The sequence below is a fragment of the Streptomyces sp. NPDC048523 genome, assembly GCF_043199815.1.
In the GTDB taxonomy this organism is placed as follows: domain Bacteria; phylum Actinomycetota; class Actinomycetes; order Streptomycetales; family Streptomycetaceae; genus Streptomyces.
Window position 1 is genome coordinate 1360376 of the sequence record NZ_JBICWQ010000002.1, and the last position, 111694, is coordinate 1472069.

Sequence of the window (111694 nt, forward strand, 5' to 3'; positions counted from 1 at the left end):
ACGACGGGCAGGGCACAGACGGCGACGGCCTGGGGGCGCGTGAGGCGAGAGAGCACGGGGTCAATCTAACGCGGCGGTCACTTCCGGCCACGAGCCGGTCAGCCCCGGTACAGATCCCGTCTCGCGCGCGTGAAGCGCCGTAGGACGTCGGGCAGCGGTGCACGCCGATGCCGGGCCTCCGCGGCACCGGCAGGTGGCCGTCCTCCAGGACGAACGGCTCGGTGATGTCCTCGGCGAAGTAGCGGGCGGAGGCCGAGGTGTCGCCGGGGAGGGTGAAGCCGGGCAGGGCGGCCAGGGCGAGGTTCGGGGCGCGGCCGATTCCTGTCTCCAGCATGCCGCCGCACCACACCGGCACGCCGTGCGCGCGGGTCACGCTGCCCGCACTGGGGGACGGCGTCCTGTCGCACCCACCCAGGGGCGCGGGGCTGTGTCGATGTGCGGCTACCGCCGCGCGGGCGCGACCAGCCCCCACCGGACCCGCGGTCGAAGATCTTCCCGGCGATACACGAACCCGCACCGCTCAGCTCAGCGCAGCGCCTCCGCGACCTCCCGCGCCGCGTCCACCACCCGCGGCCCCACCCGTTCCGGCACCGCGTCCGCCAGCATCACGACCCCGACGCTGCCCTCCACCCCGGTGACCCCGAGCAAAGGCGCGGCCGCCCCACTCGCGCCGGCTTCCAGTTCCCCGTGCGTCAGCAGGTAACCCGGCTCCCCGAACCCCTGCTGCCGCGCGGCGAGAATCGCCCGCCCAGCGGCACCCCGGTCCAGCGGATGCCGGAACCCGGCCCGGTAGGCCACGTGATAGTCCGTCCACGAGGGCTCCACAACGGCCACGGCCAGCGCCTCGGCGCCGTCCACCAACGTGAGGTGGGCCGTCGCCCCGATGTCCTCCGCAAGCGAGCGCAGCGCGGGCAGTGCGGCCTCCCGTACCAGCGGATGCACCTGCCGTCCGAGGCGCAGCACACCGAGCCCCACCCGGGCACGCCCGCCGAGATCACGCCGTACGAGGGCGTGCTGCTCCAGCGTGGCCAGCAACCGGTACACCACGGTCCGGTTCACGCCCAGTTTGGTGGAAAGCTCGGTGACGGTGAGCCCGTGGTCCGTGTCGGCCAGGAGCTTGAGGACACGTAGTCCCCGGTCAAGCGTCTGAGAGGTCTCCGCGGTCACGACGCCCACTCCTCCAAGTGGTGAGGTCGGCAGCCTCGCGGCAGGTGCGTCACGGAGTCCCGTCAGTGACGCGCTTCAGAGGCCGCCGATCGGCCGGCGGCCCGGTCTCTTACCGGGCCGCGTCGCTTCACGGCTGCGCTCCGCGGCGGCGCTGCCACGGGGCGTGTGCGTAGCGGGACAGTAGCGAAGCGGGTTCGCTCAGCGGAAGCCTCCGTCCAGAATCCGGGCAGTAGCCGGTACGGACCACTCCGTTTGTCCTGATACGTACGGTCCCGATACGTACGGTCCGCGCCACGAGGTGACAGGCGCCCCACGTCACCGCATCCGGGTGGCCCACTCCTGCACCTTGGCGATCCGCTGCCGCAGCTGCCCGGCCGTGGCCTCGGCGCTCGGCGGTCCGCCGCACACCCGGCGCAGCTCGGTGTGGATCACGCCGTGGGGCTTGCCGCTCTGGTGGACGTACGCGCTGACCATGGTGTTGAGCTGCTTGCGCAGCTCCATCATCTCCTTGTGCGAGACGACGGGCCGCCGCTCGGCGGGCAGCTCCAGCAGGTCCGCCTCGGCGTCGGGCTTCTTGCGGCTGTGCGCGATCTGCCGGGCCTGCCGCTTCTGGAGCAGCAGCTGCACCTGATCGGGTTCCAGCAGTCCCGGGATCCCGAGGTAGTCCTGCTCCTCCTCGCTGCCCGGGTGGGCCTGCATGCCGAACTCGGCGCCGTCGTAGAGGACGCGGTCGAAGACGGCCTCGGACTCCAGCGCCTCGAAGGCGAACTGCTCCTGCTCGCCGGTGTCCTCGTCCTCCTCCTTGTTCGCCTCCTCCATCTCCTTCTCGGACTCGGCGTACGGGTCCTCCTCGCCCTCCTTCTTCGGCTTGTCGAGGGCGTGGTCCCGCTCCACCTCCATCTCGTTGGCGAAGGTGAGGAGATCGGGGACGGTCGGGAGGAAGACGGAGGCGGTCTCGCCGCGTCGCCGGGAGCGTACGAAACGGCCGACGGCCTGGGCGAAGAAGAGTGGCGTCGAGATGGTGGTGGCGTAGACGCCGACCGCCAGCCTCGGGACGTCGACGCCCTCGGACACCATGCGGACAGCGACCATCCACCGGTCGTTGCTCTGGCTGAAGTCGTCGATCCGCTTGGACGCTCCGGCGTCGTCGGAGAGCACGAGGGTCGCCTTGGACCCGGTGATCTCCCGGATGAGCTTCGCGTACGCCCGGGCCGAGTCCTGGTCGGAGGCGATGACGAGGGCACCGGCGTCCGGGATGGCCTTCCTGACCTCGGTCAGCCGCTGGTCGGCGGCGCGCAGCACGCTCGGCATCCACTCACCGCGCGGGTCGAGCGCCGTACGCCAGGCCTGGCTGATCGCGTCCTTGGTCATCGGCTCGCCGAGCCGCGCGGCGATCTCGTCGCCGGCCTTGGTCCGCCACCGCATCTGGCCGCTGTAGGAGAGGAAGATGACGGGCCGCACGACGTGATCGGCGAGCGCGTTGCCGTAGCCGTAGGTGTAGTCGGCGGCCGACCGCCGGATGCCGTCGTTGCCCTCCTCGTACGTGACGAAGGGGATGGGATTGGTGTCGGACCGGAAGGGCGTACCGGTGAGCGCGAGCCGGCGGGTGGCGGGCTCGAAGGCCTCCAGGCACGCCTCGCCCCAGGACTTGGAGTCACCGGCGTGGTGGATCTCGTCGAGGATGACGAGGGTCTTGCGCTGCTCGACCCGGTTGCGGTGGAGCATGGGCCGTACGCCCACACCCGCGTAGGTGACGGCGACGCCGTGGTAGTCCTTGCCGAGCGGCCCGGCGCTGTACTCGGGATCCAGCTTGATCCCTATCCGCGCGGCCGCTTCCGCCCACTGCTTCTTCAGATGCTCGGTCGGCGCGACGACCGTCACCTGCTGCACGACATGGTGGTGCAGCAGCCAGGAGGCGAGGGTGAGGGCGAAGGTCGTCTTGCCCGCGCCCGGGGTGGCGACGGCCAGGAAGTCACGCGGCTGCTCCTGGACGTACTTGTCCAACGCCCCTTGCTGCCAGGCACGCAGCTTGCTGGCGGTACCCCAGGGGGCCCGGCCGGGGAAGGCGGGGGAAAGGTGGTGGGAGGAGGCGGCGGTGGTAGTCACGGTCTCCGTCGGGGTCGAGCGGCTCGGCGATGTCTTCGGCGGCGTCTTGGGCTGTGTATGACGACCGGGTCACCTTACCGGCGGGCCGACGACGTCAACGTCCGGACGGGGCCGGGTCGGCGATGGGTGGGACCGAGGTCACAGTCATTCCGTCCAGCACGGTCGCGTTGTGGCGTGCAGCCGGGTCGTCACCCACGCCCCCACCAACGCCACCCCCGCCATCGGCAGGAACACCACGGCGAACGCGGCCGGATGGGAGCCGGACGCCTCCGTCGCCGTATGGCTCACCGTGCCGCCGCCCAGCGCCGCGAAGGCCGCACCCCCTGCCGCCAGCAGGACGGCGTTGGCGAGGCCGTCGGAGATCTGGAGGGAGGCGGAGTTGGTGCCGGCCTCCTCGGGGGCGGAGAGATGCAGCAGAAGCACACTGGTCGAGGAGATCACCAGCCCCATCCCAAAACAGCCGAAGCCCCAGGCGACGGCGACGATCCACACGGGCACGGAGTGGATCAGCACACTCGGCGCGGCGGCGATCGCGGCCGCGACCAGCACCATCCCCCCGGTCATCAGCCGTTCCCGGTACGGCTCCACCCGCGCCCGGGACTGCACCCACGACCCCAGCGCCCACGTACCGCCGCCCGCCGCGAGCGAGAACCCGGCCAGCGTCGGCGACAGCCCCCGCTGGGTGACCAGCATCAACGGCACGAAGGACTCGGCGGCGACGAAGGACCCCGCGGCGACCCCGCGCAACAGCACGACGGAGGGCAGCCCGCGCGCCGCCCGGTACGTCCCGCGCGGGAGCAGCCCGAGCACGGCCGGCACGAGCAGGGCGACGCCCGCGAGGCCGGGAAGCAGGGAGAGGGGGCGCAGATCCTGGGCGGCGTACTGGAGGAGCCCGGCGCCCAGCGAGATCCCGAGGGCGAGCCGGATGCGGCGCCGGTCGATGGCGCCGGGGGCCCCGCCGTCCACCGGTCCGGCCGCCCGCCGCCGTATCTGCGGAAGGGCGAGCACCAGCGGAAAGACCACCAGCACCGGAATCCCGACGAACACCCACCGCCACCCGAGGTGCTCGGTCACCGCCCCGGCAGCGAGCGGGCCCACGATCGACGGCACCACCCAGCCCGCCGCGAACGCCGCCATGATCGCGGGGCGCAGCCGCTCCGGATAGGCCCGCCCGACGACGACATACAACGCCACGATGACCAGCCCGCCCCCGAACCCCTGCACGGCCCGCCCGAGAATGAACAGCCACATCGCGCCGGCGGTCCCGGACAACAACAACCCGGCTCCGAACCCGGCGATCCCGGCGGTCAACGCCCCGAGCGGCCCCCGCCGGTCCGCCCACTGCCCGGCCAGCACCATCCCGAACAGGCTGGTGGTGAAGTACCCGGAGAACGCGAACGCGTAGAGCGCGACCCCGTCCAACTCCCGCGCGGCAACGGGCATGGCGGTACCGACAGCCGTGGCCTCGAAGGCGATGAGCAGCACGACGGACACGATGCCGATACTGAGCGCCCGGTACGAACGCCCCAGCACCCCCTCCGCCACCTCATCGACGGACAGGACCTCAGGGTCATCGGTGACACCGGCGTCACGCGGTTCCAGCACAGCCATGCCCGCCAGAGTAAGGGCCACAGCCCCCGTTGGCCCCTGTCGAAAGCCCGCCCCACCCTGAGACCTTGGTCGTACGACCACCGCCCCTTCCGTTCATGAACGGCGTATGGCAGTCGCGTTGCGGCCCCCACGGCTCCCTTGAACCACTCCCCACAGCCCCGTACGGTCAAGTCACCGAGTTACCCCGGCCGTGTGCCCGAGTGGTTCAGGGACTCGCCTGCGCTGCATCCATCAGCGAGCTCCGCTCGCGGGGAGTTACGCAGGTTCGATTCCCGTCACGGCAGGGGGACACGACCGAACTCGGTGATGGCCGTGTGCCCGAGTGGTTCAGGGACTCGCCTGCAAAGCGAGTTACGCGGGTTCGATTCCCGCCACGGCCTCCGTAGGAGTAGGGGCGGCATCCTCAAGGTGCCGCCCCTACCGCTGTTCCGCGTCCTACGCTTGCGGTCGGTAGTGGCCGTCAGTGAGGAGTGCGGGCGTGGTCGAGAGTGTTGCGGAGCCTCCCTTTTCCGATGCGCTGGGGGCGGATCAGGCGCCTGCTCCTCATCCGCTGCTCGAGCCCGTGCTCGGGTTTCTGGGGGTGTGGCGCGGTCGGGGGCGAGGCGGGTATCCGACGCTCGACGGTGACTTCGTGTACGCGCAGGAAGTCCGCTTCAGTCATGACGGCCGGCCCTTTCTCCGGTACGAGGCCCGGGCCTGGCTGCTCGACGGGGACGGGGCGCCGCTGAGGCCCGCGGCGCGGGAGAGCGGGTGGTGGCGGGTCCAGCCGGAGGGCCGGGTGGAGGCGCTGGTAACCCAGCCCACCGGCATCACCGAGATCCTGGTCGGGCAGGTGGGAGGGGGCGCGGTCGATCTCTCCACGCACACGGTGGCGCTGACCCCGACCGCCAAGGAAGTGACCGCCACCCGCCGCCGCTACACCCTCGCCGACGCCGGCACTCTTGACTTCGTCCACGACCTCGCCGCGGTCGGGCAGCCCCTGCAGCACCACCTCTCGGCGACCCTGCACCGCGCGGACGGTCAGAGCACCCCGCCCGCCTCGTCCTGAAACAGCTCCGTCCAGTAGTGCCAGTCCGCGTCCGTCGTCGTGCCCGTGGGGTCGATGGTGGACAGGGCCCGGATCATCGTCTTGGCGACCTGGACGTACAGCGTGTTCGTCAGCTCGTGGGCGAGTGACTCGTCTATCCGGCGCTCCCGGTGCAGGAGCCAGAGGGTGAAGGCGAGGGTGGAGATGTCGGTGTTCAGGGGGTGGAGCGTTCCCTCGCGCTCGCTCCAGTTCAGGACTCCGCCCGTCTCGCCGTCGACGACCAGGGTGTTGTCCTCGATCAGGTGACCGAGGACGATCAGGTGGTCGGCGCGGGGCGGGAGGGGGACCAACTCGTCGGGCCGGTGCTCCGCGAGGGTCGGGAGCGGGGCGTCGGGGTCGGTGTGGAAGAGGACGCCGTCCTCGGGCAGGCCCGTCTCCGCCAGGAAACGGCGGGTCGGGGCGTGCGTGAGCGTGGACGGGAAGTCGACGTCCTCGAAGCGGACGACATGGCTGCGGCCGAACTCCTGGTCCAGGAGACGCGGCGGAAGGTCCACGGCCAGACCGGAGGCCGTGCCGGGGCCCGCCACCAGGGCCAGGGGACGGATCAGGGCCGCGATCTTCCAGAACGTCGGCACATCGCCGCCCGTGCCCTCCTCGAACACCGTCAGCAGCTGGCGCGTCGCGTCCTCCACGGCCGTAGGGCCGAAGCGGCCGGCGTAGGCGGCGAACTGGCCGCGCACCTCCGTCAGTTCGTCCGTGGCCGTCGCGAAGCGGACCAGGGTGGGGAGAGAGGGGGCCAGAGGGGTGCGGCCCATCAGGTCGGGGCGGGCGTGGAAGAACGCCGTCGTCGAGACCTCGCCCGTGACCCCGTCGAGCAGGACCGACTCCGTCTCCCTGCCGTGCAGGTCCGTGAGTCCTCCTATCACCAGCTGGCCGCGCAGTTCCTCGCTGAGCCGTCCTCCCGCGTCGGCCGTCGCGTCCGCCACCGTCCGCAGGCCCTCCCTGCGCAGTTCCTCGAAGGTGAACAGGTCGCTGTCGCCCGGGAGTCCGGGGCCGCTGAGCCAGCGGCGGGTCGACACATGTGAGATGTACGGCTGCAGTTCGTCCTCGGTCAGTCTGATCGCCGCTACGGCGGCATCGGTCGTGCTCATGGCTTCCCCCGTGTGCTTCGTACGCAGTCCACCGGCCGGGCACGGCACGGCGAACCCGTCGGGGCTGCGCTCGTCCCCCACTGCTCGAAACACTACGCGTCACCACTGACAACGCCCCCGTACCAGGGAGACGTCAGAGCACCCGCGCGCGTTCCCGCCCCGCGAGAATCGCGTCCACCGTCTGTGCCGGGGTCAGTCGGGAGGTGTCCAGCCAGAGGCCGACCGGCGGTGTCGACGCCCGCAGCGCCTCGTCCAGGGCGGGGATCGTCCAGGTCGCGTCGTCGTAGCCCGTCTTTGTCCGGCCCGCCTCCCGCGCGGCCACCGTCCCCGCGTCCGGGGCCAGGACGACGACGTACAGCGGCCGGGTCCGGACCAGACCGGCGTACGCCGTCAGGTCCTCGCCCAGTACCACGTCCTGGACGACGGCCGTGAACCCGGCCTCGGCGTACGCGTCCGCCGTCGCGGCCGACAGCCGGTACCGCAGATGGAGTTGAGCGGAGGCCTCGCCGGTGGCGCCGGGCACGTACTCCTCGCGTCCGGACACGATCATCCGCCGGAACACGTCCCCGCGCACGTGCGCCGCTCTCGGCAACCGCTCCGCGAGCGCCTGAGCGACCGTCGACTTCCCGGCCGCCATCACACCGGTCACCAACACGACTCCGCGCATCACGCGAAGTACACGCCGCCCACCACGACCACGACCGCCGCCACCACGAACAACAGGATCCACAGCGCCAACTTGCCCAGTCCGGGCGGCGGTTCGTACTCGCGCGGTTCCTGGCCGGGAGCGCTCATCGGTCCGTCACCACCGCGGCCTGCGGGCGGATCGGCAGCCGGTTGACGGGACGGCCCGTCGCGGCCCGTACGGCCGAGGCGACCGCCGCCGGTGACGTGACCACCGGCACCGCGCTGGCCGCCTTGGCACCGAACGGGGCGACCACGTCCCGCTCCTCGACGAGCTTGACGATCCGGATCTCCGGCGCGTCCAGGGCCGTCGGCAGGGCGTACCCGGTGAGGTCGGGGTGGCGGATCAGCCCGCGCGCGCTGCGCAGGTTCTCCGTGAGCGCTATCCCGACGCCCTGGGTGACGCCCGCTTCGATACGGGCCTCCAGCTGGGCCGGGTTGAGGATCCGGCCCACGTCCTGGGCGAGCGCCAGCTCGACCACGCGGACCGAGCCGAGCTCGATGTCGACGTCGACCACCGCGCGGATCGCACAGAACGCCATCCCGACGAAGGCGTCGCCCTGGCCGATCTCGTTGAGGGGCTCCGTCGGGTGCGGCCGGCACTGGGCCGTCGCCCACAGTTCCTTGCCGTCCATGGCCTCGGTGACGGTCGTCGACAGGACGCCGTCGTACGAGGTGATCTTGCCGTCGGTGATCTGGAGCAGCTCGGTGGACATGCCGAACTTGTGCGCCAGGGGCTGGAGGAGCTGGGTGCGGACCATCTTGGCCGCGCGCTCCACCGCCCCGCCCGAGACCCAGGTGTGGCGGCCGCGGCAGCCCGGGCCCGCCGGGGGCTGGTCGGTGTCGACGGGGGCCACATGGACCTCGTCGATGCCGAGCGTCTCCTGGACGATCTGGCGGGCCAGCGTGGTGAAGCCCTGGCCGGTCTCGACGGCCGCGCAGAGCACGGTGGCGACGCCGTCCTGGACCCGTACGGTCGCGGTGGAGACCTCGTCCGCGCCCTCCGCGCCCAGCATGTGCACCATGCCGAGGCCGTAGCCGACGCCCCTGCGGATCGCGCCCGGTTCGCCCGCGCCCTCGGGGCCGCCGGGCAGCAGCCACTCGTCCTCGGGGGTGTCCTTGGGCAGCTCGGGCAGCGGGAAGTCCCGTACCGCCTGGAGCAGTTCGGCGACCGGGGCCGGGCAGGTCACCGTCTGACCGGTCGGGAGTACGTCACCGGTGGCGAGGGCGTTGCGCAGGCGCAGTTCCGCCGGGTCGACGCCCAGCCTTTTGGCCAGCTTGTCCATCTGCGCCTCGTAGGCGGCGCACACCTGCATCGCGCCCTCGCCGCGGACATGGCCGGAGGGCGGGTTGTTGGTGCGCACGGCCCAGCCCTCGATGAAGGCGTTCGGGACGACGTACGGCCCGCAGGCGAAGCCCACGGCGGCGGCCAGGGCCTCCGAGGAGGTGTCGGCGTAGGCGCCCGCGTCGAGCAGGATCTGCGCCTCGACCTTGACCAGCTTGCCGTCGGCGTCGGCGTGGTGGCGGTAGCGGAGCAGGGTGGGATGCCGGTGCACGTGGCCCAGGAAGGACTCCTCGCGCGTGGCGGTCAGCTTCACCGGGCACTGCGTCTTGAGCGCGAGCAGGCCGAGCGGGAGCTGGAAGCCCTGATCCTCGCGGTCGGCGGTGGCGCCGGGGACGCCGGTGACGACGACCTTGACGCGCTCGGGTTCGAGGCCGTAGCAGGCGGCGGCCGTGTCGCGGTCGGCGTGCGGGTCGGTGGAGGCGAGGTAGAGCTCGACACCGCCGTCGGGGCGGGGCACGGCGAGGCCGGCCTCGGCGCCGACGGGGGCGGGGTCCTGGCGGCCGATGCGGTACTGGCCCTCGACGACGATCTCGCCGGTCGCGGAGGGGTCGCCGTGCTGGAGCGGGATGTGCCGGAACAGGTTGCCGTCGGGGTGCAGCGGTGCGGCCTCGAAGGACTGCTCCGGGTCGGTGACCGGGTCGAGGATCTCGTACTCGACGATGACGGCGGCCGCGGCCATGCGCGCGGTGTCGGGATGGTCGGCGGCGACGGCCGCGATGGGCTCGCCGTGGTGTCGTACCACCTCGGAGGCGAAGACCGGTCGGTCGGCCCTGCCGCGGCCGTGCACCGGGCTGCCGGGCACGTCCTCGTGGGTGACGACCGCGCGGACTCCGGGCATCTCACGCGCGTGGGAGGTGTCGATGGACACGATGCGCGCATGCGCGTGCGGGGAGCGCAGTACGGCCGCCCACAGCAGACCCTCGGCCCACAGGTCGGCCGCGTAGGGGAAGGTGCCCTCGGTCTTGGCGCGCGCGTCGGCGGGCGGCAGGGAGACGCCGATGCCGTGCGGAATCGGCTCGGGGGCGGGTGCTGCCTCCGCGGCGGTGGTCGCGGTGGCGGCTTCGTTGCTCACGCCTGGCCTCCGTCCTGTCCGTGTCCGTATGCCTGCTCATGCGGTCCGGAGGCGTTCGGGAAGCCCGGGGAGTCGAACGCCGACGGGTGGACGCCTCCGGCCCCGGGGCCCGCCTGGTGGGGAATACGTGCCCCGTCGCCGTCCGTCTCACCGTCGCCCGTCGCGTGGGCATCGCGCTCGGCGACGACCTCCTTGACGGCATCGACGACGCCCCGGTAGCCGGAGCAGCGGCAGAGGTTGCCGCACAGCGCCTGGCGGGTCTCCAGCTCGGTGGGCGCGGGGTTGCCCTCCAGCAGGTCGTGCACGGTCATCGCCATGCCGGGCACGCAGAACCCGCACTGCACGGCGCCGCAACGGGCGAGCGCCCGCTGCACGTCGGAGGGCCGGCCGTCCTCGGCGAGGCCCTCGACTGTACGGACCTCGCTGCCGGCGGCGGTCACGGCGGGCACCAGGCAGGAGGCGACGAGCCGTCCGTCGACCTGGACGTTGCAGGCCCCGCACTCGCCCTGCGAGCAGCCGTCCTTGGCACCGGCGAGTCCGAGCCGTTCGCGCAGCACGTAGAGCAGCGACTCGCCGATCCAGGCGTCGGTGACGGGGCGGTCGACGCCGTTGACGCGCAGGACGTAGGAGGCGAGGGGGTGTTCCTCGCCGGAGGGCGCGGGCGCCGGGTCGTCGGGGTTCTCGTCGGAGTCGCTCGCGTGCTCCTCCGCGGCCTCCGGACCCTGTTCGTCGCCGCCGTCGGCCGGAGCGTGCTCCGCACCGGACTCGGCGGGGCCGTCAGCGGCTTCTACGGCCTCCTCGGCGGTCTCGGCGAGGCCTGCGGGCGCAAATGCCTCACCGGGGCCGGGAGAGAGCCGTGAGGCGGTTGCGGAGGGGCCGTCGGCGTAGGACTCGGCGGGGTCGTGGGACTGGGCCGTGCCGTGCGGCTCGGCGAGACCGATGCCGTGGCCGTTGGTGTCGGCATGCGGCTGCGCGGAGTCCTGGGCCGCCTCCTGGGACACCTCGTGGGACGCCTCGTCGGGCTCGGACCGCCGCAGGGCGTCATCGGCCGGGTCGCCGTGACCGCCATCGAAGCCGCCGTGTCCGTCACCGTGCGGCACGTGCGCGTGCTGTTCCCCGGCCGGCCCGCCGTGCTCGGGTCCCGCTCCGAGGCCGTCCTGGGGCTGGTCCGCCCACGGCTGCGCCGGCTGTGTCGCCCAGGGCGCGGACGCGCCGCCCGGCAGGGTCGCCGGAGGGGTGCCGCCCCACTGCTCGACCAGGGACGACGTGGTGAACTCGCCCGATTCGTCCGGGAGGTCGCCGCCGGCCACGGGGATCGACCACTGGCCGGTGACGTCGTGCCCGGGGGCCGGGGCCGCCGGGGTGTCCTCGACCTGCCACTGCTGGGTGGTCGCGGGGTTGTACGTGAACTGCCCGGTGTGGCCCTGCGGCAGGATGCTCGGGTCGGGCCACTGCGCGCTCTCGGCCGGCATCGCCCAGCCGCCCGCGCCCGCCGGATCGGTCCCCTCGCCCTGCGAGGCCGTTATCTGCGGCGGCACATAGCCGTGACCGGGCGCGGCGAGCGGGCTGTCGGCGGAGGCCAGGAGGGCGTCGATGCCCCCTTCGGGGAGCTTCACGAAGGCGGTCGCGCCGTCGTCGTAGTCACCCTGGGGCAGCGGGTCCCAGCGGCCTGCGGCCCGGGGCGTGCCCTCTCCGTGCTGGTCGTCGGTCATGACAGTGCCCTCCCCAGTGCTCGTCGGGCCAGCGCGGCGACGGTGCGCCGCAGGTGCAGTACTGCGGGCGGATGCTGCGGCACGGAGCCGTCCGGGGCCGGTGCCGGGTCGGGGATGCAGGCCGCGGACACGTACTCGCCGAAGGCCTCCAGGGCCTCCGGGACGATCGCGCGGTTGTTGTCCCAGTCGATGAGCCGGGCCACCCACTGCTCGGCGTCCAGGGGCCGCAGCGGCATCGGCGCTATGGCGCCGACGGCGCACCTGACCCCGCGCCGGGCCGGGTCCAGGACCAGCGCCACGGAGGCCATCGCGCGGCCCGGGCCGGTACGGCCGGTGACCTTGAGGAAGACCTGCGGGGCGTGCAGCAGCGGCACGCGCACGTAGCCGATGAGTTCGCCGGCGCGCAGCATCTCCATGCCGGCCAGCAGGTGCGAGACCGGCATCTCCCGGCGGGCCCCGTCCGGGCCCGCGATGATCAGCGTGGCTTCGAGGGCGGCGAGGACGGGCAGCGCGTCGCCCGTGGGTGCCGCCGAGGCGATGTTGCCGCCCAGGGTGCCCGCGTTGCGGATGTGCGGCGGACCGGCGGCGCGGGCGGCGGCCGCGAGGGCGGGGATGAGGGCGGCGAAGTCGGGGCGGCCCATCCGCGCGTGCGTGAGCCCCGCGCCGAGCAGGGCGTGTCCGTCCTGGTACTGCCAGCCGCGGATCTCGCTGATGCGGCCGAGGCCGACGAGAGCGGCGGGTCTGAGCTGCCCGGAGTTGACGGCGGCCATCAGGTCGGTGCCACCGGCGACCGGCACGGCGGCGGGCATGGCGGTGAGGGCCGCCACGGCCTCGTCCAGCGTCGTGGGCAGCGTGACGGCCTGCGCCGCCTGCGGTGTGTGCGTGGTCAAACCGGCTACCCCTTCCCGCTGCCCCACCTGGTCCTGCCGGCCCTGCCTGTGTTCGCCGTACGGTACGTGCTGACAGGGCGGACGTGGCAACTCTGGCACATCTTCGCAACACCCGAAGACAGGGGTCCGCTAGGAGGCGTTCGGCGGCATTCGCCCACCCCGTCAGGGAGATGGTCCGTTTTCGTACAGGATCGCCCGCACATGGCGATTGACACTCTTCGGTGACCCTTGGGGGCTTTTTCCGCTACCTGTTCGGGGGCGTTCCCTCGAGGGGCCGGCCGAGCACACCGGGCCGTTTCTGCCACGGCAGCGGTCCCGTGGGCGGCCGGTAGCCGACGCCCAGGGCGTCGAGCACTCCGTAGTGCGCGGCCATCCGCCGCTCGAAGCCGGCGAAATCCCGTTCCCCGGGGGCGGGAAGAGCGCTCCAGGCCACCTCGGCGAGGGCCACGAGCCGCGGGAACGCCTGGTAGTCCACGCGCGCGTGATCCTCCATCACCTCGGTCCACAGGTTGGCCTGCGTGCCCAGGACGTGCGCGGTCTCCTCGGGCGTCAACTCCGGTGGAACGGGCTCGAACCGATAGACGTCCTCCAGGGTGCGGACGTAGGCGATGGGCACCGGCTCGTCCGCGCCCGCGTCCTGCCGGTAGTCCAGATACACGTACTGCTCGGGGCACATGACGACGTCGTGGCCGGAGCGTGCGGCGGCGATCCCGCCCTCGTAGCCGCGCCACGAGGAGACGGCCGCCCCCTCGGCGAGCCCGCCCTCCAGGATCTCGTCCCAGCCGATGAGCCTGCGCCCGCGCGCGGAGAGCCACTTGTCGAAGTGTCCGATGAACCAGGACTGCAACTCGTCCTCGTCCGCTAGCCCGAGTTCCTCGATCCGGGCCTGGACGAGGGGCGACTCCCGCCACTGCTCCTTGGCGCATTCGTCGCCGCCGATGTGAAGGAACTCGCCGGGGAACAGCTCCAGCACTTCCTCGAAGACTCCCTCGTAGAAGCGCAGGGTGTTGTCAGTGGGGGCGAGTACGTTCAAGGAGATGCCCCAGCTGTCCCAGACCGTGAGGGAGGACGTGTCGACGACATCGGTGTTGCCGAGTTCCGGGTACGCGGCGATGGCGGCCTGCGAGTGTCCGGGTACGTCGATCTCGGGGACGACGGTGATGTGCCGTTCGGCCGCGTAGGCGACGATCTCCCGGATGTCGTCCTGGGTGTAGAAGCCACCGTGCGGCTTCTCCTCCCACAACGGCGAGGCCCCGTGGCCGAATTTGGTACGCGCCCGCCATGAGCCCACCTCGGTGAGCCGGGGGTACCTCTTGATCTCGATCCGCCAGCCCTGGTCGTCCGTCAAGTGGAAGTGGAGGACGTTGAGTTTGTGCGCGGCCATCAGATCCAGGTAGCGCAGGACTCCGTCCTTGGGCATGAAGTGCCGGGCCACGTCGAGCATGAGGCCGCGCCAGCGGAACCGGGGGGAGTCGCTGATGACGACCGGCTGCACGTCCCAGACGCGCCCGGAGGTGACGGGGGCGCGACGGAAGGCGGCGGGGCCGAGCAGCTGACGGAAGGTCTGGGCGCCGTAGAACAGGCCCTGCGGGCTCGCCCCGTCGATGACGACCGCGTGTTCGTCCACGGTGAGGCGGTACGCCTCGGGGCTTCCGAGTTCGTCGGCGAGGAGCGGCGTGATCCGCAGCAGGACGCGGCGCCCGCCGGAGACGTACGGCTCCAGCGGCAGGCCCGTCGCCGCGCCGACCGTCGTGCGCAGCCAGTGGGCCACGCGTCCGGCACCGGGACCGGCCTCGATCCCGGTGTGCTCGTCGAGGACGAACACCGGCCCGCCGGGGCTGACGACGCTCGACGGCGCCGGAATCACTGAGCTCACATCAGTCCTTGACCGCTCCGCCCGGCCCCGGGGCCGGGCGTCGCTGTACGAGTACCAGCGTCGGCTGCGAAGTGTCGCCGACGACGAACGACACGCGAAGGCCCCCGGGCCGCACAGAGCGCGCCCCGGGGGCCTCGCGAAGCTCAGCCGAGCGGCGGCCCTGCGGACGTCCTACTTGTCGCCGCCCTTGTCGTCGTCCCCGGAACCCATGGACTCGTAGATCTCCTTGCACATGGGGCACACGGGGTACTTCTTGGGATCGCGGCCGGGTACCCACACCTTGCCGCACAGCGCCACGACGGGAGTCCCGTCGAGGGCGCTCGCCATGATCTTGTCCTTCTGGACGTAATGGGCGAAGCGCTCGTGGTCGCCGTCGCCGTGGGAAGTCTGCGGCGTGGGCTCGACGAGGGTCCCCGTACCAGTCCCGCGCTCGGGCTCGAGAGTGCTCATACGCCCAAGAGTACTGAAGCTCACATGGATCAGTTGAGCGAAGGGTCGTCCGGATATGTGGCCACCATCGCGAGTTCGTTGCGCTGGCGGCGCAGGACCTCGCGCCAGAGTCTCTCAGGGGCCGGGCAGGAGACATCGCCGGGTTCCGACTCGACGACGTACCAGGCGCCCTCGACCAGCTCGTCCTCCAGCTGGCCGGGGCCCCAGCCGGCGTAACCGGCGAAGATGCGCAGGCTGCCGAGGGCCGAGGCGAGCAGCTCGGGCGGGGCCTCCAGGTCGACCAGTCCGATGGCGCCGTGGACTCTTCGCCAGCCCAGCGGTGCCCCGTTAACGGCGCCGCCGCCGGGGATGACGGCGACCCCCAGGGCCGAGTCCAGGGAGACCGGGCCGCCCTGGAAGACGACGCCGGGTTCGCCCGCGAGGTCGGCCCAGCCCTCCAGGATGTCGCCGACGTCCACCGGGGTGGGCCTGTTGAGGACGACACCGAGGGAGCCCTCCTCGTCGTGGTCGAGAAGGAGCACCACCGCACGGTCGAAGTTCGGGTCCGCCAGGGCGGGCGTTGCCACGAGCAACCGCCCTGTGAGCGAGGACACCTCGGTCATGCCAGACATGATCCCGCATCTTCCCGTGAAGTGGGGCGGCAATGCCGTTACCGCAGGGGACGCAGCTCAGAGCACAACCATGCGCCGTAAGCGCACGCCAGGCGCCCGTGACGGCATGTGCCCGCGGGCTAGCGGTTCGTGTTGTGACAGAGCTATGACGTGACTGGGCGGCACTTGGGCTTACAGAAGGGGGGTGGGCGGCGATTACCCTTTCCCTTCTGGCCCCTGCCCGACTCATCGGAACGCGAGATACATGACCGTCAACGGCTCTGACGATGTACTGCTTGTCCACGGCGGAACCCCGCTGGAGGGCGAGATCCGGGTCCGCGGTGCGAAGAACCTCGTACCGAAGGCCATGGTCGCCGCCCTGCTGGGCAGCGAGCCGAGTCGACTGCGCAACGTTCCGGACATCCGTGACGTGCGGGTCGTACGCGGCCTCCTGCAATTGCACGGGGTGACGGTCCGTCCGGGTGAGGAACCGGGCGAGCTGGTGATGGATCCGACGCATGTCGAGAGCGCCAACGTCGCTGACATCGATGCCCACGCGGGTTCCTCGCGGATCCCGATCCTCCTGTGCGGTCCCCTGCTGCACCGCCTGGGACACGCCTTCATCCCCGGTCTCGGCGGCTGCGACATCGGCGGCCGGCCGATCGACTTCCACTTCGAGGTGCTGCGGCAGTTCGGCGCGACGATCGAGAAGCGTGCGGACGGGCAGTACCTGGAGGCGCCGCGGCGGCTCCGGGGTACGAAGATCACGCTTCCGTACCCGTCCGTGGGCGCGACCGAGCAGGTGCTGCTGACGGCGGTCCTCGCCGAGGGTGTCACCGAGCTCTCGAACGCCGCGGTGGAGCCGGAGATCGAGGACCTCATCTGCGTCCTGCAGAAGATGGGCGCCATCATCGCGATGGACACCGACCGGACCATCCGCGTCACGGGTGTGGACCGGCTCGGCGGCTACAACCACCGTGCCCTGCCGGACCGCCTGGAGGCCGCCTCCTGGGCGTCCGCGGCGCTGGCGACCGAGGGCAACATCTACGTCAAGGGCGCCCAGCAGCGCTCGATGATGACGTTCCTGAACACCTACCGGAAGGTGGGCGGTGCCTTCGAGATCGACGACGAGGGCATCCGGTTCTGGCACCCCGGCGGCCAGCTGAAGTCCATCGCGCTGGAGACGGACGTCCACCCGGGCTTCCAGACGGACTGGCAGCAGCCGCTGGTGGTCGCCCTCACGCAGGCCACCGGCCTGTCGATCATCCACGAGACGGTCTACGAGTCCCGCCTCGGTTTCACCTCCGCGCTCAACCAGATGGGTGCACACATCCAGCTCTACCGCGAGTGCCTGGGCGGCTCGAACTGCCGCTTCGGCCAGCGCAACTTCCTGCACTCGGCGGTCGTCTCCGGCCCCACCCGGCTGCAGGGCGCCGACCTGGTCATCCCCGACCTCCGCGGCGGCTTCTCGTACCTGATCGCGGCGCTGGCGGCCCAGGGCACGTCCCGGGTGCACGGCATCGACCTCATCAACCGCGGCTACGAGAACTTCATGGAGAAGCTCGTGGAGCTGGGCGCGAAGGTCGAACTCCCGGGCAAAGCCCTCGGCTGACCGCTGCCCGCCCCTCCGAGCCCGGGCCGCGTCCGGACTCGGAGGGGGGCCCGGGGTCGTCCCCCGGGTGAACACAGCATAGAGAAGCTGGTCGAGCTCGGCGCCAAGGTGGAACCGCCGGGCAAAGCCCTCGGCTGACCCCGCCGCCTGATTCCGGCCCGGGAGCGGCCGCTTCCGGCCTGGGCCCGGGGCTGCCCCCCCCGGGCAGACACAGCATGCAGAAGCTCGTCGAACCGGGCGCCAAGGCGGAGCCGCCCGGCAGAGCCCTCGGCGCCCGGTTCGGCCCGGGAGCGGCCCGGCCCGGGCCGGGACCCGGTGGCTGCCCCCGGGCAGACACAGCGCGGCAGCAGTCGTACGTACGCCGATGGGGCGGTCACCCGGACTCGGGTGACCGCCCCATCGGCGTTGTGCTGAGCGTCCTCAAAGGGCGCGGGGAACTGCGCGGCCGGCCACGGACGTCCCGACAGCCGAAGAACGGCCCGCAGTCACCCGGCGCTCGAAGCGGAGCGCTTACTTGCCCTTGGCGGCTTCCTTGAGCTTGGAGCCCGCCGAAACCTTGACGCTGTAGCCGGCCGGGATCTGGATCGGGTCACCGGTCTGCGGGTTGCGCGCGGTGCGAGCGGCACGGTGGGTGCGCTCGAAGGTCAGGAAGCCGGGGATGGTGACCTTCTCGTCGCCCTTGGCGACGATCTCGCCGACGGTCTCGGCGAACGCGGCCAGAACGGCGTCGGCGTCCTTGCGGGTCACCTCGGCGCGGTCGGCCAGCGCGGCCACCAGCTCACTGCGGTTCATGTTGTTACTCCCGTGTTCTTCTTGCCGTTGGGGTGTGCCACGCGGCGGGGCCGCACACGAGGCACAGCGAAGCCGATGCGCTCGCGCCCAGGGACGCATCCTGCCCCTACCTGCTGCGGGAAAGCCAATCCGGCACCCGTAGGACTCGTATGAACACCCTAGGGGGTCACACGAACAGAGGCCTGGGCGTGGCGCCACCCTAGAGGGTGCCCCGAAGTGCCCGGTTCCGCGACGCGCCGGGCCGGAGGACCGCCGTGGCAATCCTCACAGCCGAACAAACATACGACGTCCACTGACGTCCACTGTAGACGCGGGGCCGTGAGACCGGACGCGGGCCCTACACCGTCGCCCCGGCGGCCTTCGCCGCGTCCCGCACCGCACCGGCGACCGCGCCCGCGACCTTGTCGTTGAAGACGCTCGGGATGATGTAGTTCGGGTTCAGCTCGTCCGGGGTGACGACATCCGCGAGAGCCTTCGCGGCAGCAAGCATCATCTCCGTGTTGACCGTGCGGGACTGGGCGTCCAGCAGGCCACGGAAGACACCCGGGAAGACCAGCACGTTGTTGATCTGGTTCGGGAAGTCGGAGCGGCCGGTGGCCACGACGGCCGCCGTCTGACGGGCGATCGCCGGCTCGACCTCGGGGTCGGGGTTCGCGAGCGCGAACACGATCGCACCCTCGGCCATGGCGGCCACGTCGGTGCCGTCCAGGACGTTGGGGGCCGAGACACCGATGAAGACGTCGGCGCCGCGGACGGCCTCCTTCAGGGTCCCGGTCAGGTTCTCGACGTTGGTGTTGTCGGCGATCCAGCGCAGCGCCGAGCCCGGAGCGGCGTCCACGAGGTCCTCGCGGTCGGCGTGCACGACGCCGTGGATGTCGGCGACGACGGCGTTCTTGACGCCCGCGGCGATGAGCAGCTTGAGGATGGCCGTACCGGCCGCGCCGGCGCCGGACATGACGACCCGGATGTCCTCGATCGCCTTGCCGGTGACGCGCAGTGCGTTCGTCAGGGCGGCGAGCACGACGATCGCGGTGCCGTGCTGGTCGTCGTGGAAGACGGGGATGTCGAGGGCCTCGCGCAGCCGGGCCTCGATCTCGAAGCAGCGGGGCGCGGAGATGTCCTCGAGGTTGATGCCCGCGAAGCCGGGGGCGATCGCCTTGACGATCGCGACGATCTCGTCGGTGTCCTGGGTGTCCAGGCACAGCGGCCAGGCGTCGATGCCGGCGAACCGCTTGAACAGGGCCGCCTTGCCCTCCATGACCGGGAGGGCGGCCTTGGGGCCGATGTTGCCCAGGCCCAGCACGGCCGAGCCGTCCGTCACGACCGCAACGGAGTTGCGCTTGATGGTGAGGCGCCGGGCGTCCTCGGGGTTCTCGGCGATCGCCATGCACACGCGGGCGACACCCGGGGTGTAGATCATCGAGAGGTCGTCGCGGTTGCGGATGGGGTGCTTGGACTGCATCTCGATCTTGCCGCCGAGGTGCATCAGGAACGTACGGTCGGAGACCTTGCCGAGCGTGACGCCCTCGATGCCGCGCAGCTGCTGGACGATCTCGTCGGCGTGCGCGGTGGAGGAGGCGGCGATGGTGACGTCGATGCGGAGCTTCTCGTGGCCGGACGCGGTCACGTCGAGGCCGGTCACCGAGCCTCCGTGGGACTCCACGGCCGTGGTGATCTGGGACACCGCGGTTCCGCTCGCGGGCACCTCCAGCCGGACCGTAATCGAGTAGGAGACGCTGGGCGCCGTTGCCATGGCCGACTTCCTCTGCTTTCACCTGTGACGCTGCTGCCGTCCGATGGTCGCACCTACTGATGAGTAGGCGTTAGCCGCGCCGGATTGCGGACTTTGTGTTCACGGAGCCGTCCAGAAGTCGTCCAGGAATCGCCCACGGGCCGTTCACGCGAAAGAGGCCCACGTCACATGGACGTGGGCCTCTCACCAGGTCAGTGACACCGACCCGCCATGCTCGCCTCGCGGCAAGTGGTCGCTCGTGGCGACGAAGGTTGGGCCCGGGGGCTTGGATCGGGCCGGTGTCTCGTCCAGGCTAACAAACGGATCCCGAAAGACCATTCCCCTCCGGAGAGTTCAATCTCTCAGCAGATCCGGCACGCCTTCCGCGTTTGGCTGGTCGCGCTCCGCGGACACGATCGTCAGCTGCTGGGTCGCCCTGGTCAGGGCGACGTAGAGCACCCGCAGTCCGGCGGGAGACTCGTCGGCGATCTCGGCCGGGGAGACGACCACCGTCGCGTCGTACTCCAGGCCCTTGGCCTCCAGGCTGCCGAGCGCCACGACCCGGTCACCGAGGCCGGTGAGCCAGCGGGCCGCCTCTTCCCGGCGGTTCATGGCGACCACGACGCCGACGGTGCCGTCGACGAGGCCGAGGAGCCGGGCGGCCTCCTCGCGGACGGTCTCGCCCAGCGACTTGTGTACGACGCTGAAGCGGGGCTGGACGCCGGTGGACCGTACCGCCGACGGGGAGGTGGCGCCGGGCATGGCGAGGGCCAGCACCCGGGCCGCGAGGTCGGCGATCTCGGAGGGGTTGCGGTAGTTCACGGTGAGCTGGAAGCGGCGGCGGGGACGGGTGCCGAGGGCCTCGTCGCGGGCCTCGGCGGCCTCGTCCGGGTCGGACCAGGAGGACTGGGCGGGGTCCCCCACGACCGTCCAGGTGGCGTGCCGGCCGCGGCGGCCGACCATGCGCCACTGCATGGGCGTGAGGTCCTGGGCCTCGTCGACGATGACGTGGGCGTACTCGACCCGCTCCTGGGCGAGCCGCTCGGCCCGCTCGCGCTGGGTCTCCTCGCGGACCGGCATCAGCTCCTCCAGTCCGGTGAGCTGGTCCAGCGGGTCCAGCTCGCGCCGCTTCCTGGGGCGGGCGGGGGCGCCGAGGAGCGCCTGGAGCTCGTCGAGCATGGCGATGTCGTGCACGGAGAGGCCGTCGCGTCTCAGCGAGCGGGCGACCCTGCGGACCTCGCCGGGGTTGAGGATGCGGCGGGCCCAGCGGCCCAGGCGCCGCTCGTCGGCCATGGCGGCGAGGACGGTCTTCGGGGTGAGCTCGGGCCACCAGGCGTCGAGGAACTCGATGAAGCTGTCCTCGGAGGTGATGTCCTCGTCGAAGGACGACCGCAGCTCGGCGGCCAGCTGCGGGTCGGTGTGCCGGGACCCGGAGCCGGACCGCGCCCACAGCGCGTCCAGCAGCAGTTTGCGCGCCCTGGGCCGCAGCAGGTTGACGGGCGCGGTGCCGCTGAGGGCGTTGTGGCGGATACGTTCCAGCTCGTCCGCCTCCAGCTCCAGCCGCCGCCCGAAGGCGACCACGCGCAGGCGGGCGGGAGGTCCGGCGGCGGGCTGCGGGGTTACGGCGGTGGCGGCGCCGTTCCCGTCCCCGGCGCCGTCGTCGGGGCCGGCGAGGTCCCCGAAGGAGAGTTGCCCGGAGTCGGAGCGGCCGGAGCGGGCCGCCCTGCCGCGCCCGGGGCCCTCCCCGGCGGCCGTACCGCCGACGCCGAGTTCCAGCACCCCGCGTGCCGCCTTCCGCAGCACCTTCAGCATCCGGTACGAGCCCTTGGCGCGGGCCACCGCCGGGGAGTCGTACAGGGTGGCCTCGACGCCGTCGACCAGGGAGCCGATCGCGCGGATGGCGACCTGGCCCTCCTCGCCGAGGGAGGGCAGGACGCCCTCGGTGTACGCGACCAGCAGGGGTGTGGGCGAGACGATGAGGATGCCGCCCGCGTAGCGGCGGCGGTCCTGGTAGAGGAGGTACGCGGCGCGGTGCAGGGCCACGGCGGTCTTGCCGGTGCCGGGCCCGCCCTCGACGTAGGTCACGGACGCGGCGGGGGCCCGGATGACCATGTCCTGTTCGGCCTGGATGGAGGCGACGATGTCCCGCATGGTGTGGCTGCGGGCCTGTCCCAGCGCGGCCATCAGGGCGCCGTCGCCGATGACGGGCAGCTCGTGGCCGTCGAGGAGGGCCTTGAGCTCGGGGCGCATGAGGTCGTCCTCGACGCCGAGGACCTTGCGGCCCTTGGAGCGGATGACCCGGCGTCGTACGACACGCCCGGGATCCACCGGAGTGGACCTGTAGAAGGGCGCGGCGGCCGGGGCCCGCCAGTCGATGACGAGCGGCGCGTAGTCGGAGTCCAGGACCCCGATCCGGCCGATGTGCAGGGTCTCCGCGATGTCGGCGGTGTTGTCCTCGCGGACCGCACCCTCGGCGGGTTCCACGGCGGTGTAGGCGCCGTCGGGCCCCTTCTTGCCGTCCTTGCCGGGGAGCAGGTCGATGCGGCCGAAGAGGAAGTCCTCGAACTCGTTGTTGAGCCGGTTGAGGTGGACGCCGGCCCGGAAGACCTGGGCGTCCCGCTCGGCGAGTGCGCCGGGCGTGCCGACCTGGCCGCGCTTGGCCGCGTCGTTCATGAGGAACTCCGCCTCGTGGATCTTCTCCTCGAGGCGCCGGTAGACCCGGTCCAAATGTTCCTGTTCGACGCTGATCTCACGGTCCCGGATCGAGTCCTGAACCGAGCCGACCGCAGTTGGTTGAGCCTGAGCGGCCACCGGGCCCCCTTCTGACGTGCTGGGCAGCCGTCAACCGTACGCGAAGGGGGCCCCGGCGGGAAGTTACGCGTCGACCTGGACGAGCTTGTTGCCGTCGGAGTCGACGACCTCGAAGTGGTCGATGTCGTTCTGGGCCGGTGCCACCGCACCGCCGATGTAGAGCGGCTGCTTGGACTCCGCGGTCTTGCCGTCCGGGAGGCCGTAGCCCCACTTGCCGACGGACCAGGTGGAGGCCGTCCAGCGCTCGCCGTTGGTGCCGACCGCGATCAGGGAGCACTTGAGCGGTCCCTTGACGCCCTTGAGCTCCAGGCCGAGCGAGGTGCCCCAGTTCTTCCCCTGCATGGCGACGGTCGCGCTGACGCCGGTCGAGGAGTCGGTGGCGGACACCTTGTCGCTCATGGACTCGAAGAGTTCCTTCGGGGTGGCCGCGAGGACCTGGTTCTGCTTGGGCCCGCCGCCCGAGTCGCCGGCGCTCGCCGCCATCGCGACGAACGGACCGCCGATGATCAGCGCGCCCGCGGCCGCCACCATGTAGAAGCTGCGGCGCCGCTTCTGCGCACGGCGCTCGGCGACCTCGTCCACGAGCTTGTTCACGATCCGCGGACTGGGCTTGGCGGACAGCGACTCCCCGATCGCGGGGGTGCCGGAACCCGGCAGGTCCGCGAGGGCGGCGAGCATCGGCTCCATGCCGGCGAGCTCGTCGAGCTGTTGCGCGCACCATTCGCAGGTCGCGAGGTGGGCCTCGAAGGCGGTCGCCTCGGCGTCGTCGAGGATCCCGAGCGCGTAGGCGCCGACGGTCTCGTGCTCGTTCGGCACCGGAGATCCCATCATGGAGCCAGACATACCCGAACCACCTGTGCCGAATCCCTGGTTACCCCCGTAAACACCCATCACGCTGTCACCCCCCGCTCCTCCAGTGCGAGCTTCATCGACCGCAGGGCGTAGAAGACCCGTGAGCGGACGGTTCCGCTGGGTATGCCCAGTGTCTCGGCCGCCTCGTTGACGGTACGCCCCTTGAAGTACGTCTCGACGAGCACCTCCCGGTGGGCGGGGGTCAGGTCGTCGAGCGCGTCCGACAGCGTCATCAACCACAGCGCCTTGTCGATCTCGTCCTCCGCGGGGATGACCTCCAGCGGCGACGGATCGACCTCCTGCGGCCGGGCCTGCCGGCTGCGGTGGCCGTCGATGACGATGCGCCGGGCGACCGTCACCAGCCAGGGGCGTACCGATCCGGTCGCTCGATTGAGCTGTCCGGCGTTCTTCCAGGCACGGATGAGCGTCTCCTGCACCACGTCCTCGGCTCTCTGGCGGTCACCCGCAACCAACCGGAGGACATACGCAAGGAGAGGCCCGGCGTGCTCCCTGTAAAGGGCACGCATCAGCTCCTCATCAGGTTCCGAGGGCTGGGACATGCGATGTCGGGCCCTCGATCCACGTTCATTGGCCACGACGGAATCCTTGCGCACGCCCACCTCCGATGTCCCGGGTTCCCCCAGTCGGTCGCTCGACCACGGGTACGGACAGGAGGGGTTGGGTGTTCAAAGTGCGACGACAGTTTTCTTCTGAGTGACGTGACGAGACAGGACATGGGCGCACATTCCCGCCGCGCGATCTTTACATTTCCACCACACAGGCAAGATCACGACTACCGCCCGTGAGGTTGAGCGAGTAAACGACATGTAATCGAAATCACTTCGACAGCCGCTCCACAGAAGGGACATAACGACCAGTCAGCTCTGTGAGAGGGCCGCGCGGCGACGATGCCGGGCCACCCTTTCGCGGTTCCCGCACACCTCACTGGAGCACCAGCGCCTCCTGCGCCCCCGTGATGTGTCGAGGTAGACGATGGGGCAGTTGTCCCCTTCGCACTCTCTGATCCCGGCCCGCGCGACCGGGTCCGTCAGCAGCTCTACGGCGTCCCTGGCGATGGCCCCGAGCAGTGCCGCGCAGTCGGGCGGACCGTCCAACTCACGCACCAGCGCGCCGTCCGTGTCCGGTACGGCGCGCGGGGCGGGAGGCGCGGCGCGGGCGGCCTCGTTGACGTGGGCGAGCGCGAGGTCGTAGCCGTGTCCGGGTGTGCCTCGCACCAAGTGTCCGATGCGGCCGCGCAGTTCCCGGAAGCCGACGAGCCAGGAGGGGCCCATGTGCGTCAGATCCGTCCCCCGCGGCACCAGTCCGGAACCGACGATCCAGGCGCCGAGCACCTCCGTGGAGTCGAGGCGTTCCTCGGGGTGGGTGGTCGCGAGGAGGTCGAGACAGATGCGTCCGGCGTCGAACCGCAGCTCGTACGCGACCGTGGCCGTACCCAGTGCCATGTGCCTGTCACCGCCTTGGGGTGCCCCGGTCGTAAGGGGTCGGTGAGGTGCTCGCGGCTGTTCCGGGGCTCCCTCTTACAGTGCCCTCCCGTCCTCGCCGCCGGAACCCCTCGAACCGGGAGCGGTGCGTGGACGCACACGTATGCGGCAGCCCGTCTCGGCCATGTCGGAGCGCCGGGCGGGTCCCTTGACTGGAGACATGACACAGAGCAGCAGGAGCAACGGCCTTGTCCTGGGCCGGTTCGTACTGGGCCGGTTCGTACTGGGCGCGGCCGCCGTTGCCACGGGCCTGATCGCCGGGGCCTTCTACGTCTTCGCGTGCGCCGTCATGCCGGCCCTGGCGCGCAGCGACGACCGCGTCTACGTCGAGGTGATGCGCGACATCAACGAGGTCATCCAGAACCCGGTGTTCTTCCTCGGCTTCCTGGGCGCCCCGCTGCTCACGGCGGTGGCGGCCTGGCAGGCGCGGGGCACGGGCGGACGGGGGTGGGTGTGGGCGGCCCTGGCCGTCTCCGCCCTGGCCTTCCTGGTGACGGTCGTCGTCAACGTCCCCCTCAACGACGCCCTCGCGCGCGACGGCGATCCCGGCGCCCTGCGCGAGGAGTTCGAGGACCCGTGGGTGGCGTGGAACGTGGTGCGGGCGGTGTTGCTGACGGTGGCGCTGGGGCTGCTGGTGAAGGCGACCGGCAAGGTGCGACCAGGGTCGGCTGCTAGACGTCCGTCCGGGTCGGCTTCGGGACGCCGGTGAAGGCGACGGGCAGACGCGCCGCCCAGGTCGGCCGGGCGGTCGGCTAGGCGTCCGAGTACTTCGCGTCCGCCGCGGGGTCCAGCGCCAGCCGGTACCCCCGCTTCACCACCGTCTGGATCAGCTTCGGGGCCCCCAGGGCCGTACGGAGACGTGCCATCGCCGTCTCCACCGCGTGCTCATCCCGTCCGGCGCCCGGCAGCGCCCGCAGGAGCTCCGCCCGGGACACCACCCAGCCGGGCCGCCGGGACAGCGTCCGCAGCAGTGACATCCCCGCCGGGGGCACCGGCCGCAGCGTCCCGTCGACCAGGACGGCGTGCCCCCGGATCTCCACCCGGTGGCCGGCGATGGGCAGGGTCCGGGCCCGCCCGGGAAGCTCCTGGCACAGCAGCTGCACGAGCGGTCCGAGCCGGAAGCGCTCGGGCGACACCGTGTCCACGCCCCGCGCCTGCAACGGCAGCGCGGTCACCGGCCCGACACACGCCGGCAGCACGTCGTGGTTGAGCGCGGCGAGCAGCTCCGGCAGCAGAGCGCGGTCCTCGGCCCGGGACAGCAGCGAGGCCGCGGCGGGAGCGCTGGTGAAGGTGAGCGCGTCGAGACCGCGGGAGACCGCCGCGTCCAGCAGCCGGTCCACCGGCCCGATGTCCTCCGGCGGCATCCACCGGTACACCGGCACCCCCACGACCTCCGCTCCCCCGGCCCGCAGCGCCTCCACGAATCCGGGCAACGGCTCGCCGTGCAGCTGAATGGCGACCCGGCGTCCCTCGACGCCCTCCTCCAGCAGCCGGTCCAGCACCTCGGCCATGGACTCCGACGACGGCGACCAGTCTTCCGTCAGCCCGGCGGCCCGTACGGCCCCTTTGACCTTGGGTCCGCGCGCGAGCAGTTCCACCTCGCGCAGCCGTTCGATGAGCGCCTCACCGAGCCCCCACCCGTCGGCGGCCTCGACCCATCCCCGGAAGCCGATGGCGGTGGTGGCCACCACGACGTCCGGTGCCTGGTCGATGAGGTCCTTCGTCGCCGCCAGCAGCTCGCTGTCGTCGGAGAGGGGCACGATCCGCAGGGCGGGCGCGTGCAGGACCGCGGCCCCGCGGCGCTGGAGCAGCGCACCGAGTTCGTCCGCCCGGCGCGCGGCCGTGACTCCCACGGTGAACCCCGCGAGGGGGCCGTGTTGCTCTGCTGCCTGCTGTTCGTCGTACATGGCTGTCGTCCCACAGTCTGTCGTCTGACCTACATGCCGACCGAGCCTGTCAACGGCTCGTGACAGGCTCGGTTCCGGTTCATGTCGTCAGTGTTACGTCACACCTCGGCGTAGTTGAGCTGCGGCTTCGCCTCTGTGGCGGTCGTGGCCGGGCCCTGGGCGGCCGTACGGCGAAGGTATACGGCCCAGGTGACCAGGAAGCAGGCCGCGTAGAAGGCGAGGAAGGCGACGAACGCGCCGGTTCCGGAGCCGTAGGAGAGGAAGGACTGGCGGAAGGCGAGGTTGATGCCGACGCCGCCGAGCGCGCCGACCGCACCGATCAGACCCATGGAGGCACCGGAGAGGCGGCGCCCGTAGGCGGCGGCCGCTTCGCCCTCCAGCCCCTTGGCGAGGGCCTTCGTGTGGAAGATGCCGGGGATCATCTTGAACGTCGAGCCGTTGCCGAGGCCGCTGAGGACGAAGAGCACCACGAACGCGGTGGTGAACAGTCCGAGCGACTTCTGCATGCTGGCGGCGATCAGGACCGCGGTCGCCACGCCCATGCCGACGTAGTTGTAGAGCGTGATCTTCGCGCCGCCGTACTTGTCGGCCAGCGCGCCGCCCACCGGACGGATCAGCGAGCCGAGCAGCGGGCCGATGAAGGTGACGTACGCGGCCTCCAGCGGGGTCCGGCCGAACTGGTTGGTCAGTACCTGGCCGAAGGCGAAGCTGTAGCCGATGAAGGAGCCGAACGTGCCGATGTAGAGGAAGGACATGATCCAGGTGTGCGCGTCCTTCGCGGCGTCCTTGGCGGCGCCGGTGTCGTTCTTCACGTTCTCGATGTTGTCCATGAAGAGCGAGGAGAGGACGGCGGCGACGAGGATCAGCGGGATGTAGATCCCGAGCAGCACCCGGGGTCCGCCGCTGGCGCCGATGATCGCGAGGGCGATCAGCTGGATGACCGGGACGCCGATGTTGCCGCCACCGGCGTTGAGCCCGAGGGCCCACCCCTTCTTACGGAGGGGGAAGAACGCGTTGATGTTCGTCATGGACGACGCGAAGTTGCCGCCACCGATGCCGGCCAGCAGGCCGACCAGCAGGAAGGTGTTGAACGAGGTCCCCGGCTTCATCACAGTGAAGGCGGCGATGGTGGGGACGAGGAGCAGGCTGGCCGAGATGATCGTCCAGTTCCGCCCGCCGAAGATCGCCACGGCGAAGGTGTAGGGGACGCGGACGACGGCACCGACGAGCGTGACCATCGACGTGAGCAGGAACTTGTCGGCCGGAGTGAGCCCGTACTCCGGGCCCATGAAGAGCACCAGCACGGACCACATGGTCCAGACCGAGAACCCGATGTGCTCGGAGAGAACGGAGAAGAGCAGGTTCCGCTTGGCGATCTTCTCGCCGGTCTCCTTCCAGAAGGTCTCGTCCTCCGGATCCCACTGCTGGATCCAGCGGCCGCCCCTGCTCGGGGGTGCGGGGGCTGTACTAGGGGCTGTCATGACGCCTCCACGGTGCGACGGGGCTCGGTCCTGCTGCGAGTGGCTGATCCCGAAGGTAGGGACGACGCGTTTCCTGCCTGTGGCACAGGGTGACCGGAAAGGAACGTTGCTCTCACCCCGGCGCAGGGCGGGATGAGAGGTCGTGGGGGCTTTGTGTTACGAACAGCTCCGCGCCGGGAGGCGGCGGTGTGAGAGCCGGGGGACTGCGTCAGCCGTCGGCGTCCTCGGGATCGTCGTAGTCCTCGGCCAGCCGGAGCCCCAGGTCGGACTCCCACTCCAGCGCCCATCGTCGCAGCTCAGCGATGTCTTCCGGGCTGAGCCCGTAGGCCGCGAACTCCTCATCACTCACCCATACGACACTCTCGAGCCGGTCGCGCAGTTCGCACAGGTCGAACTGGCCCAGCTGCTCGAGTTCGATCACGGAGTAGTACGGACAGGCGGCGTGGACGTCGATCAGGTCCTGGGGCAGACCGCGGTCGATGAGGGCGCGCATGGCTATGTCGATGAGGGCGCGCATGGCTATGGAGACCGTGCACCCGCACCCGCTCCCGTCCGTAGGGAGTGGGGCGGCATCCGTCGCCGGCCTCGGATCGCTCAAGCTCGCCTCCCGCGTGCCCTGTGTTACGGCGATCAGGTCGCCCGCGATCGGACACCGGCGCCCCCACCCACCTCGAACCACAGCAACTTCCCCGCCCCCCGGTCGAGCAGACCGCTCCCGAGGGACCAGCCGCCCCAGGAGTCGGCGAACTCCTGGACGAGGAACAACCCGCGCCCGCCGACAGCACCCACCGAACCGGGCGGAACACGGTCACCGGGCGGTTCGGCGAAGGGTGCCGGGATGCAGGGATGACTGTCCCAGACCCCGACCCGCAGCCGCCCCTCACCGAGGGCGGTCAGCCTCAACGAGGCGGGTCCCTTGGTGTGCAGGTAGGCGTTGGTGACGAGTTCGGACGTCAACAGCTCCACGGGGTCGAGGACATGGGCCATGCCATGCCCCTTCAGCGCGGCCCGCACGGTCGTACGTGCGACACGTGCGGCTCTGGGGTCATGCGGCAGGCGAAGGGCGTACACCCAGGTGTCGGGCAGGGCTACGGTGACCATCGGATACCTCCGCGGAAGAGAAAGGGAGCTTCGACGACTACTCGCTCAACGGCCGCGCCGGGCGGTGGCTGTGCCTGGGTGGGTGCGCTTCCGGCTTATGGGCGGGGGGAGTTGGGCGACAAGAAGTACAGTAGAGGCACATGGGAGATACATCTCCCCAATTGAAGAGATGTACCCGTTATTACCTCGTGTGGGTTACACGACCGCAGTGCCGCAGCCCGGAAGGACGCGCTTTTGCCACCCACCAGCAACCCCACCCTGCGCCAGCGCCGACTCGGGGCCGAGCTGCGCAAACTTCGCGAGCAGGCCGGCTTCACCACGACCGCTGCCGCCTCGATGTTCGGCGTCAACCAAGGACGCATCAGCATGATCGAGACCGGCCGCAGCGCCCTCAGCGCCGACCGCGTCCGAGCCATGGCGTCCGCCTACGCCTGCTCCGACGAAGCCCTGATCCACGCCCTGGCCGAGATGACAGGGCGGCGGACTCCCGGCTGGTGGGAGACGTATCGCGATCACCTACCGGCGGCGCTGGTCGACCTGGCCGAACTGGAGCACCACGCGACGGGGTTGCGGGTGGCCCTCGTGATTCACATCCCCGCTCTGCTGCAGACAACCGACCATGCCCGTTCCCTCTTCCGGGCAGTCGTACCGCCCATGCGGCAGTACGAGATCGAACACCGCCTCACCCACCGCATGAAGCGCCAGGGCATCCTGCACCGGGAAGATCCACCCCTGTACTCGGCCTTCATTCACGAGACGGCCCTGCGCATGGGCTTCGGCGGCCCCGCTGTCGTACGCGGCCAGCTCAAGCATCTGCTGGACATGAGCGAACTGACTCATGTCACGGTCCGCGTGATCCCCTTCGGTACGGAGTTCTTCCCGAGCACGGGCCAGTCCTTCGACTACGTCGAGGGTGCCGTCCCCCAGCTCGCTACGGTCCAACTGGACACACACCACGGTGGCTGCGGCTTCCTCGACACGGAGGCATGGTTGAGCAAGTACCGTGCCGTGCTTGATCACATGGAAACCTGCGCACTCGGCACCGCCGAGTCACGGGACTTCATCCACCGTCTCATCAAGGACACGTCAAAGGGCCGTACTGTGCAGAATCCCCACTGGCAGAAGTCCAGCTACAGCGGTGACAGTTCGAACTGCGTCGAGATAGCCGCCACCCTCACCGCCATCCACGTCCGCGACTCAAAGGACACAGAAGGCCCCCACCTCGCCTTCCAAGCCGCCGCTTGGACTCAGTTCCTTTCCCACACGACCTGTCCCACGTCGCCGGGACCTACCTACTGCTCCACATGATGCTTTGGCTGGGCAAGCCGATCGACACTCGCCCGCTGTTCGGGCCAGAGCTGACCTCGCTCCTCGATGCGCTGCGCGATCTGCGGCCCAGTGAGTGGGGCAGGATCGCGGTCCCGGGCTGGACCGTGCGCGATCTTGCCGTCCACATCCTCGGTGACTACCACGGCCGCCTCGGCTGGAGCACAGAGAGGCACCACCGCGCCATGGCGGCCGGAGAGACGCTGGAAGCGTTCATCCACCGGATCAACCAGGAATGGATCGACCTCCACGCCGATCACAGCCCCGCCGAGCTCATCGAGGCCCTTGAACTGGCCGGGCCCCGGGTCGCCCGCCGATTCGAGGGCACCCACCTCGACGCAACGGGCCTGGGAGTGTCCTGGGCAGGGGCAGACCCGGCACCGAAGTGGCTCGATGTCGCGCGGGAGTTCACCGTACTGGACCCACCGCCAGCAGATCCGCCATGCCATCGGCCAGGACACCGACCCGGAGCCCAACGCTCTGTCCGCGGTCCTGGACACCTTCATGAGAGCCCTGCCCCACACACTGCGTCACACGCCCGCGCCCGCCGGGACACAAGTCCAGGTGGCCACCGACGAGCCGGCCGTCGGCACCTGGACCGTGACCGCCACCGAGGACCGCTGGTCACTGGCCGAAGCCCCCACCGGCCGGCCCGCCGCATCAGTACGGCTGGACACGGAGACCGCCTGGCGACTCTGCACCCGCGGCATCGATCCTGTTACCGCCTTCGCCCGAGCCCGCATCAGCGGGGAGCGTCGGCTCGCCGAAGCCGTCTGCCGCATTGTGTCCATCGTCTATTGAGGAACCCTGGTGCGTCGAAGGCCATTGCCCCGACCTGGGGTGAGATCGCCCCGCAGCCCCGTCAGGCCCCGTGCCCGGCAGGCGTCGTCTGCTTCGCGCGCTCCCGCTTCACCCCGTTCGGCCACAACCGCGGCCTCCGCTTCGCCGCCAAATCCTCGATCCAGCCGAACGCCAGGATCGCGAGCCCGATCAACGGCCACACCAGGAAGAACATCCACAGCATGTCCGTCGCGTCGAGCGCCTCGACCGCGCGGTCGCTCTGCATGAAGGGGAGGCGGTAGGCCAGGTCGATGATCGGGACCGTGGCCATGATCAGCAGGTTGTGCCAGAGGTAGATCGTGATGGCGCGGTTGTTGGAGAGGGTCACCAGTTTGTCCCAGCGGGCCAGGCGGCCGGGCAGCTCCTGCCAGGACGGTGAGTACTGGAGCAGGATCACCACGAAACCGAAGGACCAGGCCGCCTGGGCGAGGGGGATGTCGTTCAGGTCCCAGCCCTCGGGGCCCAGGTGGCCGGAGGCCCACCACAGGGCGAAGGCCATCACCATGACCGAGCCGGAGACGGCGAGGTAGCGCGGGACCTTCGCCAGCACGCCCTCATGGTGCGCGAAACCGAGGATCCAGCAGCTGCCGTAGACCGTGAAGTCGGTGACGGCGTTGCCGAGTTCGCCGGGGATGGTCACCAGGCCCGTGCCCACCACGGCCGTCAGCGCCAGCGGTGCCAGGAGGGTCGCCCACGGCACCCTGCGGAACGCCCACAGCAGCAGGGGTGAGGCCAGCACGAACCACAGATAGGCGCGGAGGTACCACAGCGGGCCCACCGCCTGGTCCGCCCACGTGCTCTCCAGCAGGTCGGAGGGGAAGCCGACCTCCCACGGGTACGGCGGCGCCCCGATCGGGACGACGTAGTTGACCAGCTCCAGCAGGCCCCAGGTGCCGCTGTGGTCCGGGTCCTCGGAGAGCCTCCAGCCGCCGACGAACATCAGCGGCAGCACCACCGCGCTGAAGGCCCAGAGGGGCGGCAGGAGTCGGCGGATCCGGCCCCTGATCACGCTCAGCGTCGGCCTGTTCAGCGAGCGGGCCATCAGCGAGCCCGCCAGCGCGAACATCACGCCCATCGACGGGAACAGGACCGTCAGCCAGGCCCAGCCGAACAGGTGGTAGAGGACCACGCGGACCAGCGCCAGGGAGCGCAGCAGGTCCAGATAGCGGTCCCGGCCGGGGGCCTTGGGTGCGGCGACCGTCCCCTGCCGCCCCGCTGTGTACTCCTGCGTCATCCGACCGGCCTCCGCTCGTCACTGCCACTGCCGCTGCGCCGCTGCTGCCGGGGTACCGGTCCGCCCGGTGCCTCGACGACCCCCGTACGGCGCAGCTTCTGCCAGCGCAGGCGGCCTCCGGTGAGGGCCGTGATCCAGGACTGGAGCAGCACGACGTACATGAGCTGGCGGTAGAGGATCTGCTGCAACGGCAGCGAGATCAGGTGGGTCATGCGCTCCCGGTCGAGCCGGAACGCGTAGGCGGCGCACACCAGTTGGATCGCGAGGACGCCAAGCCAGGCCACGATCGTCTTCTCGGTCGGGCCGAACACGACGCCGTAGAGCAGGAATACGTCGATCAGGGGGGCCAGCAGGGGCGCCACCACCATGAACAGGGAGACCAGGGGCAGGCCGACGCGGCCGAAGCGGCCCGACGGGCCCCGTTCCACCAGCGCCTTCCGGTGCTTCCAGATCGCCTGCATGGTGCCGTACGACCACCGGTAGCGCTGGGACCAGAGCTGCTGGACCGTCTCCGGTGCCTCCGTCCAGGCGCGCGCCTTCTCCGCGTAGACCACGCGCCAGCCGTCCCGGTGCATGGCCATGGTGATGTCGGTGTCCTCGGCGAGCGTGTCGTCGCTCATGCCGCCGACGCGTTCCAGGGCGGACCGGCGGAAGGCTCCCACCGCGCCCGGAATCGTCGGCATGCAGCGCAGGACGTCGTACATCCGGCGGTCGAGGTTGAAGCCCATCACGTACTCGATGTGCTGCCAGGCGCCGATCATCGAGTCGCGGTTGCCGACCTTCGCGTTGCCGGCGACGGCTCCCACGCGCGGGTCGCCGAAGGGCTGGACCAGCTCGCGGACCGTGGACGGTTCGAACACCGTGTCGCCGTCCATCATCACGATGATGTCGTGACGGGCGTTCGCCAGACCGCGGTTGAGGGCGGCCGGCTTGCCCGCGTTGAGCTGGCGTACGACCCGGACGTTCGGCAGGCCCATCGCCTCGACGATCCGGGCGGTGCCGTCGCTCGAACCGTCGTCGATGACGAGCACCTCGATGGGGTGCTCGCTCGCCATCAGTGAACGGACGGTGTTCTCGATGCACTTGGCCTCGTTGTAGGCCGGGACCAGCACCGACACCGGCTGGGTGACCGGCTCTCCCCAGCGGAAGTCCTTGCGGCGCACGCGGCGGGCGTGGATGCCCGAGAGCAGCAGCATGAGGAGGAAGCGGCCGATGACCAGGGAACCGATGATCGAGAGTCCGACGACGAGGACGTCGGTGATGTGCTCGGAGGCCTGGACCAGGAAGATCCACGCCTTGCCCTTCCACAGTTCGGGTCCGGCGACGACGGTGTGCGCGGTGGGCGCGTCGAGGGCCTCGGTGAGGTTGTCGAACTCGTAGCCCTTGTCCTTCATGTCCGGCAGGAACCGGTCGAGGGCCTGGACGGTCTGGTGGCGGTCGCCGCCGGAGTCGTGCATCAGCACGATCGCGCCCTTGCCGTTCTTCGGCGTGGCGTTGCGGATGATCTGGCGTACGCCGGGTTTCTGCCAGTCCTCGCTGTCGGTGTTGTTGACGACGGTGATGTAGCCGCGGGTGCCGATGTACTCGGTGACCGGCCAGGACTTGTTGTCCATGGCGTCGGCGAAGGAGGAGTACGGCGGCCGGAACAGCGAGGTGCGGATACCGGCCGCGCCGGCGAGGGCGAGCTGGTTCTGGGAGAGCTCCCAGTCGATGCGCTTCTTCGACTGGAAGGACAGGTCGGGGTGGTTGAAGGTGTGCAGCCCGATCTCGTGGCCCTCGTCGACCATGCGCTTGACCAGGTCCGGGTAGCGGGAGGCCATGGTGCCGGTGACGAAGAAGACCGCGTGCGCGTGGTGCTTCTTCAGGACGTCCAGGACCTTGGGGGTCCAGGTCGGGTCGGGGCCGTCGTCGAAGGTGAGGACGAGCCGGCGGTCCGGCATCTTCAGGCTGGTGGCACGGCCGCTGCGGGTGTCGATCACCGGGCCGCCGTCGAGGATCTTCTCGGGCACCTTGTCGGTGGATGCCTCGGACCGGATGCGGTGGTCGGCGAGGATCTCGCTGTGGACATAGCCGCGCAGCATGAGCATCGCCATGAGCGCGACGAGGACGAGCACGGGCAGCAGCAGGCGCATGGGCAGGCGACGGCGCCTGGAGCCGGCGGGGGCTCCAGGCGCGGCCCCCGGGCGGCGGGTGCGGGATGCCATCAGAGGGTGTACTCCGGGGACGGGGAGGAGAGCGGGGCGTCGGAGGGCACGGAAGCGGGAGCGGAGGTACCGGTGCCGGTGCCCCAGGTCTCCGACGGGATGGGAAGGGTGCCGGAGGTCGCCGACGCGACAGGCGGGATGCCAGAGGTCTCCGGGGCGACGGGCGAGGTGGCGGAGGTCTCCGACGCGACAGGCGAGGTGGCGGAGGTCTCCGACGCGACAGGCGGGATGCCAGAGGTCGCCGACGCGACGGGCGAGGTGCCGGAGGCCGCCGACGCGACGGGCGAGGAAGCGCGGACCTCCAACGTGACCGACCAGCAGGCGCACGCCTCCGACGCCACGGACGAGGTGCCGTAGACCTCGGACGCGACAAGCGAACAGGCGCACGCCTCCGACGCCACGAACGAAGAAGCGCAGGCCTCCGACGCGCTGTGTGAAGAGGCGGCCGGGTCGGCAGCGGCAGCCGCAGCGGCAGCGGCTCTGGGCACGGCCCCCCGGCGGCGGGTACGGGATGCCATCAGAGGATGTGCTCCGGGGACGGGGAGGAGACCGGGGCGTCGGCAGGCACGGCGGGAGCCGAGGTGCCCGGTGCCGAGGTCTGGGACGTCTCCGACGCGATGGGTGAGGGGGCGGCCGGGCCGTCGGCGACCGTGCCGGGGCCGGCGCTGTCGCCGCCCGTGGTCTGGGTCGGGGCGACCGAGGGCTCGGGGCTGGTGGTGACGGGCGGGGTGACCGACGCGCTGGGCGGCGGGGTGACCGACTGCGTCGGCTGCGTCGACGGATCGGCGCTGACCGACGGGTTGCCGCCCGGCTGGGTGGCGGTGGCCGACGGATCGGCGGACGTCCCCGGCCTGCCCGGGCTCACGGTGGCACCGGGCGCGGTGCCGCTGACTCCCGGAACCGGCGTGGCTCCGCCGCTGACCGTCGGGGTGGTCCCCGGGATCACCCCCGCGGCGGCGGAGGGCTCGGCGGACTCGGCCGGCATCGGGCTGGTGTCGAGCTTGCCGGCCGGGGCGTCGTCCTTCGGGCCGGTCATGGGGAGCCAGGGCGCGTTGGAGTTGCCGGACAGCAGGGTGACGACGATGACGACGGCGTAGACCGCGCAGGCCAGGCCGACGGCGATGCCGATCCGGCGGAAGCGTCGGCTGCGCCGGCCCGACTCGTCGACGAAGACCGGGCCGTCGGAGCCCTCGGATCCGCCGTCGCCTCCGGAGCGGCCCTCGATACGGCCGTCGTCGTTCCCGCTGACCGCGTCGAGCTGGACCGTCACCTCGTGCGGGTCGTGGGTGCCGTCGGCACCGCTGCCGGACTCGTCCCAGGGATCGCGTACGACGGCTCTGCGGCCGGGCGGCTCGGGGAGGTCCCGGCCGCGGTCCGCTCTCGGGGCCCCCGGGAAGTCACCCTTCCTCTTCCCGGCGAAGTCACCCTTCCCGGCCTCAACTCGGGCTCCGGTCGCCCCGGTTCCTCCGGCGTCCTCGGTTTCCCTGATTTCTCCGGTTTCCGGAAAAGCCTGGGTGGCTCCCCCGGTCGTCACGGTGCCCTGGGTGCCTGATGCAACCTCGGGCCATTCCGGTTGGGCGTCTTCTCGCCACTTTTTCACGCGCACGCACATCCCCCACGGGCTAATCTGGGCGCGCTGTCGACCTTGAGCACACGTCGGCCGAACCGGGCCCCCACCCGGTCCGAGCGCCCCCTTTACCACACCGTGCTCAGGCCACGAATGTAGCGCACACGGGGGAGGGGTGTTCGCCATGTGTCATTTGTGGATGTTCATATGGGCCTCATCGGTGGCTGGAACCCATCCATCGGAGGGCCGACGAAGCCAGTCAAGTTCGACGGAAAGTTCGATTGCGGCGCGTCGGAGGGCATCGAACGCGGGGTGCTCCAGACCCCTGCGCCACACCAGCGACACGGGCGACAGCGGTACCGGGTCGATCAGTGGACGCAGCACGGTGCCAGGCATGGCCGGAAAATCCAGGACCGCGAGAACCGGGTTCCGGGTCTTCGCCATGATCCGCCGGAACTCCTCGTCGCCGACCGCGAGCGGGGCCGGCGGAGCGAGCTGGATGCCCCGTCCTTCGAACAACCGACGAGCGAGATCGGTCCATTCCGGAGTGCGCGGATTTCCGGCCCCCGCGTAGACCGTCTCACCCTCCAGGGCGGCGAGCGGCACCCGCTCCAGAGAGGCCAGCCGATGGTCCTCGGGCAGGACGACGGCCATGCGCTCGTACCGCACGGGCTGGTGGTCCAGGCCCACCCGCAGCGCCGGGTCCAGACCGGCGAACCGGCCGAAGGACGCGTCGAGGCGACCGGCCAGCAGTTCCCCCGCCGCGCCCGTCAGGCCGCTCTCGTAGCGGGCCATCAGCTCCTGGTCGGGGGCGAGTTCGCGGGCCCGCAGCAGCACGGCGCGGGCGGTGGCCTGGTCGGGGTAATTCAGGTCCACGAGCAGGGGGCGGGCCTGCGTGAAGGCGGCGAGCAGCGCGTCCTGGGCGTCCAGGGCCCGGCGGGCGTACGGCACCAGCCGCTCGCCGTCGGCGGTCAGGGTCACCTGGCGGGTGGTGCGCACGAACAGCTCCGCGCCCAACTCACGCTCCAAGCGCCGTACATCACGGCTGAGCGCCTGCTGGGCGACGTAGAGCCGGGCCGCCGCGCGCGTGAAGTGGAGCTCGTCGGCGACGGTGAGGAAGGCGCGCAGGAGACGGGGGTCGAGGTGGTGGGAGCGGGGGCCGGGTCTCGGGCTGGGCACGGACATCGGGCGAACTTACAACACAGGTGCGTGAATCGGTACGGAGAAGGTGTTGGACCCCTTGATCGTCTCCACGCGACGGTGGGTGCATGCCGCAACCGAACCGACCGATGTTCACCACCACCGCGGACGCGCTCGTCATCGTGGACTTCAGCGCACGAGGAGCGCGAGACCCACGTGCCCAGCGCGCTGCTTGCTCGCGGGTCCCCGGCCCCTACCGCCGCCTTCTCGCCACCCCCGGAGCCCGCGCCTTCACCGTCGGGAACCTTCTCGCCCGGCTTCCCATGGGCATGTTCAGCGTCAGCGCGGTCGTGATGATCGCGGGGACGCGTGGGTCGTACGCCCTCGCCGGCGCCGTCACCGCGACCGGTCTCGCGGCCACCGCGGTGGTCGGCCCGTGGACCGCGCGGCTCGTCGACCGACACGGACAGGCCAGGATCGCCGTACCGGCCACGGCACTCGCCGCACTGGGTTCGCTGGCGCTGCTGCTGTGCGTGCGCCTCGGCGCCCCGGCGTGGACGCTCTTCGTGTCGTACGCCGCCACCGCCACGACGCCCAACCTCGGCGGGATGTCCCGCGCCCGCTGGGCCCACCTCCTGCGCGGCGACGAGAGATCGCTGCATGTCGCGAACTCCTTCGAGCAGGTCGTGGACGAGGCGTGCTTCATGGCGGGCCCGGTCCTCGCGGCCCTCCTGTGCACGAGGCTCTTCCCTGAGGCGGGCACGCTGACCGGGGTGGCGCTGCTGGTGACGGGCGTGCTGGTGTTCACGGCACAGCGATCGACGGAACCACCGGTGCGCGGGGGCGGCCTCGCGAAGGCGCCGTTCCGCGCCCGCGGCATCCCGTCCCTGCTCGCCGTCTGCCTCGCCATGGGTGCCGTGTTCGGCTCCATGGAGGTCGTCACCATCGCCTTCGCCGACACGCAGGGACACCGCTCGGCGGCCGGGTTCGTGCTCGCGCTCCAGGCGGCGGGTTCGTGTGCGGCGGGGCTCGTCTACGGGGCGAAACGCCGGACCGGGTCCGCCGAGGACCGCTATGTGTGGTGCATAGCCGCCATGACGGCCCTGCTGACACTCCCGCTGCTGGCCGCCTCCCTCACCGGCTCCCTGCTCGCGCTGGCGGCCGCGCTGCTCGTCGCCGGGATGGCGACCGCCCCGACGATGGTCACCGGGATGACCCTGATCCAGCAACGCACCCCGCCCGGCCGCCTCAACGAGGGCATGACCCTTGCCGTGACCGGCCTGCTCGGCGGAATCGCCTGCGGAACCGCGGCCGGCGGCTGGACAGCGGAACACATGTCGCCAACGGCGGCCTACGCCATCCCGGTCACGGCAGCCGCGGCGGCCTTGACGACCGCCCTCGCCCGGACAAGACGCTTCCACGAACGACTCCGGCGAGCAGACCGGTGACGGCGGGACCGCGCCCTACGACACCCCGGTCACGACAACCACAGCCACCCTGACGACCAACCACGCCCGAACAAGACGCCGGCATGAGCGGACGCCGGCGAGCAGGCCAGTGACGGCGGGACCGCGCCCTACGGCACCCCGATCACGACAACCACAGCCACCCTGACGACCAACCACGCCCGAACAAGACGCTGGCATGAGCGGACGCCGGCGAGCAGACCGGTGACGGCAGGACCGCGACCTACGGCACCCCCCACCGTCGCCGCCCCGCTCCCTAGCACCGCCCGCAGAAGCCGGGCCGACGGCTGGACAGCGGAACACACGCGGAACACACGCGGAACACACGTCGCCGACGGCGCGCTACGGCATCTCCGTCACGGCAGCCACAGCGGCCCCGGCAACCGCCCCCACCCAGACAAGACGCTTCCGCGAACGACGCCGACGCGCAGGCCCGTCCCGGTGGGCCCGCGCACTACGGCACCCCCGCCACAGCCCAAGCAGCCCGACAACCACCCTCACCCGGACAAGACGCCTCCGCGAGCGACGCCAGCGAGCAGACCCGTCCCAGCGGCCACCACGCCCTACGGCACCCCCGCCACAACAGCCCGACAACCACCCTCACCCCAACAAGTCCCACCAGGGCCGCCCCCCACCCACTGCTCCGACGATCGCCCCCTCGACCAACCCCGTCGTCGAATCGCTTCACCCGATCCTGCATAACCCATTGACGACCTTCAAAGCCCCCACATACGTTCCTTCGTCGAAGCGCTTCGACAGGGGTCGTCGAATCGAGTCGAATCGACGACCCCTGCCCGGTGCGCGGCCCGAAGCACCATCCGACTCCCCGGAGGTACGGGATGTTGACGGCACGAAGGCGTGTGGTGGGAGCGGCGGTGATCCTGAGCGGATCGCTGCTGCTGACAGCCTGCGGGGGCTCGGACAGCGGGTCCTCCGACGGGAAGACACTGCGGCTGTGGCACTACGAGGGTCCGACCAGCGCGATGGGCATCGCCTGGAAGGAGGCGATCAAGGAGTTCGAGGCCACGCACCCCGGCGTGAAGGTGAAGTTCGAGGAGAAGAGCTTCGACCAGATCCAGAAGACCGCCCCGATGGTCCTCAACTCCTCGGACGCGCCCGACCTCATGGAGTACAACAAGGGCAATGCGACCGCGGGCCTGCTCTCCAAGCAGGGCCTGCTCACCGACCTCACGGAAGAGGCGGCCAAGCGCGGCTGGGACAAGAAGCTCAGTCCGAGCGTCCGCACCACCAGCCTCTACGACACCAACGGCGTGATGGGCTCCGGCAAGTGGTACGGCGTCCCCAACTACGCCGAGTACACGCTGGTCTACTACAACAAGGACCTCTTCAAGAAGTACGGCATCGCCGAGCCGAAGACGTTCGCCGAACTGAATGCCGCGATGGACAAGTTCGTGGACGAGGGAGTCACCCCCCTCGCCAACGGCGGCGCCGCCTACCCCGCCCAGCAGTACCTGTACCAGCTGGCGCTGTCGAAGGCCGACCGCTCGTGGGTCGATGCCTACCAGCTCTACAAGGGCAGGACCGACTTCCACGACGCCGCCTGGACCTACGGCGCCGGGACCTTCGCCGACTGGGTCAAGAAGGGCTACTTCAGCAAGAGTTCCAGCGGCCAGAACGAAGAGGCCGCCGGTGTCTCCTTCACCTCCGGCAAGGCGCCGATCCTGTTCTCCGGCAGCTGGTGGTACGGCCGCTTCAAGACGGACAACAAGTTCGACTGGGGCACCTTCCGCTGGCCCGACTCGAAGCTCACCCTCGGCTCCGGCGGCAACCTCTGGGTCGTACCGAAGGGTTCGAAGAACAAGGACCTCGCCTACGACTTCATCGACATCACCATGTCGAAGAAGATCCAGAACCTGCTCGGCAACTCCGGCGGGGTGCCCGTCGCGGCCGACGCCTCCGCCATCACCGACCCCCAGTCCAAGACCCTGATCGACGACTTCAACACCCTCTCCAGGGACGACGGCCTGGCCTTCTACCCCGACTGGCCGGTCCCCGGCTTCTACGACGTCCTCGTCTCCGGAACTCAGAAGCTGATCACGGGCAGCGAGAAGCCCGACGACTACCTCAGCGATCTCCAGGACGCCTACGACAAGGGCGCGCCGAAGCAATGACGACGACCGTCGAGCGGAGTGCGCGGACGGTCGGCAAGGGCAGCACTCCACAGTCCCCGCGCCGGCCCCGCGACTCCTACGCCCTCTTCCTCCTGCCGGGCGCCCTCGCCTTCCTCGCGGTCATCGTCCTGCCGTTCGTGATGAACACGTACGTGAGCTTCACGGACTGGCAGGGCGTGGGCTCCCCCAAGTGGTCGGGACTGGCCAACTACCGCGAGCTGCTGGACGATTCCGAGTTCTGGGCGTCCTTCCGGCACAGCCTGTTCATGGTCGTGGCGATGGCGGCGATCCCCACGGCCCTCGGGCTGGTCCTCGCCGCGGCCCTGTTCGACTACGTCGGCAAGCACTTCGGGTCCAGGACAGCCGCCGTTCTGCGCGCCTGCTTCTACCTCCCCCAGGTGCTGCCGATCGCGGTCGCCGGCATCGTCTGGAGCTGGATCCTCGCCCCCGACAACGGCTCCCTGAACGCCCTCCTCAAGGCGATCGGCCTGGGCAGCCGGCAGCAGGACTGGCTCGGCGACCCGGACCTCGCCCTCTACAGCGTCATGGGCGTCATGGTCTGGGTCCAACTGGGCTTCCCGCTGGTCATCTTCATGGCCGGCCTGCAACGCGTCGACCCGCAGCTGCACGAGGCGGCCGAACTGGACGGCGCCGGCTGGTGGCGCCGCTTCCGGCACATCACGCTGCCGCAGATCCGGCCGGAGATCTACGTCGTCCTCACCTGGTGCTCGATCGCCGCGCTCAAGGTGTTCGGCGCGGTGTACGTGCTCACGAAGGGCGGGCCCGGCGGCGCCACGGACGTGCCGTCCTACTTCTCCTTCACCACGTTCTTCGAGAAGACGCAGGTCGGATACGGCGCCGCGATCTCCACCGTGCTCACCGTCATCATCCTCGCGCTCTCCCTGATCGGTCTCAGGCTCCAGGAGAGGACCGACGCATGACGACCGCCCTGCGCCGCTACCCGGTGCTGATCGCCCTGTGCATCGCGGCCCTGTTCATGATCGTGCCGTTCCTCATCGTCACGGTGAACGCCTTCAAGTCCCCCACGGAGTACGCCCAGAACGGCCCCCTCAGCCTCCCCGACGGCCTCTACACCCAGGGCATCAAGGACTTCTGGGAGCGCGTCGACTTCGGGCAGAAGCTGGCCAACTCGGTACTGATCAGCGGCTCGGTGGCCGTACTGGCCGTGATCCTGTCGGTCCTCAACGCCTACGCGATCGGCATCGGCCGTATCAAGGGCCGCACCTGGGTCCTCGCCTTCTTCGTCCTGGCGAACATGCTTCCGCAGGAGGCGCTGGTCTACCCGGTCTACTACCTGAGCAAGGAAGTCGGCCTCTACGACACGAGGTTGAGCGTGATCATCGTGTTCACGGTGATCCAGGCGGCCTTCGGCACGTATCTGCTCTCCGCGGTCCTCGGCCAGTTCCCGCGCGAGATCCTGGAGGCGGCCCGGATCGACGGCGCGAACAAGTGGCAGGTCCTGTGGCGGATCGTCGTCCCCGTCAGCCGCCCCACCCTCGGTGTGCTGCTGGTCTTCTTCTTCATCTGGACCTGGAACGAGTTCCTGCTCCCCCTGGTCATGCTGATCTCCAACGACAACCAGACGGTGTCGGTGGCTCTCGGCGTCCTCCAGGGCCAGCGCCTGATGGACGCCACGATGACCAACGCGGCCGCCCTGCTCGGGGTGCTCCCCGCGATCGTGTTCTTCCTCGTCTTCCAGCGAACCCTCACCCGCGGTATCGCCGTGGGTGCCGTGAAGTAAGGACCCCCCACAGATGAAGTTCACCGACGGCTACTGGCTGCTGCGCGAGGGCGTCACCGCCGCCCATCCGGCCCAGGTCCACGAGGTCGCCGCGACGGACGGCCGGCTGGACATCCTCGCGCCGACCCAGCCCATCCGCCGCCGCGGCGACCTGTTGAAGGGACCGGTCGTGACGATCAGCGCCCACGCCCCGATACCCGACGTCATCGGCGTCACCTTCACCCACTTCGAGGGCGAGCAGCCGCAGGGCCCCCAGTTCGAGGTCCGTAAAGAGGACGTCACGGCGCACACGGAGTACGACGAGGAGCACGCCACCCTCACCTCCGGCGCGCTGTCGGTCCGGGTGGCCCGCACCGGCACCTGGCAGGTCGACTTCCTCGCGGGCGGCCGGCTGCTGACCGGCAGCGGCCCCAAGGGCATGGGCATCATGCGGGACGCCTCGGGCGCCCACTACCTGCGCGAGCAGCTGGGCCTCGGCGTGGGCACCTCGGTGTACGGCCTCGGCGAACGCTTCGGGCCGCTGGTGAAGAACGGCCAGGTCGTGGACATCTGGAACGCCGACGGCGGCACGGCCACCGAACAGGCCTACAAGAACGTCCCGTTCTACCTCACGGACGCGGGCTACGGCGTCTTCGTCGACCACCCGGGCAAGGTCTCCTTCGAGGTCGGCTCGGAAGCGGTCTCCCGGGTGCAGTTCAGCGCGGAGACACAGGAGTTGACGTACTACGTCATCTACGGCCCGAGTCCGAAGGAGATCATCCGCAAGTACACGGCCCTCACCGGCCGCCCGGCCCTCCCGCCCGCCTGGTCCTTCGGCCTGTGGCTGTCGACGTCCTTCACGACGTCGTACGACGAGGAGACGGTGACGAGCTTCATCGAGGGCATGCGGGAGCGCGAACTCCCGCTGTCCGTCTTCCACTTCGACTGCTTCTGGATGCGCGAGTTCAACTGGTGCGACTTCCAGTGGGACCCGCGGGTCTTCCCCGACCCGGAGGGCATGCTCGCGCGGCTGCACGAGCGGGGCCTGCGGGTCTCCGTGTGGATCAACCCGTACATCGCCCAGAGGTCCCCGCTGTTCGCGGAGGGCAAGGCACTCGGCCATCTCCTCAGGCGCCCGGACGGGAGCGTGTGGCAGTGGGACCTGTGGCAGCCCGGCATGGCCCTGGTCGACTTCACCAGCCCGGCCGCCCGCGACTGGTACGCGTCCAAGCTGGAGGCACTCCTCGCGCAGGGCGTGGACTGCTTCAAGACCGACTTCGGCGAGCGGGTCCCGCTGGACGTGGAGTGGTCCGACGGCTCCGACCCGGAGCGGATGCACAACTACTACACGTACCTCTACAACCAGACCGTCTTCGACGTGCTGCGCAAGCACCGCGGCGAACAGGAGGCGGTGGTCTTCGCCCGCTCGGCGACCGCGGGCAGCCAGCAGTTCCCGGTGCACTGGGGCGGTGACTGCGAGGCGACCTACGAGTCGATGGCCGAGTCCCTGCGCGGGGGGCTGTCGCTGGGCCTGTCCGGCTTCGGCTTCTGGAGCCACGACATCGGCGGCTTCGAGGGCACCCCGACACCGGCGCTGTTCAAGCGCTGGCTGGCCTTCGGACTCCTCTCCTCCCACAGCCGGCTGCACGGCAGCTCCTCCTACCGGGTGCCGTGGCTGTTCGACGAGGAGTCCGTGGACGTCCTGCGGCACTTCACCCGTCTCAAGCTGCAGCTCATGCCCTACCTCTACGAGGCCGCGCGCACCGCCCACGCCGAGGGCGTGCCGGTGATGCGGGCGATGGTCCTGGAGTTCCCGGACGATCCCGGGTGCGCGCACCTGGAGCGGCAGTACATGCTCGGCCCCGACCTGCTGGTCGCGCCGGTGTTCAACGACGCGGGCGAGGTCTCCTACTACGTCCCGGAGGGCACCTGGACCCACTTCGTGACCGGCGAGACGGTCACCGGGCCGCGCTGGATGCGCGAGAAGCACGACTTCCTCAGCGTCCCGCTACTGGTCAGGCCGGGTGCGGTGCTCCCGGTCGGCGCGGTGGACGACCGGCCCGACTACGACCACGCCGACGGGGTGACCCTGCGGGCGTACGGCCTCGGGCGGGGCGAGCAGGTCACGGTACGGGTCGGCGAGGTCGCCTTCACCGTCGTACGCGAGGGGGACACGCTACGGGCGTCGTGCTCCGACCCCTCGGCGCCCTGGAGTCTGGCGGCCGCGGACAGGACGGCGCGGGCGCAGGCGGGCACCGGCTTCCTCTCCCTGGAGCTGGGCTGATGGTGAAGATCACGGACGTGGCGCGGCGGGCCGGGGTCTCCCCCAGCACCGTCTCCTACGCCCTCAGCGGCAAGCGTCCGATCTCCGAGGAGACCCGGCAGCGGGTCGAGGAGGCCGTCCGTGCACTGGGCTACCGCCCGCACGCGGGCGCCCGCGCCCTGGCCGGCCGACGGTCCAACGTTCTGGCACTGGTCGTGCCCCTGCGGACCGGGATCCACGTCCCGACCGTGATGCAGTTCGCGGTGTCGGTGGTGACGACGGCCCGGCGGCACGACCACGACGTACTGCTGCTGACCCAGGAGGAGGGCGAGGACGGCCTGACCCGGGTCGCGGACACGGGGCTGGTCGACGCGCTGATCGTGATGGACGTCCAACTCGACGACTCCCGGCTGCCGTTGCTGCGGTCGCTGGACCTGCCGTCCGTGCTGATCGGCTTCCCGGCCGCTCCGGAGGGTCTGACCTGCGTCGACCTCGACTTCAGGGCGGCGGGCGAGGCGTGCGTGGAGCATCTGGCGCGGCTGGGTCACCGCTCGGTGGCCCTGGTCGGCTCCCCACCGGAGGTCTATGTCCGCCGCACGGCCTTCGCCCAACAGGTGGTCCAGGGCTTCACGGCCGCCGCGGACCGCAGCGGTATGTCCTCGGCCGTCCACCCCTGCGAACCGGGCGGCGCCCGCGCGGTGGCCGAGCAACTCCTGCGGGAACAGCCCGCGTTGACGGGCGTGGTCATCCACAACGAGGCCCTGCTGGAGCCGCTGCTCGACGCCTTCGAGCACCTCGGCCTGCGCGTCCCGGCCGACCTGTCCGTCACCGCGATCTGCCCCGACGAACTCGCCGAGTCGGTCCGCGTCCCGATCACCTCGGTGGCACTGCCGTCGGCGGAGCTGGGCGCGCGGGCGGTGGAGCTCCTGATGAAAAAGCTGGACGGGACGGCCGTACCGGAGTCGACGTTGCTGCCTCCTCGGATGACGGAGCGGGCGAGTACGGGGTGGCGGACGGTTGCCTGACGCGTCGGCGGCTCTAGGCGAGTCCGCCATAGGTGACGGTCCTTGCCGGACCCGCTTCACGGGCCACGCGCTCGGCCAGGTCACGGCCCCACCGGTCCAGTTCCCCGCGCCTCGCGTCGTCCTTCGCGTCGTCCCGGTCGTTCAGGTACTGCTCCATGCCGGCAGCGAAGTCCCCGCACCCCTCCGCGCGGAGCGGGTACCACTTGTACTCGGCCTCGACGGTGATGCGGAGCGGATACGGCGGCGTGTCGTGCTCCTCGAGGGACCAGTGCAGCCGCCGGCACCCCCAGCAGACGAGCTTGTCGGTGCCGTACGCGTCGTCCCAGTACCGCACCACCCACTGCGGCCCGAGGTACCGGGCAAGGGCCTGGGCGGCCTCCAGACCCTGCTTCGCATGCCTGCGCACGGTCTGGCGGGTCGCGGACCCTCCCCCGGGGCGGGCCCGCGACCAGGACGTCAGCCGGTCGGCCAGGGACTCGGTCAGCCCGAGCCCCGGGTCGTCGAGTGCGACGGACCGGGTGAACCGGGAGAGGGCGTCGGCACCCTCCTCGTCCGCGAGATACAGCGGTGAGTCGTCACCCTGCGCACGGACGAGTACATGGCATGGAGCCGGCGTCCAGGTCATGCGGGTTCGCTCCCACGACGTAGTGGCAGGGCACTCCTCACTTCACCAGATGATCCACCTCGGACACAACGAACTCTCCGTACTCCATCGCCGACCCCAGCGCGGCCAGACGTGCGTAGTGCTCCGGAGAGAGGACCGCACCGACCGCGGTGCCGGTCTGCGCCATGGCCCGCAGCAGCAGCCGCAACGCAAGGTCCGGGGTGCAGTGGCGGACGCACTCGGCCAGAGCGCGGACGACCTCGTCCGGCAGGAAACGTGTCTCACCGATCTCGGCGAGGACCGCGTCGGCCAGCTCCGTGCCATCCCATCCGGCGGGGACCTCGTCGGGAGCGGCGGCCGGCGCGTGCCTGGACAGCCAGGAGTCGCACAGGCCGGTGAGCGTCTCCATCCACCGCGTCCCCGAGGTGACACCGCTGCGCCCTCCGGAGAAGAAGGTCGGCCCGACCGCGGTACCGGCCAGCCACAGCGCCTCGATCGTCTCCGATGCAAGGCGCAGCAGCAGCCGGGCGTCCCGCCGGAGCGCGAGCACGCTCCGCGGGTCCAGTTCGTCCCAGAGGTGGTAGCCGACCGCCTCGGTGGCCGTGGGCCCGTGATGGGTCCAGTCCTCGTGGAACATGCCCATCAGCCACGTCACACCGAAGTCGGACTCGTCGGCACTTCGCACTGGCCGTCACCTCCTGCGGTGGTCACTAGATCGGGAACGCCGTGAACACGTAGAAGCCGTTCTTGTGTCCCTTCGCCCTCTTGAGAACGATCTTGTAGCCGTTCCCGGCGACATTGACGGAGCCGTTCGCCTGAGCCACCTTCCCGAGCGAGCCCGAACCGAAGGTACCGGTCAGAGGCTTCTCGCGGGCGCTGCCCCTGAGCCACTTCTGGATCTCCGCCGCCTTGGTGGACAGGGCGTGATCCACGACCGACTGCGCCGTGGCGAGATCCGTGAAGACACCGTTGGGCCCTCCCTTCTTGCCGGCCAGCTCCTTCGCCCGCTCCACGGAGGTGACGAACCCGGCACCGGTGCCGAACGTGTGCTCGTCCAGGACGTGCGCCAGCCCGTTGAACTCCTGAGCATCGGCCGCGATGTTGGTGCAGTTGTGGACCAGGACCGGAGTGCTGCCCGCTACCGCGTAGAAGGTGTGCAGACCGGACACGGTCAGGTCGTACACCGTCCGGGGTGCCGCCAGATCGCGGTCGTTCACCTCGGCCACCGTGCGCGGGGTCCCGTCGGGAGTGCGCAGGCTGTCACCGGCCCGCAGGTCGGAGGCGGGGGTCCAACCACGGCCGGTGACGTGGAACTTGTGCCCCGAGGTGCTGGTCAGGCTTCCGCCGCCCGCCAAGGTGATGTCCAGCAGGTCCTGCGTGGGGTGCGAGAAAGTGCGGGTGACCCGCTCGCCCACGGTGCGCCCGGTGGCCGGGTCGGTGGCCAGGAGCAGGTCGCCGTCCCGTACATCACGGATCGCCTTGCGTGCGCCGTCCGCGAGGACCACTTCGGTGCCGCCGGGGAAGCTGTTGATCGTGCAGGCGGTGCGCAGATCCTCGAACACCCTGGCGCTGCGCTCGATCTCATTGAGCGTACGGGCGTCCACGTCGAGGGCCCGCAGCGCCTTCAATGCGTCCGCGACCCCGACACCGCTGCGCATGGCGACATCAACCGCGCGGATGGCCTCCGTGACCTTCCCGATCGCGCCCCCCAACGGCAGCCAGGTCGCGGCCCAGGCGCAGTCGCCGTAGCTGCCGCCATCGTCGGCGCTGGTCATCTTGTGGTAGCAGCCGGTGAAGTCACCGATGATCGAGTCGAAGAGGCCCTTCCACAGATCCTTGGTCGCCTCCCACGAGGAGATGGTGACCTTCTTCTTCAGGTCCTTGAACGGCTTGGTGGTGAGGAAGTACGTGTCCTCGGCCGGGCAGCCCGACTCCGTGGCCGGAACATCCGGGTTCTCACAGAAGTAGTAGCTGACGATCGCGTCGAAATGCACCTCGAACACCAGGTCGCAGGGAAGGCGCGAGCAGTCGTCCGGCAGCCGCTGCGGGTCCCCCCGCTGCTTGATGTCGTCGATGACGGAGAACACCCCGCCGATCCCGGTCCCGGCACCCGCCTGCACCTGGCTGTTGGCGTCCTTGCGTCCGGCCTGGTCGGCCGCCTGCTGCGCCGACTCCGCGTACTTCTGCGCGTCCTTCGCCGCCTCTTCCGCCGCCGTCGCCTCGGCGTCCGCGCGGTCGGCCGCCGCGCGGGCGTCCTTCGCGGCCTGTTCGGCCTCGGCTGCCGCCGAGCGGGCGGCCTCCGCGTCCAGGGCCGCCTGGTCGGCGGAGGAGCGGGCGTCCACCGCGTAGGTCTCGGCCTGGTCGGCCGCCCGGTCGGCGGCCTCGGCATCCACGGTGGCCTGGCGGTCGTACTCCTTCGCGCGGGCCAGGGAGGCCTGGGCGTCCGCCGCGTACTGGGCGGCCTCGGCGGCGTAACCGAGCGCCTCCTTCGCCGACCTGCGGGCGTCCGCCGCGAACCCGGCGGCCTCCGCGGCCAGCGTGTACGCCGCCTTCGCGTCACCGGTGGCCGCCGCCGCGAGGCTCGCCGCCTGGGCCGCGTTCTTCTGCGCGTTGACCGCGTGCGCCTCGGCGACCGCCTGCTGCTGCTCGGCGATCGTCTTCGACGACTGGCCCGACAGGACGGCGAGGCCCGCCGCCGAGTCGGTCGTGACGTACGGCGCTCCCAGCTGGATCGCGTCGTTGGCCGGGGCGGCGACCTGCTGGGCCGCGTTGCCGGCGTCCTCCGCCGCCTGGGCGGTGGTGTAGGCGTGCCCGGCCGCGTCGGCCGCGCCGGCGACCGCCTTGGCGGCCTCGGCCTTCGCCGCGTCGGCCTGCTTCATGGCGTCGGCGGCGTGCTTCTCGGCCTCGTCGGCCAGCTTGACCGCGGTCCGCGCGGCGGAGGCCGAGGCCTCGGACGCCTTGATGGCGTCGGCGGCGGCACTGGTCGCCGTACTGACGGCCGCGTCCGCCCGCAGCTTGGCGGCCTGGGCCGCGTCCGCGTCGGAACGGGCCCGCCGGGCGGCGGCCTCCGCGCGAGTGGCGGCGGCGTCCGCGTCGGCCGCGGCCTGGGTGGCCGCGTCCGCCTCGGAGCGGGCCGAGCGTGCGGCCGACTCCGCGTCGTCGGCGGCCTTGTCCGCCTGGTCGGCGGCGGCCCGGGACTCCGTGGCATCGGATGCCGAGTCATGAGCCTCGGCGTAGGCGTCCTTGGCGTCCGCCTTGGCACGGGCCGCGTTGGCCTGGCTCTCGGCGTCCCACGCGTCGTCCCGCTTGCCCTTGGCCCGGTCCCGCGCGCCCTCGGCGTCCTGCCGCTTGGCACGGGCGGTGGACTCGGCGGTCTCCGCCCGGCCCTTGGCCTCCTGGGCGGTCTGCGCGTACCCCTGCGCGTTCTGCTTGTGCCGGGCGGCCTCGGCCTGCTTGGCGGCGGCGGTCTCCTTCTCCGCCTTCGCCGTCGCCGCCTCGGCTTCCGCCGCGAGCCGCTTGGCGTGCGCGTCGGCGGCCGCCGCCTTCGCGTCTGCCTCGGCCTTCTGCGTCTCGGCGAGCTTCGCCTTCGCGAGGTCCCGGGCCGCCTTGGCGGTCTGCGCCTGCAGGGCGGCGGCGTCGGCGGCGGCCTTCGCCTGCGCCCGGGCCTCGTTCGCGGCCGCGGTACGGAAGGCGGCCTTCGACTGCGCGGCCTGCGTCAGCGCGCGGGCGGCGATGGTCGCGCTGTCCCCGGCGGCTGCGCGGGTGGCCGAGTAGGCGGTGTCACCGGCTTTGGCGAGCGCGTCCAGCGCGGCCGCCGATGCCTTGGTGACCTGCGCCTTCTGCTGTCCGACGAGCAGACCCCGGCCCCGCGGAGCACCCGCCTTGTCGGCGATGCCGTACGCCGCCGCCAGCGCGGTGTCCGACGTGGTGGCGGCCGTCTTCGCCGCCGTGGCCTGGGCCTTGAGCAGGTCGACCTGCTTCTTCGCCTCGGTCTGGGCGTCCGTGACGCCCTTCTTCGCCTTGTCGAACTCCGCCTTGGTCGGGTAGCCGAGGCGGTCGGCGCCCTGGTGCCCGGACGGAACGATGTCGAACTTCTGCGGGTCGGTGCCCTTGCAGTCCCACATCCGCGTGTCGCGTCCCTTGTCGTAGGCAGCGAGATCGAGGCAGTTGGCGGTGACCGGGTTGTACAGGCGTGTGGTCCCGTGGGTGTCGTACTGCCACTGCTGCGCGGGGCTGCCGTTGCACGTCCAGATCCTCAACGCGGTGCCGTTCGCGGAGTCGGCTCTGGGGACGTCCAGGCACTTGCCGGAGTTGTCGTGGACCAGGGCGTTGTCGCTGTCGCTGATCCGCCACTTCTGCCCGGCGCTGCCGTTGCAGGTGTAGATCTGGACCGGCGTGCCGTTGTCCGTCTTGTTGTTCCCGACTTCGAGGCACATGTTGGCCGCGCCATGGGCGTGGATGACCATGGGACTGTTGCCGATCCAGCCGGGTCCGCCGGCCGACCAGTAGTCCTGCCAGCGGACCAGATGGTCGGCGCGCCAGGACAGCCCGAGCAGCTCGCCGAGCGCCTTGGAGCCGGCGGCGAGGGCCTTGGTGGCGGCCTTGTTGGCGGTCAGGATCTGGTTGCGCGGGGTGGCCTGCGCGGCGATCTCCTGCTGCCACTCGGCGGAGGCCGCGGCGACCTCCTTGCCGAGCACCTTGTTCGGGTCGACCGGGGAGCTCCAGGCGCAGGAGGCGAACCGGCTCTTCAGGTCCTCGACCGCGATGCGGTACTCGACGCTGCCCGGCTCGGGCGCGGAGCGCGGGAAACCGCCGTACGACAGGAAGAGCCGGGCGTCGTCGGCGGCCATCGGCTCCGGGGACCAGTTCAGCAGGCGGTCGTAGGCCTGGTGCAACTCGTACCACTGATTCCAGTCGGGCGCGTTCGGGTCGAGGTCGCCGCCGTACAGCGGGTCGCCCAGGTCCTTGACCGCCTTGAGGCCGGCCTCGTCGACCCTCGGGGTCGGGTCGCGGTAGAAGTCGCCCTCGTCCTTCCAGAACTGCTCCCAGATCCACTTGGAGATGCCGGTCTGCTGGAAGAAGTTGAGGCGGCCGTCATTGCTCGTCCCGGGCGGCCACATGAAGTCGACGTCCGACTCGAAGCCGCCGGGTGTGGGCAGCCCGGAGATCTCGAAGTCACTGATGTGCTCGAAGAGCGCCCGGTTCTCCTTGCCGGCGGCGTCCCTGTCCTGCTCGTACGCCGTCGCCAGCGGAGTGTGGTTCCAGTACTCCCGGTTCGCCGCGGCGTGCAGTTTGTCCGGCGTCTGGTTCAGTCCGTCCTGGGCGACGCCGAACATGGCCGGTCCGCCCATCCGCAGCACCTCGCCCAGCCGGCACTGGTCCTCCCGGAGCTGTTCGGCGGCCTTGGCGTCGAAGCCGTCGTAGCTGTCGCCGGCGTCGGCCACGGAAGCCATGTCGTCGGCCGCGTACCGGCTGATCAGTTCGGGCTGCACGGCGACTGAGCCGATGAGGCCCACGGCGACCGCGGACGTCAGCAGCGGTGTCAGGAGCCTGGATCGCGTGCGGGCACGCGTGAAGAGCCGATATCTCGGCATGGTGGTTGTCCTCCCCGTGGCGACGGTGTTCCCCCGGTCGCCGGTGTACGCGCCCCATGGCGGAGTGGTCGGCTCCGTCCGGCGCGGCGCTCACCTTAGACATATGTGTCGGGTGCAGGACAAGAGTTTTGTGGGTTACATGTGGGAAACATGTGAAGCCCGGGACGGTCCGGACAGTCCGGGACGGGGCATGGCAAAGGCCCCGCAGCCGTGAAGCTACGGGGCCTTTGCCCACATGGGGGTTGTCCCCGGAGGGACGAGTGGAGATGGCGGGAATCGAACCCGCGTCCAACGGTGCAGAACCAGGGCTTCTCCGTGTGCAGTTCGCTGCGATTTTCTCGGCCCCGGCGATCACGCGAACAAGTCGCCGACGGGCCCAGTCACTGTTTGGTTTCCCATCGAACCCCGTGACCGGGCTCGATGGTTTAGTCCCCTAAATTATGCCAGGATCCGGGTCGGGAACACTCCCGGGCTGACACCCGTTAGGGCCTTCGCTCACTGCTTATTAGGCAGCGAGGGCGAAGACGCGGGAATCGCTCTTGGAATTGGCGATTATTGGTTGCGACATATGGTTTACGAGATCATTGCCGCTTCCTCGACACGCTTCCCCTGCCTCAACAGCCGCTGTCGAAACCGATCATCCCCATGTTGTGTTGTCAATCAGCACACCGACCGCGGCCGGTGTTGACACCATCGTACGTGACCAACGCACGTCGATGCCACCGTATTCCCGGCGCCTCGGCGTCCCGGGCCCCTGGTCTACTGGCCCCGCTCCTTGCGCTTCACCGCCGCGATCGCGCGGTCCGACTCCCGCCGGTCCTGCTTCTCCCGCAGGGTCTGCCGCTTGTCGTACTCCTTCTTGCCTCGCGCGAGGGCGATCTCGGCCTTGGCCCGGCCGTTGGTGAAGTACAGGGCGAGGGGCACGATCGTGTGACCCGTCTCCTGGGCCTTCGTCTCCAGCTTGTCGATCTCCTCGCGGTGCAGCAGCAGCTTGCGCTTGCGGCGCGCGGAGTGGTTGGTCCAGCTGCCCTGGCTGTACTCGGGGATGTGGGCGTTGTGCAGCCACGCCTCACCGCCGTCGATCTGGACGAACCCGTCGGCCAGCGAGGTCCGCCCCTGGCGCAGCGACTTCACCTCGGTGCCGGTGAGCACGATCCCGGCCTCGTAGGTGTCGATGATCGCGTAGTCGTGCCGGGCCTTCTTGTTCTGGGCGACCAGCTTGCGCTTGCCCCCCTTCTCCCCGTCCTGCGCCTTGCCGCCCCCGCCACCCTGCTTCGGCTGGGACTCCTTCGGTACGTACATTCCCTTGCTCATAGTGCTGACCATTTTCGCACTAGGGAGGGGGGCCGGGGCCAGCCCTTAATCGAGCGGTGAAGGAGACCTCCCACACCGAGGACGAATGCCTAGGCGCCCAGCCCCGCGATCACCGTCTCCGCCTGCTGAAGGGCCTGGTCGTCCGCCTCCAGGTCGGGTGTGATCCCGCGCCCGTCGACGCCTCGCCCCGACGGAGTCCTGTAGTGCCCCACCGTCAGCTCGGCCACGGACCCGCCCGGCAGCGCGCTGGGCATCTGCACCGACCCCTTGCCGAACGTCCGCGACCCCACGACCACCGCCCGCCCCCGGTCCTGGAGGGCCCCGGTGAGGAGCTCGGCCGCGCTCATCGTCCCGCCGTCGACCAGCGCGACCAACGCCCGGCTCGTGTCCCCGCCGGGCTCCGCGTGCAGGGCCTGCTGCGATCCGTCGACGTCGTAGGTCGCCACCAGTCCCCCGTCGAGGAAGGCGGACGCCGTGGTGACGGCCTCGGTGACCAGCCCGCCGGAGTTCCCGCGCAGGTCGAGAATGATCCCGCCGCCGGCCGGGGCCTGCCGTACGGCGTCCCGGACCTCGTCGCCGACTCCCTTGGTGAACGAGTCGATCCTGATGACGGTGATCCCGCCGGCGAGTTCCCGAACGGCGACCGAGTCCGTGGACAGACGCGCACGCCGGACGGTCTGCGTCCACGCGCGTGTGCCGCGCTCGAGGCCGAGCCGGACCGCCGTACCGGCGGCCGCGTCCGTGGCGTCGCCGCGCAGTAAGGAGACCACCTCGGTGACCGGATGCCCGTCCACCCGCTCCCCGTCGACACTGCGCAGCCGGTCACCCTCGCGGATCCCGGCGGCGGCCGCGGGCGAGTGGGAACTCACCCTGGTCACCTCGATACGGCCGTCCCGCTCGCGCCGCGCCCACAGGCCGACGCCGGTGTACCGGCCGTCCAGGGCCTCCTCGAACTCCTCGTACTCACCCCGGGAGTAGACGGCCCCCCAGCGGTCCCCGCTGCGGCTGACGGCACGCGCGGCGGCCTCCACGGGGGACGTGCCGTCGGCCATGGCCTCCTCGGCCGCCTCGGTCACGTCCTCGTGGTGACCCGCGGGGGCGACCGAACGGGCCGCGTCCGACGAGGACTTGGCGTCGCCGCCGTCGGCCTCGGGGAAGGAGCCGGTCGCCGCGCCGGCCACCAGCACGCTCGCGAACACCAATGTCAGGGCGGCCCCCCGGCGGATGCGGCGGGGTTGACAGAACAGATCTCGGCCCGACATGCCGGTGAGTCTAGGACAACGCAAGAGGGCCGCACGGCCGGTTGACCGTACGGCCCTCTTGGCATGTGTCACACCTTCAGGTACTTGCGCAGCGCGAAGAACGCGGCCAACGCGGGCATCAGCACGCTCGCGGCGAGGATGAGCGGCAGCTTCGTCAGAACGGCGTCCCAGCCCACGAAGTTGATCAGGTTGAGCTTGGAGGCCAGGGCCATGCCGTGATCGACGGTGAAGTACCGGCCGACGACCAGGAAGACACAGGCGAGCCCGCCGCCGATCGCGCCGGCGACGGCGGCCTCCATGATGAACGGCGCCTGGATGTAGAAACCGGACGCGCCCACGAGCCGCATGATCCCGGTCTCCCGCCGACGGCTGAACGCCGAGACGCGCACCGTGTTGACGATCAGCAGCAGGGCGACGATCAGCATGAGCGCCATGACACCGAGCGCGGCCCGGTTCATCAGGTTCAGCATCGTGAAGAGGTTGTCCAGGATGCCCTTCTGGTCCTGCACGGACTGCACGCCGTCCCGGCCGTTGAAGGCGGTCGCGATGACCTGGTACTTCTCCGGGTCCTTCAGCTTGATCCGGTACGACTCCTGCATCTGGTCCGGGGTGAGGGACGCGGCCAGCGGGGAGTCGCCGAACTGCTCCTTGTAGTGCTTGTACGCCTCGTCCTGCGACTCGTGGATGACCGACTCGACGACCGACATCTTCTTCAGGTCGGAGAGGACGTCCTTCTTCTGGTCCTCGGTCACCGCGCCCTTGGCGCAGTTGGGGTCCGACTCGGCGTCGCTCTTGTTGCAGAGGAAGATCGAGACGTTGACCTTGTCGTACCAGTAGCCCTTCATGGCGCCGACCTGGTCGCTCATCAGGAGCGATCCGCCGAACAGGGCGAGCGACAGGGCGACGGAGACGATGACCGCGAACGTCATCGTCAGGTTGCGACGGAGACCGACACCGATCTCGGAGAGTACGAACTGGGCGCGCATGGCGTCTTCTTCAGGCCTTTCCGGGGACTCTTCGAACGGCGGTCAGTGCTGGTAGCCGTAGACGCCGCGTGCCTGGTCGCGGACGAGACGGCCCTTCTCCAGCTCGATGACGCGCTTGCGCATCTGGTCCACGATGTTCTGGTCGTGGGTGGCCATCAGGACGGTCGTGCCGGTCCGGTTGATCCGGTCCAGCAGCTTCATGATGCCGACGGAGGTCTGCGGGTCGAGGTTGCCGGTGGGCTCGTCGGCGATCAGCAGCTTGGGCCGGTTCACGAAGGCCCGGGCGATCGCCACGCGCTGCTGCTCACCACCGGAGAGCTCACCGGGCATCCGCTCCTCCTTGCCGCCGAGCCCGACGAGGTCGAGCACCTGCGGCACGGACTTGCGGATCTCGCCCTTCGACTTGCCGATGACCTCCTGCGCGAAGGCCACGTTCTCGGCGACCGTCTTGTTGGGCAGGAGCCGGAAGTCCTGGAAGACCGTCCCCAACTGGCGCCGCATCTGCGGCACCTTCCAGTTGGACAGACGGGCGAGGTCCTTGCCCAGCACGTGCACCTGTCCCTGGCTGCACCGCTCCTCGCGGAGGATCAGCCGCAGGAAGGTGGACTTTCCGGAGCCGGAGGACCCGACGAGGAACACGAACTCGCCCTTCTCCACTTCCAGGGAGACATCCCTGAGTGCGGGGCGGGTCTGCTTGGGGTAGACCTTGGATACGTTGTCGAATCGGATCACGGATGCACCACGGTAGGCCGGGGGTAGATGAGCGTGACCATACGCGAACCGGGTGCGCGAGCGCAGGCGCCGGTTCGGGTTGCGTATCGCTTGGGCGGTTTTGTGCCCACCTGGGAACCCCGGCTCCGGCAGCGCACAGGCGGCCCCCACAGGAACCTGGCACAGTAGGGAGGGGAACGTTCTGGGACCCGGAACCGTTCTCCCCGTGGAACACATTCGCAAGAAGGGTGACGCGCATGACGTACGACCGCCTGGTGTGCGCAAACTGCGCGGCACCCGTGAGCGAGGGCCGGTGCCCGGTGTGCCGCGCGAACCGCGACCGGCTGCAGCAGGACAATCCCTTCGCGGGCCTGAACCCGACGGCCCTGATCGCCCTGCTCGCGGTCCTGATCGCGACGGTGGCACTGCTGGCGCACCAGACCGCGTAGGCGGCGGTCGAGGACGTACGAGCCGAGGACATACGAAGGGCCCGGAGCGGAGACGCTCCGGGCCCTTCGCCGTTCAGCATGCGCACGCTAGGAAGGCGTGCGACTACCTGGGGTCACCGTCAGGCGGCAGCGCCACCACGGCCGCCCGCGAGGCGCGGCAGGATGCGGAAGCCGATGCCACCGGCGATCATCGTGGCGGCACCGATCACCAGGAAGGTGGTCTGCGCGGCACCGGTCTCGGCGAGCTCCTGCCCGTTGCCCTGGGCCGACGTGTTGGACGTGGTGTCCGCGCCAGTGTCGGTGAGGGCCGAGGAGCCCTCTTCCTGGACGGAGGTGTTGGAGCCGCCGTCGGGGTCGGTGTTGCTGTTGCCGCCCCCGGCGTTCCCGTTGCCGTTACCGTTGCCGTTGCCATTCCCGTTACCGTTGCCGTTTCCGTTCCCGTTACCCGGGTCGGTCGGGTCCTCGGTGGGCTCGGTGGGCTCCTCGGTCGGGTCCGTGGGCTCGTCGGTGACCGGCGGCGTCACCGGGTCCGTCGGGAGATCGGTCGCCGGGTCCGTGGGGAGTTCGGTGACCGGGTCGGTCGGAATCTCCGTGACCGGGTCGGTCGGGTCGTCGCCGAGGCCGGCGTCGACGTTCACGCCGACCCCGCTGTCGCCCACGCCCACGTTGATCTCCAGCGCGGAAGCCGCGCCGGCAGCAGTCAGCGAGGCACCGGCCGCGATCACGGCACCGGCGGCTATGCGCGCGATCCGGATCCGCGTCTTCTTCGTCATGTGGTTGCTACCCCCAGTAGCTCATCGTCAATGAGGCGGCGCTCGGGGCCGTGATCGACGGGAGAAGGTAGCGGTTGCTCAAGTCCCCCGGTTCACATGCGCCCCAGAGATACGCATGCCACGCTTCACCCTTCCCATTTTTCACAGCAACGTCAAGGCCGTTGCGGGCGCGATGTCCTGGTAAGGGACCTATGCCGGGGAAAGCGGTCTGTGAGTGTGATGTAAAACCCAGACATAAAGCAAACTGCCGCCCGGCGGGCGGCAGTTGCAGAACGGTTGTCAAGTCGACAAAGTTACTTCTCTTGCTGCTTGCGCCAGCGAATTCCGGCTTCGAGGAAACCGTCGATCTCGCCGTTGAACACAGCCTCGGGGTTGCCGACCTCGAAGTCGGTGCGCAGGTCCTTGACCATCTGGTACGGGTGCAGGACGTACGAACGCATCTGGTTGCCCCAGGAGTTGCCGCCGTCGCCCTTGAGGGCGTCCATCGCGGCCTGCTCCTCCTGGCGGCGCCGCTCCAGCAGCTTGGCCTGGAGGACGTTCATCGCGCTCGCCTTGTTCTGGATCTGCGAGCGCTCGTTCTGGCAGGAGACGACGATGCCGGTGGGCAGGTGGGTCAACCGGACCGCGGAGTCGGTGGTGTTGACGCCCTGTCCGCCGGGACCGGACGACCGGTAGACGTCCACGCGCAGTTCGGACTCGTCGATCTCGATGTGGTCGGTCTTCTCGACCACGGGCAGGATCTCGACACCGGCGAAGGAGGTCTGACGGCGCCCCTGGTTGTCGAAGGGCGAGATGCGCACCAGCCGGTGCGTGCCCTGCTCGACGGAGAGCGTGCCGTAGGCGTACGGGATCTGCACGGCGAAGGTGGTCGACTTGATGCCGGCCTCCTCGGCGTACGAGGTCTCGTAGATCTCGGTCTTGTAGCCGTGCTGCTCCGCCCACCGCAGGTACATCCGCTGGAGCTTCTCCGCGAAGTCGGCGGCGTCGACACCGCCGGCCTCGGCGCGGATGTTGACCAGCGCCTCGCGGGAGTCGTACTCACCGCTGAGCAGTGTCCGGACTTCCAGTTCGTCCAGTGCCTTCTTGACGGCGACGAGCTCGGACTCGGCCTCCGCGAGGGTGTCCGGGTCGTCCTCCTCCTCGGCCATCTGGAACAGCACGGAGAGGTCGTCGATGCGGCTGCGCAGCGCGTCCGCCTTCCTGACCTCCGCCTGGAGGTGGGACAGCTTGCTGGTGATCTTCTGCGCCTCGTCCGGGTTGTCCCACAGGGACGGCGCGGCCGCCTGCTCCTCGAGCACGGCGATGTCTGCCCTCAGCTTGTCGAGGTCCAGAACGGCCTCGATCGACTCCATGGTCGAGGAGAGGGACTTGAGCTCTTCGGATACATCGACGACTGCCACGCCCTCCAGCCTAACGGCTGTGGCAACCGACGTCGGTCGTCCCCCGGACCGCCGCCCCCCTCAGGGGGAGGCCGGCGCCGAGTTCTTCGTGTCCTGTGGTGACGCTCCCGCGTCGTCACCCGATGTGGCCGCCCATATCCCGGCGCCCGCCGCCGCGACCAGCACCAGTCCCGCGATCCCCACGACCAGCCTCCGCCGCCGTGTGGTCGCCCGGTGCCGCGCGGATCCCGGCCGCGGCGCCCCGGCGGGCCTCGGCACCCGGGCCGTCCCCAGCGCACCGCCGGCCAGTTCGTCAGGACCAGGCACCCTCATCGAGGTGTGCGTGTCCCGGTTGGAGTCGGCGGGCTTGGCGCCCGGCACCAGCGGCACGGCTCCCCGCCGCGCCGGCCGCCCGGAGGACACCGGCTCCCCGTCGGAGGCCGCCGTCGGCGCCTCCCCGTCCGGCTCCTCCTCCTGCTCCGCGTCCGGTTCGTCCACGTCCAGCGGGGGCATCCCGGCCAGCAACGGCAGCAGTTCCCGCAACCGCGTCCCCAGCTCGGACGCCCGCAGGCGGGAGGCCGGTGCCTTGGCCAGACACTGCACGATCAGCTGCCACAGCTCGTCGGGGATGCCCGGAAGCGGAACCACCGTCTCCGTCACATGCCGCCGCAGCACCGCCCCGGGATGCCCGCCGCCGAACGGTGTGAACCCGGCCAGCAGCTCGTACAGGACGGTCGCCAGGGCGTAGATGTCCACCGACGCCCGCGGCGGCAGCCCCTCGACGATCTCCGGCGCCAGATAGTCCGGCGTCCCGATGATCTTCGTGGCCCGGGTGCGCCGCGGCGAGTCGATGAGCTTGGCCACACCGAAGTCCGTCAGCAGGGCGGGATGCGCGCCCCCGGGGCCCAGCGGCCCCTGCATGTCCAGCAGGATGTTCTCCGGCTTCACGTCCCGGTGGACGACCCCCTTGGCGTGCGCGGCGGCCAGGCCGTCCGCGACATCCGCCACGATCGCCACCGCCGCCTCGGGGGCGAGCCGCTTCTCCCGGTCGAGCCGGGTGCGCAGATCGGTGCCCCGGACCAGGTCCATGACGAGCGCGAGGTCGTTGCCGTCGACCACGAGGTCGCGGACGGAGACCACGTGGGGGTGCTCCAGGCCCAGCAGAGCCGTGCGCTCCTGGACGAAGCGTCCGACGAGTTCCTGGTCGGACGCGAGATCCTCACGCAGCAGCTTGACGGCGACGGGCCCCTCGGGTCCCTCGCCCAGCCACACCGTGCCGGCGCTGCCCCGCCCCAGGATCTGGTTGGCGGTGTACCGGCTGCCGATCTTCCGTGCCAAGGCTGCTCCTACAGACGCGTGTTGTCGCTAAAACTACGCGCCGGAAGAGCCAACCTTCACCGCGGAGACGGAAATCACCCGCTGGGTGTCGACAAATCCCCAGAGTTACTGCTGACCTGAGGAGTTTCCGCCCAGATCCCCGATCCACTTGCTGACGGTGTCGATGATGTCCCCGATCTGCTGCCAGTAGCCCTTGCCGGTGCCGATCCAGTCCTGCAGCGGGCTCAGCTCCCAGATCAGCCAGCTCGCGACGAAGAGGATGACGATCGTGAACAGACAGCCCTTGAGGCAGCCCAGACCCGGGATCCGCATCCGGTTGGCACTGCGCTGCCGCGGCTGCCGGGGCTCGCGCACGGGGCGCTCGGGCTGCGGCGGGGGCGCGTACCGCTGCGGCTGCTGCTGCTGCGGGGCGTACTGCTGGGGCTGTTGGGGCTGCTGCGGCTGACGGCCGTAACCGGCCTGCGGCGGGCGCTGCGGGGGCCGCTGCTGCCGCTGGGGCGGCTGCTGTTGCTGCGGCCTGGCGACCTGCCGCTGGGGGCGGCGGCGCAGCGGGTCCTCGTTGGGGTCGAGGTACTGCACCTGGGTCTGTTCGTTGCGGTCACGGGCCGCGCGCAGCTGGTTCTGCCAGGGGTGCGGGTCCTCGGGCCCGCCGGGCTGCTGTCCGTGCTGCCCCTGCTGCCCGTACTGGCCCTGTCCCGGCTGTCCGGGCGGCACCGGCGGCATGACGGCCGTCGGATCGGCCGCGCCGCGGTGCGGGAGTACGGCGGTGGGGTCGGCGGCGCCGACGGGGTTCCCGGGGCCGGTGTGCGGCAGGAAGCTGGTCGCGGCGTTCGGGTCGTAGGCGCCCGCGCCGTGCGGCAGCACCTGCGTCGGGTCGGCGGCGCCCGGGGTGTCCGGCACGGCGGCCGGGTCGGGGTCGGGCAGCAGCAGCGCGCCGACGTTGTCCGCCGCGGCGATCTGCGCGGAGTTCGCGTGCACGCCGATGCCCTCGGCGACGACGCGCAGCCCGCGCGCGAGGTTCTCGGCGCTGGGGCGGCGTTCCGGGTTCTTGCTCAGACAGCGCTCTATGACCGTCCACAGCGGGTCGGGGACCGTGGAGGGGCGGCGCGGCTCGGCGCTCAGGTGCTGGTGCAGGACTTCGAGTGCGGAACCGCCGGCGAACGGCGGACGGCCGGTGACCAGCTCGTACAGCAGGATGCCGGCGCCGTAGATGTCGACCGCGGAGGTCTGCGGGCGGCCCTCGGCGGACTCGGGCGCGACGTACGCGGGCGTGCCGACGAATTCCTGGGTCCGGGTCAGGCCCGGGGAGTCCGCGAGGCGCGCGATGCCGAAGTCGGTCAGGAGGGGGTGCATCTGGCCGCCGTGCTGCCGCAGCAGGACGTTGGCGGGCTTGAGGTCGCGGTGGACCACGCCGTCGGCGTGGCTGGCGGCGAGCGCGTCGGCGATCTGGGCGGTGATCAGGGCGGCGCCGACGGGGCTGAAGGGGCCGTTCTCGCGCAGATAGCGGTGCAGGTCGGGGCCCTCGACGAGGTCCATGACCAGGGCGAGCAGATCGCCTTCGACGACCAGGTCGCGCACTCGCACGATGTTGGGGTGGGTCAGCCGCAGCAGGACGGAGCGCTCGCGCAGGAACCGCATCACGATGTCCGGGTCGCTCGCGAGCTCCTCCTTGAGGACCTTGATCGCGACGGTCTCGCCGGGCTGTCCCGGTACGGCGGCCTCGGCGCCCGCGGTCTCCCGCTGGCGGGCACGCCACACGGTCCCCGTGGCACCGCGTCCGAGCGGCTCCTCGAGGAAGTACTTGCTGCCTACCGGCCGCACGTCATGCACTCCCTGCTGCTGGCTGTCGTTCCGACCCACTGTAGTGCCGCTCCTCACGGCACTACGTAAGCGCTGCCAAGCACGTTCGAAGGAAAGACGCTCCGTCCGGGTCCCTGGTTGCCGGACGTTGACGTGACCGATCTCAAGTGATCACCGGCGCGGCAGTGGTCAGGCACTTTTGGGGGCAGAGCTGACCAATCAAGATCACTTGCCCTCGGGCGACGGGCGCGTTGTCAGTGTCAGGTGCGAGGATGCGTGCAGTACTGGCCGATGGTGCTCGTGCGGGGGTGGGGATGTCCGCGTCCGAGCAGAAGGGACCGCTGACGGCGATGCAGATCCGGCTGACCGTCGTAGACCCGCTGGGCCCGCCCGACCGGACCCGGGGCCGCGCCGCGAGCCGCGACGTGCTGGTCACCGCTCCCGTCGGCACGGCACTGGCCGCGGTGGCCACGGCACTCGCCTCGGCGGTCCCGGGGGACGGCGCCTCCCGCGCGGGCGAGGCCGAGCGCGGCGGCGGTCCGGTCGTGCTGTATGCGGACGGTGAGCGGCTGGACGCCCAGCGCGCCACCCTGGGCGAGCCCCCGCTGATCGACGGCGCCGTGCTGTCCCTGGGCGCCCCGGCGGCCCCCGAGCCCCACCCGGAGCTCGACGACGCCCCCACCCAGCTCCATGTGGTCGCCGGCCCCGACGCCGGCGGCGTCCATCTGCTGCACGGCGGCCAGATCCACATCGGCCGCTCCGCCGACGCCGACGTGCCCCTGGACGACCCCGACGTCTCCCGGCTGCACTGCGCGGTCACGGTCGCGCCCGACGGCCGCGTCTCGGTGGCCGACCTCGGCTCCACCAACGGCACGACCCTGGACGGCTCCCGCGTGGGCACCCGCCCGGTCCGGTTCACCCCGGGAGCGCTCCTGAGGATCGGCGAGTCGGTGCTCCGGCTGTCGCCGAGCGGGGGGCGACGGCTCGGGACGGAACCGGACGGCGAGGGACATGTACGCGTGACCCCGGGCGAGGCCGGGCCGGTACCGGGCGGGAGCCGGGCACACGGAGCTTCGGGCACGACCGGTGAAGTGAACGGCAATGGTCATGGACCGAGCGTGAACGGGGCGCGCCCGCCGGGCCCTGCCCAGGGACGCGGGACGGCTGGAGCTCACGACGACGGCACCGGTGCGTCCGGCTCGGTCCCCGCACAGGCGGAGCGGTCGCCCCGCGCGCGGGGCAGGGTGTCGGCAGGCATGGGGGACGGTCGCGCCGACGGCGGCTCCTCGCCCCGGCCGCCCACCGACCCGACCCATCACGCGTACGGCTCCGCGAGCTGGGGCGCGTCCGGCGGGGGCCCCGCAACCCCGGGAGCGCAGGGGCACGGCCCCACCGAGCCGCCGGTCGTCGTGCCGGGCCAGGGCGGCGCACCTCGGATCGAGCACCGGGGCGACACCGACGGCAACCCCGGGGACACCCATGGCGGCCGCTCCGGGCTCGGCTCCTTCGAAGTGACGCGCACCACCGCCGTTCCCCCGCCTCCCCCGGCCGACCAGACACTGCCCTCGGCTCCCGATCCGGCAGACGCCCCCGCGACCGGCCGCCGCAAGGGCACCCCCCTGCGCGGGACCGACGTACCGCAAGGTGTGCGGCGGCGCGGTGGACTGTCCGCGTGGGCCCGGCGACTGGCCGGGGGACGGGGTGAGCAGGAGACGTCCGAGCAGGACGAGGCGTACGGCGAGACGAGCGCGCCCGTCACCGCGGTGCCCTCGGCCACCGCGTCCCAGCAGCCCGAGGTCTGGCCCGACCCGGCCGCCCTGCTGCTGACCGCACTGGGTCCCGGCGCGCGCCTGTGGGAGCGCGGGCCCGGGCATCCGGAGGCCCTCACCGTGCGGCTCGGCACCGCCGACCGGGCGGCCCCCGACGGCTCGGGGCTGCTGCCGGCCGTTCCGGTCACCGCGGATCTGCGCGAGGTCGGTGCGCTGGGCCTGGCCGGTCCCCGCGCGCGGCTCGCCGGGCTGGCCCGCGCGGTGGTCGCCCAGCTCGCCGCCCTGCACGCCCCCGAGACCCTGGAGATCGTCCTGATCAGCGCGGACCGCTCCCGGCCCGCGCAGGAGCGCACCGCCGAGTGGTCCTGGCTCGGCTGGCTCCCCCATGTCCGCCCGGGGCACGGCCAGGACTGCCGTCTCCTTCTCGCCCACGACCGCGAACAGGCCGCGGCCCGCACCGACGAACTCCTGCGGCGCCTGGACGACAACCTGGCCGACTCCGAGCTCGCCCCGGCCCGCGGGACCGTGCCGGCCGCCCGCTCCGCCACCTCGCAGGACCACCCCCGGAACACCGCCCGACGGCCCTCCTGGGCGCAGGACGACACGGAGGACGGGACGAGCGGCGGCTTCCCCGGGCCGTACACCGTGGTCATCGTGGACGGCGATCCCGGCGGCGCCGGTCTGCGCAAGGCGGTGGCGCGGCTGGCGGCGGAGGGCCCCCGTGCCGGTATCCACGTCGTGTGCCTGGCCGAGACGGCCCCGGCCTCGCCCGCCTCTCCGGTGACGGACACCTACGAGGCGGCGTGCGCGGCGGCCCCCACGTTCCGCGAGTGCGGGGCGGTCGGCCTGCTCAGCGGGGACGTGGCGACGGCACTGCGGCTGATGCGGGTGGCCCGAGCAGGGGTCCCCGCGGAGGCGGGCCGTGAGAGCGACGGCACCGGCGCCACTCCCGGCCGCGCCCAGAGCGACCGCACCCGCACCGGTGCCGAGATCCCCTCCACCGGCCCAGGTCCGCGGACCGACGCAGACACCGTCCACCTCACCGCGGTCGCCACGGCCACCCCCACCCCCGTCGGCCACGGCACGGTCGCCGCCGTGGACGCCGTCTCCGCGGCCTGGGCCGAGCGGTTCGCGCGGGCGCTGGCGCCGCTGCGGACGGACGGCACCGCCGGTGCGGGGCACACGCGCGTGTCCTCGCCGTTGCCCCAGTCGGCGCGCCTCCTGGACGAGTTGGGGCTGGCCCGGGCCACCCCGCCGTCGCTGATGACCCGCTGGGCGGACGCGGCCGACGACCCGGAGTCGCTCGGCGGCCGGGCGTGGGCGGTGCTGGGGGCCGGGCCGCGCGGCCCGGTCTGCGCCGACCTCGTGGCCGAGGGCCCGCACCTGCTGATCGAGGGCCCCGCGGGCAGCGGCCGTACGGAACTGCTGCGGGCGGCCGTCGCCTCGCTGGCCGCGGCCGAGCGCCCCGACCGTCTCAGCATCGTCCTGATGGACGGCCGGGACACCGTGGGCGCCGGCGGCCACGGCGAGGGCCTGCGCGTGTGCACCGACGTACCGCATGTGACCACCCACCTCATCGCCAACGACCCGGTCCGTATGCGGGAGTTCGCCCAGTCCCTGAGCGCCGAGCTGAAGCGGCGCGCGGAGTTGCTGGGCCGCTCCGACTTCGCGGAGTGGCACACCGGCCGGGAGCTGTCGGGCCGTATGGTCGCCCAGCGCACGGCGTCCCCCCGCAGCGCGACAGGCGCCGCGGGTACGCCCGGCGACCCGGCCGCCGCCGACCTCGACTCGCCGCCCAGCTCCACGATCCGCCTGCGCCCGGCGGCGGCCCGGCGCCGGACGGAGACGGCACCCCCGCTGCCCCGTCTGGTCGTGATCGTGGACGACCTGGACGCCCTGGTCTCGCCGCCCCTCGGCTCCCCGGGCAGGCCGGCCGCCGGTTCGGTCATACGCGCGCTGGAGGCGGTGTCCCGTGAGGGCGAGCGCCTGGGCGTCCACCTGGTGGCCGCGACCGGCCCGGGCGGCCGTACGGCGGAGTCGGAAGCGGCCCGCCGGGCCACCCTCCGCGTCACCCTGGACACCCCGGCCACCGGCCCGGACGAACCGGCCCCCGGCCGCGGCCGGTTGACCCGGTCCGACGGCCGGGTCACGGCGTTCCAGGCCGGCCGGGTCACCGGCCGCATCCCCCGCACGGCGACCCTGCGCCCCACGGTGGTCCCCCTGGAGTGGGAACACATGGGCGACCCTCCGGCCCGCCGCCCGGTCCGGGAACTGGGCAACGGCCCGACGGATCTTGCCCTGCTGGCGAGTGCATTGGAACGCGCGGCGAGGGAAGTGGCAGCAGCAGAGGTCCCGTCACTGCTCTAGGCGTCAAGGGGTCCGGGGGCCCCGCCCCGGGCGACGCCTGCCCGGACGCACCGGCACTGGTCACGACGGCATCACGATCACCCGCTTGACAGTGGACGCCCACTTGCCGACCTCGGCGCCCCGGCGTAGACCAGATCGCACGGGACAGCCCTCGAACGTTCGACGAGGAACGAAGAACGGGGTCGTGATGCGCAGCACGAGCAGCACACAGCGGAAGCACAGGTCAGCGAACAGGGCTGCCAAGTCGGCGGCCGCCGCCCTCGCGGCGGCCCTCGCCCTCTCGCTCACCGCATGCAGCGGAGATGACGACAAGAGCAGTGACACGGGCGCGACAGGCGGCAAGGAGACCGGCACGACGGTCACCCTGCCCAAACTGAACGGCCAGAGCCTGGAGGTCGCCGCCGTCTGGAGCGGCGCCGAACAGACGAACTTCAAGAAGGTTCTCGCGGAGTTCGAGAAGCGCACCGGCGCCAAGGTGACCTTCGTGCCCGCCCAGGACCCGATCGTCAACTTCCTGGGTTCGAAGGTCGCGGGCGGCCAGCCGCCGGACATCGCGATGCTCCCGCAGCCGGGTGCCATCAAGCAGGCCGTGGACAAGAAGTGGGCCAAGCCCCTGGGAGCGGAGGCCAAGGCCGAGCTCGCCAAGAACTACTCACAGGGCTGGCAGGACATCGGCAAGGTCGGCGGCACCCAGTACGGCGTGTACTACAAGGCCGCCAACAAGTCGCTGATCTGGTACAACGCCAAGGTCTTCGAGAACGCGGGCGCCACCGAGCCGAAGACCTGGGACGAACTGCTCAGCACCGCGCAGACGGTCTACGACTCGGGTGTGACCCCGTTCTCCGTGGGCGGCGCCGAGGGCTGGACCCTGACGGACTGGTTCGAGAACATCTACCTCTCCCAGGCGGGCCCGGAGAAGTACGACCAGTTGGCCAAGCACGAGATCAAGTGGACGGACCCGTCCGTGAAGGACGCGCTGACCACGCTGGCCCAGGTCTGGGGCAAGAAGGACTATGTCGCGGGCGGCGCCAAGGGCGCGCTGCAGACCGACTTCCCGGCCTCGGTGACCCAGACCTTCACCGGGGGTGACCAGCCCAAGGCGGCCATGGTCTACGAGGGCGACTTCGCGCAGGTCAACATCCAGACGGCCAAGGCGAAGGTCGGCACGGACGCGAAGGTGTTCCCGTTCCCGAAGGTCGGTGACACCGCCCCCGTGGTCTCCGGCGGCGACGCGGCCGTGATCCTGAAGGACTCCAAGGCGGCACAGGCGCTGGCGACCTTCCTGGCCTCCCCGGACGCGGCGACGATCCAGGCCAAGCTGGGCGGCTATCTCTCACCGAACAAGAGCGTGGACATCTCCTCGTATCCGAACCCGGTGCAGCAGAAGATCGCCAAGGCGCTGATCGACTCGGGCGACGACTTCCGCTTCGACATGTCCGACCAGGCCCCGCAGGCCTTCGGCGGAACGCCCGGCAAGGGTGAGTGGAAGGCGCTCCAGGACTTCCTGACGAACCCGAAGAACGTGGCGGGCACCCAGGCCAAGCTGGAGGCCGACGCGGCGGCCGCCTACGGGAACTGACGGCGATGACATCGGCCACCGAGGCAGGGGTCCCACCGGCCCCTGCCTCTCCCAAGTCGCGCAAGAGCGTGACCGGCACGCGCAGGTCCGTGGCAGTGCTGTTCCTGCTGCCCGCCCTGGTGCTGCTGGGCGCGCTCGTGGTCTACCCGATCGGGTACTCGCTCGTCCGCAGCTTCTACGACCAGTCCGGTGACGGTTTCGCCGGAATCGACAACTACAAGGCCCTGTTCACCGACGACGGCATCCGCACGGCCCTGAAGAACAACATCATCTGGGTGGTGTTCGCGCCGACGATCTCCACCGCCCTCGGTCTGATCTTCGCGGTGCTGACCGAACGGGTGAGCTGGGGAACGGCGTTCAAGCTGGTCGTCTTCATGCCGATGGCGATCTCGATGCTGGCGGCGGGCATCATCTTCCGGCTCGTCTACGACCAGGACCCGGACAAGGGGTTCGCGAACGCGGTGTGGGTGGGCGTGCACGACACGTTCGCGCAGTCCTCGGCGTTCCCGAAGGCCCACCCGGGCCGCAACTCGCCGCTGGTGGCCCAGGGCGGCGGTTTCATCACCAAGACCGCGGTCCACACCGGCGGGACAGTCACCCTGCCCCTGGTGGGCGTCGCCCCCGACCAGATGCCCGGTGACGCGAAGAAGGCCGTGGCACCGCAGGCGGACCCGGGCCGGATCACCGGGACCACCTGGCAGGACTTCACGCGCGGCAAGGGCGTCGGCACGCTCGGCGGGGTCGACCCGACCGAACTCGGCTACCCCGGCATGAAGATCGAGGCGGTCAAGGACGGCAAGGTCGTCGAGACGGCGACAGCCGGCGACGACGGCACGTTCTCCTTCTCGGAGAAGGCCGACGGGGCCCAACTGCGGCTTCCGGCGAGCAACTTCAAGGAGGCCTACAACGGGATCGACTGGCTCGGCCCGTCGCTGGTGACACCGGCGATCATCGGGTCGTACATCTGGATGTGGGCCGGTTTCGCGATGGTGCTGATCGCGGCCGGGCTCGCGGGCATCCCCCGCGAACTCCTGGAGGCGGCCCGGGTCGACGGCGCGAGCGAGTGGCAGGTCTTCCGCAGGGTCACGGTCCCGCTGCTGGCGCCCGTGCTCGCGGTCGTCACCGTGACCCTGATGATCAACGTCCTGAAGATCTTCGACCTGGTCTTCATCATCCCCCCGGGCTCCTCGCAGGACGACGCGAACGTCCTCGCGCTGGAGCTGTACCGCAAGGGCTTCGCCGAGGACCAGCCCGGCATCGCGAGCGCCATCTCGGTGTTCCTGCTGCTGCTGGTGATCCCGGTGATGTGGTTCAACATTCGTCGGCTCAGGCGGGAGGTACGGCGATGACCACTCAGGCCGAAAGGCTTCCCGAGACGGCAGCGGCCGACGGGGTGAGGGCGAAGCAGTCGCTCGGCTCGCGGCTCGTCGAGCGTGTCAGCGGTGGCTTGATCAGCGTCTTCCTCGTCCTCGTCGGCCTGTTCTGGCTGGTGCCGACGATCGGGCTGCTGATCTCCTCGCTGCGCAGCCCGGCCGACCTGGCGGCGACCGGCTGGTGGAAGGTCTTCACCGAGCCCTCCCAACTCACCCTCGACAGCTACGACAAGCTCCTCCAGAACGGCGACATCACCGGCTCCATCGTCAACACCGTGCTGATCACGGTCCCGGCGACGCTGCTCGTGATCGTCATCGGCGCGCTCGCGGGCTACGCGTTCGCGTGGATGGAGTTCCCGGGCCGCGACTGGTGGTTCATGGGCGTGGTCGGCCTGCTGGTGGTGCCGGTCCAGGTGGCGCTGATCCCGATCGCCGAACTCTTCGGCAAGTTGGGCCTGTTCGGCAACATCTTCGGGGTGATCCTCTTCCACACGGGCTTCGGTCTGCCCTTCGCGGTGTTCCTGCTGCGGAACTTCTTCGCGGAGATCCCCCGCGAACTCCTGGAGGCGGCACGGCTGGACGGCGCGGGCGAACTGCGCCTGTTCACACGGGTGGTGATGCCGCTCGGCGGGCCCGCGATCGCGAGCCTCGGCATCTTCCAGTTCCTGTGGGTGTGGAACGACATGCTGATCGCGCTGGTGTTCACGGACGCCGACAGCCAGCCGATCACCGTCGCCCTCCAGACCCAGATGCGCGCCTTCGCCGACAACGTCGACGTCCTGGCACCGGGCGCGTTCATCTCGATGGTGATTCCGCTGATCGTGTTCTTCGCGTTCCAGCGGCAGTTCGTCTCCGGCGTGATGGCGGGCGCGGTCAAGTAACGGTCACGACAGCGGAGTTGGAGGGGCGGGCCGCAACCGGTCCGCCCCTTCGCGTTAGCCCGAATGCCGTACGGACCGTAACCCCGTGCCGTCGTGGGGCGTTCCCGGGCAGAACTCCCGTGCCGACTCTTGGATGTGCCGTGCCCAGGTTCAGTGTCATCGTCCCCGCGTACAAGGTTCAGGCGTATCTGCCCGCATGCCTGGAATCGGTGCTGTCACAGTCGTACGAGGATCTGGAACTGATCGCGGTCGACGACCGTTCGCCGGACGCGTGCGGCGAGCTCATCGACGAGTACGCGGCCCGTGACCCCCGGGTCAAGGCGGTCCACCTGGCACGGAACTCGGGGCTCGGTCCCGCCCGCACCGCCGGGACGGCCGGGGCGAGCGGCGACTACCTGCTGTTCCTCGACGGCGACGACACCCTCACCCCGCACGCGCTGCGGGCGATCGCCGACCGGCTGAAGGAGACGGGCGAGCCGGACGTCCTGGTCCACGGCCACGCGCTCGCCCACTGGTCGGACGGGACGGTCCCCGACGCCTCCGCGGGCCGGCTGACCGAGCAGGGCCCGGCGCCCTTCCGCCTGGAGGACCGCCCGGGGCTGCTGCGGGTGCCGCCGGTGGCCTGGAACAAGGCGTACCGCAGGGAGTTCGTCGAGCGCGAGGGCTTCGTCTTCCCGGCCGGTCACCACACGGATCTGCCCTGGACCTACCCCGTCCTGATGGCCGCGGAGTCGATCGCCACCCTGGACCGGGTCTGCGTCCACCACCGCAGGCGCCGCGGGGGCGAACCCCGCGACGCCGCCGACCACTTCGATGTCTTCGAGCAGTACGACAGGGTCTTCGCGTACGTCGACTCGCGCCCCGAACTCGCCCAGTGGCGGCCGGCGTTGTTCCGCCGCATGGTGGACCACCTCTCGGCGGTGTTCACCGACCGGGAGAGCCTCCCGCGCTCCAGCCGACGCGAGTTCCTGCGGCGGGCTCGCGACCACTACCGCGCCCACCGCACCCCGGGCCACCCGGTCCCGGCGCGCTCCCGGCTGCGCCACGCCGTGATCCGCCTGGGCCTGTACCGCACCCAGCGGCTCGCGGAACTGGCCCGCAGGTCCGTCCGAGGGACCGCCCGCCCGCTCGTACGCCTCGCCACGTCCCTGCACGCGGCGGCCCTGCGGCTCCACTACCGCGTCCAGCTCCGCCTCCCGCTGCGCGCGGACCGTGCCGTCTTCGCCGCGTACGGGGGCCGCGGCCACGGCTGCAACCCGGGCGCCCTCGAGGAGGCGTTCCGCACCTTCGCCCCGCACATCCGCACCGCGTGGATCGCCCACCCCGAGCACCACCACACGATCCCGACCGCGACCCGCAGGCTGCGCCCCGGCACGGCCGCCTACTGGACGGCGCTGGCCCGCTCCAAGTACCTGGTCAACAACACCGACTTCGACCGCCGTCTGGTCAAGCGCCCCGGCCAGGTCCTCGTCCAGACCCAACACGGCACACCGCTCAAGCACATGGGCCTGGATCTCAAGGAACGCCCGGCGGCGGCAGGGGACTTGGACTTCGACGCGATGCTGCGCGGCGTCGACCAGTGGGACTACCTCGTGTCCCCCAACCGCCACACCACCTTGACCTGGGAGCGCGTCTACCCCGGGGGCTACACCGCGCTCCCCTACGGCTCTCCGCGCAACGACGTGTTCCAGCGGGCGACTTCGGAGGACGTACGGCGGCTGCGCGAGTCCCTCGGCATCCCCGCGGGCTCGGTCGCGATCCTGTACGCGCCGACCTACCGCGACTACCGCCGCACCCAGCACACCACCCTGGATCTGGACCGCCTCCTGCGCCGCCTGGGCCCCCGCTTCGTCGTCCTGGCCCGCGCGCACCACCGCCACGGCGGCCCGCTCGTCTCCCCCGCGACCGGCCGGGTCATCGACGTCACCGACCACCCGAGCGTGGAGTCCCTGTGCCTCGCCTCGGACGCCCTGGTCACCGACTACTCGTCCCTGATGTTCGACTACGCCGGCCTGGACCGCCCGATCGTGATCCACGCCGACGACCGGGAGGCGTACGAGGCCGCCCGCGGCACCTACTTCGACCTGCGGTCCTTCGCGCCGGGCGCGATCGCGCGCAGCGAGGACGAACTGATCGACATCTTCGCCACCGGCCACTGGCGCGGCTCCCGCTCCACCCAGCTGCGCTCGGCGTTCCGCGAGCGCTTCTGCCCGTACGACGACGGCCGCGCCGCCGAACGGGTCGTACGCCATGTCGTCCTCGGCGAGACCGGGTTGCCGCCGGTGATCCCGCTCGCCGACCGGCATCCGGTGCCGTCGGCGGCGGCCGCGCTCGACCGCTCTCCGCTGGCCACCGTGCCCGGCCCCGCGACGGACGCGCCCGTCGCCGAGACCCGCTAGGAGGGGCCCGTGCCGTCCAGTCCGTCCCGTCCCACCCCGACCCGCCCGTCCACCTGGCGACCGGCGGGGCGGCCGGGGCGCCGGGCACCGCGTGGCCCGGGCGGGCCGCCGTCACCCGCCGCTATCCCCTGGCCGCCTGCGGATGCAGCCGCACCCATCCCTCCCACGCCGACGTGATCATGTCCTGGACGTCGTGCTTGGCCTTCCAGCCGAGTTCCGTGGCCGCCAGGTCGGCGGAGGCGACGACCCTGGCGGGGTCTCCGGGGCGGCGGGGAGTGACCGTCGGAGGGCGGTCGTAGCCGGTGATGGCGTTGATGTGGTCGATCATCTCGCGCACCGAGACGCCCTCGCCGCGGCCGATGTTGACGGTGAGGTCGCGCCCGGGGGCCGACTGCAGGGTGCGGGCCGCGGCCACGTGGGCCTCGGCCAGGTCGGCGACGTGGATGTAGTCGCGGACGCAGGTGCCGTCGGGGGTGTCGTAGTCGTCGCCGAAGATGCGCGGGGCCGCGTCCTCGGTGAGCCTCTCGAAGACCATCGGGACGATGTTGAAGACACCCGTGTCGGCCAGCTCGGGGCTCGCCGCGCCCGCCACGTTGAAGTAGCGCAGACACGCCGTGGACAGACCGGTCGCGCGGCCGGTGGCGCGGACCAGCCACTCCCCTGCCAGCTTGGTCTCGCCGTACGGGGACATCGGCGCGCACGGGGTCCGCTCCGTCACCAGCGGGACGTCCGGCATGCCGTACACCGCCGCTGAGGACGAGAAGACGAAGGAGGGGACCTGGGCCGTCGTCACCGCCTCCAGGAGCACGCGCAGGCCCTCGACGTTCTGCCGGTAGTAGTGCAGCGGCAGGTCCACCGACTCGCCGACCTGCTTCTTCGCCGCGAGGTGGACCACACCGGTGACCTCGTGGTCCGCCAGGGTGTGGGCGACCCGCTCGGCGTCCAGCGTGGAACCCACCACCAGCGGCACGTCGGCCGGCACGCGCTCGGCGACACCGGTGGACAGGTCGTCGTACACGACCGCCTGCTCGCCCGCCTCGGTCATCGCCCTCACGACGTGCGCCCCGATGTAACCGGCGCCGCCGGTGATCAGCCAGGTCATGTACGGCCGTCCCCTCTTCGCTCGACCCGTGTCCGCGTATCAGTGAACCAGGCGGTCGGGGCCGACGGGGGCCACTGCGGTGACTGTCAGTCCTCGTCGGGCAGCTCGGCGTGCACGGCCGCGTCCAGTGACGAGGTGAGCTGGTCGAGGCGGGCCCGCAGGTCGCGGATCTCGTCCACGTCGAAGCTGGTCGCCGCGACGATCCGGCGGGGCACCTGCACCGCACGCTCGCGCAGGGCGACGCCCTCCTCGGTGAGCCGCACCTCCACGGAGCGCTCGTCACGGGTACTGCGCTCGCGCCGGACCAGGCCGGCCGCCTCGAGGCGCTTGAGGAGCGGGGAGAGGGTGCCCGAGTCGAGCCGCAGGTGCTCTCCGAGCTTCTTGACGGGCAGGTCGCCGTGCTCCCACAGCACGAGCATCACCAGGTATTGCGGGTAGGTGATCCCCAGATCCTTGAGGATCACGCGGTAGACGCTGCCGAAGGCGCGGGAGGCCGCGTTCAGGGAGAAGCAGATCTGCTGGTCGAGGCGGAGCCAGTCGGTGGCGGTCGGTGGCGTGGTCATGCCTCCAGGATAGCGCTTGTGAGCCATTTAGTTGTGCACAACTAAATTGTGTGCTCTAGTAACGGTCGTGAGGGCGGCCGCCAGAAGAGCCGCCGGAACAGACTTCGAGAGGGATGGTCTTTCATGGACGCGCTCTACACCGCTGTCGCCACCGCCACCCACGGCCGTGACGGCCGGGCCTACACGAACGACGGCAAGATCGACGTCGCGCTGGCCCCGCCGGTGGAGCTCGGCGGCAACGGACAGGGCACCAACCCGGAGCAGCTGTTCGCCGCCGGTTACGCCGCCTGCTTCGGCAGCGCCCTCGGCCTTGTCGGCCGCCAGGCCAAGGTGGACGTCAGCGACGCCGCCGTCACCGCCGAGGTCGGCATAGGCAAGCAGGGCGAGGGCTTCGGCCTCAAGGTCGCCCTCCGCGTCGAACTCCCCGACACCGTGGACGCGGAGACCGGCCGCAAGCTCGTCGAGCAGGCCCACCAGGTCTGCCCCTACTCCAACGCCACCCGCGGCAACATCGAGGTCGACCTCGTCATCGAGTAGGTCCGGAAGCGGGACTTGGGGGGACGGGGGGCGTGGCCGCGGGGGCGGGGCGGGGCGGATGCGCCGGGGCAGGGCTTGCCTGGGCGGAACGCGGGCGGCTTCGGGGTCGGTCCGCGTGGGTGGCCCATGACGCTGGGGCATACCGGGGCTTACCGGGGTTTACCGGGGCTTGCCGAGGGCGGACACCCCGGGCCTGGCCTGCCCTGACGGGCCGCCAACGGCTCGGGGGCGGCCCGCGTGGGTGGCCGTAACCCATCATGGTCGGCCCGCGTGGGTGGCCCCATGACCCACGGAAGGCCGAGCTGGACCTACCCGGGCAGGTCGTCGGCAGCTCGGGGTCGGCCCCGCCGCGGGTGCCCCGTGACACCGGGACTTGCCGGGGGCGGACGCGCCGGTTCCGGGCCCGCCCAAGTGAGCCGCCGGCGCCTCGGAGGCGGCCCGCGTGGGTGACCGTAACCGCTTATGGCTAGCCTGCGCTGATGGTCGTCAGCGTGGAGCGCGCCCTGGGCGCTGTCATCGGTTCCGCCGTGGGGGACGCGCTGGGCGCTCCCTTCGAGTTCGGGCCGGAGGGCGCTTTCTCGGACCGCTTTCCGGAGCCGGGGCACGGCGGCGAGATGTGCGGGGGCGGCGGCTGGGACCCGGGTGAGGCGACCGACGACACGCAGATGGCGGTCCTGGTCGCCGAGTCGCTGGTGGAGTGCGGCGGGCTCGAACTCCCGGACGTCTTCCGGCGGTTCCAGCGGTGGGCGGCGGCGGAGCCGAAGGACATCGGCCTCCAGACGGAGGCCGTGCTCAGCAGCGGCGACCCCTGGGACATCGCGGCCGCTCTCCACTTCCAGGTGAACCAACGGGCGGCGGGAAACGGCGCCCTGATGCGCGCGGCCCCGTCCGCCGTGCACTTCGCCCGCCACGGCCGCGAGGCCACCATGGCCGCCGCCCGCCGCCTGGCCGCCCTCACCCACGGCGACCGTGCGGCCTGGGAGGGCACGGCCGTCTTCCACGAACTGATTCGCGTGGCCCTCGCCGGTGACGATCCGCTGGACGCCGTGGAAGCCACCCTCGACACGCTCCACCCGGACCACCGCCGGCGCTACGCCACCGTCCTGGCCCCCGACTGGCACCCGGACCAGGCCACCGAGTTCAACGGCGCCGTATGGCCCTGCCTGGGCTCGGCGGTCTGGGCGCTGCGCACGACGACCTCGTACGAGACTGCCGTACGCGCCGCGATCGACCTGGGCGGCGACACGGACACGGTGGCAGCGGTGACGGGCGGCCTGGCCGGAGCGGTGTACGGCGTCACGGCCGTCCCGGAGCGTTGGACGGCCCCCCTGCACGTGCCGCTGCCGGGCTTCGCCGACCGGGTGCTGAGGACCCCCGACTTGGCGGACCTCACCGATCGCCTCATCCGGTGACAGGAGGCGGCCTCCGGTACGGATGCGCCTCCAGAATCTCCTTGCGGCGGGCGGGCGGGCGAGCCGGGTGCCGCCACGACACAGCCCGCGAAGAAGCGGCGGCTCCGCGGGCACCGCGTCAGAGCGCTTTCAGCGCCTCCGTCGTCACCCTGGCCAGCGCCGCGAGGTACCCCTTCGGCAGCTTGGGGCTGCGGATCACCACGGAACGCCAGTACAGCGGGCCCGAGATCAGATCGAGGGCCAGCTCGTCGTTGAAGCCCCTGCGGAGCTCCCCGCGCTGCTCCGCCGCCGTGACGATCTTGCTGGCGACGCCCTCCTGCCCCTTCTGCAACGCGTTCTGCAGGGCCTCGGCGATCTCCGGGTTGCGGGCCGCCTCGGCCTGGAGGTCGGGGATGATCTGCGAGGCCACCGGGTGCCGCAGCGCCCTGGACGTCACCTCGTACAGCATCCGCAGGTCGTCCTCCAGCGAGCCCGTGTCCGGCACCGGCAGGCCCATCACCGCGATCTCCGACACGACGTCGAGGACCAGGTGCTGCTTGGAACGCCAGCGGCGGTAGACCGCGGTCTTGCCGACGCCCGCGCGGCGCGCGATGCCCTCGATCGACATCCGCGCGTATCCGGCGGCCGCGAGCTCCTCGAAGACGGCTGCCCGAATGGCTTCCGTCACATCCTCACGGAGGACGGCGGCCCCTGCCGGGGCACGGCGGCGCGTACGGGTCTGCGGCGCGTCGGCGTTGGTCGTCATGCGGAACAGCATAGGGCGTAGCGACGAAACGGTCCCGTTCCGACGCGATCCGTCACGACGAAACGGTTGCGTTCCGACGCTCACTCGTCCTACGCTCACGTTGCGACGATACGGTCCCGTCCCGACGTAAGAAAACGTGAAGAGTCACGTAAGGAAACGCCGAATGACGGGCGTGCCGACCGCACGCGCACCACCCCCACCCCCGAGCGAAAGCAGCGGATGTGAGCCAGGTCCTCGACACACCGCCCCCGACAGCGCCCCCGGCCGGCGACGACCTCTCGGCCCTGGCCGCCCGGTACGGCCTCACGGTCAGCGGCGCCCGTCCGTCCCTGCCCGACTACGTCCGTCAGCTGTGGGCACGGCGTCACTTCATCACCGCGTTCTCGACCGCCAAGCTCACCGCGCAGTACAGCCAGGCCAAGCTCGGCCAGGTCTGGCAGGTGATGACCCCGCTGTTGAACGCGGCGGTCTACTACTTCATCTTCGGCGTGCTGCTGGGCACCAAGAGGAACGTGCCGGACTATGTCCCGTTCCTGGTCACGGGCGTGTTCATCTGGACGTTCACCCAGAGCTCGATCATGGCGGGCACCCGCGCGATCTCCGGCAACCTCGGCCTCGTGCGCGCCCTGCACTTCCCGCGGGCCGCGCTGCCGATCTCGTTCGCCCTGCAGCAGTTGCAGCAGCTGCTCTTCTCGATGGCCGCCCTGGTCGTGATCCTGCTCTGCTTCGGTGTCCCGCTCGCCGCGTCCTGGCTGCTGGCGATCCCGGCGCTGCTCCTGCAGTCCACGTTCAACGCGGGCGTCTCGATGATCATGGCGAGGATGGGCGCCAAGACGCCGGACATCGCGCAGCTGATGCCGTTCGTCCTGCGCACCTGGATGTACGTCTCCGGCGTCATGTGGAGCATCGACAAGCTGGCGAAGGGCCACCACGACTGGCCGTCCTGGGTGGTCCCCGTCCTCCAGGCCAACCCGGCCGCCGTCTACATCGACCTGATGCGCTACGCCCTGATCGACAGCTTCCACGCGAGCCAGCTGCCGCACCACGTGTGGGCGCTCGCGGTGGGCTGGGCGCTGGTCGCCGGCGTCGGCGGCTTCATCTACTTCTGGAAGGCTGAGGAGACGTACGGCCGTGGCTGACATCGAGAGCATCGAGAACGACAAGATCCCCACCGTCGTCGTCGACGGCGTCGACATCGTCTACCGCGTCAACGGCACCGGCGCGGGCAAGGGCTCCGCCACCGCCGCCCTCAACCGCATGCTGCGCCGGGGCCAGGTCGAGAAGGCGTCGGGCGTGCGCAAGGTGCACGCCGTCAAGAACGTGTCCTTCGTCGCCTACAAGGGCGAGGCGATCGGGCTGATCGGCACCAACGGCTCCGGCAAGTCGACCCTGCTCAAGGCGGTCGCGGGCCTGCTCCCGGTGGAGAACGGCCGTATCCACACCGACGGCCAGCCCTCCCTCCTCGGCGTCAACGCGGCCCTGATGAACGACCTCACCGGCGAGCGCAACGTTCACCTCGGCGGGCTCGCCATGGGCATGTCCCGCGAGCAGGTCAGGGAGCGCTACCAGGAGATCGTCGACTTCTCCGGCATCAACGAGAAGGGCGACTTCATCACCCTTCCGATGCGCACCTACTCCTCCGGCATGGCAGCCCGTCTGCGCTTTTCCATCGCCGCCGCCAAGGACCACGACGTCCTCCTCATCGACGAGGCCCTCGCCACCGGCGACCGTTCCTTCCAGAAGCGCTCCGAGGCCCGCATCCGCGAGCTTCGCCAGACCGCGGGCACGGTGTTCCTGGTCAGCCACAGCAACAAGTCGATCCGCGACACCTGCGACCGGGTGCTGTGGCTGGAACGCGGCGAACTGCGCATGGACGGCCCCACCGACGAGGTCCTGGCGGCCTACGAGGACTTCACGGGCGGCCCGGACAAGGCGAAGCCGCAGCAGACGGTCGCGGCCTGACCCACGGCTCTCCCGCCACGACGACGAGGGCGCCCGGAACCTCACGGTTCCGGGCGCCCTCGTCGTCGTATCGCTTATGAATGCTGTCGCAACAGCGTCCGCATCGTGCGCATCGCCACCGACAGGTTGGCCAGGTCGAACGCGTCCGAGCTCTGGATCTCGTCCAGGGTGGTGCGCGCCCGGCTCAGGATCGGGGCGTTCTTCTCCTCCCAGGCCTTGAAGCGCTCCTCGGGAGTGGACGTGCCGTTGCCCACCGCCAGGACGTCGGCCGTCAGCGCCGAGTGGGCCGCGTAGAGGTCCTCGCGGATGGAGGCGCGGGCCATGGACTGCCAGCGGTCGGCGCGGGGCAGCTCGATGATGCGGTCCATGAGCTGGGTGATGTGGAGACGGTCGGCGAGGTCGTAGTACACCTCGGCCACGTCCATCGGATCCCGGCCCATCCGGTCGGCCACCGAGACGATGTCCAGCGTCGGGAAGGCCGAGGAGAACCCGGCCACGCGCGTGGCGAGTTCGTCCGGGACTCCGGCGCCGCTCAGCTCGTCGTAGATCTTCTGGTACCACTCCAGGTCGGCGCCCCGCAGCAGCTTCGGCAGCTGCGACCACACCTGTTCGACGCGGTCGCCGAAGAACTCGACGGTCTCGGCGAGCTGGAGCGGCTGCGGCCGGTTGTTGAGCAGCCAGCGCGTGCCGCGCTCGACCAGCCGGCGCGAGTGCAGCCGGATCCGGGTCTGTACGGCGGCCTCGACCTGGTTGTCGAGCGCCTCGACCCCGTCCCACACCACGCCGGAGCGGAAGATCGCGCGGGCCACGGTCTGCGCCCGGACGATCTCCTCCAGCGAGGCGCCGGTCTCCTCGCGCAGGCGGTGCAGATACGTCGTACCGCCCGTGTTGACCGTGTCGTTGACCAGGACGGTCGTGGTGATCTCGCGGTGCAGCGGGTGGTTGTCGATGTGCTCGGGGAACTTCTCGCGCAGCGCGGCCGGGAAGTACGTGTGCAGCAGGCCGTGCAGATAGGGGTCGTCCGGCAGCGAGGTGTGCAGCAGTTCCTCGGCGACCGTGATCTTCGTGTACGCCAGCAGGACGGCCGTCTCCGGGCTGGTCAGGCCCTGTGCGGCGCCGAGGCGTTCGCGGATCTGGCGGTCGGTGGGCAGGAACTCCAGGGCCCGGTCGAGGTGGCCCTCGCGCACCAGGTGGCGCATGAAGCGCTGCTGGGCGTGGAGCATGTCCTTGGACTGGGCGAGCGCGTTGGCGATGGCGGTGTTCTGCGCGTAGTTGTTGCGCAGGACCAGGCGGCCGACCTCGTCGGTCATCTCGGCGAGCAGCTTGTTGCGCTGTTTGACCGTCATGTCGCCCTCGGCGACCAGGCCGTTGAGCAGGATCTTGATGTTCACCTCGTGGTCGGAGGTGTCCACGCCCGCGCTGTTGTCGATGGCGTCGGTGTTGATCTTGCCGCCGTGCAGTGCGAACTCGATCCGGCCGAGCTGGGTCAGACCCAGGTTGCCGCCCTCGCCGACGACCCGCACGCGCAGGTCGGCGCCGTCGACGCGGATCGGGTCGTTGGCCTTGTCGCCGACGTCCGCGTGGGTCTCGGTGGAGGCCTTCACGTACGTGCCGATGCCGCCGTTCCACAGCAGGTCCACCGGCGCCTTGAGGATCGCCTTCATCAGGTCGGCCGGGGTCATCTTGGCGACCTTGTCCTCGATGCCGAGGGCCTCGCGGACGTGGGCGTTGACCGGGATGGACTTGGCGGTGCGGGGGAAGATGCCGCCGCCCGCGGAGATCAGCTCGGTGTTGTAGTCGGCCCAGCTGGAGCGCGGGAGTTCGAAGATGCGGCGGCGCTCGGCGTAGGAGGTGGCCGCGTCCGGCTTCGGGTCGATGAAGATGTGCCGGTGGTCGAAGGCGGCGACCAGGCGGATGTGCTCGGACAGCAGCATGCCGTTGCCGAACACGTCACCGGACATGTCGCCGATGCCGACCACCGTGAAGTCCTCGGACTGGGTGTCGAGGGCCAGTTCGCGGAAGTGCCGCTTGACGGACTCCCAGGCGCCGCGGGCGGTGATGCCCATGCCCTTGTGGTCGTAACCGGCCGAGCCGCCGGAGGCGAAGGCGTCACCGAGCCAGAAGTTGTACGACTCCGCGACCCCGTTGGCGATGTCGGAGAAGGTCGCGGTGCCCTTGTCGGCGGCGACGACCAGGTAGGTGTCGTCCTCGTCGTGCCGCACGACGTCCGCCGGGGGAACGACTTCGCCGGCCACCATGTTGTCGGTGATGTCGAGCAGCGCCGAGATGAACATCTTGTAGCTGGCGATGCCCTCGGCCAGCCACGCGTCCCGGTCGACGGACGGGTCGGGCAACTGCTTGGCGACGAAGCCGCCCTTGGCGCCGACCGGCACGATGACGGTGTTCTTCACCATCTGCGCCTTGACCAGGCCGAGGATCTCGGTGCGGAAGTCCTCACGCCGGTCGGACCAGCGCAGACCGCCGCGCGCGACCTTGCCGAAGCGCAGGTGCACGCCTTCGACGCGCGGCGAGTACACCCAGATCTCGAACGCCGGGCGCGGGGCCGGGAGGTCGGGGATGGCCTGCGGGTCGAACTTCATGGAGACGTAGTCGTGCGGCTTGCCGCCCGCGGCCTCCTGGAAGAAGTTGGTGCGCAGGGTCGCCTTGATGACGGTCAGGAAGGAGCGCAGGATCCTGTCCTCGTCGAGCGAGGCCACCTGGTCGAGGGCCGCGTCGAGCTCCTCCAGGAGGGCGTCCACGAGTTCGTGGCCGGCGCGCTGGCGGTCCGGCGACATCCGCGCCTCGAACAGGGAGACGAGCAGCCGGGTGGTGTGGACGTTGTTGCGGAGGGTGTCCTCCATGTAGTCCTGGCTGAACGTCGAGCCCGCCTGGCGCAGGTACTTGGCGTACGCCCGCAGCACCATCGCCTGACGCCAGCCCAGGCCGGCGCTCAGCACCAGGGCGTTGAAGCCGTCGTTCTCCGCCTTGCCGGTCCAGGTGGCGGCGAAGGCCTCCTGGAAGCGCTCGCGGCCGTCGTCGCCGAGGTAGTCGCCGCCGCCGTTCTGCGACTTGGGCATGCGCAGGCCGAAGTCGTAGATCCAGGCGATGCTGCGGTCGGAGCAGCGCAGTTCGTAGGGCCGCTCGTCCGTCACCTCGACGCCGAGCCGGCTGAGGACCGGCAGCACGGCGGACAGGGAGATGGCGTCACCCTTGCGGTAGATCTTGAAGCGGCGCTCCTCGGGGGCGGCGCCCACCGGCTCGTACAGGCTCAGCGCGAAGTCGTTCTCCTCGCCGAGCCGCTCGATGTGGACGAGGTCGGCTACCGCGGAGCGCGGGGTGTGGTCGGCCTTGTAGCCCTCGGGGAAGGCGTTGCCGTAGCGGCGCGAGAGGTCGGCGGCGCGCTCCTCGCCGAGCTCGGCGTTGAGCGCCTCGGCGAAACCGTCGGCCCAGGAGCGGGCGGCCTCGACCAGGCGGGCCTCGATGCGCTCCTTGTCGCTGTCGCTGAGCTGCGGCAGCTCGGTGCCCTGCGGCACACGGACCACGAAGTGCAGCCGGGACAGGATCGACTCGGTGTTCCAGGCGGTGAAATCGACGCTGATGCCGCCGAGTTCCTCCTTCAGGATGTCGATGATCCTCAGGCGAACGCCGGTGGTGTAGCGGTCGCGGGGCAGGTAGACGAGGGCCGAGTAGTAGCGGCCGTACTCGTCCTGGCGCAGGTACAGGCGCAGCCGCCGCCGCTCCTGGAGGTACAGGACGGAGGTGGCGATGGACTCCAGCTCGTCGGCCGGGGTCTGGAAGAGCTCGTCGCGCGGGTAGGTCTCCAGGATCTGGAGCAGGTCGCGGCCGTCGTGGCTGTTGGGCGAGAAACCGGCCCTTTCGAGCACCTCGTCCACCTTGCGCCGAATGACCGGAACCCGGCGCACCGACTCGGTGTAGGCGGCGGAGGAGAACAGCCCGAGGAATCGCCGCTCGCCGACGACGTTGCCGTCCGCGTCGAACTTCTTGACCCCGATGTAGTCGAGGTACGACGGCCTGTGCACCGTCGCCCGGCTGTTCGCCTTGGTCAGCACCAGCAGCTTGTGCTCACGCGCCTTCGCGCGGGCGTCGGCGGGCAGCCGCTCGAAGGACGGGCTGACCGGGTGGCCCTCCTCGCCGGCGTGGTGCGGGTCGGAACGCAGGATGCCGAGGCCGGTACCGGGCACGGCCGCGAGGGAGTCGTCCGGCCTGAGCTGGTACTCGCGGTAGCCGAGGAAGGTGAAGTGGTCGTCGGCCAGCCAGCGCAGCAGCTCGCGGGCCTCGTCGATCTCCATGCCGCGCAGATCGGTGGCGACGGGCTCGGCGGGCAGTTCGTCGGCCATGCGCAGGGCCGTGTCCCGCATCTTCTCCCAGTCCTCGACGGCCTCCCGGACGTCGGACAGGACACGGAGCAGGTCGGCGGTGATCTGCTTCAGGTCGCCGCGGTCGGTCTCGCGGTCGATCTCGACGTGGATCCAGGACTCGGTGTGCGCGTCGTGCGGGAGGTCAGCGGCGGCGGGCGGGGCGGTGAGGATCTCGATCAGCTTGCCGGTGAGGTCGCGGCGGACGACGACCTGGGGGTGGATGACGACATGGATGCCGCGCCCCTGCCGGGTCAGCTCATTGGTGACGGAGTCGACGAGGAAGGGCATGTCGTCGGTGACGACTTCGACGACCGTGTGGGTGCACGTCCAGCCGTTCTCCTCCACCGTGGGCGTGTGCACCCGCACGTTGGCCGTGCCCTGCGGACGCGTCTCGCCCAACCGGAAGTGGGAGAGAGCGGCTCCGTAGACGTCGACCGGGTCGCGGTCGGCGAGGTCTTCCGGTGCCGTGTGCAGGTAGTAGCGCTGGAGGAACGCGAGCACTGTCTCGCTGTCCGGGGTGTCCGGGGTGCGGGAGGTGTCGTCGTCCGTCGTCCCAGTCGGTAGGTGCCCCCCGGCCGGGCTGTTCTCAGCTACCCGTGCGGCCCTCTCGAGCAGCTCGGCCTTGGCTTCGTCCAGCTTGGTCTGCATTGTCCTCTGACTCCTGTCGCGCGCCGTTGCGTGACGTAGAAGGAAGTACGGTCTCTTCCCCTGCGGCTCGACGCCACGGCCCGGGGTCTCCGGTCTGCTCCGACGCTATGCCGCACGGTGAGATGAGCGGGGGTATATCGGCCATTGTCGACACGCCCGCCAGGTGTGACGCTGCTCTCTGCCGCGCCGGTGACGAGGGTGTACTCGGCGTCATGAGGGCCCCTACGGCCCCGTCCCGCCCGCGAGGATCAGCGGCCGCCGCCCGGCCACGGAGGTGTTCCGTGCACGCCGGGCGCGGGGCGGGGGCCACAGCGCCCCCGCGAACTATCGCGCTGATCACGCCACCTAGGCTATCGCTCCCCACAGGGGGGCCGTCATGAGCCGTATGTGTACAAAAGCGGGGGTGGAACTTTGACACTCTGCACAGTGCCCACGTCGCCTCCAGGCCATGATCTTCTCCCTTCCCCTTCGCGCGCCCTCTTGGCAAGCACGCCCTGCCGGTGCACTTTGCCGACATGACCGCAAAAATCCTCATCGTCACCGGTGACGCAGCAGAGTCACTGGAGGTCCTGTACCCCTACCAGCGCCTGCGCGAGGAGGGCTACGACGTCCATGTCGCGGCCCCCACCCGCAAGACGCTCCGCTTCGTCGTCCACGACTTCGAACCCGGCTTCGACACCTACACCGAGAAGCCCGGCTACACCTGGCCCGCCGACCTGTCCTTCGCGGAGGTCGACGCCGGTCAGTACGCCGCTCTCGTCATCCCCGGCGGCCGCGCCCCCGAGTATCTGCGCAACGACCCCGAGCTCCGCAAGATCCTCAAGTCCTTCTTCGACGCGGACAAGCCGGTCGCCCAGATCTGCCACGGTCCGCTGCTCACCGCCGCGATCGACGGCCTGCGCGGCCGCCGCGTCACGGCCTATCCGGCTCTGGAACCCGACATGCAGTCCGCCGGCGCGGCTTTCCAGGACGCCGAGGTGGTGGTCGACGGCACCCTGGTCTCCTCCCGCGCCTGGCCGGACCACTCGGCCTGGATGCGGGAGTTCTTGACGGTGCTCAGGGCGAAGGCGCCGGTGACCTGACCGACGGGGTGCCGACCTGACCGACGGGGTGCCGCATGCCACCGTGGTCGCGGAACTGACGCGGACCGTCACGCCGCTATTCGCTCAGCCTCCGCGACCGCCTCCGCCAGGGTGTCCACGACAGGCACCCCCACGCCCTCGAGACTGGCCCGGCTGTGCGACCCCCCGGTGTACAGCACAGCCCTCGCCCCCACCCGCATCGCGGCCACCGCGTCGTCCGCGGCGTCCCCGATCACTACGGTCCGAGCCGCCTCCACTCCCACCAGCGCGGCGAGATGCCGCTCCATATGCTCCGCCTTGCTCCCCCCGGACGGTCCCGTCCGCCCGTCCACCCGCAGGAAGTGCGCCTCGATCCCGAACCCGCGCACCAACGGCACCAGCTCGTCGTGCACGTACATGCTGAGGATCGACTGGCTGCGCCCGGCCGACCGCCACCCCGTCAGCAGCTCCACCGCCCCGTCGGTGAGCCCGCACCCCACCCGGTGCTCCGCGTAGTACCGGTGGAAGGTCTCGTCCATGAGCTCCCACTCCGCGTCCGTGGGCAGCCGGCCGAGCAGCCGCTCGTAGAACTTCGGCACCGGCACGCAGTACAGCGCCCGGTACTGCTCCATCGTGATCGGCGCGAGCCCCAACTCGCCGAACGCCGCGTTCGTCGCCCCGATGATCGCGTCGTTGTCGTGGAACAGCGTGCCGTTCCAGTCCCAGACGATGTGCGCCCCTGTCAGCTTCCCCATGCCAAAAACGTACCCGCCCCCACTGACAATCAAGAGATCAGCAGGTCAAAACGGGTAAAGCCACGACCCGGCAGGGCCGAGACCGGGCTCAGCCGCCCAGCCCCACCAGGTTCGGGACCTCCTGCGTCGCGTACCACAGCAGCTCGTGGTCCTCGGCCCCGTCCACGACGAACTGCGCGTCGTCGTCACCGGCGTCCGCCGCCTCCAGCGCGTCCGCGGCGGCGGTGACGTCCTGCACCGCGTCGTCCGAGTCGACGTGTACCGCGGCCGCCTTGGCCAGCTTCACCGTCCCGGCGACCCGCACCTCACCGAGGGCCGCGGGATCCAGTGCCCGGTCGGGATCGGCGACCGCCGCCCCGTCGGCCACGTCGACGGCCACCACGACCCGGCGCCGCACGGCCCCGGCGTCCGCGGCGAGCAGCCGCAGGGAGGCCAGCGCGGCCCGGTTCAGCGCCGCGTACTCCAGCTCCTCGATGTCGTCGGAGAGGTACCACTCGCGCAGGGCGGGGGTGACGGCGTAGGCGAGGAGCGGTCCGGCCCCCAGCTCACCCGTCTTGTACGCCTCGGCGAGACCGGAGAGGGTCAGGGGGACGTAGACGCGCATGGCTGGCCGCTTTCGTGGTCGGAGAACGTCATCGGAGGGGCTCCGCTAAGGCCTTCAGGATACGTGCGGGCGTCCCCTTTCGAGTCCCTGCCCAGACCTCGGCAGGCGTCCACCCCGGGCCCGGAATTCACCCGCCTCACCCCCGAGTTCAGGGGCTTTTCCCCTCTCCTCTCACCCTGATAGGTGAACATTCCGGCCGCGCGACCCGGCCCGCGGCTTCCTTGCGGCCGCGGTCCACGGCCCCGTACAAGATCCCCACCAGAAGTTACCGCCCGGTACTTTCCGGGCCCGCTGAAACGGGGATCCCATGAACAAGGTCATGACCAGGGCCCAGCACCACCCCGGCAGCCGCCCGCCGGCCCGCCGCGACTCCCGCCGCCCGGGCGGCACGCCACCCCGCACACCCGGCGGCAGCACGCCCCGCACGGCGCCGGGCGACGGCCGCCCACCGAGCTCCCCCGGCAACGGCCCCCGCGCCCGCACGGGCCCCGCGGACAGCCGCCCGCAGGGCACCCCGGTTCCGAACGAGACGCCGACCGGCACCGCACGACGCGGCCCTACGGCCGCCTCCACGACAGCCGGCACGTGCGACACCACCACCGGTCCGACGACCACCGGCATGCGCGGCACCAGGGCCGACACGACGACCTCTGGCACCCGTAGCAGCGCCGCCGCTCCGACGCCCCCGGGAACCGCGCGACGCAGCGCTACGGCCGGCTCAACGACCGTCGGCACGCGCAGCACCGTCGCCGACTCGACGACCCCAGGAGCCGTACGACGCAGGACCACGGCCGGCACGAGCAGCATCCCCACCGCGACGCACGCCACCACCACCGCCACCCTCCGCGCCCCCGCCTCAGGCACCTCAGCCAGCACCTCGGTCCGCGGCACAGCCACCCCGTCGCAGCCCACCTCCGCGGCCAACCCGGCGACCGTCCCGGCCCGGACCCCGCGGCGTCCCGTGGTCCCCCAGCCCCGCCCCACCGACCTCTTCGCCGACCTCCTCCTCGCCGTTCTGAGCGGCCAGCGCCCGGTCCACTCGATGCTCCGGCACACCGCAGGCCGCGCCTACGACGAGCTCGCCCGGCTCGCCGAGCGCGGCCCCCTGCGCGCCCGCGGCACCCGCCCCGTCGTCCGGGACATCGGCTACTACGTCCCCCGTGAGGGCGCGGTGGAGGCCTTCGCCCGTATCGGCGCCGGTGACCAGCTGCGGGCCATGGCCTTCCGTCTGGAACAGGGCCAGGACCTCCGCTGGCGCTGCACCGCGGTCGAACTGGGCGGCCCCCGGGCTCCCCGACCGGACGGCGACTGACAGGCCCGGAGCAGCCCCCGAGTCCCTCACACGCGGAAGGGCCGGCCACCCCCAGGTGACCGGCCCTTCCCACCACAGGACGACTACTTCTTGCGCCGCCCCCGACCACGGGACTGCTTGCGCCGCTCCGCGCGCGTGAGGCCGTCGGCCTCGGAGCGCACGGGCTCGTCGTCGTCGGCGAACTCGCCCTCGATGACACCACCCTCGCCGTCCACGGTCGGCGCGGAGAAGTGCAGGTCCCGGCGCTGCGGGGCGTCGAGTCCCTTCGCGCGGATCTCGGGACGCGAGCCGGCCTGCGCCGGAACGGAGTCCTGCTTCGCGAGGGACGGCGTCTCGTCCTCCACCGGAACCTCCTCGACCTGCTGCTCGACCTGGACCTCCAGGTTGAACAGGTAGCCGACGGACTCCTCCTTGATGCCGTCCATCATGGCGGTGAACATGTCGAAGCCCTCGCGCTGGTACTCGACCAGCGGGTCCTTCTGGGCCATCGCGCGCAGGCCGATGCCCTCCTGGAGGTAGTCCATCTCGTAGAGGTGCTCGCGCCACTTGCGGTCCAGGACCGACAGCACGACCCGGCGCTCCAGCTCACGCATGATCTCGGAGCCGAGCTGCGCCTCGCGCGCCTCGTACTGCTCGTGGATGTCGTCCTTGATGGACTCGGCGATGTACTCGGCGGTCAGACCCGCGCGGTCACCGGCCGCCTCCTCCAGCTCCTCGACGGTGATCCTCACCGGGTAGAGCTGCTTGAACGCGCCCCACAGCCGGTCGAGGTCCCAGTCCTCCGCGAAGCCCTCGGCGGTCTCCGCCGCGACGTACGCGTCGATCGTGTCGTCCATGAAGTGCACGACCTGCTCCTGCAGGTCCTCGCCCTCCAGGACGCGGCGCCGCTCGCCGTAGATGACCTCGCGCTGGCGGTTGAGGACCTCGTCGTACTTCAGGACGTTCTTACGGGTCTCGAAGTTCTGCTGCTCGACCTGCGACTGCGCGGACGCGATCGCGCGCGTGACCATCTTGTTCTCGATCGGGACATCGTCCGGGACGTTCGCCATCGACATCACGCGCTCGACCATCTGGGCCTTGAACAGCCGCATCAGGTCGTCGCCGAGGGAGAGGTAGAAGCGGGACTCACCGGGGTCGCCCTGACGGCCGGAACGACCGCGCAGCTGGTTGTCGATACGGCGCGACTCGTGCCGCTCGGTACCGAGGACGTAGAGGCCGCCGAGCTCCTTGACCTCCTCGAACTCCGCCTTGACCGCCTTCTCAGCCTTCTCCAGGGCGGCCGGCAGAGCGGCGGCCCACTCCTCGATGTGCTCCTCGGGGTCGAGGCCGCGCTGGCGCAGCTCCGCCTCGGCGAGGTCCTCGGGGTTGCCGCCGAGCTTGATGTCGGTACCACGGCCGGCCATGTTGGTGGCGACGGTGACGGCGCCCTTGCGGCCGGCCTGGGCGACGATCGTCGCCTCTCGGTCGTGCTGCTTGGCGTTCAGCACCTCGTGCTGGACGCCGCGCTTGCTGAGCTGCTGCGAGAGGTACTCGGACTTCTCGACCGACGTCGTACCGACGAGGATCGGCTGGCCCTTCTCGTGCTTCTCGACGATGTCGTCGACGACCGCCTCGAACTTCGCGACCTCGGTGCGGTAGATCAGGTCCGACTGGTCCTTGCGGACCATGGGCCGGTTGGTCGGGATCGGGACGACACCGAGCTTGTAGATCTGGTGGAACTCGGCGGCCTCGGTCATCGCCGTACCGGTCATGCCGCAGAGGCCCGGCTGTTCCTTGCCGTTGTGATCGTGGCGCTTGTAGAGGCGGAAGAAGTTCTGAAGGGTGATCGTGGCGAGGGTCTGGTTCTCGTCCTTGATGTCCACCCCTTCCTTCGCCTCGATCGCCTGGTGCATGCCCTCGTTGTAACGGCGGCCCGCGAGGATACGGCCGGTGTGCTCGTCGACGATCATGACTTCGCCGTCCATGACGACGTAGTCCTTGTCCTTCTTGAAGAGCTCCTTCGCCTTGATGGCGTTGTTCAGGTAGCCCACCAGAGGGGTGTTCACCGACTCGTAGAGGTTGTCGATGCCCAGCCAGTCCTCGACCTTGGCGACACCGGACTCGTGGATCGCCACCGTGCGCTTCTTCTCGTCGACCTCGTAGTCGCCGGTCTCCTCGATGCCCTTGAGCGGGTTGCCGGCCTCGCCCTTCTTCAGGCGGGTGACCAGCTTGGCGAAGTCGCCGTACCACTTGGTCGCCTGGTCGGCCGGACCGGAGATGATCAGCGGCGTACGGGCCTCGTCGACCAGGATGGAGTCGACCTCGTCGACGATGGCGAAGTTGTGGCCCCGCTGGACGAGTTCGTCCTTGGCCCACGCCATGTTGTCGCGCAGGTAGTCGAAGCCGAACTCGTTGTTCGTGCCGTACGTGATGTCACACGCGTACTGCTCGCGGCGCTGGGCCGGTGTCATGTTGGCAAGGATGCAACCGACGCTCAGACCCAGGAACTTGTGGACGCGGCCCATCATCTCGGAGTCGCGCTCGGCCAGGTAGTCGTTGACCGTGATCAGGTGGACGCCCTTGCCGGACAGCGCGTTCAGGTACGCGGGCAGGGTGCCGACGAGCGTCTTGCCCTCACCGGTCTTCATCTCGGCCACATAGCCGAGGTGGAGGGCGGCGCCGCCCATGATCTGCACGTCGTAGTGGCGCTGGCCCAGCGCGCGCTTGGCGGCCTCGCGCACGGTGGCGAACGCCTCGGGGAGCAGGTCGTCCAGGCTCTCACCGTCGGCGTACCGCTGCTTGTACTCCTCGGTGAGGGCCCGCAGCTCGGCGTCGGAGAGGTCGATGAAGTCCTCTTCGATGGAGTTGACCTGGTCCGCGATGCGGTGCAGCTTGCGCAGGATCTTGCCTTCGCCTGCACGCATGATCTTCGAGAGGACGGACACGGGGGTTGGTCTCCTTGCCGGTCGGGCCTGGGACGGTCGGTTTCCATTTCACTTACTGAGCAACGGCCATCGTATGCGAGGACCCCGCCGCGTCGGGAGGCCTGCCGTGTAGGCCGACTGTCAGCTCTTTCAAATCTGCTTCAAAGGGGACAACGGACGGGCCGGGTCGATGGTGCCGCGCCCCGCTCACGAATTGCGCGAATTGTGATCACCCGCTCACGCACCGCAAAGCGGTGGCGCCATCACCTGGCACTTGAGCAGAATCGGCCGATGGAACCCGTCACGCTGACCACGGACCGTCTCGTGCTGCGCCCGCCCGGCCCGCAGGACACCGAGGCCGTCCTCGTGGCCGCGCAGGACCCCGACATCCTGCGCTGGACCACGATCCCCTCGCCCTACCTGGTGGAGCACGCCCAGAGCTTCACGGAGCAGCTGGCCCCGACGGGCTGGGCGAACGACACCATGTTCACCTGGGGCCTCTTCCTCCCCGAAGGGGAGGACTTGGTGGGCATGCTGGGTCTGACCATGCGCTCGCCCGGCACGGCCGAGATCGGCTACTGGGCCACCAAGGAACACCGCGGCAACGGCTACGTCACCGAGGCCGTCCTCGCCGCCTCGCGTTGGGCCTTCACCGAGCTGGCGGTCGACCGCGTGGAGTGGCGCGCGGAAGTGGGCAACGAGCCCTCCCGCGCGGTGGCGGAGCGGGCCGGTTTCGTCATCGAGGGCGTACTGCGCTCGGCCCTGGCCCACCAGGGCGTGCGCCGGGACTGCTGGGTGGGCGCGCTGCTGCCCTCGGACCTGGGCCTGCCGTCGACGGTGCAGTACCTCCCCGCGCCCGGGTAGATCCGCAGATCACCTCCCATTGTCAGTGCCGGGCCCTATCTTCGGACCCATGACGACCCCGCCTCCCACCACCGACCTCTCGGCCGACGAGGCCCGCCGCATCGCCCTGCGGGCACAGGGTTTCCTCGGCACCCCCGACCGCCGGGCCGGAGTCCGCGGCGTCCTCCGTCACCTCGGTGCGGTCCAGCTCGACACCATCTCGGTCCTCGCCCGCTCCCACGAGCTGATCCCGTACGCCCGTCTCGGCGCGGTGGGCCGCAGGACGGTGGAGAGCGCCTACTGGACGACTGCTCCCCTCGGCACGTCTCCGGCCCGGCCTCATGCTTTTGAGTACTGGTCGCACGCGGCGTGCATCCTCCCCATCGAGGAATGGCCCCACTTCGCCTTCCGCCGCCGCGCCTACCGCAGCCGCCCGCACTGGAACCACCAGCTCCCGGACGGCACCTACGACCAGGTCATCAAGCAGCTGCGCACCGAAGGCCCCCTCACCGCCACCGAGTTGGGCGGCGCGAAGAAGACCAGCGAGTGGTGGGACTGGTCCGGCACCAAGGTCGCCGTCGAGCGCGCCCTGATGTACGGCGAGGTGGTCTGCGTGGAGCGCCGCGGCTGGAAGCGTGTGTACGACCTCGCCGAGCGCGCCGTCCCCGCCGACCTGCTCCACGACGAGCTGGACGACACCGAGTGCCTGCGCCGCCTGGTCCGTCTCGCCGGCCAGTCGCTGGGCGTCGGCACCCGCGCGGACATCGCCGACTACCACCGCCTCAAGGGCGAACAGGTGGACGCGGTGATCGCCGACTCGGGCCTGGTGCCGGTGACGGTCGAGGGCTGGGGCAAGCCTGCCTGGGCCGATCCCGCGGCCCTGCAGACACCCCCGCGCGGCCGCCACCGCACCACTTTGCTGTCCCCGTTCGACTCCCTGATCTGGGAACGGGCGCGTACGGAGCGGATCTTCGGCTTCACCCACCGCCTGGAGGCCTACGTCCCCAAGCCCAAGCGGGTCTACGGCTATTTCGCGATGCCGGTGCTGGCCGGTGGCCGTCTCGTCGGCCGCGTGGACCCGGCCCGGGAGGGGAGCACGCTGGTGGCCAGGCAGGTCACGGTGGACGGCCCGAAGGCGGTCCCGGCGGTGGCCCAGGCCCTGGCCGAGGCGGCGAGCTGGGTGGACTGCACGGACATCCGCGTCGAGCGGGTGGACGCGCCGGATCTGCGCGAGCCGCTCGTAAGGGCACTAGCGGATCTCTAGGATCTTCTCCCGCATCGCGTAGACCACGGCCTCCATCCTGGAGTGCAGTTGCAGCTTCTCCAGGATGTTGCGCACATGGTTCTTCACGGTGTTCTCGGAGATGAACAACTCCTTCGCGATATCGCGGTTGTTCATCCCGGTGGCGACGAGCTTGAGGACTTCCAGCTCACGGTCGGTCAGTCGCGGGGCCGGCACGAGACGGCGCTCATCCGTCCGCTGGATCATCGACTTGAACTCGGTGAGCAGCTTCGACGCCATGGAAGGGCTGATCTGCGACTGCCCGTCGGCCACGGCGCGAATGGCGGTGGCCACCTCGTCCGTCGAGATCTCCTTGAGGAGATATCCGGTCGCGCCCGCCTTGATCGCGTCGTAGAGGTCGGCTTCCTCATCGCTGATCGTCAACATGATGATCTTGGCGCTGGGTGCCACTTCCTTGATGGAGGTGCAGGCCTCGATACCGCCCCGCTTGGGCATCCGCACGTCCATCAGAATGATGTCGGGCAGCAGGTCGGCGGCCTTGTCGACGGCCTCGGCGCCGTCGCCCGCCTCGCCCACGACCTGGATGTCCTCCTCGGCCGCGAGCACGATCTCCAGTCCGCGCCGGAAGAGTGCGTGGTCGTCCACGACAAGGACCCTGATCGGCTCCTTGCGTGGAGAGCCCGTGTCCGCGCTCATGCCGACGGCGCCGTCGCCGGCGTCCTGGCCGTGCAACGGTCCGAAGCTGTCCGCCATCGTTCCTCCCCCTGAAGGCTGTGGCTGGTCCTGTGCCATCGCCAACCCAAGGCAACGACCCACCGGTTGGGCCGATGGGCCCATGATTTCATGCCCAGACGTCAGTGGGATGACAGAGCGGGGCGCGAAGTGGTCGCACGCGGGTGCCCCTGGGGGCGCACATGCGCTCCAGGGGCACCGGCTCAGCTGTCATCCGGGAGGGTCAGCCGCCCGTCGTGTCGCCGGCCGCGGGAGAGTGCGCCCGGGCGACCATCGGGTCCGTGCTCAGGTGAATGACGCCGTAGTCATAGGCGTGCCGCCGGTAGACGACACTCGGTTCCTTCGTCTCGGAGTCGACGAACAGATAGAAGTCGTGCCCGACCAGCTCCATCTCGTAGAGCGCCTGGTCGAGGGTCATCGGGGAGGCGACATGGGTCTTCTCACGGACGACCAGGGGGCCTTCACCCTTGATCTCCAGCGAGCCGATCTTCTTGGTGGGCACAGCGTCCGGCTCTTCGTCGTGAACGGGGTGGCCATCGCCGTCGAGCGTCGCCGCGTCCGGGACGTGGTCGGCGACCTCGGCCGCCGTGAGCCGCCGTGCGCCCCTGCGTGTGTGGCGCTTGTCGTGCTCCTTGCGCAGCCGGGCGTCCAGCTTCTCCGCCGCCAGGTCGAGTGCCGCGTACGGGTCACTGGCTGCCGCTTCCGCCCGGATCACCGGACCGCGGGAGCGGAGCGTGATCTCCACTCGGTCACAACGGTCGGCCTGTCGGGGGTTCGGCTCCTTGGACACCTCGACGTCGAGGCTGATCACCTTGCCATCGAGCTTCTGGATCTTCTCCAGCTTCAGCTTCTCGGCCACGTGCTTGCGGAACCGCTCGGGCACCTCGGTCTTGCGGCCCTTGACGACGATGTCCACGCAGAACTCCGTTCCCGGATCGCTCCGCCTCGATGCGGAGCATCTCCCTTTTGCACCAGGCTCCGGTGAGCCCCGGAACCTCGGACTCGGTGACGTGCACCTCCTCCCCCGCGGGCAAGATCTCCATTCCACCGTCACGGGTGATGGTGGAAATCCCGCGGGCACGGCATTCGGATTTGCGAGGTGTGGCCTGCGCCTTTCTCACACAACCGAACATATCTCGCCTGGACGGATGTCGTCACCCTCTACTGCGGCGTACCTCCGTTCAGGTGAATTGACCTTCTCGTAACCAGCAACGATGCAACTACGCAGTCAGTTCCGGTTTATTTCGAAAGAACCCGGCGAAGCCGCGACCACAGCTGCGCAGACGACGTCACGGACGGTCCCCGCGCCCGCCGTTGCCGCCGAGCAGCGCTCCCGGCCCGAGTCCTCCTCCGTCACTGTGGCCATTCGTTCCCCCATGCCTTCCCGGGTTGTGGCGGTGTACACGAGGCCCGCCGGATCATCACCGCATCCGGCCACCTCTCGCCCACCACGACACCCGCTCCCGTCGAGCGGCGGCCCAAGACAACCGCCCTCTCGTCCGCCCTGTTGCCGATGATCACGATGCCCGGTGGTCATCCGTTCACCGCGGTACGCGATGCGCTCCCGAGCGCTCGTCGGCCGGTGCTCCCGAGCCCTGGCCTCCCGGACGACCCGCGCCGCCTCGGCCAGGGACGCGCCCGTCGTCATCAGGTCGTCGACCAGCACGACCAGCCCCTCGGTCAGGAGCCGCCCGCCGCCGGGAACCACGGTCAGTGCGCCCGTGAGATTGTCCAGCCGCTGCCGGGAGTTGAGCCCCGACTGGTCGGCCACGCCTCGTCGCTGCCGCAGTACGGCCACCACCCGTGCCGGCATCCCCGCCCGCCGCAGCTCACCAGCCGCCGCCAGCGCGATCCGCCGAGCCGGATCATGCCCCCGAGCCCGAACCGCCCGACGCGCGGACGGCACGGGAACGAGCAGCACGGGCACACGGAGCCCCTCCCCCACCCATCCACCACCGACGAACGCATCGGTGTGCGGCCCCCCGGCCCCGGCCAGGCCCTGACCACCTGACACACCACCTGCGGCCAGAGCCTCTGCACCGAGCACACCGCCGTTGCCGCCGTTGCCGCCGTTCAAGGCGTCTACACCTGCCGCGCGGTCACCCCTTCCCCAGACCTCCGCACCCAACGCTCCACCGCCCCTGGCCAAGACCCCCGCACCTGAGACGTCTCGCCCCCGGCGCAGAGCCTCCACACCCGAAGCGCCCCCACCCCTGCCCTGCACGTCCGCACCTGAGCCACCACCGCCTCGGACCAAGACCTCGGCACCCGGCACATCCCCACCCCCACACCAGCCCTCCGCACCCGGCACATCCCCACCCCAGGGCAAAGCCGCCTCACCCGTCCCGCCGACCGCCCACAACCCCCCGGCCTCACCGGCAGAGCCCCCAGGCGTCCCCGCCTCACCAGCAGAGGCAAAAGGCGCCCGATCCCCATCAGCCCGCCCCTCAAACGCCGCCGCCCCACCAGGCCGCCGGCCGCCAAAACCCCCCGCCACCCGCCCGGAAGGCCCACCACTCTGCAACTCCCCACCGGGTCGGCCCAAAGTCCCGTAACCCCGCTCCCAGGCCCCCCGAGGCCACCCCGACGCCAACCCCTCACCCCCCGGCTCACACACCTCCTGCACGGCCGCCCACACAGCGCCCGCCAGGGCCGTACCGAGTGGCCCCGCGAGGCCCAGCACCCCCCTCTCCTTGTGGGCCAGCAATACCGCCCGTACCGAGTCCGCATACCGAGCCGCCGCATGCACGACCGGCAGTCCGGACGGCTCCGGAACCGGTCGCACCCGGCTCGGCGCGGCCCCGTTCAAGGCGGCACGGCACTCCGGACAGAGCACCGTGCGCGGCTTCCCGCAGCCTCCGCACTCGGCCGGCAGCACCAGATCGGTGAGGTCCTGCCACCACCCCCGCATGCCCACCACTGTGCCAACGCCGAAGCAGACCGGCCACCCCTGTGGATAACTCCCTGTGGAAAACCGCGCCCGGCACGAGCAACAGGCACGAACAACAGTTCCCCTAATAAATTCCCGGCCCCATACAACTAACCGGCCGACCGAACACGACCCTCGATTCGGTTCCCCGCGAGGTTTACGCCTCGCCCCACTCAGCGAATCCGACCCGCCCGCCCGACCGCGAATCCCCACCCGCCCCAGAACAAAAAGCGGCCACCCTCACCAGGGCCTCACCCCGGCAAAAGCGGCCGCTCCCGACAGCGCCGTCCCGTGACCTCACCCCGGATAGACCGGCGCCGTCCCGTCCACGTCCACCTTCTGCCACTGCGCCCCGGCCGGCAGCCGTACGATCCCGTCCTCCGAGTAGGCCACCAAGGGCATCTCGTCGTCCTCGGACGCCGCGATCTCCTTCACACCCGTGAGCGCGGCGGGCGGCGGCCCCTCCGGAGTGGAGCCGTCGACCTGGACGTACCGCGTCTGCTGCACGCCGCCCTGTTCGCGTCCGACCACCACGAGCCTGCTGTCGCCGGCCCAGGACATGGTCGTGACCTCCTCCAGATCCGGTGTCGCGGAGCGCAGTTCCCGCACCGAGACGCTCCGCGGGTCCCCGGTCCTGCCTTCCCGCTCGATCCGCCCGATGAACAGCGACTGCTTGCCGCCCTTCTCCACGACGAGCGCGATCCGCACCCCGTCGGCGGCCACCCGCAGGTCCTTGATACGCCCGTCCAGCCCGGGAGTCTCCACCTCCAGCGGCTTGCCCGCGCCCTCCTTGAAGAGCAGCAGTCGCGGATCGGCGGGGTTCCGGTCGGCCACCCACAGGTCGCCCTCGGTGTCCCAGCTCGGCGTGGTCAGCCGGTCATCGGCCGTCTTGCCGTTGCTGAGCAGCACCGCTTCCCCGAGCGACCCGCCCGACACCAGCGACCCGACGTACAGCGCCCTGCCGTCGATCCCGACACCGGCCGCGGTGTGCTCGTCACGCGAGACCGCCACCGACCGCAGATCCTTGTCGCCGTCGCCCAGCGCTCCGGGCACCGCAACCGGCTCGGCCCTCGTACTGCTGCCGCCCGGCTCGGCCGAAACCCGCACCAGCCGGTGCTCGCCGTTGACGAAGTACAGGAACTCGGGACGCTCGACCGAGCCGCGCGTGGCGTCCCCATCGGCGTCGCTCTCCGTGGCGGAGCACAACTGCTTGCCGCCCGCCCGCAGTTCGACGTCGTCCACGGCAGGGGTGAGGTTCTGCAGGGTGAACAGCAGCTGGGCCGCCATCGCCTTGCACTGGTCCGAGCCGACGTTCCTGGCCTTGTCGTTGAGCGGCACCGTCAGCGTGCTCCGGTCGTCGGGAGTCAGCGAGGAGACGCCGCTCCTGAGGGCCGTACCGGTGGGAAAACTCGTCCTGACGACGGGGTCGAGCCAACTGGTCGGCCCCTTGAGCAGGGACCGCACCAGCTGTGTCATGGGGTCCACGCGCTCACGCACATACACGGGGTCGGCCACCGCCACGGTCTGTGGAGCCGTTGCCGACCTGGTATGCGAAGCGAAGTAGTACTTGTTGACGGACACGTAGTTCCGCTGGAAGTCCGACCTGCCCATGACGACTCCGCGCGGAGGGCTGTCGATCCGCCACTGCTTGGTCTTCTTGTCCTTCACGAGGTGCACAGTCTCCCGGTACTCACCCGAGGCCGGCGCGTACGACTGCTGCGCGTCCACCACGGCCACCCTGGTGCCGACCAGCGTGAACGACTTGTCCTGGGACTGCCCTTGGTCCACGGGCGGCACGACGTCGGCACCGGGCCCGTCGTCGAGCACCGTGGTGGACAGCCCCGGCTGCCACTGCTTCGCCGCGCTCTTGGTCAAGTACTGGCGGGCCGTCTCGTAATTCGGATCGTCGCTGGTCAGCGCCTCGAGGAAGCCCTGCACGATGTCCGTGGGCTCGGCGTCCTCCTGCGGCGGCATCGCGAAGACCCGCACCTGCGTGTCCTGGCGCGGCGTGGAGTCCACCCCGCGCAGATCCCCGCTGTCCGGCATGGAGGCACACCCCGCCAGCAATACGACACCACAGGCGACGTACACCGTCGCGCGCCCCGGCGTGCGCCGGCCACCCCCCTCGCGGTCAGCGCCCACGGAATGCCTCCCCCTGCTGTTCGTACGACTCCTGCGCCCCGGCGTCCGGGCGGCCGGCGGTCTCACCGCCAGGCGCGTCCCCGGCGGACGCACCGTCCGGCCGTCGCGCACTCGACGTCGGCCGGGACACCACGCGCGCGCCGCTGCCGGGCAACGCCGTCGGATCGGCCGTGGGGGTCACCGCGCCCGCCCGGGGCGTGATCGGGTCCCGCGCGGTCCCCTGGTCGCTCTTCGGCTGGACCGGTACAGTGGCCGCCTTGTCGCCGCCTCCACGCGGCAGGCCGGCGTCATCGAGTCCACGGTTGCGCCGCGAATCCTTGGGCTCCAGCGGTATCGGCGAGCCCCGCAGCGGCTCGTCGGCCGTCCTGGGCAGCGTCAGCCGGAACTGCGAGCCACCGCCCGGCTCCCCCCACGCCTGGAGCCAGCCGCCGTGCAGCCGCGCGTCCTCCAGGGCGATCGACAGGCCGAGACCCGTACCGCCGGTGGTACGCGCGCGTGCCGGGTCGGCCCGCCAGAAGCGGCTGAACACGCGCGTGGCCTCACCCGGCTTGAGCCCGACCCCGTAGTCGCGCACCGCGATCGCGACCGCCCCGCCCGCCGAGGCCAGCTTGACCACGACGTCCTTGCCCTCACCGTGCTCCACGGCGTTGACGACGAGATTGCGCAGCACCCGCTCCACCCGGCGGGCGTCGGCCTCGGCGACGACGGGCTGCTGGTCCCCCACGATCCGGACCGTCGTGCCCTTGCGCTCGGCGAGCGGCTCGGCCCCGCTGACGACCCGCCGCACGACCTCCCTGAGGTCGATCGGCTCGGCCTCCAGCGCCGCCGCACCCGCGTCGAACCGGCTGATCTCCAGCAGGTCCGCAAGCAAGGTCTCGAACCGGTCCAGCTGGTCGGCGAGCAGTTCGGCCGACCGCGCGGTCATCGGATCGAAGTCCTCGCGCGCGTCATGGATGACGTCGGCCGCCATCCGTACGGTCGTCAGCGGCGTCCGCAGTTCGTGCGACACGTCCGACACGAACCGCCGCTGCATCCGCGACAGGTCCTCCAGCTGCTGGATCTTCAGCTGAAGGTTCTGCGCCATCTTGTTGAAGGCCTCGCCGAGCCGCGCGATGTCGTCCTCGCCGGTGACCTTCATCCGCTCCTGAAGCCGCCCGGCGGACAGCCGCTCGGCGATCCCGGCCGCCATCCGCACCGGCGTGACGACCTGCCGCACCACGAGCCAGGCGATGGCTCCGAGGAGTACGACGACGAAGAGCCCGGCGGTCGCCAGGGTGCCCTTGACCAGGCTGAGCGACTTCTCCTCCTGGGTGAGCGGGAAGAGGTAGTACAGCTGGTACGGGTCGCCGTTGGGGTCGTTGACCTGCTTGCCGATGACGAGGGCAGGCTGCGACTCCTCGTCGGCGTCGTAGACGATGCGGGTGTAGCTCTGCGCGGCGGCCGTACTGTCGTCGACCTTCTCGCGCAGCGCCTCGGGAACGCTGGCCGTCGGATCCACGTCGCCGGAGGCGCGCGGTCCGCGCCCGCTCCCGCTGTCGCCGCCCACGGGCAGGCTCACCACGTCGAAGGCGCCCTGGCCGCCGCTGGAGAGCGAGTAGACGAGGTTGCTCATCCACTCAATGACGAACTGGTCGGACTGACCGTCCGCCGCAGCCGTGTCGTCGGTCCCGGCGTCGGCCTCCTCCGCCTTCTGCTTGGCCACCGCGAATCCGCCGGTGGCCTGGCTCTGTGATGCCTTCACCTTGGCGTCGAGGAGCCCGTTGCGCACCTGCCCGATGACGACGAAGCCCAGCAGGAGGACCACGCCGAGCGACATCAGCAGGGTCGTGACGACGACCTTGAGCTGGATGTTGCGCCGCCACAGCCGCATCACGGGAAGCAGCGGCCGGCGCACCCAGCGCATGAAGAGCCGCACGACCGGGCTTCCCTGGACTCCGCCCTGGAGCAGCCCGTCCTCGATGAACCGCCCCCAGCGGGAGCGGGCTTTCGTCCGCCCGACAGGCCGTCCCGCGCTCACCCCGGCCGGCCCGGGCGACGAAGCGGCACTGTCCCCGGACATGTCAGCTTGGCCCTGCCTTGTAACCCACACCACGGACGGTCACCACGATCTCGGGCCGCTCCGGGTCCTTCTCGACCTTGGAACGCAGCCGCTGCACATGCACGTTGACGAGCCGGGTGTCGGCGGCGTGGCGGTAACCCCACACCTGCTCGAGCAGCACCTCACGCGTGAACACCTGCCACGGCTTGCGCGCGAGCGCGACCAGCAGGTCGAACTCCAGCGGCGTCAGCGCGATCGACTGCCCTTCCCGCTTCACGGAGTGGCCGGCCACGTCGATCACCAGATCACCGATGGCGAGCTGCTCGGGAGCCGGCTCCTCCGACCTCCGAAGCCGCGCCCGGATCCGGGCCACGAGCTCCTTCGGCTTGAACGGCTTCACGATGTAGTCGTCGGCACCGGACTCCAGGCCCACGACGACATCCACCGTGTCGCTCTTGGCCGTCAGCATCACGATCGGCACGCCGGACTCCGCCCTGATCAGACGGCACACCTCGATGCCGTCCCGCCCGGGCAGCATCAGATCCAGCAGCACCAGATCCGGCTTGGCCTCACGGAACGCGGCCAGCGCCTTGTCACCGTCGGCTACGAAAGACGGCTCAAAACCTTCACCACGCAGCACAATGCCCAGCATCTCGGCAAGTGCGGTGTCGTCGTCGACGACAAGGACTCGTCCCTTCATAAACGACATCATCCCATTCTCATAACAGTGGTGAAGGCAGTGGTGAGACAGCTCACCGACCAGTGACCTTAGTCGTACCCGACCGTCACTGTCTGCCTCGACCGCCGCCGTGGGTACGAGCCGCGGATGCCGGGCGGATGCGTGGTCACTGCATCCGGATCAGCTGATCGTCACCTCCCGGGCCCTCGCGCACAGCTCGGCAAGGGCCTCAGCCGTCACCGGCGACACCACGCCCTCCTCCGTCACGATCGCCGTCACCAGCTCCGGCGGCGTCACATCGAAGGCCGGGTTGTACGCCTGCGTCCCCAGCGGCGCCACCGGAATCCCGCCGCCCGCCTCGGCGCCCGCCACCGGCACCTGGGGCGCCGCGATCTCGGTCACCTCGTGGCCGGCACGCTGCTCCACCTCGATCGACGCCCCGTCCGGCGTGTCCAGATCCACGGTGGTCACCGGCGCCACCACGATGAACGGCACATGGTGATACCGCGCGAGCACCGCCAGGGGATAGCTCCCCACCTTGTTCGCCACCGAGCCGTCGGCCGCGATCCGGTCGGCCCCGATCAGCACCGCGTCCACCTCCCCAGCCGCGAACAGCGAGCCCGCCGCGTTGTCGGTCAGCAGGGTGTACGCCATCCCGCTGCGCGCCGCCTCGTACGCCGTCAGCCGGGCGCCCTGGAGCAAGGGACGCGTCTCGTCCACCCACAGCCGCCGCAGCTGCCCCGCGCGATGAGCCGCGAGGGCCACCGCGAACGCCGTCCCCTCACCGCCCGACACCAGCGAACCGGTGTTGCAGTGGGTCAGGATCCGGTGCCCGCCGCCCGGCAGCAATTCGTCCAGCAGCGCCAGCCCACGCTCGGCCATGGCGGCACTGGCCGCCGCGTCCTCCTCGTGCAGCCTGCGCGCCGCCGCCAGCGCCGCCCCGGCCGCCAGTTCCTGGTCACCGCTCTTGCCGAGCTCGGCCCGGTAGGCGGCCTCGGCTCTGCGTACCCCGACAGCGAGGTTCACCGCGGTCGGACGCGCGGCCGCCAGCACGGCCGCCGCCTCGTCCACGTCGAATCCGCGCGCGGCGGCGAGCGCGACCCCGTACGCCCCCGCGATGCCGAGCAACGGCGCCCCGCGCACGGCGAGCGAACGGATCGCCTCCACCAGCGCGGACGCATCCGTACAAACGAGTTCGACCTCCTCGGCCGGCAGCCTCGTCTGGTCGAGAAGCACCAGCACGGGGCCTTCGGGTGGCTCCTCCCAGCGGATGGCCGGGATGTCGGTGGGCTTGCTGTCCTCGCCGGATTGCACGTACTGATCAGCCATGCGATCAGTCTGCCCCTTGTCCGCCGGAGTATTGAAGGTGTGCAGCGCATACCGCGGCTGGTCCTTCGCCGACCACCCCATGGCACGATGGCTGCCAACCTGCCGCCGCGACCGCGGACGGGCACCGTGAAGGAGCGACGATGAACGACACTCCGGGCTGGGCCTCGCCCGGATCCGCCCCGTCCGACGGGCACGAGCCCGGCGCGTCCGGTCCCGCCGAGCCCGCAGCCCGGCCCGACACCGCGAAGCCCGCGCAGCAGCCGGAGGACAACCCGCAGGACGCCGGCTCGAAGTGGTCCCAGGAGCAGCCGCCACCAGGTCAGTGGTCCGCCCCCACCGCCCCCACCGGCCCCGCTACTCCCGGCCAGAGTCCTCCGCCCCCGCCGCCCGGCCCGGGCTGGGGCACGCAGCCCCCCGCCGGCCCGCCCGGAGGCTACAGCCCTCCCCCGGGCTGGGGCGGCGGCTACAACGGCTGGGGCGGCCCCCCGCCCGCGGCCAAGCCCGGCGTGATCCCCCTGCGCCCGCTCGGCGTGGGCGAGATCCTCGACGGCGCGGTCTCCACCATGCGCACCTACTGGCGCACGGTCCTCGGCATCTCGCTGACCGTCGCCGTCGTGACCGAGGTCCTCGTCATCCTGCTCCAGGGCCTGGTCCTGAACGACAGCGCGGGGACCGAGGCCCTCAACGACCCCAGCGCCAGCGTCGACGAGCTGACCCGCGCCCTGGGCGAGACCATGCTCGGCTCCACCGTCGTGTTCCTGATCTCCCTGATCGGCACGGTCGCCGCGACCGCACTGCTGACGACCGTCACCAGCCGGGCCGTGCTCGGCAGGCCGGTCACCACCGGTGAGGCCTGGCGCGACGCCCGCCCGCAGGTACCCCGGCTGTTCGGCCTGATCTTCCTGCTGCTGCTCATCACCTTCGGCTTGCTGGCCGTCGGAGCCCTGCCCGGCATCCTCGTGGCCGCAGCGGGCTCCAACGGCGGCGGTATCGCCCTTGCGATCCTGGGCCTCCTCGGCGCCGGCGTCGTCGCCCTGTGGCTGATGATCCGCTTCTCCCTGGCCTCGCCCGCGCTGATGCTGGAGAAGCAGAGCATCGTGAGGTCGATGAACCGCTCCACGAAACTGGTCCGCGGCTCCTGGTGGCGGGTCCTCGGCATCCAGCTGCTGGCCGGACTCATCGCCAACATCGTGGCGGCCATCGTCGTCATCCCCTTCACCTTCCTCGCCGCAGCGCTCAGCGGTGAAGGTGTCGGCGGCTTCGTCAACGGCACCAGCGACCTCGGCTGGACGTTCCTCATCATCAGCGGCATCGGCTCGGTGATCGGCTCCATGATCACTTTCCCGATCTCGGCCGGCGTCACCGTGCTCCTCTACATCGACCAGCGCATCCGCCGCGAGGCCCTCGACCTCGAACTGGCCCGCGCGGCCGGCGTCCAGGACTACGGCACCGGCCCCACTCCCGGGAGCTGATGCGGTGAACCTGCCGGGGGGAGTGCTCACCACGCTGCGCGCCGTCGACATCTCCGTGCTGTCACCGGCACGGTCCGCCGACGAACCGCCGCTGACGATCCCGCGCGACCCCGCGCGGGAGGCGGCCCGCCGCGAGCTGTCCAAGCGCATGTACCACGAGAACGACCCCAGTTGGTTCCAGCGCGCCCTCAACGCGTTCTGGGAATGGGTCGACAAGCTGTTCAACGCCGCCTCATCGGCGACACCGGGAGGACCACTGGGCCTGGTCGTCGTCATCGCCGTGATCGCCCTGGTCGTCGGCGCACTGTGGTGGCGCTTGGGCACCCCCCGCCGGGGACCCGCCTCCGCCACCGCCCTGTTCGACGACCGCCCCCGCAGCGCCGCCGACCACCGCGCGGCCGCCGAGGCACACGCGTCCCAGGGCCACTGGAACCAGGCCGTACAGGAGCGCATGCGCGCGATCGTCCGTGCCCTGGAGGAGCGTGCCCTGCTCGATCTCCGTCCCGGTCGCACTGCGGACGAGGCCGCCGCGGAAGCCGGCCGCGCCCTGCCCTCCCACACGGACCGGCTGCGTTCCGCCGCCCGGGATTTCGACGACGTCACGTACGGCGGCCGGGCGGCGACCGAGCAGTCGTACCACCGCATCGCCGAACTCGACCGCGACCTGGAACGCACCAAGCCGGTATTGGCCAACAGCACGAGCAGCGGCCACAGCGCGGACCACAACGCCCGCCAGGGAGCCGCCGAATGACCACCGAGGCCACGCTCCCGTCCACTTCGGCCTCGCCCACCGCCCGCCAGGTGTGGACCCGCGCGCGCGGCGTCGTACTCGCCCTCGTGTTGCTCCTCGTCGCGGCCGTGGCGATCGCGGCGATCCGCTCCACCGAGCGCCACGGCAGCCTCGATCCGCGCTCCGCAGACCCCTACGGCAGCCGCGCCGTCGCCGAACTCCTCGCGGACCGGGGCGTCGACACCCGCGTGGTCACCACCCTGGACCAGGCACGCGCCGCGGCCGGCCCCGACACCACGCTCCTGGTCGCCGTCCCCGACCTCCTGACGCACCGCCAGCAGAGCCGACTGCGCTCCGCGACCGCCGGCTCCGACGGCCGCACCGTCCTCGTCGCCCCCGGCGGCTGGTCCGTCGAACGGCTGGCCCCCGGTGTCGTCGCGGACCCCGCCACCAGCCTGGACTCGACGCTCTCCCCCGACTGCGGCCTGCCCGCGGCCCGGCGCGCGGGGACCGCCGACACCGGTGGCATCCGCTACACCGTCACCGACCCCGGCAACGACGAGTGCTACCCCAGCGAGCGCCTGCCCACTCTGGTGCGCGTCCCGGCGGCCTCCGGGGACGGCGACACCGTCGTACTCGGCGCGCCCGACATCCTCTACAACGACACCCTCGACGAGCAGGGCAACGCCTCGCTCGCCCTCCAACTTCTCGGCTCCCGCCCCCATCTGGTCTGGTACCTCCCCTCGCTCTCCGACTCCTCCACCACCGACCCCGGCGAGGAGAAGGACTTCCTCGACCTGCTCCCCTCGGGCTGGCTCTGGGCCACACTTCAGCTCTTCTTCGCGGCAGCACTCGCCGCTCTCTGGAGGGCACGCCGACTGGGCCCGCTCGTGCCCGAAAAACTCCCCGTGGCGATCCGCGCCTCCGAGACCGTCGAAGGCCGCGCCCGTCTCTACCGCAAGGCCAACGCCCGTGACCGCGCGGCCACCGCTCTTCGCTCCACCACTCGCACCCGCCTCGCCCCCCTCGTAGGCGTCCCCGTCACCCAGGCGCACGCGCCCGAAGCCCTGCTCCCCGCTCTGTCCGGCCATCTGCACCGCGACGGAGACGGACAGTCCCTGCACTCCCTGCTCTTCGGCCCGCCGCCCGGCGACGACGCAGCCCTCATCTCCCTTGCCGACCAACTCGACGCCCTCGAAAGAGAGGTACGCCGTTCATGATGGACCCGACCACTGACAACGCCGGGACCACCGGGGACCCGGACACCGCCCGGGCCTCCCTGGAAGCCCTGCGCGCCGAGATCGCCAAAGCCGTGGTCGGCCAGGACCCCGCCGTGACCGGTCTTGTCGTCGCCCTCCTCTGCCGCGGACACGTGCTACTAGAAGGAGTCCCTGGGGTCGCCAAAACGTTGCTCGTCCGCGCCCTCGCATCCGCACTCGAACTCGACACCAAGCGCGTCCAGTTCACCCCGGACCTCATGCCCAGCGATGTGACGGGCTCTCTGGTCTACGACACCCGCAGTGCCGAGTTCTCCTTCCAGCCCGGCCCGGTCTTCACCAACCTCCTCCTCGCGGACGAGATCAACCGCACCCCGCCGAAGACCCAGTCCTCCCTCCTGGAGGCCATGGAGGAGCGGCAGGTCACGGTCGACGGCACCCCGCGCCTCCTGCCCGACCCGTTCCTGGTCGCCGCGACCCAGAACCCGGTGGAGTACGAGGGCACCTATCCCCTCCCCGAAGCCCAGCTGGACCGTTTCCTCCTCAAGCTGACGATCCCGCTCCCCTCCCGGCAGGACGAGATCGATGTCCTCACCCGCCACGCCGAGGGCTTCAACCCCCGCGACCTCAAGGCCGCCGGCCTACGCCCCGTAGCAGGCCCGGCCGACCTCGAAGCCGCCCGCGCGGCAGTCGCCAAGACCACGGTCTCCCCCGAGATCACTGCCTACGTCGTCGACGTGTGCCGCGCCACCCGCGAGTCCCCGTCCCTCACCCTCGGCGTCTCCCCGCGCGGCGCCACCGCCCTCCTGGCCACCTCGCGCGCGTGGGCGTGGCTCACCGGCCGCGACTACGTCATCCCCGACGACGTCAAGGCCCTGGCCCTCCCCACGCTGCGCCACCGCGTTCAACTGCGCCCGGAGGCCGAGATGGAGGGCGTGACGGCCGACTCCGTCATCAACGCGATCCTCGCCCACGTCCCGGTCCCCCGCTGATGGCCCTCACCGGACGCGCCGCACTCCTCGCAGCCCTGGGTTCCCTTCCCGTCGGCATCTGGGAACCCAGCTGGACGGGCATCCTCGCGGTCAACGCCCCCCTGGCAGTGGCCTGCGCGTGCGACTTCGCCCTGGCGGCATCCGTACGGCGGCTCGGCCTGACCCGGTCCGGCGACACCTCCGCCCGCCTGGGCGAGACGGCCGATGTCACCCTCACGGTCACCAACCCGTCCGGCCGCCCGCTCCGCGCCCACCTCCGCGACGCCTGGCCCCCGAGCAGCTGGCAGCCCGGCACGGAGGTGGAAGCCTCCCGCCACCAACTGGCGGTCCCGGCCGGCGAACGCCGACGCCTCACCACCCGCCTACGCCCCACCCGCCGCGGCGACCGCCAGGCCGACCGAGTGACGATTCGCTCCTACGGCCCCCTCCGGCTCTTCTCCCGCCAGGGCACCCACAAGGTCCCCTGGACGGTCCGCGTGCTGCCCCCGTTCACCAGCCGCAAGCACCTGCCCTCCAAGCTGGCCCGCCTGCGTGAACTCGACGGCCGCACCAGCGTCCTCACCCGCGGCGAAGGCACGGAATTCGACAGCCTGCGCGAGTACGTTCCCGGCGACGACACCCGTTCCATCGACTGGCGAGCCACCGCCCGCCAGACATCCGTCGCCGTACGCACCTGGCGCCCCGAACGCGACCGCCACATCCTTGTGGTCCTCGACACCGGCCGCACCTCGGCGGGACGCGTGGGTGACGCCCCACGCCTCGACGCCTCCATGGACGCGGCCCTGCTCCTGGCCGCCCTCGCCTCCCGCGCCGGCGACCGCGTAGACCTTTTGGCATACGACCGGGGAGTACGCGCCGTGGTCCAGGGCCGAACAGCCAACGACTTGCTCCCCTCGCTGGTCAACGCAATGGCCGCCCTCGAGCCCGAACTCGTCGAAACGAACGCTCGTGGTCTCACCGCCACAGCCCTGCGTACGGCTCCTCGCCGCTCCCTGATCGTGCTGCTCACCAGCCTCGACGCCGCGCCCATCGAGGAAGGGCTGCTGCCCGTACTTCCTCAGCTCACCCAACGACACACGGTCCTTCTGGCCTCGGTGGCGGATCCCCATATCGCCCGCATGGCCACGGCCCGCGGCAACACCGATGCCATCTACGAGGCCGCGGCCGCCGCTCAAGCGCAAACGGAACGCGATCGCACGGCGGAACAACTCCGCCGGCACGGAGTGACTGTCGTCGATGCGACACCGGACGACCTGGCTCCCGCCCTGGCCGACGCATACCTCGCACTCAAAGCAGCCGGACGCCTGTAAATAGAAGAAGGGGGCGCCTCGCGCCCCCTTGAGGAAAAGAACCTGAAACGCAGAAAACCCCCGTGCCGAATGGCACGGGGGTTTTCCCAAAAATTGTTCGGCGGTGTCCTACTCTCCCACAGGGTCCCCCCTGCAGTACCATCGGCGCTGTAAGGCTTAGCTTCCGGGTTCGAAATGTAACCGGGCGTTTCCCTCACGCTATGACCACCGAAACACTATGAAGTTACGACCGGAAAAAGCACAGTCGTTGCCTCAGAACTAACACAGTGGACGCGAGCAACTGAGGACAAGCCCTCGGCCTATTAGTACCGGTCACCTCCAGCGGTTACCCGCCTTCCAGATCCGGCCTATCAACCCAGTCGTCTACTGGGAGCCTTAACCCCTCAAAGGGGGTGGGAACACTCATCTCGAAGCAGGCTTCCCGCTTAGATGCTTTCAGCGGTTATCCCTCCCGAACGTAGCCAACCAGCCATGCCCTTGGCAGGACAACTGGCACACCAGAGGTTCGTCCGTCCCGGTCCTCTCGTACTAGGGACAGCCCTTCTCAATGTTCCTGCGCGCGCAGCGGATAGGGACCGAACTGTCTCACGACGTTCTAAACCCAGCTCGCGTACCGCTTTAATGGGCGAACAGCCCAACCCTTGGGACCGACTCCAGCCCCAGGATGCGACGAGCCGACATCGAGGTGCCAAACCATCCCGTCGATATGGACTCTTGGGGAAGATCAGCCTGTTATCCCCGGGGTACCTTTTATCCGTTGAGCGACGGCGCTTCCACAAGCCACCGCCGGATCACTAGTCCCGACTTTCGTCCCTGCTCGACCCGTCGGTCTCACAGTCAAGCTCCCTTGTGCACTTACACTCAACACCTGATTGCCAACCAGGCTGAGGGAACCTTTGGGCGCCTCCGTTACTCTTTAGGAGGCAACCGCCCCAGTTAAACTACCCATCAGACACTGTCCCTGATCCGGATCACGGACCCAGGTTAGACATCCAGCACGACCAGACTGGTATTTCAACGACGACTCCCCCTGAACTGGCGTCCAGAGTTCACAGTCTCCCAGCTATCCTACACAAGCCGAACCGAACACCAATATCAAACTGTAGTAAAGGTCCCGGGGTCTTTCCGTCCTGCTGCGCGAAACGAGCATCTTTACTCGTAGTGCAATTTCACCGGGCCTATGGTTGAGACAGTCGAGAAGTCGTTACGCCATTCGTGCAGGTCGGAACTTACCCGACAAGGAATTTCGCTACCTTAGGATGGTTATAGTTACCACCGCCGTTTACTGGCGCTTAAGTTCTCAGCTTCGCCACACCGAAATGTGACTAACCGGTCCCCTTAACGTTCCAGCACCGGGCAGGCGTCAGTCCGTATACATCGCCTTACGGCTTCGCACGGACCTGTGTTTTTAGTAAACAGTCGCTTCTCGCTGGTCTCTGCGGCCACCCCCAGCTCAGACAGTAAATGTCATCACCGGTGATGGCCCCCCTTCTCCCGAAGTTACGGGGGCATTTTGCCGAGTTCCTTAACCATAGTTCACCCGAACGCCTCGGTATTCTCTACCTGACCACCTGAGTCGGTTTAGGGTACGGGCCGCCATGAAACTCGCTAGAGGCTTTTCTCGACAGCATAGGATCATCCACTTCACCACAATCGGCTCGGCATCAGGTCTCAGCCTCGTGTGCGACGGATTTACCTACCGCACGGCCTACACCCTTACCCCGGGACAACCACCGCCCGGGCTGGACTACCTTCCTGCGTCACCCCATCACTCACCTACTGCAAGTCTGGTTCGTCGGCTCCACCACTTTCCTTTCCCCGAAGGGTCCGGAACGGCTTCACGGACTTAGCATCGCCTGGTTCGATGTTTGACGCTTCACAGCGGGTACCGGAATATCAACCGGTTATCCATCGACTACGCCTGTCGGCCTCGCCTTAGGTCCCGACTTACCCTGGGCAGATCAGCTTGACCCAGGAACCCTTAGTCAATCGGCGCACACGTTTCCCACGTGTGTATCGCTACTCATGCCTGCATTCTCACTCGTGAACCGTCCACCACTGCCTTCCGGCGCGGCTTCACCCGGCACACGACGCTCCCCTACCCATCACAGCGGGCGTTGGCCCTATAGCTGCAATGACACGACTTCGGCGGTACGCTTGAGCCCCGCTACATTGTCGGCGCGGAATCACTAGACCAGTGAGCTATTACGCACTCTTTCAAGGGTGGCTGCTTCTAAGCCAACCTCCTGGTTGTCTGTGCGACTCCACATCCTTTCCCACTTAGCGTACGCTTAGGGGCCTTAGTCGATGCTCTGGGCTGTTTCCCTCTCGACCATGGAGCTTATCCCCCACAGTCTCACTGCCGCGCTCTCACTTACCGGCATTCGGAGTTTGGCTAAGGTCAGTAACCCGGTAGGGCCCATCGCCTATCCAGTGCTCTACCTCCGGCAAGAAACACACGACGCTGCACCTAAATGCATTTCGGGGAGAACCAGCTATCACGGAGTTTGATTGGCCTTTCACCCCTAACCACAGGTCATCCCCCAGGTTTTCAACCCTGGTGGGTTCGGTCCTCCACGAAGTCTTACCTCCGCTTCAACCTGCCCATGGCTAGATCACTCCGCTTCGGGTCTTGAGCGTGCTACTGAAACGCCCTATTAGGACTCGCTTTCGCTACGGCTACCCCACTCGGGTTAACCTCGCAACACACCGCAAACTCGCAGGCTCATTCTTCAAAAGGCACGCAGTCACGAGAGTGCATGCAAGCATGCACTCCGACGCTCCCACGGCTTGTAGGCACACGGTTTCAGGTACTATTTCACTCCGCTCCCGCGGTACTTTTCACCATTCCCTCACGGTACTATCCGCTATCGGTCACCAGGGAATATTTAGGCTTAGCGGGTGGTCCCGCCAGATTCACACGGGATTTCTCGGGCCCCGTGCTACTTGGGTGTCTCTCAAACGAGCCGCTGATGTTTCGACTACGGGGGTCTTACCCTCTACGCCGGACCTTTCGCATGTCCTTCGCCTACATCAACGGTTTCTGACTCGTCTCACAGCCGGCAGAC

82 protein-coding genes, 2 tRNA genes, 2 rRNA genes, 1 other RNA gene and 3 pseudogenes (1 of these 90 only partly in view) are annotated in these 111694 nt (G+C 70.4%); 34 read left to right on the top strand and 56 right to left on the bottom strand.

Annotation, left to right across the window (positions count from 1 at the left end; all coding sequences use genetic code 11):
* The 5 genes and pseudogenes from ACGFWE_RS15290 to ACGFWE_RS15310 form a co-directional block, all read right to left on the bottom strand.
* Positions 1-56, bottom strand: partial view of a S16 family serine protease gene (locus tag ACGFWE_RS15290; RefSeq protein ID WP_393600149.1) — the 5' portion only. 736 nt of this gene lie to the left of the window's left edge; 56 of the gene's 792 nt are visible here — the first part of the coding sequence; it begins with the start codon at positions 54-56; its stop codon lies off the left edge, out of view.
* 42 nt (positions 57-98) lie between these two features.
* Positions 99-373, bottom strand: a pseudogene (locus ACGFWE_RS15295) (enolase C-terminal domain-like protein); the annotation flags it as partial.
* 152 nt (positions 374-525) lie between these two features.
* Entirely contained in the window at positions 526-1167 is a 642-nt protein-coding gene (locus ACGFWE_RS15300; RefSeq protein ID WP_352391154.1) for a helix-turn-helix domain-containing protein, read from the bottom strand.
* A 315-nt stretch (positions 1168-1482) separates the two neighbouring features.
* A complete protein-coding gene (locus tag ACGFWE_RS15305) occupies positions 1483-3273 on the bottom strand; it encodes a DEAD/DEAH box helicase (protein ID WP_393600150.1) in 1791 nt (596 codons plus the stop codon).
* A gap of 144 nt (positions 3274-3417) precedes the next feature.
* Entirely contained in the window at positions 3418-4884 is a 1467-nt protein-coding gene (locus ACGFWE_RS15310) for an MFS transporter (protein ID WP_393600151.1), read from the bottom strand.
* A gap of 185 nt (positions 4885-5069) precedes the next feature.
* Between ACGFWE_RS15310 and ACGFWE_RS15315 the strand changes: the two genes are divergently transcribed.
* The 3 genes from ACGFWE_RS15315 to ACGFWE_RS15325 all read left to right on the top strand — a co-directional run bounded on the left by ACGFWE_RS15315 (position 5070) and on the right by ACGFWE_RS15325 (position 5932).
* Positions 5070-5168, top strand: a tRNA-OTHER gene (locus ACGFWE_RS15315).
* Positions 5169-5192: 24 nt separating this feature from the next.
* Positions 5193-5264, top strand: a tRNA-Cys gene (locus ACGFWE_RS15320).
* 98 nt (positions 5265-5362) lie between these two features.
* A complete protein-coding gene (locus ACGFWE_RS15325; RefSeq protein WP_352391151.1) occupies positions 5363-5932 on the top strand; it encodes an FABP family protein in 570 nt (189 codons plus the stop codon).
* Here the strand turns inward: ACGFWE_RS15325 and ACGFWE_RS15330 are convergent.
* The 9 genes from ACGFWE_RS15330 to ACGFWE_RS15370 form a co-directional block, all read right to left on the bottom strand.
* Entirely contained in the window at positions 5905-7062 is a 1158-nt protein-coding gene (locus tag ACGFWE_RS15330; RefSeq protein WP_393600152.1) for an SUKH-4 family immunity protein, read from the bottom strand. The two genes, ACGFWE_RS15325 and ACGFWE_RS15330, sit on opposite strands and share 28 nt — an antisense overlap.
* A gap of 133 nt (positions 7063-7195) precedes the next feature.
* Entirely contained in the window at positions 7196-7729 is a 534-nt protein-coding gene (locus ACGFWE_RS15335; protein WP_352391149.1) for an AAA family ATPase, read from the bottom strand.
* The gene (locus ACGFWE_RS15340; protein ID WP_330326124.1) at positions 7729-7857 is read right to left on the bottom strand and encodes a hypothetical protein; all 129 of its coding nucleotides are present in this window, start codon (positions 7855-7857) and stop codon (positions 7729-7731) included. The genes ACGFWE_RS15335 and ACGFWE_RS15340 overlap by 1 nt, the downstream gene beginning before the upstream one ends.
* Positions 7854-10163, bottom strand: a complete 2310-nt coding sequence (locus ACGFWE_RS15345; RefSeq protein WP_393600153.1) for a xanthine dehydrogenase family protein molybdopterin-binding subunit — start codon at positions 10161-10163, stop codon at positions 7854-7856. Before ACGFWE_RS15345 ends, ACGFWE_RS15340 begins: the two co-directional genes overlap by 4 nt.
* Complete coding sequence (locus tag ACGFWE_RS15350; RefSeq protein ID WP_393600154.1) at positions 10160-11875, bottom strand: 2Fe-2S iron-sulfur cluster-binding protein; 1716 nt, start codon at positions 11873-11875, stop codon at positions 10160-10162. Before ACGFWE_RS15350 ends, ACGFWE_RS15345 begins: the two co-directional genes overlap by 4 nt.
* Positions 11872-12765 (bottom strand): FAD binding domain-containing protein, encoded by an 894-nt coding sequence (locus ACGFWE_RS15355; protein WP_352391146.1) that lies wholly within the window; start codon positions 12763-12765, stop codon positions 11872-11874. Before ACGFWE_RS15355 ends, ACGFWE_RS15350 begins: the two co-directional genes overlap by 4 nt.
* 244 nt (positions 12766-13009) lie before the next feature.
* Positions 13010-14641 (bottom strand): beta-N-acetylhexosaminidase, encoded by a 1632-nt coding sequence (locus tag ACGFWE_RS15360; protein ID WP_393600155.1) that lies wholly within the window; start codon positions 14639-14641, stop codon positions 13010-13012.
* A gap of 171 nt (positions 14642-14812) precedes the next feature.
* The gene (locus tag ACGFWE_RS15365) at positions 14813-15091 is read right to left on the bottom strand and encodes a DUF3039 domain-containing protein (RefSeq protein WP_123761082.1); all 279 of its coding nucleotides are present in this window, start codon (positions 15089-15091) and stop codon (positions 14813-14815) included.
* 29 nt (positions 15092-15120) lie between these two features.
* A complete protein-coding gene (locus ACGFWE_RS15370) occupies positions 15121-15693 on the bottom strand; it encodes a YqgE/AlgH family protein (RefSeq protein ID WP_393600156.1) in 573 nt (190 codons plus the stop codon).
* A 253-nt stretch (positions 15694-15946) separates the two neighbouring features.
* Here ACGFWE_RS15370 and murA point away from each other — a divergent pair, with 253 nt between their 5' ends.
* A complete protein-coding gene (gene murA / locus ACGFWE_RS15375; RefSeq protein ID WP_352391143.1) occupies positions 15947-17293 on the top strand; it encodes a UDP-N-acetylglucosamine 1-carboxyvinyltransferase in 1347 nt (448 codons plus the stop codon).
* 510 nt (positions 17294-17803) lie between these two features.
* On the opposite strand, the gene ACGFWE_RS15380 is transcribed toward murA, so the two are convergent.
* The 6 genes from ACGFWE_RS15380 to ACGFWE_RS15405 all read right to left on the bottom strand — a co-directional run bounded on the left by ACGFWE_RS15380 (position 17804) and on the right by ACGFWE_RS15405 (position 24943).
* Positions 17804-18085 (bottom strand): HU family DNA-binding protein, encoded by a 282-nt coding sequence (locus ACGFWE_RS15380; protein WP_007382399.1) that lies wholly within the window; start codon positions 18083-18085, stop codon positions 17804-17806.
* Positions 18086-18422: 337 nt separating this feature from the next.
* Positions 18423-19838, bottom strand: coding sequence for an NAD-dependent malic enzyme (locus tag ACGFWE_RS15385; RefSeq protein WP_393600157.1), 1416 nt, complete (start codon positions 19836-19838; stop codon positions 18423-18425).
* 333 nt (positions 19839-20171) lie between these two features.
* On the bottom strand, positions 20172-22628 hold the full coding sequence (locus tag ACGFWE_RS15390) for a UvrD-helicase domain-containing protein (RefSeq protein WP_352391141.1): 2457 nt from the start codon (positions 22626-22628) through the stop codon (positions 20172-20174).
* A gap of 63 nt (positions 22629-22691) precedes the next feature.
* Entirely contained in the window at positions 22692-23471 is a 780-nt protein-coding gene (locus ACGFWE_RS15395; RefSeq protein ID WP_393600158.1) for an anti-sigma factor family protein, read from the bottom strand.
* Between the two features lie 47 nt (positions 23472-23518).
* Positions 23519-24040: a sigma-70 family RNA polymerase sigma factor gene (locus ACGFWE_RS15400; RefSeq protein ID WP_010039908.1), complete on the bottom strand. Its 522-nt coding sequence runs from the start codon at positions 24038-24040 to the stop codon at positions 23519-23521.
* A gap of 318 nt (positions 24041-24358) precedes the next feature.
* Complete coding sequence (locus tag ACGFWE_RS15405) at positions 24359-24943, bottom strand: CGNR zinc finger domain-containing protein (protein ID WP_393600159.1); 585 nt, start codon at positions 24941-24943, stop codon at positions 24359-24361.
* Positions 24944-25142: 199 nt separating this feature from the next.
* Here ACGFWE_RS15405 and ACGFWE_RS15410 point away from each other — a divergent pair, with 199 nt between their 5' ends.
* Positions 25143-25691 (top strand): DUF1772 domain-containing protein, encoded by a 549-nt coding sequence (locus ACGFWE_RS15410; RefSeq protein ID WP_393600160.1) that lies wholly within the window; start codon positions 25143-25145, stop codon positions 25689-25691.
* Positions 25692-25734: 43 nt separating this feature from the next.
* Here the strand turns inward: ACGFWE_RS15410 and ACGFWE_RS15415 are convergent, their stop codons facing one another.
* The 4 genes from ACGFWE_RS15415 to ACGFWE_RS15430 all read right to left on the bottom strand — a co-directional run bounded on the left by ACGFWE_RS15415 (position 25735) and on the right by ACGFWE_RS15430 (position 29471).
* Positions 25735-26889 (bottom strand): uroporphyrinogen-III synthase, encoded by a 1155-nt coding sequence (locus tag ACGFWE_RS15415; protein ID WP_352391137.1) that lies wholly within the window; start codon positions 26887-26889, stop codon positions 25735-25737.
* A 98-nt stretch (positions 26890-26987) separates the two neighbouring features.
* Entirely contained in the window at positions 26988-28370 is a 1383-nt protein-coding gene (locus tag ACGFWE_RS15420) for a nitrate/nitrite transporter (protein WP_352391136.1), read from the bottom strand.
* A 208-nt stretch (positions 28371-28578) separates the two neighbouring features.
* Positions 28579-28887, bottom strand: coding sequence for a hypothetical protein (locus ACGFWE_RS15425; protein WP_393600161.1), 309 nt, complete (start codon positions 28885-28887; stop codon positions 28579-28581).
* A 113-nt stretch (positions 28888-29000) separates the two neighbouring features.
* The gene (locus ACGFWE_RS15430) at positions 29001-29471 is read right to left on the bottom strand and encodes an ATP-binding protein (RefSeq protein ID WP_393600162.1); all 471 of its coding nucleotides are present in this window, start codon (positions 29469-29471) and stop codon (positions 29001-29003) included.
* A gap of 234 nt (positions 29472-29705) precedes the next feature.
* Here ACGFWE_RS15430 and ACGFWE_RS15435 point away from each other — a divergent pair.
* From ACGFWE_RS15435 to ACGFWE_RS15445, 3 genes and pseudogenes are all read left to right on the top strand, one after another.
* Positions 29706-30554 (top strand): annotated as a pseudogene (locus ACGFWE_RS15435) (helix-turn-helix domain-containing protein); the annotation flags it as partial.
* A gap of 18 nt (positions 30555-30572) precedes the next feature.
* Entirely contained in the window at positions 30573-30779 is a 207-nt protein-coding gene (locus ACGFWE_RS15440; RefSeq protein WP_352391132.1) for a DUF397 domain-containing protein, read from the top strand.
* A pseudogene (locus ACGFWE_RS15445) lies at positions 30776-31598 on the top strand (maleylpyruvate isomerase family mycothiol-dependent enzyme). The gene ACGFWE_RS15440 and the pseudogene ACGFWE_RS15445 overlap by 4 nt, the downstream one beginning before the upstream one ends.
* Before the next feature lie 61 nt (positions 31599-31659).
* Here ACGFWE_RS15445 and ACGFWE_RS15450 read toward each other — a convergent pair.
* The gene (locus ACGFWE_RS15450) at positions 31660-32871 is read right to left on the bottom strand and encodes an acyltransferase (protein ID WP_352391130.1); all 1212 of its coding nucleotides are present in this window, start codon (positions 32869-32871) and stop codon (positions 31660-31662) included.
* Entirely contained in the window at positions 32868-35075 is a 2208-nt protein-coding gene (locus tag ACGFWE_RS15455) for a glycosyltransferase (RefSeq protein ID WP_352391129.1), read from the bottom strand. Before ACGFWE_RS15455 ends, ACGFWE_RS15450 begins: the two co-directional genes overlap by 4 nt.
* Before the next feature lie 6 nt (positions 35076-35081).
* Here ACGFWE_RS15455 and ACGFWE_RS15460 point away from each other — a divergent pair, with 6 nt between their 5' ends.
* Positions 35082-35432 (top strand): hypothetical protein, encoded by a 351-nt coding sequence (locus tag ACGFWE_RS15460; RefSeq protein WP_393600163.1) that lies wholly within the window; start codon positions 35082-35084, stop codon positions 35430-35432.
* Between the two features lie 160 nt (positions 35433-35592).
* Here the strand turns inward: ACGFWE_RS15460 and ACGFWE_RS15465 are convergent, their stop codons facing one another.
* Together ACGFWE_RS15465 and ACGFWE_RS15470 are read right to left on the bottom strand one after the other, a co-directional pair.
* Positions 35593-36609, bottom strand: coding sequence for a hypothetical protein (locus tag ACGFWE_RS15465; RefSeq protein ID WP_393600164.1), 1017 nt, complete (start codon positions 36607-36609; stop codon positions 35593-35595).
* 222 nt (positions 36610-36831) lie between these two features.
* Positions 36832-37827 (bottom strand): LysR family transcriptional regulator, encoded by a 996-nt coding sequence (locus tag ACGFWE_RS15470; protein WP_393600165.1) that lies wholly within the window; start codon positions 37825-37827, stop codon positions 36832-36834.
* 83 nt (positions 37828-37910) lie between these two features.
* Between ACGFWE_RS15470 and ACGFWE_RS15475 the strand changes: the two genes are divergently transcribed.
* From ACGFWE_RS15475 to ACGFWE_RS15500, 6 genes are all read left to right on the top strand, one after another.
* Positions 37911-39230 carry an MFS transporter gene (locus ACGFWE_RS15475; protein ID WP_393600166.1) on the top strand — a complete coding sequence of 440 codons (1320 nt, stop codon included), beginning with the start codon at positions 37911-37913 and terminating at the stop codon, positions 39228-39230.
* A gap of 857 nt (positions 39231-40087) precedes the next feature.
* Positions 40088-41380 (top strand): ABC transporter substrate-binding protein, encoded by a 1293-nt coding sequence (locus tag ACGFWE_RS15480; protein ID WP_393600167.1) that lies wholly within the window; start codon positions 40088-40090, stop codon positions 41378-41380.
* Entirely contained in the window at positions 41377-42321 is a 945-nt protein-coding gene (locus tag ACGFWE_RS15485; protein ID WP_393600168.1) for a carbohydrate ABC transporter permease, read from the top strand. The genes ACGFWE_RS15480 and ACGFWE_RS15485 overlap by 4 nt, the downstream gene beginning before the upstream one ends.
* Positions 42318-43142, top strand: a complete 825-nt coding sequence (locus ACGFWE_RS15490) for a carbohydrate ABC transporter permease (RefSeq protein WP_352391124.1) — start codon at positions 42318-42320, stop codon at positions 43140-43142. The genes ACGFWE_RS15485 and ACGFWE_RS15490 overlap by 4 nt, the downstream gene beginning before the upstream one ends.
* A 13-nt stretch (positions 43143-43155) precedes the next feature.
* Positions 43156-45405 carry an alpha-xylosidase gene (yicI, locus tag ACGFWE_RS15495; RefSeq protein WP_393600169.1) on the top strand — a complete coding sequence of 750 codons (2250 nt, stop codon included), beginning with the start codon at positions 43156-43158 and terminating at the stop codon, positions 45403-45405.
* Entirely contained in the window at positions 45405-46409 is a 1005-nt protein-coding gene (locus ACGFWE_RS15500; RefSeq protein ID WP_352391122.1) for a LacI family DNA-binding transcriptional regulator, read from the top strand. Before yicI ends, ACGFWE_RS15500 begins: the two co-directional genes overlap by 1 nt.
* A 13-nt stretch (positions 46410-46422) precedes the next feature.
* Here ACGFWE_RS15500 and ACGFWE_RS15505 read toward each other — a convergent pair whose 3' ends face one another.
* The 8 genes from ACGFWE_RS15505 to ftsE form a co-directional block, all read right to left on the bottom strand.
* Complete coding sequence (locus ACGFWE_RS15505; protein ID WP_352391121.1) at positions 46423-47034, bottom strand: hypothetical protein; 612 nt, start codon at positions 47032-47034, stop codon at positions 46423-46425.
* A gap of 37 nt (positions 47035-47071) precedes the next feature.
* Positions 47072-47698, bottom strand: a complete 627-nt coding sequence (locus ACGFWE_RS15510; RefSeq protein WP_352391120.1) for a hypothetical protein — start codon at positions 47696-47698, stop codon at positions 47072-47074.
* A 25-nt stretch (positions 47699-47723) separates the two neighbouring features.
* Entirely contained in the window at positions 47724-52607 is a 4884-nt protein-coding gene (locus ACGFWE_RS15515; RefSeq protein WP_393600170.1) for a ricin-type beta-trefoil lectin domain protein, read from the bottom strand.
* Between the two features lie 258 nt (positions 52608-52865).
* Positions 52866-53252, bottom strand: a transfer-messenger RNA (tmRNA) gene (ssrA, locus tag ACGFWE_RS15520).
* A gap of 114 nt (positions 53253-53366) precedes the next feature.
* A complete protein-coding gene (gene smpB / locus ACGFWE_RS15525) occupies positions 53367-53909 on the bottom strand; it encodes an SsrA-binding protein SmpB (protein ID WP_352391203.1) in 543 nt (180 codons plus the stop codon).
* A gap of 101 nt (positions 53910-54010) precedes the next feature.
* Complete coding sequence (locus ACGFWE_RS15530) at positions 54011-55183, bottom strand: S41 family peptidase (protein WP_352391118.1); 1173 nt, start codon at positions 55181-55183, stop codon at positions 54011-54013.
* 68 nt (positions 55184-55251) lie between these two features.
* Complete coding sequence (gene ftsX, locus ACGFWE_RS15535) at positions 55252-56169, bottom strand: permease-like cell division protein FtsX (RefSeq protein ID WP_352391117.1); 918 nt, start codon at positions 56167-56169, stop codon at positions 55252-55254.
* Between the two features lie 42 nt (positions 56170-56211).
* A complete protein-coding gene (gene ftsE, locus ACGFWE_RS15540; protein WP_352391116.1) occupies positions 56212-56901 on the bottom strand; it encodes a cell division ATP-binding protein FtsE in 690 nt (229 codons plus the stop codon).
* A gap of 236 nt (positions 56902-57137) precedes the next feature.
* Between ftsE and ACGFWE_RS15545 the strand changes: the two genes are divergently transcribed.
* Positions 57138-57329 carry a hypothetical protein gene (locus tag ACGFWE_RS15545; protein WP_352391115.1) on the top strand — a complete coding sequence of 64 codons (192 nt, stop codon included), beginning with the start codon at positions 57138-57140 and terminating at the stop codon, positions 57327-57329.
* A 119-nt stretch (positions 57330-57448) separates the two neighbouring features.
* Here the strand turns inward: ACGFWE_RS15545 and ACGFWE_RS15550 are convergent, their stop codons facing one another.
* The 4 genes from ACGFWE_RS15550 to ACGFWE_RS15565 all read right to left on the bottom strand — a co-directional run bounded on the left by ACGFWE_RS15550 (position 57449) and on the right by ACGFWE_RS15565 (position 62640).
* Complete coding sequence (locus ACGFWE_RS15550) at positions 57449-58102, bottom strand: hypothetical protein (RefSeq protein WP_352391114.1); 654 nt, start codon at positions 58100-58102, stop codon at positions 57449-57451.
* A gap of 293 nt (positions 58103-58395) precedes the next feature.
* On the bottom strand, positions 58396-59502 hold the full coding sequence (gene prfB / locus ACGFWE_RS15555) for a peptide chain release factor 2 (RefSeq protein WP_352391113.1): 1107 nt from the start codon (positions 59500-59502) through the stop codon (positions 58396-58398).
* A 60-nt stretch (positions 59503-59562) separates the two neighbouring features.
* Positions 59563-60819 carry a serine/threonine-protein kinase gene (locus ACGFWE_RS15560; RefSeq protein ID WP_352391112.1) on the bottom strand — a complete coding sequence of 419 codons (1257 nt, stop codon included), beginning with the start codon at positions 60817-60819 and terminating at the stop codon, positions 59563-59565.
* Positions 60820-60924: 105 nt separating this feature from the next.
* A complete protein-coding gene (locus tag ACGFWE_RS15565) occupies positions 60925-62640 on the bottom strand; it encodes a serine/threonine-protein kinase (RefSeq protein ID WP_352391202.1) in 1716 nt (571 codons plus the stop codon).
* Positions 62641-62969: 329 nt separating this feature from the next.
* On the opposite strand from ACGFWE_RS15565, the gene ACGFWE_RS15570 reads away from it, so the two are divergent.
* The 5 genes from ACGFWE_RS15570 to ACGFWE_RS15590 all read left to right on the top strand — a co-directional run bounded on the left by ACGFWE_RS15570 (position 62970) and on the right by ACGFWE_RS15590 (position 72987).
* Positions 62970-66755 (top strand): FHA domain-containing protein, encoded by a 3786-nt coding sequence (locus ACGFWE_RS15570; protein WP_393600216.1) that lies wholly within the window; start codon positions 62970-62972, stop codon positions 66753-66755.
* A gap of 187 nt (positions 66756-66942) precedes the next feature.
* The gene (locus ACGFWE_RS15575; protein ID WP_393600217.1) at positions 66943-68334 is read left to right on the top strand and encodes an ABC transporter substrate-binding protein; all 1392 of its coding nucleotides are present in this window, start codon (positions 66943-66945) and stop codon (positions 68332-68334) included.
* A 5-nt stretch (positions 68335-68339) separates the two neighbouring features.
* Positions 68340-69683: a sugar ABC transporter permease gene (locus ACGFWE_RS15580; protein ID WP_352391111.1), complete on the top strand. Its 1344-nt coding sequence runs from the start codon at positions 68340-68342 to the stop codon at positions 69681-69683.
* Complete coding sequence (locus ACGFWE_RS15585; RefSeq protein ID WP_352391110.1) at positions 69680-70588, top strand: carbohydrate ABC transporter permease; 909 nt, start codon at positions 69680-69682, stop codon at positions 70586-70588. The genes ACGFWE_RS15580 and ACGFWE_RS15585 overlap by 4 nt, the downstream gene beginning before the upstream one ends.
* Before the next feature lie 140 nt (positions 70589-70728).
* Positions 70729-72987 (top strand): CDP-glycerol glycerophosphotransferase family protein, encoded by a 2259-nt coding sequence (locus tag ACGFWE_RS15590; protein WP_393600171.1) that lies wholly within the window; start codon positions 70729-70731, stop codon positions 72985-72987.
* 121 nt (positions 72988-73108) lie between these two features.
* Here the strand turns inward: ACGFWE_RS15590 and galE are convergent, their stop codons facing one another.
* Both galE and ACGFWE_RS15600 read right to left on the bottom strand, forming a co-directional pair.
* Positions 73109-74089: a UDP-glucose 4-epimerase GalE gene (gene galE, locus ACGFWE_RS15595; RefSeq protein ID WP_393600172.1), complete on the bottom strand. Its 981-nt coding sequence runs from the start codon at positions 74087-74089 to the stop codon at positions 73109-73111.
* An 86-nt stretch (positions 74090-74175) separates the two neighbouring features.
* On the bottom strand, positions 74176-74652 hold the full coding sequence (locus ACGFWE_RS15600) for a MarR family transcriptional regulator (RefSeq protein WP_352391107.1): 477 nt from the start codon (positions 74650-74652) through the stop codon (positions 74176-74178).
* Positions 74653-74775: 123 nt separating this feature from the next.
* Between ACGFWE_RS15600 and ACGFWE_RS15605 the strand changes: the two genes are divergently transcribed.
* Positions 74776-75189 (top strand): organic hydroperoxide resistance protein, encoded by a 414-nt coding sequence (locus ACGFWE_RS15605; RefSeq protein WP_125192855.1) that lies wholly within the window; start codon positions 74776-74778, stop codon positions 75187-75189.
* Between the two features lie 479 nt (positions 75190-75668).
* On the top strand, positions 75669-76601 hold the full coding sequence (locus tag ACGFWE_RS15610) for an ADP-ribosylglycohydrolase family protein (protein ID WP_393600173.1): 933 nt from the start codon (positions 75669-75671) through the stop codon (positions 76599-76601).
* A 118-nt stretch (positions 76602-76719) separates the two neighbouring features.
* Here ACGFWE_RS15610 and ACGFWE_RS15615 read toward each other — a convergent pair whose 3' ends face one another.
* On the bottom strand, positions 76720-77358 hold the full coding sequence (locus ACGFWE_RS15615; RefSeq protein WP_352391105.1) for a TetR/AcrR family transcriptional regulator: 639 nt from the start codon (positions 77356-77358) through the stop codon (positions 76720-76722).
* 209 nt (positions 77359-77567) lie between these two features.
* Here ACGFWE_RS15615 and ACGFWE_RS15620 point away from each other — a divergent pair, with 209 nt between their 5' ends.
* Positions 77568-78485 (top strand): ABC transporter permease, encoded by a 918-nt coding sequence (locus ACGFWE_RS15620; RefSeq protein ID WP_352391104.1) that lies wholly within the window; start codon positions 77568-77570, stop codon positions 78483-78485.
* A 1-nt stretch (position 78486) separates the two neighbouring features.
* Positions 78487-79308 carry an ABC transporter ATP-binding protein gene (locus ACGFWE_RS15625; RefSeq protein ID WP_352391199.1) on the top strand — a complete coding sequence of 274 codons (822 nt, stop codon included), beginning with the start codon at positions 78487-78489 and terminating at the stop codon, positions 79306-79308.
* A 74-nt stretch (positions 79309-79382) separates the two neighbouring features.
* On the opposite strand, the gene ACGFWE_RS15630 is transcribed toward ACGFWE_RS15625, so the two are convergent.
* Complete coding sequence (locus ACGFWE_RS15630; RefSeq protein ID WP_393600174.1) at positions 79383-84335, bottom strand: NAD-glutamate dehydrogenase; 4953 nt, start codon at positions 84333-84335, stop codon at positions 79383-79385.
* Between the two features lie 515 nt (positions 84336-84850).
* Between ACGFWE_RS15630 and ACGFWE_RS15635 the strand changes: the two genes are divergently transcribed.
* Positions 84851-85417, top strand: a complete 567-nt coding sequence (locus tag ACGFWE_RS15635) for a DJ-1/PfpI family protein (RefSeq protein WP_352391102.1) — start codon at positions 84851-84853, stop codon at positions 85415-85417.
* A gap of 68 nt (positions 85418-85485) precedes the next feature.
* Here the strand turns inward: ACGFWE_RS15635 and ACGFWE_RS15640 are convergent, their stop codons facing one another.
* A complete protein-coding gene (locus ACGFWE_RS15640) occupies positions 85486-86151 on the bottom strand; it encodes an HAD hydrolase-like protein (RefSeq protein WP_352391101.1) in 666 nt (221 codons plus the stop codon).
* A gap of 88 nt (positions 86152-86239) precedes the next feature.
* A complete protein-coding gene (locus tag ACGFWE_RS15645) occupies positions 86240-86755 on the bottom strand; it encodes a DUF6912 family protein (RefSeq protein ID WP_393600175.1) in 516 nt (171 codons plus the stop codon).
* A gap of 307 nt (positions 86756-87062) precedes the next feature.
* Here ACGFWE_RS15645 and ACGFWE_RS15650 point away from each other — a divergent pair, with 307 nt between their 5' ends.
* Positions 87063-88067 (top strand): Rv3235 family protein, encoded by a 1005-nt coding sequence (locus ACGFWE_RS15650; RefSeq protein WP_393600176.1) that lies wholly within the window; start codon positions 87063-87065, stop codon positions 88065-88067.
* 83 nt (positions 88068-88150) lie between these two features.
* On the opposite strand, the gene secA is transcribed toward ACGFWE_RS15650, so the two are convergent.
* Entirely contained in the window at positions 88151-90991 is a 2841-nt protein-coding gene (gene secA / locus ACGFWE_RS15655; RefSeq protein WP_352391098.1) for a preprotein translocase subunit SecA, read from the bottom strand.
* Between the two features lie 270 nt (positions 90992-91261).
* On the opposite strand from secA, the gene ACGFWE_RS15660 reads away from it, so the two are divergent.
* Both ACGFWE_RS15660 and ACGFWE_RS15665 read left to right on the top strand, forming a co-directional pair.
* Positions 91262-91834, top strand: a complete 573-nt coding sequence (locus ACGFWE_RS15660; RefSeq protein WP_352391097.1) for a GNAT family N-acetyltransferase — start codon at positions 91262-91264, stop codon at positions 91832-91834.
* A gap of 49 nt (positions 91835-91883) precedes the next feature.
* The gene (locus ACGFWE_RS15665; protein ID WP_352391096.1) at positions 91884-93077 is read left to right on the top strand and encodes a DNA glycosylase AlkZ-like family protein; all 1194 of its coding nucleotides are present in this window, start codon (positions 91884-91886) and stop codon (positions 93075-93077) included.
* Here the strand turns inward: ACGFWE_RS15665 and ACGFWE_RS15670 are convergent.
* The 7 genes from ACGFWE_RS15670 to mtnA form a co-directional block, all read right to left on the bottom strand.
* Positions 93063-93809, bottom strand: coding sequence for a response regulator transcription factor (locus tag ACGFWE_RS15670; RefSeq protein WP_352391095.1), 747 nt, complete (start codon positions 93807-93809; stop codon positions 93063-93065). The two genes, ACGFWE_RS15665 and ACGFWE_RS15670, sit on opposite strands and share 15 nt — an antisense overlap.
* Before the next feature lie 202 nt (positions 93810-94011).
* Complete coding sequence (gene hpf, locus ACGFWE_RS15675) at positions 94012-94704, bottom strand: ribosome hibernation-promoting factor, HPF/YfiA family (protein ID WP_352391094.1); 693 nt, start codon at positions 94702-94704, stop codon at positions 94012-94014.
* Positions 94705-95016: 312 nt separating this feature from the next.
* Positions 95017-95865, bottom strand: coding sequence for a ComF family protein (locus tag ACGFWE_RS15680; protein WP_393600177.1), 849 nt, complete (start codon positions 95863-95865; stop codon positions 95017-95019).
* 1149 nt (positions 95866-97014) lie between these two features.
* Complete coding sequence (locus tag ACGFWE_RS15685; RefSeq protein ID WP_393600178.1) at positions 97015-98859, bottom strand: LpqB family beta-propeller domain-containing protein; 1845 nt, start codon at positions 98857-98859, stop codon at positions 97015-97017.
* Positions 98849-100918 carry an MtrAB system histidine kinase MtrB gene (gene mtrB, locus ACGFWE_RS15690; RefSeq protein ID WP_393600179.1) on the bottom strand — a complete coding sequence of 690 codons (2070 nt, stop codon included), beginning with the start codon at positions 100916-100918 and terminating at the stop codon, positions 98849-98851. The genes ACGFWE_RS15685 and mtrB overlap by 11 nt, the downstream gene beginning before the upstream one ends.
* Before the next feature lies 1 nt (position 100919).
* Positions 100920-101609 (bottom strand): two-component system response regulator MtrA, encoded by a 690-nt coding sequence (gene mtrA / locus ACGFWE_RS15695; RefSeq protein ID WP_187281934.1) that lies wholly within the window; start codon positions 101607-101609, stop codon positions 100920-100922.
* Positions 101610-101756: 147 nt separating this feature from the next.
* A complete protein-coding gene (mtnA, locus tag ACGFWE_RS15700) occupies positions 101757-102905 on the bottom strand; it encodes an S-methyl-5-thioribose-1-phosphate isomerase (RefSeq protein ID WP_393600180.1) in 1149 nt (382 codons plus the stop codon).
* A 140-nt stretch (positions 102906-103045) separates the two neighbouring features.
* On the opposite strand from mtnA, the gene ACGFWE_RS15705 reads away from it, so the two are divergent.
* From ACGFWE_RS15705 to ACGFWE_RS15725, 5 genes are read left to right on the top strand one after another with little or no spacing between them, the layout of a single operon-like run.
* Positions 103046-104377: a glycerophosphoryl diester phosphodiesterase membrane domain-containing protein gene (locus ACGFWE_RS15705; protein ID WP_393600181.1), complete on the top strand. Its 1332-nt coding sequence runs from the start codon at positions 103046-103048 to the stop codon at positions 104375-104377.
* A gap of 4 nt (positions 104378-104381) precedes the next feature.
* Positions 104382-105128 (top strand): DUF4129 domain-containing protein, encoded by a 747-nt coding sequence (locus tag ACGFWE_RS15710; protein ID WP_393600182.1) that lies wholly within the window; start codon positions 104382-104384, stop codon positions 105126-105128.
* Positions 105125-106327 carry a DUF4350 domain-containing protein gene (locus tag ACGFWE_RS15715; RefSeq protein WP_352391089.1) on the top strand — a complete coding sequence of 401 codons (1203 nt, stop codon included), beginning with the start codon at positions 105125-105127 and terminating at the stop codon, positions 106325-106327. Before ACGFWE_RS15710 ends, ACGFWE_RS15715 begins: the two co-directional genes overlap by 4 nt.
* A complete protein-coding gene (locus ACGFWE_RS15720; protein ID WP_352391088.1) occupies positions 106327-107316 on the top strand; it encodes a MoxR family ATPase in 990 nt (329 codons plus the stop codon). Before ACGFWE_RS15715 ends, ACGFWE_RS15720 begins: the two co-directional genes overlap by 1 nt.
* The gene (locus ACGFWE_RS15725; protein WP_393600183.1) at positions 107316-108626 is read left to right on the top strand and encodes a DUF58 domain-containing protein; all 1311 of its coding nucleotides are present in this window, start codon (positions 107316-107318) and stop codon (positions 108624-108626) included. Before ACGFWE_RS15720 ends, ACGFWE_RS15725 begins: the two co-directional genes overlap by 1 nt.
* Before the next feature lie 95 nt (positions 108627-108721).
* Here ACGFWE_RS15725 and rrf read toward each other — a convergent pair.
* Together rrf and ACGFWE_RS15735 are read right to left on the bottom strand one after the other, a co-directional pair.
* Positions 108722-108838, bottom strand: a 5S ribosomal RNA gene (rrf, locus tag ACGFWE_RS15730).
* Between the two features lie 70 nt (positions 108839-108908).
* Positions 108909-111694 (bottom strand): 23S ribosomal RNA (locus ACGFWE_RS15735); the annotation flags it as partial.

Coding starts and splice junctions, on each gene's coding strand:
- ACGFWE_RS15310 (WP_393600151.1), bottom strand. CDS start 4,884: ATGGCTGTGCTGGAACCGCGTGACGCCGGTGTCACCGATGACCCTGAG.
- ACGFWE_RS15330 (WP_393600152.1), bottom strand. CDS start 7,062: ATGAGCACGACCGATGCCGCCGTAGCGGCGATCAGACTGACCGAGGAC.
- ACGFWE_RS15335 (WP_352391149.1), bottom strand. CDS start 7,729: ATGCGCGGAGTCGTGTTGGTGACCGGTGTGATGGCGGCCGGGAAGTCG.
- ACGFWE_RS15340 (WP_330326124.1), bottom strand. CDS start 7,857: ATGAGCGCTCCCGGCCAGGAACCGCGCGAGTACGAACCGCCGCCCGGA.
- ACGFWE_RS15350 (WP_393600154.1), bottom strand. CDS start 11,875: ATGACCGACGACCAGCACGGAGAGGGCACGCCCCGGGCCGCAGGCCGC.
- ACGFWE_RS15365 (WP_123761082.1), bottom strand. CDS start 15,091: ATGAGCACTCTCGAGCCCGAGCGCGGGACTGGTACGGGGACCCTCGTC.
- ACGFWE_RS15370 (WP_393600156.1), bottom strand. CDS start 15,693: ATGACCGAGGTGTCCTCGCTCACAGGGCGGTTGCTCGTGGCAACGCCC.
- murA (WP_352391143.1), top strand. CDS start 15,947: ATGACCGTCAACGGCTCTGACGATGTACTGCTTGTCCACGGCGGAACC.
- ACGFWE_RS15380 (WP_007382399.1), bottom strand. CDS start 18,085: ATGAACCGCAGTGAGCTGGTGGCCGCGCTGGCCGACCGCGCCGAGGTG.
- ACGFWE_RS15385 (WP_393600157.1), bottom strand. CDS start 19,838: ATGGCAACGGCGCCCAGCGTCTCCTACTCGATTACGGTCCGGCTGGAG.
- ACGFWE_RS15395 (WP_393600158.1), bottom strand. CDS start 23,471: ATGTCTGGCTCCATGATGGGATCTCCGGTGCCGAACGAGCACGAGACC.
- ACGFWE_RS15400 (WP_010039908.1), bottom strand. CDS start 24,040: ATGTCCCAGCCCTCGGAACCTGATGAGGAGCTGATGCGTGCCCTTTAC.
- ACGFWE_RS15405 (WP_393600159.1), bottom strand. CDS start 24,943: ATGGCACTGGGTACGGCCACGGTCGCGTACGAGCTGCGGTTCGACGCC.
- ACGFWE_RS15410 (WP_393600160.1), top strand. CDS start 25,143: ATGACACAGAGCAGCAGGAGCAACGGCCTTGTCCTGGGCCGGTTCGTA.
- ACGFWE_RS15415 (WP_352391137.1), bottom strand. CDS start 26,889: ATGTACGACGAACAGCAGGCAGCAGAGCAACACGGCCCCCTCGCGGGG.
- ACGFWE_RS15420 (WP_352391136.1), bottom strand. CDS start 28,370: ATGACAGCCCCTAGTACAGCCCCCGCACCCCCGAGCAGGGGCGGCCGC.
- ACGFWE_RS15425 (WP_393600161.1), bottom strand. CDS start 28,887: ATGCGCGCCCTCATCGACATAGCCATGCGCGCCCTCATCGACCGCGGT.
- ACGFWE_RS15430 (WP_393600162.1), bottom strand. CDS start 29,471: ATGGTCACCGTAGCCCTGCCCGACACCTGGGTGTACGCCCTTCGCCTG.
- ACGFWE_RS15450 (WP_352391130.1), bottom strand. CDS start 32,871: ATGACGCAGGAGTACACAGCGGGGCGGCAGGGGACGGTCGCCGCACCC.
- ACGFWE_RS15455 (WP_352391129.1), bottom strand. CDS start 35,075: ATGGCATCCCGCACCCGCCGCCCGGGGGCCGCGCCTGGAGCCCCCGCC.
- ACGFWE_RS15470 (WP_393600165.1), bottom strand. CDS start 37,827: ATGTCCGTGCCCAGCCCGAGACCCGGCCCCCGCTCCCACCACCTCGAC.
- ACGFWE_RS15475 (WP_393600166.1), top strand. CDS start 37,911: ATGCCGCAACCGAACCGACCGATGTTCACCACCACCGCGGACGCGCTC.
- ACGFWE_RS15480 (WP_393600167.1), top strand. CDS start 40,088: ATGTTGACGGCACGAAGGCGTGTGGTGGGAGCGGCGGTGATCCTGAGC.
- ACGFWE_RS15485 (WP_393600168.1), top strand. CDS start 41,377: ATGACGACGACCGTCGAGCGGAGTGCGCGGACGGTCGGCAAGGGCAGC.
- ACGFWE_RS15490 (WP_352391124.1), top strand. CDS start 42,318: ATGACGACCGCCCTGCGCCGCTACCCGGTGCTGATCGCCCTGTGCATC.
- yicI (WP_393600169.1), top strand. CDS start 43,156: ATGAAGTTCACCGACGGCTACTGGCTGCTGCGCGAGGGCGTCACCGCC.
- ACGFWE_RS15500 (WP_352391122.1), top strand. CDS start 45,405: ATGGTGAAGATCACGGACGTGGCGCGGCGGGCCGGGGTCTCCCCCAGC.
- ACGFWE_RS15505 (WP_352391121.1), bottom strand. CDS start 47,034: ATGACCTGGACGCCGGCTCCATGCCATGTACTCGTCCGTGCGCAGGGT.
- ACGFWE_RS15515 (WP_393600170.1), bottom strand. CDS start 52,607: ATGCCGAGATATCGGCTCTTCACGCGTGCCCGCACGCGATCCAGGCTC.
- smpB (WP_352391203.1), bottom strand. CDS start 53,909: ATGTACGTACCGAAGGAGTCCCAGCCGAAGCAGGGTGGCGGGGGCGGC.
- ACGFWE_RS15530 (WP_352391118.1), bottom strand. CDS start 55,183: ATGTCGGGCCGAGATCTGTTCTGTCAACCCCGCCGCATCCGCCGGGGG.
- ftsX (WP_352391117.1), bottom strand. CDS start 56,169: ATGCGCGCCCAGTTCGTACTCTCCGAGATCGGTGTCGGTCTCCGTCGC.
- ACGFWE_RS15545 (WP_352391115.1), top strand. CDS start 57,138: ATGACGTACGACCGCCTGGTGTGCGCAAACTGCGCGGCACCCGTGAGC.
- ACGFWE_RS15550 (WP_352391114.1), bottom strand. CDS start 58,102: ATGACGAAGAAGACGCGGATCCGGATCGCGCGCATAGCCGCCGGTGCC.
- ACGFWE_RS15570 (WP_393600216.1), top strand. CDS start 62,970: ATGCAGATCCGGCTGACCGTCGTAGACCCGCTGGGCCCGCCCGACCGG.
- ACGFWE_RS15575 (WP_393600217.1), top strand. CDS start 66,943: ATGCGCAGCACGAGCAGCACACAGCGGAAGCACAGGTCAGCGAACAGG.
- ACGFWE_RS15580 (WP_352391111.1), top strand. CDS start 68,340: ATGACATCGGCCACCGAGGCAGGGGTCCCACCGGCCCCTGCCTCTCCC.
- ACGFWE_RS15585 (WP_352391110.1), top strand. CDS start 69,680: ATGACCACTCAGGCCGAAAGGCTTCCCGAGACGGCAGCGGCCGACGGG.
- galE (WP_393600172.1), bottom strand. CDS start 74,089: ATGACCTGGCTGATCACCGGCGGCGCCGGTTACATCGGGGCGCACGTC.
- ACGFWE_RS15600 (WP_352391107.1), bottom strand. CDS start 74,652: ATGACCACGCCACCGACCGCCACCGACTGGCTCCGCCTCGACCAGCAG.
- ACGFWE_RS15605 (WP_125192855.1), top strand. CDS start 74,776: ATGGACGCGCTCTACACCGCTGTCGCCACCGCCACCCACGGCCGTGAC.
- ACGFWE_RS15610 (WP_393600173.1), top strand. CDS start 75,669: ATGGTCGTCAGCGTGGAGCGCGCCCTGGGCGCTGTCATCGGTTCCGCC.
- ACGFWE_RS15615 (WP_352391105.1), bottom strand. CDS start 77,358: ATGCTGTTCCGCATGACGACCAACGCCGACGCGCCGCAGACCCGTACG.
- ACGFWE_RS15630 (WP_393600174.1), bottom strand. CDS start 84,335: ATGCAGACCAAGCTGGACGAAGCCAAGGCCGAGCTGCTCGAGAGGGCC.
- ACGFWE_RS15635 (WP_352391102.1), top strand. CDS start 84,851: ATGACCGCAAAAATCCTCATCGTCACCGGTGACGCAGCAGAGTCACTG.
- ACGFWE_RS15640 (WP_352391101.1), bottom strand. CDS start 86,151: ATGGGGAAGCTGACAGGGGCGCACATCGTCTGGGACTGGAACGGCACG.
- ACGFWE_RS15645 (WP_393600175.1), bottom strand. CDS start 86,755: ATGCGCGTCTACGTCCCCCTGACCCTCTCCGGTCTCGCCGAGGCGTAC.
- ACGFWE_RS15650 (WP_393600176.1), top strand. CDS start 87,063: ATGAACAAGGTCATGACCAGGGCCCAGCACCACCCCGGCAGCCGCCCG.
- ACGFWE_RS15660 (WP_352391097.1), top strand. CDS start 91,262: ATGGAACCCGTCACGCTGACCACGGACCGTCTCGTGCTGCGCCCGCCC.
- ACGFWE_RS15665 (WP_352391096.1), top strand. CDS start 91,884: ATGACGACCCCGCCTCCCACCACCGACCTCTCGGCCGACGAGGCCCGC.
- ACGFWE_RS15670 (WP_352391095.1), bottom strand. CDS start 93,809: ATGGCGGACAGCTTCGGACCGTTGCACGGCCAGGACGCCGGCGACGGC.
- mtrB (WP_393600179.1), bottom strand. CDS start 100,918: ATGTCCGGGGACAGTGCCGCTTCGTCGCCCGGGCCGGCCGGGGTGAGC.
- mtrA (WP_187281934.1), bottom strand. CDS start 101,609: ATGATGTCGTTTATGAAGGGACGAGTCCTTGTCGTCGACGACGACACC.
- mtnA (WP_393600180.1), bottom strand. CDS start 102,905: ATGGCTGATCAGTACGTGCAATCCGGCGAGGACAGCAAGCCCACCGAC.
- ACGFWE_RS15705 (WP_393600181.1), top strand. CDS start 103,046: ATGAACGACACTCCGGGCTGGGCCTCGCCCGGATCCGCCCCGTCCGAC.
- ACGFWE_RS15715 (WP_352391089.1), top strand. CDS start 105,125: ATGACCACCGAGGCCACGCTCCCGTCCACTTCGGCCTCGCCCACCGCC.
- ACGFWE_RS15720 (WP_352391088.1), top strand. CDS start 106,327: ATGGACCCGACCACTGACAACGCCGGGACCACCGGGGACCCGGACACC.
- ACGFWE_RS15725 (WP_393600183.1), top strand. CDS start 107,316: ATGGCCCTCACCGGACGCGCCGCACTCCTCGCAGCCCTGGGTTCCCTT.